This window comes from Streptomyces sp. NPDC093260, from assembly GCF_040683715.1.
Taxonomy (GTDB): domain Bacteria; phylum Actinomycetota; class Actinomycetes; order Streptomycetales; family Streptomycetaceae; genus Streptomyces; species Streptomyces sennicomposti.
Window position 1 is genome coordinate 171,414 of the sequence record NZ_JBFBEK010000005.1, and the last position, 113,228, is coordinate 284,641.

Consider the following 113,228-nt stretch of genomic DNA (forward strand, 5'->3'; position numbering starts at 1 on the left):
CGTGACCGCGGTGGCCGGGACCGCGGTGGCCGGGACCGTGGCGGCCGTGATCGCGGCGGCCGGGACGAGGCACGCTCCGGTGACCGCGAGGGCGAGCGTCCGGCGCGTACGCCGCGTCGTCGCCGCCGTACGCGGGGCGGTGCGCCCCTGGACGCGGCGGCGCCCTCGGCCCCGGCGGCCACACCGGCCGAGCCCGCGGTGACCGACGAGGCCACCGCCGCCCGCACCCCGCGCCGTCGCCGGCGCACCCGCAGCAGCGCCCCGGTGCAGCAGGTGGCCGCCGCAGCGACGACGAGCGAGCCGGTCGCCGAACCGGCGGCGCCGGCTGTCGCGACCGTGGCGGCCGTCGCGCCGGTGGAGTCCGCGGTCGCCGCGGCCCCGGCCGTCGAGGAGCCCGAGGCGGCCCCGGCCAGGCCGCGCCGCACCCGGACCCGTAGGTCCGCGCAGGACACGGCGGCGACGCCGGTCGAGGCTCCGGCCACGACCGAGCCGGTCACCGCCGCCCCCGAGACGGAGGAGGCCGCACCGGCCCCGCGGCGCACCCGCAAGAAGGCGGCCCCGGCCGCCGAGGCGGCGGTGGACACGGTCGAGGCCACCGAGGCCAAGCCGCGCCGCGCCCGGAAGGCGGCTACGGCCCCCGAGGCGGCGGACGCCGCCGAGGGCACCGCCGTCGAGGCGGAGGCCAAGCCGCGCCGCCGCACCCGCAAGGCCGCCGAAGCCGTGGAGACGGCGGAGGCCGCCCCGGCGGAGACCGCCGAGGCCGCGCCGAAGCGGACCCGCACCCGCAAGGTGACGGCCGCCGTGGCGAGCCCTGAGGCGGCGGAGGTGGCCGAGGCCGCACCGAAGCGCACCCGCAAGAAGGCGGCCCCGGCCGCCGAAGCGGTGGCCGACACGGTCGAGGCCACCGAGGCCAAGCCGCGCCGCACCCGCAAGACCGCCGCCGCAGCGGAGACGACGCAGGACGCCGAGGCCAAGCCGAAGCGCACCCGCAAGACCGCCGCCACCACCGACGAGGTCGCGGAGCCCGCTCCCAAGCGGACCCGCACCCGCAAGGCCACGGCCGCCGAGGCGACCGCCGAGGCCGGCGAAGCCGCCGAGGCCGCACCGAAGCGCACCCGCAAGAAGGCGGCCCCGGCCGCCGAAGCGGTGGCCGACACGGTCGAGGCCACCGAGGCCAAGCCGCGCCGCACCCGCAAGACCGCCGCCGCAGCGGAGACGACGCAGGACGCCGAGGCCAAGCCGAAGCGCACCCGCAAGACCGCCGCCACCACCGTCACGGCGGAGATCCCGGCGCAGGCCACCGGCGAGGCGGAGGCCAAGCCGCGCCGCCGCACCCGCAAGGCCGCCGAGACCGTCGAGACCGCGGAGGCGACCGAGGCGAAGCCCGCCACGCGCCGCACCCGCAAGACGGCCACCGCGGAGGCCTGACCCGGCAGCCCGCGCCAGCGGCACCCGCACCACCCGACGGCCCGGCCCCACACCACAGGGGACCGGGCCGTCGGCATGCCCGGCCAGCACGCCCACCACTCGCAAGACGGCCACCGCAGCAGCCCGACCCGCCGGCCCGCGCCAACAGCACCCGCGCCACCCGCCCGGCCCGACCCACGACCCCACGCATCCCGTGGGACCGGGCCGTCGGCATGCCCGGCCACCACCGGCCCGGCTCGGGGCCACGGTGGCGGCCGGTGCGGCGGTTCAAGGGCCGCTCCGGCTCTGCCGCCGTGCCCGGTAGCCTCGGCGCATGAGCAGGCCTCCGTCCTTTGTTCCGCCCGCGGGTGCGCGGTCGTATCGGCTGCGTACCGTGCGGGGGGAGTTCGCCGTCGTCGACGCGCCCGTGTCCGACGGGGTCGAGCCGAAAGGCGTCGCGCTGCTGCTGCCCGGGTTCACCGGCAGCAAGGAGGACTTCAACCCGTTGCACGAACTGCTGGCGGCGCGCGGCTACCGGACCGTCGCCGTGGACGGGCGTGGTCAGTTCGAGTCGGCCGGGCCGGCGGACGACACCTCGGCCTATGCGCAGGAGGAACTCGCGCGGGACGTCCTCGCCCAGGCCGAGGCGCTCGGCGGCCCGCTGCACCTGGTCGGGCATTCGCTCGGCGGGCAGATCGCGCGGGCGGCGGTGTTGGTGGACCACGGCCCGTTCCGCTCGCTCACCCTCATGTCCTCCGGGCCGGCCCGGGTCTCCGAGCCGCAGCGGCAGCGCGTGAAGCTGCTGCGGGACGCGCTCGGGGCGCTGACGATGGCCGAGGTGTGGGAGGCCATCCAGGCCATGGAGCCGCCCGAGGAGACCGACACCGGCCTGGACGCCGGGCTCTCCGGCCGGGCGGACCTGCGCCGCCGCTGGCTCGCCAACAGCCCCGCCCAACTCCTGGCCACAGGCAGCCAGTTGTGCACCGAGCCGGACCGGGTCGCCGAACTCGCGGCGACCGGGCTGCCGTTCCATGTGCTGTCGGGCGCGCGCGACGACACCTGGCCGGTGCCGCTCCTGGACGACATGGCCGTACGGCTCGGCGCGCGGCGCACGGTGATCGAGGGCGCCGAGCACTCCCCCAACTGCGACCGCCCGCTGCCCACCGCCGAGGCCCTGGCCGACTTCTGGGACGGGTGCTGAGCCCCGCCGTCCACTAGCGCGGGCAGCACGCCTGTGGCGCCGCTACTGCCAGTACCGCTAGTACTGCGCCTGGAGGTGGTCCCAGAAGCCGTCGCGCAGGGCGCGCCGCAGGTCCGCCTGGCCGCGCAGCGAGTACCGCAGCAGACCCTCGGCCTCGACCAGCAGGTCCTGGTCGACGGAGCCGGGCAGATACGGGTGGCCGGGCAGGAGTTCGAGCACGGTGTCCCGGCCACGCTCGACGAGCCACTTCGCGGCGATCTGCGCGCCGACGAAGCGGACGTCCTCGCGGGTGGGGCGGGCCGTGCCGGTCGGGTCGTAGGTGACCGCGGTGCGCCGGGAGACGTAGGGCTTGAAGAAGTCGAGGTCGAGGGTGCGCTGACTGTCGACCTCCCACAGCAGCGGCTCGGCCTGGTTGCGGCCCTCGGGGGCCTCGACGCCCCACAGGTGGACCCGGGCGCCGTAGCCCTGGGCGGCCTCGACGGCCGACACCAGGTCCTCGTCGCCGCCGAGCAGCGCGGCGTCGCTGATGGCGCGGTGCCGGGCCAGGGACTCCAGGTCCGTGCGGATGAGGGAGTCGACGCCCTTCTGCTGGTTGTTGGCGTTGAGGTTGCCGAGGCGCACCTTGACGTCGGGCAGCTCGGCGATGGACTGCTGCTCGGCGGTGTGGATACGGCGCCGGGCGCCGTCGTACCAGTAGACGCGCAGCAGGCGGCTGTCGGCGAAGACCGTGCGGGCGCGGTCGATGAGCGCGTCGATCAGGCCCTCGGCGTCCAGGTCGAAGGCGCGGCGGTCCTCGGTCCCGGCCACCAGCCGGCCCGCGGCGGCGTAGAGGTACCCGGCATCGACGAAGATCGCATGGGTCGAGGGGGTCTTGGCCACCTCGGCGAGCATGCGTTCCAGCAGCTCGTTGGTGCGGTCGATGCGGGCGGCCAGCGCCGCGGGGTCCTGTTTCATGGCCTCGTTCATCCCTGCCATTGTCCCGGTGGTCACACTGCGAACACAACCGGTCCCGGTCGGTCGACGGCAGTAACCCTTCCGATCGGGAAGAGCCCTACCGGTTGGTAATTAGACGTTCGAAAAATTTATTTAGCGTAGGGAATGTTTGTAACGTGCGGCCCGTTAGATACGTATGGAACACGGGCACCGACGCCCCTGCGCCTCCATCACTAGTAATTCTCCGCAGGAGGATGACCAGACGAAGGGAGAAGCCCCATGCGCTTCGAGATCATGCGACTCGACGAGGTCGACGGGACCACCGTGGACACCACCGTCGTGGACGCCGCCTCCGTCAACAGGATCGTTCAGCAGGCCGCCGCGGTCGGCCAGCGACTCTGGATCCGCCCGGCCGACACCCCGGCCTCATAACAGCGGGCCCGCTTCTCGAGCTTCGAAGCCCCCGTACGGCGACCGGCCGTACGGGGGCTTCGTGCGTGGCGGACGCCCGGGACCGCCCCGGGCGTCCGGCGGGCTCAGCCGCGGACCACCTGGGTGATGCCGTTGATGATCTGCTGGACGGCGATCGCGGAGAGCATCATGCCCGCCAGCCGCGTCACCAGGACCACGCCGCCGTCCTTGATGACGCGGATGATCAGCAGCGAGTAGCGCATCACCAGCCACAGCACGACATGGATGGCGAGGATCGCCGACCACACCGAGATCTGCGTGGCGACGCTGTCGGCCTTCTGGACGGCGAGGATGACGGAGACGATCGCGCCGGGGCCGGCGAGCAGCGGCATGCCCAGCGGAACCAGGGCGACGTTGACGTCCTTGGTCGCCTTGGGCTCGTCGGTCTTGCCGGTGAGCAGGTCGAGCGCGATGAGCAGCAGGAGCAGTCCGCCGGCGATCATCAGCGCCGGCACGGACACATGCAGGTAGTCGAGGATCTGGTGGCCGAGCACGCCGAACACGGCGATGACGCCGCCGGCCACGCAGACGGCCTGGAAGGCCATCCGCTTCTGCACCTTTACGGGGCGGCCGGCGGTCAGCGCCAGGAAGATCGGGGTGATCCCGGGGGGATCCATGATGACGAACAGGGTGAGGAAGAGGGAGCCGAAGACGGCAGCGTCGAACATGGGTGTGGAACAGCCTTGCGAAAGCAGCACGGGGACAGACCCGTACCGGGGAGTGGACAGGTGGCGCGGGGCGGGGGTCAGACTCCGCCGGCGCCCGGGACGGGGAACGCCCCGGTCGCCCGTCGCGTGATCTCCCCGTACACCTCGGGGTCGGTCGTGTACGCGCCGAGGGCGACGGTCTTGCGGCTGCCGTGGTAGTCGCTGGAGCCGGTGGTCAGCAGACCCAGCTCCTTCGCGAGGCCGCGCAGCCGCGCCCGGGTGTCGGGGTCGTGGTCCATGTGGTCGACCTCGATGCCGTCGAGGCCGGCGGCGGCCAGGTCGGCGATCCGGGACTCGGGAACCGTGCGGCCGCGCTTGGCGGCGGCCGGGTGGGCGAAGACGCAGACTCCGCCGGCGTTCTTGACCAGGCGGATCGCCTCGAAGGGGTCCGTCTCGTGCTTGCCGACGTGGGCCCGGCCGCCGTCGGCCAGCCACTGGTCGGTGAAGGCGTCGCTCACGGTGGGGACGACGCCGAGTTCCACGAGGGCGGTGGCGACGTGCGGCCGGCCGACCGAGCCGTCGCCAGCGATCCGCGCGACCTGCTCCCAGGCGACGGGCACGCCGAGTGCGTTCAGCTTGGCGATCATGCCCTTGGCGCGCGGCACCCGGTCGTCGCGGACCAGCTCGCGCTCGGCGAGCAGGGCGGGCTCCTCGGGGTCGAAGAGGTAGGCCAGCATGTGCATGCTGATGCCGTCGACACGGCAGGAGAGTTCGGCGCCGGTCACGAGGGTGAGCCCCTCGGGCAGGGCGGCCATGGCCTCGGCGTGGCCGCGGGTGGTGTCGTGGTCGGTCAGCGCCACGACGTCCAGACCGGCGGCGGCCGCATTGCGCACCAGCTCGGCCGGGGTGTCCGTGCCGTCGGACGCGGTGGAGTGGGTGTGCAGATCTATGCGCACGACACGGGCTCCAGGCGGTGACGGGACGAAAGGGGACACCCAAGGATAACGGGAGCCCGGGGGTACCCTGTCACGACCGCACCCCTGGACCGCCCCCTACATCCGGGGCGGCCGGGCCGGGTCCGCGCACTGCAAAGGCCGCCCGGGCGCCCGCGTACGCCGCGCAGGCGCCCGGGCGGCTCCGCACTCACGGCACTCGGAGCCGGCGCCCCGCATCCGCGGGCGCCCTCCCCCCTCACGGCCGCAGCAGCCGGGGCGACAGCGCGCCGCACGGGACCAGGTCGACCTCCGCGCCCGCGTCCCGCAGGTCGGCGAGGACCAGTTCGTCGTACATCAGCAGGCCCGACTGCTCGGGCCAGACCACCGCCCACAGCCACAGCCCGCACGCCTCGCCCGCGAAGACCGCGCGGTCGACCGGCGTGCCGGAGACGTGCCACAGCGGGGTGGGCCGACCGCCGGCCAGGACCTTGGCGTCCGGCGGCTTCTCCACGTTGAGCCAGGGGCCGGGGTCCGGGCCCTCGAGACCGGCGTAGCGCGCGCCGAGGCCGACGCCGAGTTCCTCGGCGACCAGGATCAGTTCGCCCATGCCGCCCAGGGGACCGGGCCCTGAGCAGGCCACGGCGGCGGCGCGACCGCCGCTGCGGTCGTCGCCGGCACTGGCCACGCCCGTGAACAGCCAGCCGACCGGCAGTGGCCACGGCATCCACACCGGCACCTGGGTGCGGTGCACGACGACGCCGAGAGCCTCGACGCTGGGCGGTATCACGGGCTGCACCGGGTGCACGGTCCCGTGGGCATCGCACTGCCAGGAGTCGTTGAAGAGTCCGGGAGCCCTGACCCGGCCACCGCACTTCGGGCAACTGGGTTCGCCCCTCATAGGGCTCCACGCTCCTACCCCGGCCGCGTCACGTCAAGGACGATCACCCGTCCGGAGGGCACTCCCGTCGGGACGAACTAGATGCATGTTGCATTTATTAGCCGAGCTAACTTACTATGTGCATACACCAACTATCTGCCGTCGTGATCTCACCGGGCGCCGCCCCGGGATTGGAGCAAGGCATGGCCTCGGACGATCCCTTCGACGCGGGGGCGAGCAGCCTCCTGCGGCAGCCGAAGGCAGTCTGGGCGACGGCCGGCGCGTCCGTCGTCGCCTTCATGGGCATCGGGCTCGTGGACCCGATCCTCCCCTCCATAGCCAAGGGCCTGAACGCCACCGCCAGTCAGGTCTCCCTGCTGTTCACCTCCTACTTCCTGATCACCGCCGTCGCGATGCTGGTGACCGGCTTCGTCTCCAGCCGCATCGGCGGCAAGAAGACGCTGCTGCTCGGCCTCGCCCTCGTCGTGGTCTTCGCGGGACTGGCCGGCACCTCCGGCTCGGTGGGCCAGCTGGTCGGCTTCCGGGCCGGCTGGGGCCTGGGCAACGCCCTGTTCGTCTCCACCGCGCTCGCCGTCATCGTCGGCGCGGCGGCCGGCGGCAGCGCGGCGGCGATCCTGCTCTACGAGTCGGCGCTCGGCCTCGGCATGGCGTGCGGGCCGCTGCTGGGCGCGCTGCTCGGCGACGCCAGCTGGCGCTACCCGTTCTTCGGCACCGCGTTCCTGATGGCCGTCGGGTTCCTGTGCATCACCGCGTTCCTCAGGGAGCAGCCGAAGCCGGCCCGCAGGACCTCGCTGCTGGACCCGGTCAAGGCGCTCGGCCACGGAGGACTCGCCTCGGCGGCCGTCTCCGCGTTCTTCTACAACTACACCTTCTTCACGGTGCTGGCCTTCACCCCGTTCGTACTGAACATGACGCCGTACAAATCGGGTGCGGTGTTCTTCGCGTGGGGTGTGCTGCTGGCCGTCTTCTCGGTGATCGTCGCGCCGCGGGCACAGGAGCGGTTCGGATCGCTGAAGGTGCTGGGCGGGTCGCTGGTGCTGCTGGCCGTGGACGTCGTCGTGCTGGGGTACGGCGATCACACCACCGCCATCGTGTGCACGATCCTGTCCGGGGCGTTCATCGGGGTGAACAACACGGTGTACACCGAGCTGGCCCTCGGGGTGTCCGACGCGCCCCGGCCGGTGGCGAGCGCCGGGTACAACTTCGTGCGGTGGTTCGCGGCCGCGGCCGCGCCCTATCTCGCGCCGAGGATCGAGGAGTGGAGCGACATCCACGTGCCGTTCGTCGTCGCGGGGGCGACCGCGGTGGTGGGGGCGCTGGTGGTGCTGGTGCGCAGGGGTGCGCTCGCGCACGAGGCCGCGGAACTGGAGCCTCGGCACGCTACCGAGGACGGGGTCGCTGTCTTCGTGAAGTGAGCATGCGGGGCAGGGGGTTGAGCGGCGCACGACGGGTGCGGGCGGTGGCCGGCCGGGCGTGCGGTTCCCCGCGCCCCCGGGTCACCTCCCTCGCCACCGGGGTCCTCCGCACCGTGGGGTTCGTCACTCCAGGGGGACCGAAGTGCGCCTCGGGTCCCTCAGGTCCGTGCCGTTCGCGAGCCAGCGTTCCTGGAGGGCCTGCGCGCCGTGGACCCGTTTCCAGGCCGCCTCGTTCGGGGTCATCGGGAGGAGGGGCAGGAAGCGGACCGGGTCCAGCGGGGCGTCCAGTTCCAGGTCCTCCACCAATCCGCCCGGCTCGGCCACCAGGACCGAGGTGAAGGGCGCGCCGGGCCACAGCGCGTCCCCCACGTCCAGCGAGGCGCCCGGCGCCACGACCAGACCCTCCACCTGCGGGGACGCGCCGAGCACCGCGAGCGGGCGGAGCACCTTGTCGGTGTCGGCGAGCCCCGCCCGCACCGACAGGACGAGCTCCGCGCGCGGTCCCTTGACGGGGTCGGCGACCACGGCCGTGGGGTCCGTCATGGGGTGGGCGGACATGCCGAGCGTGGCGTAGCGGACGATGGCGCCCTCCGCGTCCGAGTCCCGGAAGCGCAGCACCTCGATGCGGTCCGTGCCGAGGAAGGTGACCGCCGCGCGCGCGTCCGGTTCGCCCAGTGCCGAACGCAACCGGGCCTCGACCAGAGGAAGAACATCTGCCATGCCGCGAGCATAGAACTCGTCAGCACCCGGCAAAGCGGCACCTTGACACGTCGGCTGACTGATAGTCTTACCCGGCGGTTCGGGGCAGCACGCAGAAGCGTCGCGTATCGAGTCCCGACGCCGTTGAAACTCCCCTGACGGGGCACCCTTCAAACAGGGTATGGATCGTCCCTCACGAGGGACCGGCCGGAGGAGGTGGGGCTGTCATGGATCGAAGTCGACCGTGCAGTAGCACCCGCTCTTCCCGCCGCTGATGTAGCTGTTCTGGCTCCGGCTGACCCGCCGCCTCTCGCGTTCGTGCCTTTGCGCGCGTCATACGGAAGAGCACTTCGTCTCGCCCGCCGGATCGTCCGATCCGGTTGGTCCGTCTGGTTCGTCTGATCCGAGTCAGTGACGAAGCCCGCCACCGCGACGGTGCGGTGCTCCCCGCTTTGTGGACGTGCGAAACATCCTTCTTCTGCCCGACGGGCGGAAGACCCTTGGCAGGACGTCCTCATTCCGGGCAGTTCCGACCGGCGCCCGGTGTTGCTTCGTCGCTCGTCACGAAGGAGCCCGCCATGTCGATGATCCGTGACCTGCGTGCCGTGGTCCGCCCGTCCCGCCCGGCGCCGCGCAAGGACAACGGCGGTACGTACGACACCACCCGCGACCCGGCGACGCCGTCGGCCGTCGTGGACTGCGCCGTCTACCGCGACGGCACGCGCCTGGAGACCCCGGTGCCGCTGACCCCGCAGGAGGCGGTGCGTCTGGTCCGGCGCGACGGGGGCTTCGTGTGGATCGGGCTGCACGAGCCGACCGAGGCCGAGTTCGCCGGCATCGCCGCCGAGTTCGGGCTGCACCCGCTGGCCGTCGAGGACGCCGTCCAGGCCCATCAGCGGCCCAAGCTGGAGCGCTACGACGACACCCTGTTCACCGTCTTCAAGACCATCCACTACGTCGACCACGACCGGCTCACCGCCACCAGCGAGGTCGTGGAGACCGGCGAGGTGATGTGCTTCACCGGCCGGGACTTCTTCATCACCGTCCGGCACGGCGGCCAGGGCTCCCTGCGCACTCTGCGCCACCGCCTCCAGGAGGACCCCGAGCTGCTGGCCAAGGGGCCCTCGGCGGTGCTGCACACCATCGCCGACCATGTCGTGGACGGCTACATCGCCGTCGCCCACGCCCTTCAGGACGACGTGGACGACGTGGAGACGGAGGTGTTCTCGCCGGGCCGGGGCGGCACCGCGCGGGGCACCGACGCCGGGCGGATCTACCAGCTCAAGCGCGAGGTCATGGAGTTCAAGCGGGCGGTGTCGCCGCTGCTGCGGCCCATGCAGCTGCTGAGCGAGCGGCCGATGCGGCTGATCGACCCGGACATCCAGAAGTACTTCCGGGACGTGGCCGACCACCTGGCCCGCGTCCAGGAGCAGGTCATCGGCTTCGACGAACTCCTCAACTCCATCCTCCAGGCCAACCTCGCCCAGGCGTCCGTGGCGCAGAACGAGGACATGCGGAAGATCACCGCGTGGGCCGCGATCATCGCCGTGCCGACGATGGTGTGCGGGGTGTACGGGATGAACTTCAAGTACATGCCCGAGCTGCACTGGCGCTACGGCTACCCGGTGATCATGAGCATCACGGTCGCGATCTGCCTCGGCATCCACCGCACGCTCAAGCGCAACGGCTGGCTGTGAGGCGGCCCGGCGGGTCCTCGCCCCGCCTCGCTACCCTGCTGCCATGACCAGCACGCTGCTCGACCGGGCCCTCATCGAGGAGGCCACGAAGAAATCCGGCCTGATCTGGGTCAGGAGCCCCGGTACGCCCGCCCGCGCCCTGTGGCACGTGTGGCACGAGGGCGCGGCCTGTCTGGTCGGCGACGGTCCCGGCGAGCAGCCGCTGCCGGGGCTGGCCGACGGGGGGACGGCCGAGGTGACGGTGCGCAGCAAGGACAAGGGCGGCCGGCTGGTGACGTGGCCGGCCCGGGTCGTGGAGCTGGCCCCGGACTCGGAGGCGTGGCGGGAGACGGTGGCGGAGCTGAAGGGCAAGCGGCTCAACGCCCCGGACGGCGAGGCGATGCCCGAGCGGTGGGCCCGGGAGTGCCGGGTGCTGCGGCTGGAGCCGGCCGGCGCGACCGTGCCGCTGCCCGACGGTTCGCTGGCCGAGGCGCCCCTGCCGACGTCGGCGACCACCCGCCGCCCGGCCCCGGCGGGCCTGCCCCGGCTGCTGCTGAGGAAGCGCCGCCGCAAGTGATCCCGGGCGGCGGACGGCTCAGGACGTCGGCAGCTGCTTGCCGTAGTCGACCGTCTCGTCCTTGGCCGGTTCGGTCAGCGGGAAGTCCTTGTTCCACTCGGAGAAGCCGAGGGTGCCCGCGCCGCCGGCGCGTTCCAGGCGCAGCGGGTAGGGGGTGCCCTCCAGGGAGACGTCGAGGGCGCCGCCGGTGCCGTCGCCCCCGGTGAGGCGGACGGTGCGGACGCCGGACGCCTCGTGGTGGCCGTCGGTGGCCAGGGCGCCGTGCAGGGTGAGCAGGCCGTCCAGGAGGACCTTCTTGTCGGTGAAGCCGCTGAACCGCTGGTAGGAGGGGTCGCCCTGCGGGACCTTCACGTATTTGCCGTCGAGCTTGCCGGCGGCCCCGCTGTCGCTCTTGCCGTCGCCGTCGGCGTGGTTCCAGAAGGCGGCGTCCGCCTTGACGTACAGCTTCTCGCCGACCCGCAGCAGCCCGAACGTGACGCCCTGGGCGGTGACCGAGCCGGTGCCGCCGTCGGACTTCAGGCGCATGTCGAGCCGGTAGGTACGGCCGTTGCTGACGACGTTGCCGGACAGGTGCACGGCGCCGGCCGACTCGGCCGCCGCTCTCGTCCGCGCCTGGATCTGCGCGGGCGGCAGCTTGCCGACCCCGTTGGTGCCCGCGTCCGGGTCGTCCCCGGAGCATCCCGTCAGCCCCGTGCCCGCTGCGACGGCCACGGCGCACAGCGCGCCCCTCAGCACGGCCCGGCGGATACGGCCCTGGGGAATCGCAGTCACAGGTGGCGCTGCCTTTCTGACGCGAGCGGCGGGTGCGCGGCGTACACGGGACGCGGGCGGGGCTGCGGGTGCGCGGCGTACGCGGGCGGGCGCGACGGGCGGCGCCCGACGCGGCGTACCGCAGCGTACCGGGGCCGCGGCGGGCCGGCGGAGCCAGTCCGTCCGGACCCCTCACCAGGGCGTATCGGAACGGGACGGGCTAGCCTGAACCCGACCTGAGCGGGCAGGGGAAGGGCACCGCAGCGGAACACCACCCCACCCACGAGATGCCGTACGCATCACGGAGCACGCAAAGGAGGCGCGCCCATGGCAGCCGGCGCCCCCCGGATCTTCGTCTCGCACCTCGCCGGCGTCGCCGTCTTCGATCCCAGCGGCGACCAGGTGGGGCGTGTGCGCGACCTGGTCGTGATGCTGCGCGTCGGACGCAAGCCGCCCCGGCTGCTCGGTCTGGTGGTCGAACTGCCCACCCGGCGGCGGATCTTCCTGCCGATGACCCGGGTGACGAGCATCGAGTCCGGGCAGGTCATCTCCACCGGTGTGCTCAACGTGCGGCGCTTCGAACAGCGGCCCACCGAGCGGCTGGCCTTCGGCGAGCTGATGGACCGGCGGGTGACGCTGGTGGAGACCGGCGAGGAGGTCACCGTCCTGGACCTGTCGGTGCAGCAGCTGCCCGCGCGCCGGGACTGGGAGGTCGACCGGGTCTTCGTGCGCAAGGGCCGCAGGAGCGGCGCGTTCCGGCGCACGGAAGACGGGCGCGTTGCGCTTCCCTGGAAGGGCGGTGGCGGGAGACGGGGCGGCGAGACGTTGACCGTGGAGTGGTCGGCGGTGACCGGGTTCTCGCTGGAGGAGCACGGGCAGGGCGCGGAGAACCTGCTCGCCACCTTCGAGCAGCTGCGCCCGGCCGACCTCGCCAACGTGCTGCACCACCTCTCCCCCAAGCGGCGCGCGGAGGTGGCCGCCGCGCTGGACGACGACCGGCTCGCCGACGTGCTGGAGGAGCTGCCGGAGGACGACCAGATCGAGATCCTCGGCAAGCTGAAGGGCGAGCGCGCGGCGGACGTGCTGGAGGCGATGGACCCGGACGACGCGGCCGACCTGCTGGCCGAGCTGCCCGTGGAGGAGCGGGAGCGGCTGCTGAGCCTGATGCAGCCGGCCGACGCGGCCGACATGCGCCGGCTGATGTCGTACGAGGAGCACACGGCGGGCGGTCTGATGACGACCGAGCCGATCGTGCTGCGCCCGGACGCGACGGTCGCCGACGCGCTGGCCCGGGTCCGCAACCCCGATCTGTCGCCCGCGCTGGCCGCGCAGGTCTATGTGTGCCGGCCCCCCGACGAGACGCCGACCGGCAAGTACCTGGGCACGGTGCACTTCCAGCGGCTGCTGCGCGACCCGCCCTACAGCCTGGTCGGCGCGCTGCTGGACGACGACCTCCAGCCGCTGGCGCCGGACGCGGCGCTGCCGGTGGTGGCCGGGTTCTTCGCCACCTACGACATGGTGGCGGCACCCGTGGTGGACGAGTCGGGTTCGCTGCTGGGGGCGGTGACCGTGGACGACGTGCTGGACCACATGCTGCCGGAGGACTGGCGGGAGACGGAGTTCCACCTGGACGACGAGGGGGCGGCCACGCATGGCGGCTGAGCGCGAGGGCAACCGCGAGCGGCATCCGGTGGGCGCCACGGCGGCCGGGCGGCCGCGCGGCGGCCGGCTGGACCAGCCGCGCGCGCTGCGCCGCCGGCTGCTGCCGGAGTGGGACCCGGACGCCTTCGGCCGGCTCTCCGAGCGCATCGCGCGCTTCCTGGGCACCGGGCGGTTCATCGTCTGGATGACGGTGGTGATCATCGTCTGGGTGGTGTGGAACATCGCCGCGCCGCGGCAACTGCGCTTCGACGAGTACCCGTTCATCTTCCTGACGCTGGCCCTGTCCCTCCAGGCCTCCTACGCCGCCCCGCTGATCCTGCTGGCCCAGAACCGGCAGGACGACCGGGACCGGGTCAACCTGGAGCAGGACCGCAAGCAGAACGAGCGGTCCATCGCTGACACCGAGTACCTGACTCGGGAGATCGCGGCGCTGCGCATGGGCCTGGGCGAGGTGGCGACGCGCGACTGGATCCGCTCGGAGCTGCAGGATGTGATCAAGGAGCTGGAGGAGCGGCAGAACGGCCACCGCACGCATGCCGTATTCCCGGCGGATCACCCGCGCGGACGTGACATGGACGACCGCTGACGGGGGTCCCTGCGCGACGGCCGCGCGCCGTACCATCGTTGACATGGTTACGGAAGACGCGGTGCGCGAAGCGCTGGCGACGGTTGACGACCCCGAGATCCACCGGCCCATCACCGAGCTGGGCATGGTCAAATCGGTGGAGATCGGCGCGGACGGGACGGTCGCGGTCACCGTGTACCTGACGGTCTCCGGCTGCCCCATGCGCGAGACGATCACGCAGCGGGTGACGGACGCGGTCACGCGCGTCGAGGGCGTCACCCGGGTGGACGTCTCCCTGGACGTGATGAGCGACGAGCAGCGCAAGGAGCTGGCGAACGCCCTGCGCGGCGGCCAGGCCGAGCGCGAGGTCCCCTTCGCCAAGCCGGGCAACCTGACCCGGGTCTACGCGGTCGCCTCCGGCAAGGGCGGCGTCGGCAAGTCCTCGGTCACGGTGAACCTCGCGGCGGCGATGGCGGCCGACGGGCTGAAGGTGGGCGTGGTCGACGCCGACATCTACGGCCACAGCGTGCCGCGCATGCTGGGCGCGGACGGGCGTCCCACCCAGGTCGAGAACATGATCATGCCGCCGTCGGCGAACGGCGTGAAGGTCATCTCCATCGGCATGTTCACCCCGGGCAACGCGCCGGTGGTGTGGCGCGGCCCGATGCTGCACCGCGCGCTCCAGCAGTTCCTGGCGGACGTGTACTGGGGCGACCTGGACGTCCTGCTGCTGGACCTGCCGCCGGGCACCGGCGACATCGCGATCTCCGTGGCCCAGCTGGTGCCGAACGCCGAGATCCTGGTCGTGACGACGCCCCAGCAGGCGGCCGCCGAGGTGGCCGAGCGGGCCGGTTCCATCGCCGTGCAGACCCACCAGAAGATCGTCGGCGTGGTCGAGAACATGTCCGGGCTGCCCTGCCCGCACTGCGGCGAGATGGTCGACGTGTTCGGCACGGGCGGCGGCCAGCTGGTCGCCGACGGCCTGACCCGCACCACGGGCGCGTCGGTGCCGGTGCTCGGCTCCATCCCGATCGACGTGCGGCTGCGCGAGGGCGGCGACGAGGGCAAGCCGGTCGTCCTGTCCGACCCGGACTCCCCGGCCGGTGCGGCCCTGCGCGCCATCGCGGGCAAGCTCGGCGGCCGTCAGCGGGGCCTTTCGGGGCTGTCACTGGGGATCACGCCGAGGAACAAGTTCTAGGAGCGTCCGGGGGGCCGTGCGGCTCCCGCGGCCTCGTACGGCTTCGTACGGTGAAGGGCGCCGTCCCCGTGGGGCGGCGCCCTTCACCGTGTCCGCGGGCCGGTCAGGCGTAGGTGGTGATGTCCTTGACGACGGCGAAGCCGAGCCCGTAGGCGCTCATCCCCCGCCCGTACGCGCCCAGGTGGACCCCTTGCTCGGTGGTGCCGGCGAGCACCCAGCCGTACTCGGACTCGCGGTAGTGGAAGGAGGCCGGGACGCCGTCCACGGGCAGGGACAGCGTCGACCAGTCCGGGCCGGACAGGTCGTCGGCCAGCACCCACGCGGTCTCGGTCTGCTGCTCCAGCCAGTCGTCGCGCAGGGCGTGGTCCATCTGCATGGGCCAGGTGAAGGACAGCAGCCCCACCCCGGCCAGCCAGGCCGCCGAGGAGACCGTGGTGGCCTCCAGCCGGCCGGTGCCGTCGGCGAGCTGCCGGACGGGGTGCGCGGCGACCGTGACGACGACGGCGAACTTCTCCTTGGGCTCGTCCGGGGAACCGGAGACGAACTCGTTGCGCACGGAGGGCTCGTCGCCGTGTCCGATCGAACCGTGTTCCACGGAGCCGTCGGCGGAGGTGCCGACCTGCATCAGCCAGCGCGGGCCCGTGAAGGCCTCGTCGAGGCCGTACCACGGGAAGGGCGCCAGCAGGTAGCCGTCGACCGCGCGCCGGGCGGAGGGGGCCGGTAGTCCGCCCTCCCCGGCCGGCGCCTGCGCCACCGCCCTACTTGTCGTCTCCATCTGCCCGGACGCCTCCTCGCTCTCGTCGGACCGGGGCGGCCCGCCCCCCTTCGGGCGCACCCGTCCGGTCCGCACAACAACTCGGCAGCATATCCACCCCGCCTCGGGCAGCCCGGAAGCTCCCGGCGCGTAGGGCGCGGGAGGACCCGTTCAGGCCGCGCGTGCCGCGCCCGCGACACGACGGTGATACGACGATATGGCGCGTATCACGGCGATATGACGGTATGACACGCCTCACATCACCGATGGCGGCACGGGAGGCTCCGGTCGGCGGGTCGGGTGGCGTCGGCGGACGGCTCAGGTCGCGTCGGAGTCGAAGGGCGGCCGCTCGTCGCGGTCGGGCCCCTCGGGCTTCTTCGTCATGTCGATCCGGCCGCCGGAGGAGGGCGGGGAAGACGACGAGGGCGAGGGGTCGCTGTCGCGGCCGTGCACCGCGTCCGTGACCTCGGCCATCTCCTTCTTCAGGTCGAAGCCGTTGCGGATCTCCTTCAGCCCCAGGTCGTCGGCCTCCAGCTGCTTGCGGAGGAACGTCTTGGGGTTGAGGTCCTCGAACTCGAAGTCCTTGAACTCCGGGCCGAGTTCCTGCCGGATGTCCTGCTTGGCGCTCTCGGAGAACTCGCGGATCTTGCGGATCGTGCGGGTGACGTCCTGGATGACCTTGGGGAGCTTGTCCGGACCGAACACGAGCATGGCCAGGACGATGATCGTCGCCAGCTCGGGCAGTCCTATGTCGTTGAACACCTGAAGCTCCTTGCGATGTCCGTGGTCCTCGGCCCTCGGGCGGTCCGGTCTGTACGGGTCCATCCATGGTCCGGGCCGGCTCCACGGTACCCGCAGCACGCGCGCGACCGGTACCGTCCCGAGGTGTCGGACCGCGTGTACACGACGAGTTTTGCCGTGTGTTCGCGTGGCGGCCGCCCGGCGTTGCCCCGGGCGGACGCCGTCCGGGACCGAGCGGTGCGGCTCAGTCGACGCCCGCGGAGCCGCCCGGTGCGGGGCAGTCGCCACCGGCGGAGCCGCCGGCTGCGGGTCAGTCGCCGCCGGCGGAGCCGAGGACGAGGCTGACCTCGCGGTCCCGGCCGTCGCGCCGGACGGTCAGCGCCAGCCGGTCGCCGGGGCGGTGGGCGCGGGTCCGGACGATCAGCTCCTCCCCCGAGTGGACCGGCTTGCCGTCCACCGCCGTGATCACGTCGCCGGCCTTGATGCCCGCCTTGGCGCCGGGGCCGCCCGGGGTGACCGGGGAACCGCCGTCACGGCTCTTGGCGCCGACCTTGGCACCGTCGCCGGTGTAGTTCATGTCGAGCGTCACGCCGATCACCGGGTGGCTGGCCCGGCCGGTGTTGATCAGCTCCTCGGCGACGCGCTTGGCCTGGTTGACCGGGATGGCGAAGCCGAGCCCGATGGACCCGGCCTGGCCCGTCTGCACGTCGGAGCCGGTGTCGGCGCTGCGGATGGCCGAATTGATGCCGATGACGCGGCCGCGCGAGTCCAGCAGAGGGCCGCCGGAGTTGCCCGGGTTGATGGGCGCGTCGGTCTGGAGCGCGTCGACGTACGAGACGTCACCGCCCTCGCCCTTCTCACCGCCGGCCGTGATGGGGCGCTCCTTGGCGCTGATGATCCCGGAGGTGACGGTGTTGGCCAGGTCGAAGGGTGCGCCGATGGCGACCACCGGATCGCCGACCTGCACGTTGTCGGAGTTGCCGAGGGGCAGGGGGGTCAGGCCGCGTACGCCGCTGACCTGGACCACGGCCAGGTCGTAGCCGGTGTCGCGGCCGACGATGCGGGCCTTGGCGGTCTGTCCGCCGCTGAACGTCACCGATATGGCGCCGCCGGAGGCGGCCGGTTCGACCACATGGTTGTTGGTGAGGATGTGACCGAGGCCGTCCAGTACGAAGCCGGTGCCGGTGCCCTGCTCGTCCGAGCCGGACACGTGCAAGGTGACCACGCTCGGCAGGGCACGGGCGGCGATCCCCGCGACGCTGTCCGGGGCGCGCCCGGCGGGCTCCTTCCCGGCCTGCGGCAGTTCCACGGCGCCGATGCCGCCGTTGCGCTCGAAGTACGCCCCGGCGACGCCGCCGAGCAGTCCGGAGACGACCGCGAGGGCGACGGCGCCGCCGACGAGGGCGCGCCGCACCCGCCTGCGCCGCCGCTCCGCGCTGCCCTGCCCGGCCCCGCTCTCCTGGAGGGGCGCGGCGGCCCAGGGGTCGTAACGCCCCCAGGGGCCCCCGCCCGCGGGCGGGCTGTCCGCTGCGGTGTGGTCGGCTGCCGCCGGGGCGTCTCCCGTGGGGGGCACGCCGGCTCGGTCGGCCGGCGCCGGGGGGTGGAGGGGGTGCGGGGTGCCGTGCCCCGCGGGAGAGGCGTGGGGGGCGGGGCGCCCCTCGGGGGCCTGGTGCGGGGTGGTGCCGGGCCCGGTGAGCGGCGTTTGCGGGGCAGGGGCTCCGGGCCCCGTGGGGGCGGGCCGCGGGGCGGGGATGCCGTGCCCGGCGGGAGGCATCTGCGAGGCGGGGAGGTCGTGCCCGGCGGGGGCGTCCGGGGCTACGGGCCCGAGGGGGCCTCCGGGGGCTCCGGCCTCGGCCTGGGGGTGCGCGGGCGTGCCGGGCCCGGCGGGGGGCTGCGCGGGCGGCGGCACGGGGGCGCCCTGGCCCGCCGGGGGGTGGACCGGGTACGGGACGGACGTGGCGGGCCCCGCCGAGGGGTGGGCGGGCGTCGGGACCGGCGCACCCGCACCGGCCGGTACCGGCCCGGAGGGCGCGCCCGCCGGGCCCGGTACGGTCGCGCCCGCCCCCACCGGGGCGTGCCCGGACGGCGGCACGGGCGCGGGCGGCGCCACGGGTGTGCCCACCGGCGCGGGAACCGCGGGCGGGGCCGACGCCAGCGTCGGGTGCTGGACGGGCGGAGCGGGCGCCCAGGGGCCGGGTTCGCCGTAGGGCGGGGTGTCGTAGGGGTCGGGGTCGTGCAGAGGCCTGGGCCGGCCTGCGGGTGGGGCGACGGGGACGGGGGACACGGGTCCGGCCACGGGCGCGACGGCGGCCTCCCCGGCGACGCGGGAGGCCACCCCCGAGGGACCGCTGCCGGGGGTGGCGACGCCCTCCCCGGCATCCGGGGGCGGCCCGTCGGTCGCGCTTTCCGGTCCCGCCGGCAGGACCGCCGTGTCGGAGGCGGGGGCCCCGGGCAGGCCCTCCGGGACCGATGCCGAGGCCACCTCGGCCGGGGCCGAGGGCTCGGCCGACGAGGCGGGCTCGTCGGTCACGGTGGTCCCGGCCTCGGTGGACGGGGGGGTGCCCGTCGGGGCGGGGCGGGCCAGTTCGTAGTCGCCCTCATGGTCCTCCCGCAGGGACGGCGTGGCCGCCTCGGCCCCGGCGGCCGTCGGGTCGGCCGGTGGCCGGGTTCGGCCGAACCACCTCGGGCGGGTGTACTTCGTGGGCGGCTTCCCCTCGTTCATGTTCTCCCCACAGGTGCCCGCGGCACGCGTCGTCTGCGCGCCCCGACCGGTGTCATGGGCGCGACCACCTGGATTCAACCAGGTTCGCGGGCCGCCGCGCAGGGACCGGTGGGCGGCCGGTCAGTGCGCGGTGCGGGACGCGGCGGAGGCGGACGGGTCCGGCGCCGGGGCGGGGACGGGTGCGGCGAGCAGGCCGGGCGGGGTGAACCCCGGGTTCGCGGACCAGCCGGTCAGGGAGATCGGCGGCCGGGTGCCGAGCGGGCGTATCAGCGGCGAGAGGACGGCCGCCCCGGCCATCACCGGCGCCGTCAGCGCTCGTACCCCGGACGGCTGCTGGGGCGCCGCCGGTGGCTGCGCACCGGGCAGCAGCGGCGCGGACAGGGAGGTGGGCACCAGCGGAGTACCCGAAGAGGTCCGCTGGCCCTGCGGCGAGACGGAGCCGGCCGCCCGGCGCCGGGCGGCCTCGGGCCACGTCACCGCGCCCGCGCCGCCGCCCGCCGTACGCGCCGGAGTCACGTTGCTGCCGGCGCCGGAGCCACCGCGGGCCTCGGCCGGTGTGTCCCCCACCGCGCCGGTGGTCACCCCGCCGAGGGCGACCGCGGCCAGCGACACCGCTCCGGCGGCGACGAAGGCGAACCGCAGCCCGCGCGAGGCCGAGCGCTCGCCGTCGGGGCGGCCGACGTCGTGGACGCGGAAGCCGTCCGCGGAGTCGGGGTCGGGGTCGGGCGCGCCGCCGTGCGGGCCGGCCGGGACGTAGCCGAACTCGAACCGCTCGCCGCGGCGCACGCCGAACACCCCGGACGCCCCGGAGGAGCGCCCGGACAGGCCGGGGAAGCCGCCGTCGGCCAGGGGCGGGCCGCCGTCGCCGCCGGGCAGCCCCTGGAGGCGGGCCAGGAAGCTCTCGGAGGGCGGCGGCGGGGCCGCTTCCGCGAAGACGTTCTTCAGACGGCGCTGCGCCTCCACCTCCGCCTTGCACTTCGCGCAGGTGGCCACGTGCGCCAGGACGCGCTCACGCGCCTCATGACCCAGCTCTCCGTCCACCAGGGCGGAGAGCCGGTCTCCCAGATGCTGTTCCGCGAGGCCGCTCGCGGCGGGGTCGGGTCGTGATCCACTCACGCGGTCGCGCCCCCTCCCCCCAGCGCGGGGACCCGGGCCACGAATCCGCGCCGCTCGGCCCGGCGCGCCTCGGGCGAACGGTGCGCGAGGGCCTTGCGCAGCTGTGAGCGGCCCCGGTGGATACGGGAGCGCACCGTGCCGAGCTTGACGCCGAGGGTGGCGGCGATCTCCTCGTAGGACAGCCCCTCGATGTCGCACAGGACGACCGCCGCCCGGAACTCCGGGGCGAGGGTGTCCAGCGCCTGCTGGATGTCCGCGTCGAAGTGCGCGTCGTTGAAGAGCTGCTGCGGGGTGGGTTCCTTGCTGGCCAGCCGCTCCGCGGCGTCCTCGCCGAGCGCGTCGAAGCGGATGCGCTGCTTGCGGCGGACCATGTCCAGGAAGAGGTTGGTGGTGATGCGGTGGAGCCAGCCCTCGAAGGTGCCCGGGGTGTAGGTCGACAGGGAGCGGAAGACGCGGACGAAGACCTCCTGGGTGAGGTCCTCGGCGTCGTGCTGGTTGCCGGTGAGGCGGTAGGCCAGGCGGTAGACACGGCCGCTGTGCGTGCTGACGATCTCCTCCCAGGTGGGCGGAGTCCACGCCTGCGCGTCCGCGTCGGTGGAGAAGGTCGCGGTCGCGGCGAAGCCGTCGGCGTGGCTCGGGTCAGCAGCGGTGTCGTTCACGGATTTCGGCCTGCCCGCCGATCCGAGGAAGCGCCGCAGCACTCCTCCCCGATCCACAGGCACAGCCGCACCTCCCCTGTCGGCTCTGGTGGTGTCCAGCGGAGCCCCTACCATAGCCACCTCGCCCGTTAGCTCCGGATAAGCGGTTTTACGAGAATTTGACACCGGCTGCCTGGGGCCGTCCGGCTGCGTCAGGACTTGCCCCGCGTCCCGTTCCATCCCATATCCCCCGTCCTGCCCCGGGCCCGCGCCGGCGCCCCTTCCTCACCCCTTCAAACGACCGGTCCCATCTGCGGGTTCCCGGCCCCAACGGATACAGTCACGCCCGAGGCATCCACGGGACATAGGAGAGGGTCATTACCGGCAACCGGCAGACGAGCTCGGCGTTCGCCGACGCCTATGTCGCCGAGGACGAAGCACTGCTCTGGGCCCGCGACCGGGCCAGTGAAGCGGGGCTGCGCTCGGTGTCGCCCGGCGCGGGCGCGGCCCTGCGCCTGCTCGCCGCCACCGTGGACGCCAAGGCGGTCGCGGAGATCGGGACCGGGACCGGCGTCTCCGGCATCCACCTGCTGCACGGCATGCGCCCGGACGGGGTCCTGACCACCGTCGATCCCGAGCCGGAGCACCAGCAGTTCGCCCGGCAGGCGTTCCGGGCGGCCGGCTTCGCCAGCAACCGCGCCCGCTTCATCCCCGGGCGCGCCCTGGACGTGCTGCCGCGGCTCGCCGACGCCGGGTACGACCTCGTCTTCTGCGACGGCGACCGCCTGGAGTTCCTCGACTACCTCGCCGAATCGTTGCGCCTGCTGCGACCGGGGGGCCTGGTCGTGTTCGAGGGCGTCTTCGCGCACGGGCGGACGGTGGACTCCGGGCCGCAGCCCACGGAGGTGCTGCGGCTGCGGGAACTGCTGCGCACGGTGCGCGAGAGCCCGGACCTGGTGCCGTCGCTGCTGCCGGTGGGCGACGGCCTGCTGTGCGCGGTCAAACGCTGAACCCCGCCCCCCCACCGGGCAAGACGACCGCCCCGGCACCTCATCGAGGGCCGGGGCGGTCGAAAGGGTATGGTCGCTTGCGCGTCAGCCGACGACCTTCTTGAGGGCGTCGCCGAGCGCGTCGGCCTCGTCAGGGGTCAGCTCGACGACGAGTCGACCGCCGCCTTCGAGCGGAACGCGCATGACGATGCCCCGCCCCTCCTTGGTCACCTCGAGCGGGCCATCACCCGTCCGCGGCTTCATGGCCGCCATGCTCGTTCCCCTTCCTGAAACCCAGCTCATCGTCAAAGCCGACGCCCCACCGAAGGGCACGCGCGAACCGTGCCCAAAACAGCCCAGGACACGCGACACCGGCATCGAACACATTGCTTCCCAGCCATTATCCCGCATCCCAGGACCCGATGACCAACATCAGCAGGCATCGCTTGGGCAACGCGCGCGAGCAAAACCACCCAATTCGGCGATGTGGCTGCGATACTGCGCCCCCGCGCCGACATCCCCCGCCACCTGGCACGTCGTATTTCTTTGACGCAGGTCACACGTCCGCTCCGCGCCGCGGCCGGTGATCTCCGTCATGCTGTCCTTCGGACCCAGCAACGTACTGAGCGGTACGTCAGTGCCGCGACACCGGAGGGGATGTCCCATGGCCGACACCGTGCTCTACGAGGTGAGCGACGGACTCGCGACGATCACGCTCAACCGCCCCGAGGCGATGAACGCGCTCGACATCGCGACCAAGGTCGCCCTGCGGGACGCGGCCGAGTCCGCGGCGTCCGACGACGCCGTGCGCGCCGTGCTGCTCACCGCGGCCGGGGACCGGGCGTTCTGCGTGGGACAGGACCTCAAGGAGCACATCGGGCTGCTGGCCGCCGACCACGAGAGCGGCGAGGGCCGGACGATGAGCACCGTCACCGAGCACTACAACCCGATCGTGCGCGCCCTGGCCGGCGCGGCGAAGCCGGTGGTGGCCGCGGTCAACGGCGTGGCCGCCGGCGCGGGCTTCGGGTTCGCGCTCGCCGCCGACTACCGGATCGTGGCGGACACCGCCGCCTTCAACACCTCCTTCGCGGGCGTGGCGCTCACCGCGGACTCCGGCATCTCCTGGACCCTGCCGCGCGTGGTGGGCCCCGGCCGCGCCGCCGACCTGCTGCTCTTCCCGCGCAGCATCTCCGCGCAGGAGGCCCACGAGCTGGGGATCGCCAACCGGGTGGTGCCGGCGGCCGAGCTGCGCGCCGAGGCCGAGAAGGTCGCGCGCGGCCTCGCCGAGGGCCCGACGGTGGCATACGCGGCGCTCAAGGAGGCCGTGGCCTACGGTCTGACGCACTCGCTGGCCGAGACCCTGGAGAAGGAGGACGAGCTGCAGGGCCGGGCGGGCCAGTCCGAGGACCACGCGATCGCCGTACAGGCGTTCGTCAACAAGGAGAAGCCGAAGTACCTGGGCCGCTGACCCCTGCCCGGCCCCGGTCTGCAGCGCGCCCCCGTCCCCGTCCGCTCAGGGGCGGCGGCGCGCGACGCAGGCGGCGAGGTGGTCGTCGACCAGGCCGCAGGCCTGCATCAGGGCGTACGCCGTCGTCGGGCCGACGAAGCGCAGGCCGCGCTTCTTCAGGGCCTTCGACAGAGCCGTGGACTCGGGCGTGACGGCCGGGACGTCGCCCAGGGACCGGGGCGCCGCACGGCCGTCCGGGTCGGGGGCGTGGGACCAGATCAGGGCGTCCAGGTCGCCCGGGGACCAGCCGGCCAGCACGCGCGCGTTGGCGAGGGTCGCGTCGATCTTGGCTCGATTGCGGATGATGCCCGCGTCGGCGAGCAGGCGCTCGCGGTCGTCGTCCGTGAAGCGGGCCACCGCGGCGATCTCGAAGCCGGCGAAGGCGGTGCGGAAGCCCTCACGGCGGCGCAGGATCGTGATCCACGACAGTCCGGACTGGAACGCCTCCAGGCTGAGGCGCTCGTAGAGGGCGTCGTCGCCGTGGACCGGGCGGCCCCACTCCTCGTCGTGGTACGCCACGTACTCGGGCGCGGACAGCGCCCACGGGCAGCGCAGGCCGCCGTCCGGGCCCGCGACCGGCGCGCCCGCCGTGATCGCGGCGCCGACGGTCGCCTCGGTGGTCAGCGCGTCGGCCGGGGCGGTGGCGCTCGCGGCCTTCGGTGCGGCGGTCGGCCGGGCGGCGGCCGCCGGGGCGTTGTCGGTCACTGCTGGTCCTCCGCTTCGGGCTTGGCCAGGCGTACGTGGGCCGCGGCGGCGCGGGCGCCGGCCAGGGCCGACTCCAGGTCGGCGATCCGGGCGTCGCGCTCGGCCAGCTCCGCGCCGAGGCGGCCGAGGGCGTCGTCCACGTCGGCCATCCGGTAGCCGCGGACGGTGACCGGCAGGCGCAGGCTCTCCACGTCGGCGCGCCCGAGCGGTCGGTCCGCCGGCAGCGGGTCGTACACCAGCTCGGGCGCAGCCTCGGCCAGCGGCCCGCGGCCCTCGCCGCCGCCCACCACCGCGAGGGTGACCGCGGCGACCACGACGGCGAGCGCCACGACCAGGAACAAGAACATAACCATCGCTGGGGTCCCCACGGAGTCCGTCGTATGTGTCAGGGTCCGATCGTGCCATGCGACGCCGACGGTTAGGGTCGCAGGCGGCCGAAGACCGACAGCGACGAGGAGAGGTCACAGGGGATGCTCAGGCTGGGCAGGCGTGTATTCGACACGCACGAGCCGGTGATCATGGCGATCGTGAACCGGACCCCGGACTCCTTCTACGACCAGGGAGCCACGTTCCGCGACGAGCCGGCGCTGGCCCGGGTGGAGCAGGCGGTCGCCGAGGGGGCCGCGATCGTCGACATCGGCGGGGTGAAGGCGGGGCCCGGCGCGGAGGTGTCCGCCGACGAGGAGGCGCGCCGGACGGTCGGTTTCGTGGCCGAGGTGCGGCGGCGGTTCCCCGAGGTGGTCATCAGTGTGGACACCTGGCGGGCGGAGGTCGGCGAGGCCGTGTGCGAGGCGGGGGCGGATCTGCTGAACGACGCGTGGGGCGGCGTCGATCCGCGGCTCGCGGAGGTCGCCGCGCGGTACGGGGTGGGGTTGGTGTGCACGCATGCGGGTGGTGCGGAGCCGCGGACCCGGCCGCATCGGGTGACCTACGAGGATGTGATGGCCGACATCCTGGACGTGACCGTCGGGTTGGCCGAGCGCGCCGTCGCCCTCGGAGTGCCTCGGGAGTCGGTGCTGATCGATCCGGGTCACGACTTCGGGAAGAACACCCGGCACAGTCTCGAGGCGACTCGGCGGCTGGGGGAGATGGTGGCCACCGGGTGGCCGGTGCTGGTGTCGTTGTCCAACAAGGATTTCGTGGGTGAGACGCTGGATCGGCCTGTGAAGGAGCGGGTGGTGGGGACCCTCGCGACCACTGCCGTGTCCGCGTGGTTGGGCGCACAGGTGTACCGGGTGCACGAGGTCGCGGAGACCCGGCAGGTGGTGGAGATGGTGGGGGCCATCGCTGGGCATCGGGCGCCCGCCGTGGCCCGGCGGGGGCTGGCGTAGGGGGTTTTCGCCCCCGCCGCTCCTGCCCGTCCCGTTCCCTGAGGGTGCCCCGCCCCCCTTGGCCCTGCGGCCCTGGGGCTGGGGACGGGGCCCGGGGCTGCGCCCCTGGCCCCGGTGGCCCTGCGGGCCTGCGCCTCAGGGCGGGGAGGGCGGTGGTGCGTTCGCGGGTGCCGGCCGGTGGGGGCCGGGCGCGCGGTTCCCGCGCCCCTGAAGGGGCGCTTCGGCCCCGTCGCCTTGCGGGCGCGCCCACGCGGCGGAGCCGCAGACCGGCACAGCCCCGCGCCCTTTACCGGGCGCCCCCGGCGCGCTACTTGCCCGCTTCCTTCGACATCAAGGCCACTGCCTCCTCCACGTCGTCCGTGACGTGGAACAGGGTGAGGTCTGCGGCTGCCGCCTTGCCCTGGGCGATCAGGGTGTTCTCCAGCCAGTTCACCAGGCCGCCCCAGTACCGCGTGCCGAACAGCACGATGGGGAAGCGGGTGACCTTCTTGGTCTGGACGAGGGTCAGGGCCTCGAAGAGTTCGTCCAGGGTGCCGAGGCCGCCGGGCAGGACGACGAAGCCCTGCGCGTACTTCACGAACATCATCTTGCGGACGAAGAAGTAGCGGAAGTTCAGCCCGATGTCGACGTAGGGGTTCAGGCCCTGCTCGAAGGGCAGCTCGATGCCGAGGCCGACCGAAGTGCCGCCGGCCTCGCACGCGCCCTTGTTCGCGGCCTCCATCGCGCCGGGTCCGCCGCCCGTGATCACCGCGAAGCCCGCCTCGACCAGGCCCCGGCCGAGCCGCACCCCGGCCTCGTACTCCGGCGAGTCCACCGGGGTGCGTGCGGAGCCGAACACGCTGATGGCGGGCGGGAGTTCGGCCAGGGTGCCGAAGCCCTCGATGAACTCCGACTGGATGCGCAGGACCCGCCAGGGGTCGGTGTGCACCCAGTCGGTGGGGGCGCGCTCGTCCAGCAGCCGCTGGTCGGTGGTGCTGGCCTGGACCGCGCCCCGCCGTCGGAGGACCGGCCCCAGGCGCTGCTCGTCCGGTGGCTGCTTCTTGCCCTCGGGATTGCCAGTAGGCATGTGCGCTCCCTCCGCTTGCAGGACGTTCCACCTCAGCGTAGATCCACCCGGGTTACGGGCGGGGGACCTCGGCGTGTCCGCCCCGCTGCGCCGCGTTCAGGAGCGGGTGCGCGTGGATCAGGCGGTCAGCCAGGCGCGCAGCCGTTCCTCGCCGGCCAGGATCTTCGCCGTCTCCACCCGCTCGTCCCGCTTGTGCGCGAGGATCGGATTGCCCGGACCGTAGTTGACCGCAGGGATGCCCAGCGCGGAGAACCGCGACACATCCGTCCAGCCGAACTTGGGCTTCGGGGTGCCGCCGACCGCCGCCACGAAGGCCGCCGCGGCCGGGTGGCCGAGACCGGGCAGGGCGCCGGGGCTGTGGTCGTCGATCACGAACTCCTCGACGCCGCAGCCGTCGAACACCTCGCGGACGTGGGCGATCGCCTCCTCCTCCGTACGGTCCGGCGCGTAGCGGAAGTTGACGGTGACGACGCACTCGTCGGGGATGACGTTGCCGGCCACCCCGCCCGAGATCCGCACCGCGTTGAGGCCCTCGCGGAACTCCAGGCCGTCGATGACCGGGTACCGCGGCTGGTACTCGGCGAGTCGGCGCAGGATGGGCGCTGCGGCGTGGATGGCGTTGGAGCCCATCCAGGAGCGCGCCGAGTGGGCCCGCTCCCCCGCGGTCTTCAGCAGGACCCTCAGGGTGCCCTGGCAGCCGCCCTCGACCTCGCCGTCGGAGGGCTCCAGCAGGATCGCGAAGTCGCCGGCCAGCCACTCCGGGCGGGCCTCGGCGACGTGCCTGAGGCCGTTCAGCTCGGCGGCGACCTCCTCGTTGTCGTAGAAGACGAAGGTCAGGTCGCGGTTGGGGGCGGGGACGGTGGCCGCGATGCGCAGCTGCACCGCCACGCCGGACTTCATGTCGCAGGTGCCGCAGCCCCACAGGACGCCGTCCTCGTCCAGCCGGGAGGGGACGTTGTCCGCGATCGGCACGGTGTCGATGTGGCCGGCCAGGATCACCCGCTCGGACCTGCCGAGGTTCGTCCGGGCCACGACGTTGTTGCCGAAGCGGTCCACGGTCAGGTGCGGCAGGGCGCGCAGGGCGGCCTCGATCGCGTCGGCGAGCGGCTTCTCCGTGCCGCTCTCCGAACGGAAGTCGACGAGCTGCGCGGTCAGCCGCGCGGCGTCCAACGTGAGGTCAAGCGGGGTGTCAGGCATGTTCGGACCCTAGGGCCTGTCCGGCGGATCACGCCACAGACGCGGGGCTCGGCACGCCCGTCCGCGGCGTTGGCGCCGGTCGCCGGCGCTCCGCGTCGACGCGCTCCTCCGTCCTGCACGCGGACGCACCGAGCCCCGCTCACCCGGATCGACGCGGACCGCGGCCTGATCCGCCGGACAGGGCCTGCCCGGCGAACCGGCCGTGCGGCGCGGGACATTGCCCGCACCGGACTCGGCAGCCCCCTTCGCCTCAAGTACCTTGTACGCGTGTCAGAGCCGTCCCCCTCTCCGAAGCGCCGTGGCCGCCTCCTCAGGACCGGGGCGGCCCTCGTCGTCCTGCTCGCGGTCGCCGGCTATCTCGTGGTGCAGTACGTCACGGGCGGCACCGGGCCGGGCTGCAAGGTCGTCTCCGCCGACGGGGACGAGACGTCGTACGAGTTCACGCCGGAGCAGGCGGTGAACGCGGCGACGATCGCGGCCGTCGGCACCGCCCGCGGGCTGCCCGAGCGGGCGGTGACCATCGCGCTGGCCACCGCCCTCCAGGAGTCGGGCCTGCGCAACATCGAGCACGGCGACCGGGACTCCCTCGGCCTGTTCCAGCAGCGGCCCTCGCAGGGCTGGGGCACCCCGAAGGAGATCATGGACCCGTCCTACGCGGCGGGCATGTTCTACGAGCACCTGGCCAAGGTGCGCGACTACCGGCGGCTGCCGCTGACGGTGGCCGCGCAGCGGGTGCAGCGCAGCGGTTTCCCGGAGGCGTACGCCAAGCACGAGCCGGACGCCACCCTGCTCGCCGCCGCCCTGACCGGGCGCGCGGCGGCCACGCTGACCTGCCAGGGCCGTCCCGGCACCGCGCGAGCCACGGGTCCGGACGCGGTACGGGCCGCGCTCGTACGGGACTTCGGGCGGGACGCGGTCGAGGTGGCCGGTGCGGAGGTGGGCGGCGCGTCGACCCCGGCGCCCACGCCGAGCGCGGCCTCCTCCGGCACGGGCGACCGGACCGTAACGCTGCCGGTGCCCGCCCGCGGCGGCGCCGACGGCCGCGATTCCCTCGAGCGGGGCTGGCAGTTGGCGCACTGGGCGGTGGCCAACGCGTCCGCGCTGCACATCGAGCGGGTGGCGTACGCCGGGCGGGAGTGGACCGCCGGGGTGACCGACGGCCAGTGGCACGCCACGGACGCGAAGAACGGCGACGGGACGGCGGGCGCGGCGAGCGCGGTGCGCATCACGACCGGCGGCTGAGGGTTCCTCCCAACAGCCAGGTCCGGGCGCCGAGTCCGGCCCCGGGCCCCCGGACAGGCGTGCGGTCCGTCGCTCGCCCGGGTCATGTCGCGCGGGTCCGGGTCCGGGGGTGCGCAGGTTTTCGTGCCGTCACCCCCGTGATCGCCGGAACCCTTGGAAACACGGGGCAGCAGGGACACGACACCTTCCCCCTGCGGGGCGCGTTTTGTCCTACTTCCTCCGGAACCGATAATGCGACGCATTGCCAACTCTTTACGTCGGCGCGCCGCAACCTTCGCGGGCTTCGAGCGGTAGTCACTGCGTCCGAGCTCGGAGAGTCAACTTCCGGGCCGGGTCTAAGACTTCAGATTCACTTCCGTCGAAGGAGCAACATGTCCCTCCCCCTGACCCGCCGGATCGCCCGTGCCGCGCTGCTCGTCGCTGCGGGAGCGGCTGCCGGGGTCGGTGCGGCCGGCTCCGCCGGCGCTGCCCCGCAGCTGCCCGCCAACCCCAACCTCGGCGGTCTGACCGCGCTGGACGGGGCGCACGTCGGCAACACCGTGGACGGCGCCGCGCAGCACGTCACCGGGGTCGCGGGCGACACCGGCGGCAAGGCCGTCAAGCAGACCGTGCCGACCGCCGGCAAGACCGGCGGCAAGCTCGTCAAGCAGACCGCTCCGGTGGCGCAGAAGGCGGCCGGCGACGCGGCCGGTTCCGCGGGCGGCGTCCTCGGCGACACCGCGAAGACCGCCACCAAGGGCGGCGTGCCGGCCGCGAAGGGCCTGCCGGTCTCGGGTCTGCCGCTCAGCTAGAACGGGGGCGCGCACGCGCCGCGAACGCCCCGAGGGGGTCCAGGAGGAACCTGGACCCCCTCGGTGTGTGCGGGACCGTTCGGCCGGCCCCGCACCGCAGGGCGCGGAGGCGAGCGGCCGGCTCCGCACCGCAGGGCGCAGGGACCGGGGCCGGTCCCCTACCGCTGCGCTCAGAGGCGGGCGGCCGCCGCCGCGATCCGTTCGTCCGTCGCCGTGAGGGCGACCCGGACGAAGCGGTCGCCGGCCGGGCCGTAGAAGTCGCCCGGCGCGACCAGGATGCCGCGCTCGGCGAGGTGGGCCACCGTGTCCCAGCAGGACTCGTCGCGGGTCGCCCACAGGTAGAGGCTGGCCTCGCTGTGCTCGATGCGGAAGCCGTGGCGGAGCAGCGCCTCGCGCAACTGGGCACGGCGGGCCGCGTAGCGCTCACGCTGCTCGCGGACGTGGGCGTCGTCGCCGAGGGCAGCCACGACGGCCGCCTGGGTGGGCGCGGAGGTCATCATGCCGCCGTGCTTGCGGATCTCCAGCAGCGGGCCGAGGACCGCCGGGTCGCCGACCAGGAAGGCGGCGCGGTAGCCGGCCAGGTTGGAACGCTTGGACAGCGAGTGGACGGCGACCAGGCCGTCGTAGGAGCCGCCGTTGACGTCCGGGTGGAGGACGGAGACCGGGTCGGCCTCCCAGCCGAGTTCCAGGTAGCACTCGTCGGAGACGACGAGGACGCCGTGCGCGCGGGCCCAGGCGACGATCCGGGTCAGCTCGTCCTTGCCGAGGACCTTGCCGGTGGGGTTGGACGGCGAGTTCAGCCAGAGGAGCTTGAGGCCGGCCGGGTCCAGCTCGGTCGGGTCGTCGTAGGCGAGGTGCCCGGCGCGGGCGAGCCGGGCACCGACCTCGTACGTCGGGTAGGCCAGGCGCGGGAAGGCGACCGTGTCGCCGGGGCCGAGGCCCAGCTGCGTGGGCAGCCAGGCGACCAGCTCCTTGGAGCCCACGATCGGCAGGACGTGGCGGTGGGTGAGGTCGCGGGCGCCGAGGCGGCGCTCGGCCCAGCCGGTGATCGCGTCGCGCAGTTCGGGCGTGCCCCAGACGGTCGGGTAGCCCGGCGAGTCGGCCGCCGCGATCAGCGCCTTCTGGATCAGCTCGGGCACCGGGTCGACCGGCGTTCCGACGGACAGGTCGACGATGCCGTCCGGGTGGGCGGCGGCCGTCTTCTTGTACGGCTCCAGCTTGTCCCAGGGGAAGACGGGAAGCCGGTCGGAGACTGCGGACACGGGGATCAGGCTCACTTTCTGCGACGGAAAACGCCTCGGTCCCGTACGGCGGCCGGAACGCCGGGGGGCGATCAGGCCGTACGGGACCGAGGCGGCGCGGCGAAGGGCCTCTGGTCGGACCCCGGTGCCGCCGGACGGCTATTCGGCCTGCGGCGGGAGCGCGGCGACGAACGGGTGGTCACGCTCGATCAGGCCCAGCTTGCTGGCGCCGCCGGGAGAGCCCAGCTCGTCGAAGAACTCGACGTTGGCCTTGTAGTAGTCCTTCCACTCCTCCGGCACGTCGTCCTCGTAGAAGATCGCCTCGACCGGGCAGACCGGCTCACAGGCACCACAGTCGACGCATTCGTCCGGGTGGATGTACAAGGACCGCTGGCCCTCGTAGATGCAGTCGACCGGGCACTCCTCGATGCACGCCTTGTCCTTCACGTCGACACAAGGCTGCGCGATGACGTAGGTCACGCTGTCGTTCCTCCTCGATAGGGCGCTGGCGGGCCTCCACAGGCTCCGCCGCCTGGCGCGCGGGAGCGCGGCGTCGTCGATGCCCCCTCTAGTATCTCCGTTCTTGGGCATGATCCGAACAGGAGGGGTGAACCGACCTGTGGAAATCTCGGCTGCGGGACGACTCGTGGTCCGTATCACCGCTGCTGACGTGGGGAAACGGGTCTCCGTACGGCGCTTGGCCGAAACGGGTGGCGCGGGCGCGAAGTTCACCGACACGGTCGGTGTTCTCACATCATGGACCGACGGTGTGCTGCTGATCACACAGAAGGACGGTCGGACCGTCCGGATCGCGGAGACGTCGCTGGTCGCGGGGAAGGTCGTGCCCCCGGCCCCGGCGCGCCGCCGCGGTCCCGCCGCCTCCTACGCCGAACTCGCCCGGGTCGCCGCGCGGGCGTGGCCGCCGGTGGAGAGCGAGCGGCTCGGTGACTGGGAGCTGCGGGCCGCGGTGCAGCAGGTGCCGCCCGCGGGGCGTCCGTGGGGGGCGGTGGCCGGGCGACGGGCGGGCTTCACGCGGCGGGCCAACTCCGTGCTGCCGCTCGGCGATCCCGGCGTCCCGCTCGACGCGGCCCTGGCCGCCGTACGACGCTGGTACCACGAGCGCGGACTGCCCGCGTACGTCCAGACCGCCACCGGCGCCGAGGGCACGCAGGAGCTGCTGTGCGCGGAGCTGGATCGGCGGGGCTGGGTGCGCGAGGTGACCGCCGAGCTGTGGACCGGCGCGCTGGCGCCGGTCGCCGACCGGGCCGAGGGCGCCGGTGGAGTCGGGGTCGTGCTGTCCCGCACGGCCGACGAGGCGTGGCTTGCGCGCTACCAGCGCAAGGGGGTGAGCGAGGTGGCCCTGAAGGTCCTGGGCGGCGGCCCCTCGGTGTGGTTCGCGTCCGTGCCCGGTGAGGGCGCCGGAGTGCCCGCCGCGATCGGGCGCTGTGTCGTGGACGGGCGGTGGGCGTCCTTCGCCGCCGTGGAAGTGGACCCGGCGCTGCGGCGGCGGGGACTGGCGACCACCGTCATGGCGGCGCTCGCCGCGCGGGCCCTGGAGGAGGGCGCGTCGGCCGGCTGGCTCCAGGTGGAGACCGGCAACGCGGGCGCCCGCGAGCTGTACGCCCGCCTCGGCTTCGCTCCCCACCATGCCTACCACCACTACCGCGAGCCGGAATCGGTGGCGGAAGCCACCGCGACTGCTGTAGACGGTTCTTCGTGAGCGGGTACGAACTGGCCATGGGCGCTCCCTGTCCCCCGCCGCCGGAGCGATCCGCCGAGGTGCTCCGGCGGTTCGCCGAGGAGGCGCGGAGCGAGCGGCCCGACCTGTCCGCGCTGTGCCTGCTGGTCGGCGCGGCGGGCGACGGCGCGCTGGACGAGGACGGCCTGGACGCGGCGCAGATGGAACTGGACCGGCTGGCCGGGGAGCTGCCGTACCGGCCGGGCGGACCGCTGGCCTGGGCGCGGGCGCTGTGCGGGCTGCTGGGCGAACGGTACGGGTTCAGCGGCTCGGCCGCCGACTACCAGCGGCTGGACTCCTCGCTGCTGCACGAGGTGCTGCGGCGGCGGCGCGGGCTGCCCATCCTGCTGTCGGTGGTGTGGATGGAGGTCGCCCGGCGGGCCGGTGCGCCGGTGTACGGGGTGGCGCTGCCCGGGCACTTCGTCGTGGGGTTCGGCCCGGCCGGTGAGCAGGTCCTCGCCGATCCGTTCGACGGCGGGCGGGTGCTCACCGGGGCCGACGCCGAGCTGCTGGTCGCCGGGGCGACGGGCGCGCCGCTCAGGCCCTCGATGCTGGAGCCCGCCGATCCGCTCGACGTGGTGCTGCGCATCCTGAACAACGTCCGCGCGTGGGCCGCGGTGCGGCCCGAACGCTCGGACGTGGCCCTCTGGGCTGTCGAACTGTCGCTGGTCCTGCCCTCGCACCCGGCCCGGCTGCGCTACGAGCGCGCCCAGCTGCTGGTGCAGCGCGGCGACTTCGTGGGCGGCGCGCTGGAGCTGGAGGCGTACGCGGAGCTGGTGTCGGTGGTGGACGAGTCCACCGCGGAGCAGGTCAGGGGCCAGGCGCAGGCGGCCCGTGCCCTGCTGAACTGAGCCACCCGCCCCGCCGGCCCGATCCCCGCGCCCGACCGAACCGAGTGACGTGACCGCCCCGCGCCTCCTGCCGGACCGACGGCGGCGACCCGGGCGGGGCCCTACAGCCAGCCCTTCTCCCGGGCCGTGCGGACCGCCTCCGCGCGGTTGCGGACGGCGAGCTTCTGGATGGCGGTGGAAAGGTAGTTGCGGACCGTGCCCTGGGACAGGTGCAGGGCTGCGGCCAGCTCGGCGTTGGTGGAGCCGTCGGCGGCGGCGCGCAGCACCTCGCGCTCCCGGTCGGTCAGCGGGTTCGCGCCCTCGGCGAGGGCCGCCGCGGCGAGCGTGGGGTCGATGACGCGCTCGCCGGCCAGCACCTTGCGCACGGCGGCGGCGAGCTGCGCGGCCGGTGCGTCCTTGACCAGGAACGCGTCGGCGCCCGCCTCCATGGCGCTGCGCAGATAGCCGGGGCGGCCGAAGGTCGTGAGGACGACCAGCTTCACCGTCGGCAGTTCCCGGTGCAGCCGGGCGGCGGCCTCGATGCCGGTGCAGCCGGGCATCTCGATGTCGAGCAGGGCGACGTCCACGTCGTGTGCGTGGGCCGCCGCGACGACCTCGTCGCCCCGCGCGACCTGGGCCACGACCTCGATGTCGTCCTCGAGGCCGAGCAGGGCGGCCAGGGCCTCGCGGACCATCGACTGGTCCTCGGCCAGGAGGACCTTGATCGTGCTGCTCATGCCGGGGATCCTACGTCCCCTCCCCCGCCCTGCGGCACCCGAGCGGCGGCGGCCCGCGGCGCCCGCGCGACCAGCCGGAAGCCGCGCTTGAGGCGGCCCGCCTCCAGCATGCCGCCGGCCTTCTGGAGCCGTTCGGACAGACCGGTCAGGCCGTTGCCGGGCAGTCCGCCCGCGCCGCCCTGGCCGTCGTCCTCCACGGACAGTTCCAGCACCGGCCCGTCCAGGGTCTCGCGGCGCACCAGTTCCACCGCGCAATGGCGGGCGCCGCTGTGCCGGACGACGTTGGTGACGGCCTCGCGCAGTGCCCACGCGAGGGCGGACTCGCTCTCCTCGGGCACGTCGCCGAGGTCGGGTTCGGCGGGCAGCCGCGCCTCCACGCCGGCCGCGGTGAGCGCGACCCGTGCTCCGGCCAGCTCGGCGGCCAGGCGCGGGCGGCGGTAGCCGGTGACGGCCTCGCGGACGTCGACCAGGGCCTGCCGGCTGACCTGCTCGATGTCGGCGACCTGCTGGGCGGCCTTGTCGGGCCGGCCGGGCAGCATCCGCCCGGCCAGCTCGCTCTTGAGGGTGATCAGGGAGAGCGAGTGCCCGAGCAGGTCGTGCAGGTCACGCGCGAGGCGCAGCCGTTCCTCGTTCGCGGCGAGCTGGGCCACGGTGGCCCGGGCCTCACGCAGCTCGACCGTGGTGCGCACCAGCTGGCTCACTCCCACCATCGCGAAGCCGATGAGCAGCACCAGCAGGACCAGGTTCCTGGCTTCGGCCACGTCCGTGCGGAGGCCGGTGAGGACCATCACGGCGGCGGTCGCGGGGATCGCCGCGTAGGCGGCCCGCACCGGCAGGGTGGCCCCGCAGGCGACGGAGACGTAGCAGAACAGGCCGAGCCAGGCCGGGCCGAGGGTGAGGCAGAGGAGGGCGGCCAGGGCACCCAGGAAGACGATGAGGCCGACGACGGTCCGGCGGCGGAAGGGACGGCCCCAGTTCCTGAAGACCAGCGCCAGGTAGGCGGCGACGAAGACCGCCAGGCCCGTCCAGCCGCCCACCCTGCCGGCGGCGCCGTGGTCCCCGGCGGCCAGGTCGTGGACCGGCGAGCTGAGGAAGAGCAGCCAGACGCCGATCCACACGACCTTGCGCAGCACCTCCCGGCGGTCGCGGGGCGACTGGCCTATGGTGATCAGGCGGTCGTCCCGCTCGCAGTCCCGGTCCTCGGTCATGACGCTCACGCCTTCAGCGTGTCCTTCCGGTACAGCCAGGCCGCGCCGCCCGCGAACACGACGAAGTAGGCGGCGAGCACGGCGATGTCCTGGGCACTGGGAGCCTGGCTCTGTTCGATCGCCCGTCCCAGAGCAGCGTACGCGTGTGTGGGCAGCCACTCGGCGATGTCCTGGAGCCACTGCGGGAAGGTGGTGGAGGGCATCCACAGGCCGCCGAGGATCGACAGGCCGAAGTAGATGATCATCGTGATGGGGCGGACGGCGTCCCCGCTGGCGAGGTAGCCGATGGCGACGCCGAGCGCGGCGAAGACCAGGCTGCCGGCCCAGATGACGCCGGTGAGGGCCAGCCACTGCCAGGCGTCCAGCCGTACGTGCTTGATCGCCCCGGCGACGGCGAACACGACGACGATGGACGGCAGGCTGACCACGGCGGCGCCGGCGGTCTTGGCGAGGACGTAGCCGCGGCCGGGCAGGCTGGTCAGCCGCAGCTGGCGCACCCAGCCGCTCTCGCGCTCCTTGGCGATGCGCTCGCTGTTGCCCATGAGGACGGCGGTCAGCGCGCCGAACGAGGCCATCGACACCATCAGATAGGTGGCCACGGTGAGGCTGGTCCCGTCGACCCGTTCGTCGGAGCCGGAGCTGCTGGAGAAGATCAGGAACAGGATCGAGGGGTAGAGGACCGAGAAGAACAGGAACTTGCGGTTGCGCAGGGCGCGGGCGAGTTCGAGCTTGATGAGGCTGGTCACGACTGCCTGGCCTCCTCGGCCTCGGTGATGGCGACGAACGCCTGCTCGAGACCGAGCCCGGCGACTTCGAGATTGCGGGGGTAGACGCCGAGCCCGTACAGGGCGTGGACGGTCGCGTCGGCGTCGGCCGACTGGATGCGGACGGTCTGGCCGCTGACGTCCAGCGAGGTGAGGAAGGGCAGGCCGCGCAGGGCGCTCTCGTCGACGACGCCCTCCAGGTCGAAGCGGACGCTGCGCGCGCCGGCCTTCGCCTTGATCTCGGCGGCGGTGCCGTCGGCCAGCAGCCGGCCCCGGTGCAGTACGAGCACCCGGTCGGCGATGGCGTCGGCCTCCTCCAGGTAGTGGGTGGCGAACAGCACAGTACGGCCCTGGTCGGCCTGCTCGCGCATGGTGGCCCAGAAGGCCTGGCGGGCGGAGACGTCCATGCCGGTGGTCGGCTCGTCCAGCACGATCAGGTCGCTGTCGCCGGCCGTGGCGAGGGCGAAGCGGACGCGCTGCGCCTGGCCGCCGGAGAGCTTGTTGACCTTGCGGTCGGCGATCTGGGAGACACCGGCGCGGGCCATCACGTCCTGCACCTTGAACCGCTTGGGGTGCAGGTCGCAGGCGAGGCGCACCAGTTCGGCGACGGTGACCTCCTCCATCAGCCCGCCGCTCTGGAGCATCGCGCCGACCCGCCCGGCGACGATCGCGTCGCGGGGGCCGGTGCCGAAGACGGAGACGGTGCCGCGGTCGGCGTGCTTGAGGCCGAGCAGCAGATCCAGGGTGGTGGACTTGCCGGCCCCGTTCGGCCCGAGCAGGGCCACGGTCTCCCCCGGATGCAGGGCGAGGGACAGTCCGTCCACGGCCCGTACGTTCCCGTAGCTCTTGGTCACCTGGTCGAACGCCACCACCGAGGTGGCCTCCGCCGCGGCGGTCTCCGCTGTCGTCGTCATGTCCCCCATCCTGGCCGGGCGGCTGGGGCGGACGGCAGTGTCGGGGGTCCTGACCGCCGGATGACAGATGTCATGCGGAGGGCATGACAGGGCAGGGCAGGGCACGAGGGGGCGGGGTACGGCGGAGGGGGCGGCCGGTGTGACACCGGCCGCCCCCTCACCGCCGGGCCGTCAGCTGGGGTTCGTGTCGATGACCGCGACGCGGTGGGTCTTGCTCATCAGGGCCGGGCGCAGGACGCTGATCACGTCCTGGACCGTGACGGGCGTCTTCTGGCCGGTGCCGCGGGTGATCAGGACGCCGTCGAAGGCCCCGCCGTACAGGTCCTTGAGCCGCGCCTCGTCGTAGGAGTCGACCAGCTTGCCGTCGACGGCCTTGACCTGGAGGAACTTCCACAGCGACTTCTCCGGGCTGAACACCACCTCGTGCCCCGCGCCCGCCGTGACCGACACCTTGGCCGACATCGCCGGTTCGGCGAACTTCTTCATCATCCGGTCGACCTCGGCGTTGGACACCGTGGGCTGCCGGCTGGTGGTGGCCACCTGGACCGGGGTGGTGGCGCCGGTCTCCACCTGGGTGCGGTACGCCTGCTCGACCGCGCGGGCCGAGCGGGCGGCGTCGATGCCCTTGCCCGGCTTGCCGTACACGGCGACGGCCTTGCCGGGCTCGAACCTGATGGTGCCGTCGTTCGAACCGGCGCCGCCCGCGGCGTTCTGGAGGGCGGCCTGGAGCTTCTCCTCGTCCACGGGCATCTGCGGTTCGACCACCCGGTGGTCGCCGAACAGGGAGCCGATCACCGAGACGGGGTTGTAGTCGCTGGTGGCGGCCGCGCTGGCGGTGGCCTGGGTGTCGAGCTGGAGCCCGGCCTGGTCCGGCTTCAGGGTGACGGTGCGGCCGTCGACGGACAGCCGCAGCGGCTTGTCGACCCGGTCCTTGAAGGCGTCGTCGAGCTTCTTGACCGCGTCGTCACGGGTGCCGCCGCCGATGTCCACGCCGAGCACGGTGGTGCCCTTGGGCACGTCGGAGTGGTTCATCAGCAGTCCGGCGCCGTAGGCGACACCGGCGACGAGGACCAGGCCGCCGCAGAGCAGCACCAGCTTGCTGCGGCCCTTCTTCCTGCCCGCCTTGCCGGCCTTCGCGGCCTTGGCCTTGGCGGGCTGGGCGGGCGCGGCGCCCGGCTGGGGCAGCTCGGACAGCTTCGGGAACGCCGGGGAGGGCGGCCCGTCGCCGCCCGCGCCCGGCCGGAACGGCGAGTCGGTGCCGGGGGTGATGACCGGCATGCCGCTGGTGACGGTGTGGCCGGAGACGTTGTCCGGCCGTCCCGGCCGGCCTCCCGCGCCCGGCTCGGGGGCGGGCTTCTGCGGGGTGAGGATCGCGGTGTCGTCGCTGAGCCCGCCGCCGGGGTGGGCGGTGTGGGCCCCAAGGCCGGTCGTCGGGTTCGGACCTGTCGCGGTGCCGGGGCCGCCCGCGGCGGCCGCGTACAGCGCACCGTCGCCGGTCACCGGGCCGCCGGTCGGGCCGGCGGGGCCGCGCCGGCCGCCGGGACCCGCCTGGCCGCCGGGACCGCCGGGCACGCCCGCGCCGTTGGTGCTGCCGGGAGCGCCCGCGGCGCCGCCCTGGTGGTCGTAGCCGGCCTGGTCGCCCTGGCCGTTCTCCGTGAAGTAGGGGAGGTCGTCGCGGCGCGGTTCGCCGCCGGGGCGGGAACCGCCGGCAAGCGGGCCCGCGGCCAGCGCCTCGGTCACGTCGAAGGAGCCGGTGCCGCCGCCGTGGCCGGGGGCCACGGGACCGCCGGTTGCGCCGGGCAGCCCGGCACCGCCCGTGGAGCCGTTGCGCGCGCCGCCACCGGGCATGTTCATGGAGCCGACCACACCGCCGGGACGCCCGCCGGGCGCCGGACGGCCGCCGCCGGACGTGCCGGGACCGGACGCGGCGGGAGCCGGGGCGCCCGCACCGGACGCGGCCTGCCCGGAGGGGCCGGGGCCCGCACCGGCGCCGTTCCCCGCGGCCGCGCCCGAACCGCCGGGCAGTCCGGCGCCGTTGGTGCCGCCCCCGCCCTGACCGCCCTTGCCCGACTGGGGCTTGCGGGGCGCGAACCAGTCGCTGGTGGGCTTCTCCTCGGCGGTCGCCGCGGCTTCGGCGGCGGACGGCTCACCGGCGCCGCCGGTCACCGGGGTGTCGCCCGGCCCGGACAGGTCGCCCGGGCCGCCGTCACCGGCGGCCCGGCTCGCGCCGGACCCCTTGGGGCCGCGCGAACCCCGGGAGCCGTTCGCCCCGTTGGGGCGGCTGGTCCCGCCGGAGCCCGGAGCGGCGTCGCCCTCGGCCTCGGTCGCGGTCCCGTTCTCGCCGACGGTCTTGCGCACGACCACGGGCGGAATCGGCCGGGACCCGGGGATGTTGATCCGGATCCGGGTCGTCAGCGTGGTCTCGGTCTTGCGTTCCTCCGGCTGCGTGGCCGAACGGCCCACGTCCGCGCCGTCGTCGGACACCGCCGGGATGCCGTACGGCGGGGTCCCCGAGGGGTAGGCGGCTCCGCCGCGCCCGTTGGGCCCGGAGGACGGAGTGTCAGTTTCACGACTCAAGGCAGGTTCTCCCGGTTGGCTCCGCCGCCCGTCACGACCTCACTCTGCGGGCAGCTCGGCGGCGCGCACCACCATACTGGCCGCTTCCCGCGCCTATCCCGGGACCGTTGTGGAAAACCACACCGGACGCGCACGGGAGTGATGGGAAGAAGTGGTACGTCAGTCACCAAGTCGGACGCCGTGGCCACCGCGGTTACCGGCCACGCCCCAAAGTGGCACAGATCACAGCCAGTGCCATGCCGCCGAGCAGGAAGAGATAGGAACCTCCGCCCGCCGCGAACAGGAAGTCCCCTTCCGGGCGACTGGCGGTCAGCAGCATGACGGCGATCAGCCAGCCGGCCGCGCCCGCCACCGCCCCTCCCCGGCTGCGGGCGGCCCGCGCGCCGCCGAGGAACAGTCCGGCCGAACCGGCCAGCGCGAGCAGCAGCCCGCCGGGAAACCAGGCGGCCTGGAGCAGTGCCCCGGCGAGTCCGACGACCGCGCCGAGCACGAAGAGTCCCAGGTAGGCGGCGGCGCGTCCGGCGGACGGCGGCTTGAGGGGCTGGGCGAGCAGCGGGCCGTTCCCGGCGGGCTCGCGGCGGGACGGGGTCATGACGTCTCCTCCTCGATCCCGGCGAAGAGATCGGTCCGGACGGCGCCGTCGGCGGGACCGGTGGGCCCGTCCTCGCGCACCGCTTCGTAGTACTCGGTGGTGAACAGGGGCTGGGCCAGCTCGTTGGAGAGCGCGAAGCTCCCGCCGGCGACCTGGATCTGGGTGGCGTGGGCGGCCATCGCTGCGGCCTTGGCGGCGGCGTGCGCGGGGCCGCCCTCGATCCGGGCGGTGATCCGGTCGTCGGCGACGACGCCGGGTACGTCGTCCACGGCGGCGCACTGGTCGAACGGCAGGCCGGGCAGCGCGTCCCGGAGCCGCGCGAAGGCCCCTTCGGCGACGGCGCGCGGCGTCCGGTTCCAGTACACCCGGGCGATCCGCCAGGGCGCGCCGAGGTCGGGCCGTACGGCCGGGTCGGCAGCGAGGTCCGCGGCGCGCATGGCGACGCGGTGGGCCTGGATGTGGTCGGGGTGGCCGTAGCCGCCGTGGTCGTCGTAGGTGACGAGGACCTGCGGGCGCACCTCGCGGATGACGGCGACGAGGTGTCCGGCGGCCTCGTCGAGGTCGGCCTGCCAGAAGCAGTCGGGGTCGTCGTTGTCGGCCAGGCCCGTCATCCCGGAGTCCCGGTACCGCCCGGCGCCGCCGAGCAGCCGGACGTCGGCGACGCCCAGCTCGCGCATGGCGTCGGCGAGTTCCGTGCGCCGGTGCGCGCCGAGCGCCGCCCCTGTCAGGTGCCGCAGCCCGGGCGGGATCACCTCGCCCCGCTCCCCCAGGGTGCAGGTCACCAGGGTCACCAGCGCGCCCTCGGCCGCGTACCGGGCCATGGTCACGCCGTTGTTGATCGACTCGTCGTCCGGGTGCGCGTGCACCAGCAGCAGACGCCGGGGGGGCAGTTCCGTCATGGGACCACCCTACGAGGCGTGTGCGCCCGGCCCCTCAGCCGTCGTCCTCCTGGGCGAAGATCTCCCGGGCGGTGGGCACGGTGACGGCTCGCCCTCCGTCGTCGCCTTCGGAAGCCAAGCCCGGCCGCACAGGGGCCGCCCCGGCGATCAGCGCCGGTGCTCAGCCCGCCCGGGACGGGTACTGAGACCGCCCGGGACGGGTACTCGGCGCGCCCGTCCCGAAGGCGCGGGCGCGGATCAAGTCGGGCCGGCGGCTCAGAACTTGATGCTGCCGATCATCCCCGCGATGTTCGTCGTGAGATCGCTGATCGTGGGTGCGATCGTCGACGAGGCGAGGTAGAAGCCGAGCAGCATGCACACGATGGCGTGCCCTGCTTTCAGTCCGGACTTCTTGATCAACAAGAAGACGATGATCGCCAGCAGCACCACCGCCGAAATCGAGAGTGCCACGGCGGCTCACCTCCAAAGATCCCAGGACGCGGGGGGTGTCGGGGGTCGGACTATGGGGGCTAGGAACTCCACACAACGGGCACGACGTTCATACCCACTCTGCGCTATTGATCATAACTATCCGCACGCGCGCACCAGCCCGCGCACAGTCGTACAAGGGGGCGCATGGCCAATATGGTCAGGGCATGACGACAGAGCCTGTCTCCTTCCCCCGACGGCACGCCCGCACCCTGCGGTTCACCCTCGGCGCGCCGCGCGCGTTCACGGTGGCGCCCGACGCCTCCCGGGTCGTGTTCCTGCGCTCCGGCTCCGGTACGGACCGGGCGAACGCGCTGTGGGTCCTCGATCTGGACGACCTCCAGGAGCGCGTCGCGGCCGACCCGCGCGCCCTGCTCGGCGGGTCCGCCGAGGACCTGTCGCCCGAGGAGCGGGCCCGCCGCGAGCGCACCCGCGAGGGCGGCGCGGGCATCGTCGGATATGCCACTGACACAGCCGTCGAGTTGGCGGCTTTCGCCTTGTCAGGGCGGCTTTTCACGGCCGGGTTGCGGGCCGCGACCGCGCGTGAACTGTCCGTCACCGGACCGGTGATCGACCCGCGCCCGTCGCCGGACGGGCGGTACGTCGCATACGTCGCCGGCGGGGCGCTGCGCGTGGTGGGCGCCGAGGGGGACGGTGACCGGGCGCTGGCGCAGCCCGAGTCGGAGTCGGTCGCGTACGGGCTCGCGGAGTTCATCGCGGCCGAGGAGATGGACCGCACCCGGGGCTTCTGGTGGGCGCCGGAATCGGACCGGCTGCTGGTGGCGCGGGTGGACGACACGCCGGTGCAGCAGTGGTGGATCTCCGATCCGGCGCGACCGGAGCAGGCGCCCGGCCAGGTGCGCTACCCGGCGGCGGGCACCGCGAACGCGGACGTACGGCTGTTCGTGATCGGTCTGGACGGGGCCCGCACGGAGGTGGTCTGGGATCGCGCCCGCTACCCGTATCTCGCGCGAGTGCACTGGTCAGCGGCGGGTGCGCCGCTGCTGCTGGTGCAGGCACGGGACCAGCGCAGCCAGCTCTGTCTGGCCGTGGACCCGGACTCCGGGCAGACCCGGATGGTGCACGCCGACGAGGACGCAACTTGGCTTGATCTTTTCCCCGGTTCGCCGTGCTGGAGTCCGTCGGGGCACCTGGTGCGGATCGCGGACGAGGGCGGCGCCCGGGTTCTGGCAGTCGGTGAACGGCCGCTCACCGGGGCCCAGTTGCACGTCCGTGCGGTCCTCGACGTCACCGCCGACGACGTGCTGGTCTCCGCGTCGGCCGGGGCGGAGGCGACCGCTCCGGAGACCGGCGAGGTGCATGTCTACCGGGTCAACGAGCTGGGCTGGGAGCGCGTGAGCCAGGAGCCCGGCGTGCACTCGGCGGTGCGCGCGGGGGGCGTGACGGTCCTGGCCACCGCCACGCTGGACCGGCCCGGCGTCCGGGTCCGGGTACTGCGGGACGGGAAGCATGTGGCGACCCTCGCCTCGCACGCGGCGGACCCCGGATTCTCCCCGCGCGTGACCCTCACCGAGGGGGGCGCACGCAAAATTCCGTGCGCCGTGCTTATGCCTACGGACTACCCGCATGACAAGGACAACGGGGCCGAACGGCCCTTGCCCGTCCTCCTGGACCCCTACGGCGGCCCGCACGCCGCCCGTGTGGTCGCCGCGCACAACGCGCACCTCACCTCCCAGTGGTTCGCCGACCAGGGCTTCGCGGTGGTCGTCGCCGACGGGCGCGGCACCCCAGGCCGCTCCCCCGCCTGGGAGAAGGCGGTCCACCACGACTTCACGGTCACCCTGGACGACCAGATCGACGCCCTGCACGACCTCGCCGAGCGCTACCCGCTCGACCTGACCCGGGTCGCGATCCGCGGCTGGTCCTACGGCGGTTACCTCTCCGCGCTGGCCGTGCTGCGCCGCCCGGACGTCTTCCACGCGGGCATCGCCGGCGCCCCGGTCACCGACTGGCGTCTGTACGACACCCACTACACCGAGCGGTACCTGGGCGACCCGGGCACGGACGCGGCGGCGTACGCGAGGAGTTCGCTGGTCACCGACGACGGGCTGGCGGAGGCCGCCGAGCCGCACCGGCCGCTGATGATCGTGCACGGCCTCGCCGACGACAACGTCGTCGTCGCCCACGCGCTCCGGCTGTCCTCCGCGCTGCTCGCCGCCGGCCGGCCGCACGAGGTGCTGCCGCTGTCCGGGGTCACCCATATGACCCCGCAGGAACAGGTCGCGGAGAACCTGCTGCTGCTCCAGGTCGACTTCCTCAAGCGGTCGCTGGGTCTCGGCTGAGCCGCTTGTCCACGCGGCCGCTCGGCCTCGGCCGGGCGGCCCGGAGAACCGGGCGGCCCGCGGGAACGGTACCGGGCCGGGGGCGCCAACACGCCCCCGGCCCGTCCACGGCACCCGCACGGCCGTACGTTCCTCAGCCTGACGCGTCCGTATATCGGTACGGCTTCGCCGACGTTGCCCCCGCGTTAACGCACGACCTGCCGCTCCGCGGCGAACAGGCACGCCGAGTCGTGGGCCGCAGGCCCCTGCCGGTGCCGGAACTCGGCGGGCACCGCCAGCTCCGGCACCTCCAGCGCGCACCGCTCCCGCGCCTTGAAGCAGCGGGTGCGGAAGCGGCACCCGGAGGGGACGGCGGCCGGGGACGGCACGTCGCCGGAGAGGATGATCCGGTCGCGGTGCGCGCGGGCCTCCGGGTCGGGCACCGGCACGGCGGACAGCAGCGCCTGGGTGTAGGGGTGCGTCGGATGCTCGTAGATCTCGGTGTCCGTGCCGGTCTCCACGATCCGGCCGAGGTACATCACCCCCACCCGGTCGGAGATGTGCCGCACGATCGACAGGTCGTGCGCGATGAAGACGTACGACAGGTCGAACTCGTCCTGCAACCGCTCCATCAGGTTGATCACCTGCGCCTGCACCGACACGTCCAGCGCCGAGACCGGCTCGTCGGCGACGATCACCTCCGGGCGCAGCGCCAGGCCCCGGGCGATGCCGATGCGCTGGCGCTGGCCGCCGGAGAACTGGTGCGGGTAGCGGTTGATGTACTCCGGGTTCAGGCCGACGACGTCCAGCAGCTCCTGCACCCGGCGCCGCCGGTCGCCCTTCGGGGCCACCTCGGGATGGATCTCGTACGGCTCGCCGACGATGTCACCCACCGTCATCCGCGGGTTGAGCGAGGTGTACGGGTCCTGGAACACCATCTGGATGTTGCGGCGCACGGCCTTCAGGGCCCGCCCGGACACCCGGGTGACGTCCTCGCCGCGGTAGCGGATCGTGCCGGCCGTCGGCCGCTCCAGATGGCACAGCAGCTTCGCGACCGTCGACTTGCCGCAGCCGGACTCGCCGACGATGCCGAGCGTCTCGCCCCGGCCGAGGACGAAGTCCACCCCGTCCACCGCCCGGACCGCTCCGATCTGCTTCTTGAACAGCACGCCCCGGGTGAGCGGATAGTGCTTGACGAGCCCGCTGACCTCCAGCACGGGTTCGGCGGGCGCGGTGGTCGACGCTGTCCCTCCGGGCGCGGCCGGCTCAGCCATCGAGGCACTCCCTCCAGAAGTGGCAGGCGCTGCCCCGGACTTCGGACACCTCGTACAGCGGCGGTACGTCCGTGCGGCACACGTCCCGGGCCATCGGACAGCGCGGATGGAAGGCGCAGCCGGGCGGGACCGCCCGCAGGCTGGGCGGCACCCCCTTGATCGCGTACAGCTCACGGCCCTTGCGGTCCAGGCGCGGGACGGAGTCCAGCAGGCCCCGGGTGTACGGGTGCGCCGGGCTCTTGTAGATGTCGTTAACCGGCGCCGTCTCCACGATCCGCCCCGCGTACATCACCGCGATCCGGTCGGCCACGTCGGCGACGACGCCGAGGTCGTGGGTGATGAGGACGAGTCCCATGTCGTACTCGCGCTGGAGCTCCGCGAGCAGGTCCATGACCTGGGCCTGGACGGTCACGTCGAGGGCCGTGGTCGGCTCGTCGGCGATGATCAGGTCCGGCTCCAGGGCCAGCGCCACCGCGATCATGATGCGCTGGCGCATACCGCCCGAGAACTGGTGCGGGTAGTCCCCCACGCGCTGGGCCGCGGCCGGGATGCGCACCCGGTCCATCAGCCGCACCGCCTCGGCCCGCGCCGCCCTGCGGGACAACCCCCGGTGCACGCGGAACATCTCGCCGAGCTGGTCGCCCACGGTGAGCACCGGGTTGAGGGCGGACAGCGCGTCCTGGAAGATCATCGCCATCTTGGCGCCCCGCACCCGCCGCCGCTCCTCCTCCCTCAGCGTCAGCAGGTCCCGGCCCTGGAAGCGGATCTCGCCGCCGGTGATCCGGCCGGGCGGCATGTCGAGGATGCCCATGACCGCCTGCGCGGTGACGGACTTGCCGGAACCGGACTCGCCGAGCACGGCCAGCGTCTCGCCCGCGTCCACCGCGTAGGTGACCCCGTTGACGGCGTGGGCGGCGCCGTCGCGGGTGCGGAACTCCACGTGCAGATCGCGGACTTCGAGGAGCACGGCGGCCTCACCTCAGCTTCGGGTCGAGGGCGTCGCGCACCGCGTCGCCGAGCATGATGAACGCCAGCACGGTCACCGCGAGCGCGCCGGCGGGCCACAGCAGGGCGTGCGGGGCGTTGCGGACGTAGGGCGAGGCGGCGGAGATCTCGATGCCCCAGGACACACTGGGCGGCTTCAGCCCGACGCCGAGATAGGACAGCGTCGCCTCCAGGGAGATGTACGTGCCGAGCGCGATGGTGGCGACGACGATCACGGGGGCGACGGCGTTGGGCGCGATGTGGCGCAGCAGGATGCGGGTGTCGGAGGCGCCGAGGGCGCGGGCGGCCTGGACGTAGTCGTGCTGCTTGGCGGTGATGACCGAGCCGCGGGCGATGCGGTAGATCTGCGGCCAGCCCAGCAGCACGATGAACCCGACCACCGGCCAGACGGTGTTGCTGGTGACCACCGACAGCAGGACCAGGCCGCCGAGGACGACCGGGATGGCGAAGAAGACGTCGGTGATCCGGGACAGCACCGCGTCCCAGCCGCCGCCGAAGAACCCGGCGAGCGCGCCGAGCACGGAGCCGAGGACCGCGACGCCGAGGGTGGCGCAGACGCCGACCGTGACGGAGGCGCGGGCCCCGTGGACGGTGCGGGTGTACACGTCGCAGCCCTGCCCGTCGAAGCCGAACGGGTGGCCGGGGCTCGGCCCGTCCTGTGCCCTGGCCAGGTCGCAGCTCAGCGGGTTGCCGGGGGCGATCAGGGAGGGCCAGATCGCGATGAGGACCAGGAAGCAGATGACCAGCGCGGAGACGAGGAAGACGGGGTTGCGGCGCAGGTCGCGCCAGGCGTCGGACCACAGCGAGCGGGGCCGGTCCTGCGGTCCGGCGCCGTCGGGCTGGTCCGGGTCCCGTTCCAGGGTGGCGGCCTCGGTCGCGGCCAGGTCCATTCCGCCGCCCATGCCGGTGCCCGCGACGGCGGGTCCGGGCTCGTAGGGCTGCTGCTGGTCAGGCATAGCGGATCCTCGGGTCGAGTACGGCGTAGAGGAGGTCCACGAGCAGGTTGGCGACCAGGAAGACCAGCACGAGGACGGTCACGAAGCCGACCACCGTCTGGGTGTTCTGGCGCAGGATGCCCTGGTAGAGCTGGTAGCCGACGCCGTGGATGTTGAAGATGCGCTCGGTGACGATGGCGCCGCCCATCAGCGCCCCGATGTCGGTGCCGATGAAGGTGACCACGGGGATCAGCGAGTTGCGCAGCAGGTGCCGGACGACGACGCGGCGGCGGGGCAGGCCCTTGGCAACGGCGGTGCGGACGTAGTCGGCGCGGCGGTTCTCCGCGATGGAGGTGCGGGTGAGCCGGGTGACGTAGGCGAGGGAGACGGAGGCGAGGACGAGGCCGGGCAGGATCAGCTCGTCCAGCGGGGCCTGCGGGGAGACCGAGGGCCGCACCCAGCCCCACTTCACGCCGAGCAGCAGTTGCAGCAGCAGGCCGGTGACGAAGGTGGGCACGGAGATGACGACCAGGGTGCCGAGCAGGACGGCGGTGTCGACGGGCCGGCCGCGGCGCAGTCCGGTGACGACGCCGAGGGTGATGCCGATGACGATCTCGAACACGATCGCGACCAGGGTGAGCCGGATGGTGACGGGGAAGGCGGTGGCCATCAGCTCGGTGACGGGCTGGCCGTTGAAGGCGGTGCCGAAGTCGCCGGTGAAGACGTTGCCCATGTAGGTCGCGTACTGCTGCCACACCGGCTTGTCGAGGCCGAACTCCCGCTCCAGCTGGGCGGCGGTGGCGGAGTCGCAGGCGCGTTCGCCGCACAGGCCCGCGACCGGGTCGCCCATCACGTTGACCATCAGGAAGATCAGCAGGGTGGCCCCGACGAAGACCGGGATCATCTGGAGGAGCCGTCGGACGAGATAGCGTGCCATGGCGGCTCAGCCCACCTCGATCTCGTTGTACACGGGGACGCTGAACGGGTTGAGCGCGACGTTGCGCAGCCGCTCGGAGTAGCCGGCGCTGCCGTTCTGGTACCAGAGCGGGATGGCGGCCATGTTGTCCCGGACGACCTCCTCGGCCTGCTGGAACAGCCCGATCGCGGCCTTCTGGCCGGTCTCCGCGTTGGCCCGGTCCACCAGGGTGTCGAACTGCTTGTTCGACCACTTGCCGTCGTTGGAGGAGGCGTCGGTGTAGTACAGCGGCTGGAGGAAGTTCTGGATGAGCGGGTAGTCCATCTGCCAGCCGGCCCGGAACGGTCCGGGCATCTTGTGCTGGGAGATCTGGTTGCGGAAGTCGGCGAAGGTGCCGACCGGATTGCCCACGCAGGCCCGGTCGTCGCCCAGCGCGTTGTTGATGGAGTTGCACACGGCGTCCACCCACTCCTTGTGCGACCCGGTGTCCGCGTTGTAGGTGATCCGCACCTGGCCGCCGGGCAGTCCGCCGCCCTCCTGGACCAGCTTCTTCGCCTCGGCGGGCCGGTATGCGCAGGCGGCGCCGCACAGACCGGCCTGGTAGCCGCCGTCCTTGCCGAGCACCGGCGAGGTCCAGTCGGTGGCGGGGGTGCGGGTGCCTCTGAACAGGGTCTTGGTGATCTGGGAGCGGTTGATCGCCATGGACAGTCCGGTGCGGACCTTGCGCGCGCCCTCGGTGTTCCACGCCTTGTCGTAGAAGGGGAAGGCGAGGGTCTGGAGGATGCCGGCCGGGGTGTTGATGTAGCGGCCGTCGAGATCGGAGGCGACGTTCTTGAGCTGCCCGGCGGGGATGTCGTCGGCGAGGTCGAGGTTGCCGGCCAGGACGTCGGTGTAGGCGGTGTTGCTGTCGGTGTAGACCATCAGGGTCACGCCGTCGTTGCGCGCCTTGTCGGGGCCGGGGTAGCCGTCCCACTTCTTCAGGTACATCTGCGCGCCCTTGGTGTACGACCGCACCGTGTAGGGGCCGTTGCCGATCGGCTTGTCCAGCCAGGCCTTGTGGTGGGTGAAGAACGCCCGGGGCAGCGGGGCGAAGGCGGCGTAGCCGAGGGTGTCGGGGAAGCTGGAGAACTTCTGGCCGAGGGTGACGGTGAAGGTGCGCGGGCCGGTGACCTTCAGGCCGGAGAGGGTGTCCGCGCTCTGCTCACCGCTGTCGGGGTGGACCTTGTCGTAGCCCTCGATGTAGCCGAAGAAGTAGGCGTTCTTCTGGTTGTTCTTCAGGCTCGCGCCGTAGTTCCAGGCGTCGACGAAGGAGCGGGCCGTGACGGGTTCGCCGTTGCTGAACGTCCAGCCGTCCTTGACGGTGATGGTGTAGGTGCGCGAGTCGGTGGTGTCGATGCGCTCGGCGAGCATGTTTTCGGCGCGGCCGGTGCGGGGGTTGTACCGCTTGAGGCCGCGGAAGATCATGTCGAGGACCTTGCCGCCCTGCACCTCGTTGGTGTTGGAGGGCTCCAGCGGGTTCTGCGGGTCGCCCCAGGAGGAGGAGAGGACGCTGCCCCCGGCCGCGCCGGCGCCGCTCGTGCAGGCGGCGAGCGGCAGGACGGCGACCGCCACGGCCAGGGCGCACTGCACGCGCGTACGGCCACGCATGGGCGCCTCCTGGGGTGCGGTGACAGACCTGTGCTCATATCAACAGACAAGCCGCATATCGCACGTCTGCCGCACCGGGGCATGCCCTCGCCTGAGCCGTACGGCGCAGCGACGGGTCCGTCCCGCCGCGCCCTGGACGCCGTCAGCCGCCCTGCGCCGTCTGCCGGTCGCCCTGTTCCGCGGCCACCAGCTCCACCTCGAACCCGTCGGTGTCGGTGAGGTAGCCCGCGTAGTGCCGCGGGCCGCCCGCGTGCGGGTAGCGGTCGGCGAACAGGGGCGACCAGCCGTGCGCGGGCGCGTCCCGCATCAGCGCGTCCACGTCCGCGCGGCCGCCCGCGTGGAAGGCGAGGTGGTTCAGGCCCGGCCGCGTCCGGTCGTGGCCGTCCCCGCTCAGCGCAGGCGACTGTTCGAGGACCAGATAGGTGACACCGTGCCGCCAGCTGCGGCCGTGCTCCCACTCCTGGTACGGCACACAGCCGAGCCGGCCGAGCAGCCAGCCCCAGGAGCGGACCGCCCGGGACAGGTCGGGGACCCAGAGTTCGACGTGGTGCAGCATCCGCCCGTCCTTCGTGTGTGCCGTGGGTACGCGTGCGTTCCGTACGCGTGTGCGCCGTACGCGTGTGCGCGCCGCGTGCGCGCCGGAAAACGCCGGTTCCCGGCGCCTTGGGGAAGGCGCCGGGAACCGGAAGGGGAACCGCTGAGACTACGCCGCGCCGACGACGTCCTTCTCCTCGGCGAAGTGGCAGGCCGACTCGTGGGCCGCCGGCGTGTCCAGGCCCTTGAAGCGCTCGGGCACCGCCAGGAGGGGCACCTCCTTGGCGCACTTGTCCTCGGCCTTCCAGCAGCGGGTGCGGAAGCGGCAGCCCGAGGGCGGGTTGGCCGGGGAGGGCACGTCGCCGGTGAGGATGATCCGCTCGCGGTGGTCGCGGGCGTCCGGGTCCGGCACCGGGACCGCCGACAGCAGCGCCTGGGTGTAGGGGTGCGTCGGGTGGTCGTAGATCTGCCGGTCGGTGCCGATCTCGGCCATCTTGCCCAGGTACATCACGCCGACCCGGTCGGAGATGTGCCGGACGATCGACAGGTCGTGCGCGATGAAGATGTACGACAGGTTGAACTCGTCCTGCAGTCGCTCCATCAGGTTGATGACCTGCGCCTGCACCGACACGTCCAGCGCGGAGACCGGCTCGTCGCAGATGATGACCTCGGGGTTGAGCGCGAGGCCGCGGGCGATGCCGATGCGCTGGCGCTGGCCGCCGGAGAACTGGTGCGGGTAGCGGTTGATGTACTCCGGGTTCAGGCCGACGACGTCCAGCAGCTCCTGCACCCGGCGCCGCCGGTCGCCCTTCGGGGCCACCTCGGGGTGGATGTCGAAGGGCTCGCCGATGATGTCACCCACCGTCATGCGCGGGTTGAGCGAGGTGTACGGGTCCTGGAACACCATCTGGATGTTGCGGCGCACGGCCTTCAGGGCCCGCCCGGACAGCTTGGTGATGTCCTGGCCCTTGTAGAAGATCTCGCCGGCGGTCGCCTGCTCCAGGTTCATCAGGAGCTTGGCCACCGTGGACTTGCCGCAGCCGGACTCGCCGACAATCCCCAGGGTCTCGCCCTGGTACAGGTCGAAGGAGATGCCGTCGACGGCCTTGACCGCGCCGATCTGCTTCTTGAACAGGATGCCCTGGGTGAGCGGGAAGTGCTTGACCAGGTTGCGCACCTGAAGGATCGGCTCGCCGCGCTGCGCCGGGGCGTCGAGGACCTCGACCGCCTCGTCCTCGGAGGCCACCTTCACGGTTTCCACCTTGGAGACGTTCGGCGTGGCGTCGTCCTTGGGCTCGTCGTCCTTCGCGAGCTTCGTGGGCTCAGCCATGGATCGTCTCCTTCCAGAAGTGGCATGCGGAGTGACGGCCGGGCAGCTCCGTGCCGTCCAGCTCGGTCACCGGCACCAGCGGCGGTACGTCGGTGCGGCAGACGTCCTGCGCCATGGTGCAGCGCGGGTTGAACGCGCAGCCCGGCGGGATCGCCTGGAGGTTGGGCGGCAGGCCCTTGATCGCGTACAGCTCCTGGCCCTTGTGGTCCAGGCGTGGGATCGACTCCAGCAGGCCCTTGGTGTAGGGGTGCGCCGGCCGCTTGTACAGCTCGTGCACGGGGGCCGTCTCGACGATCCGGCCGGCGTACATGACCGCGATCTTGTCGGCCACGTCGGCGACGACGCCCAGGTCGTGGGTGATCAGGATCAGGCCCATGTTGTACTCGCGCTGCAGCTCCGCGAGCAGGTCCATGACCTGGGCCTGGACGGTCACGTCGAGGGCCGTGGTCGGCTCGTCGGCGATGATCAGGTCCGGCTCCAGGGCCAGCGCCATCGCGATCATGATGCGCTGGCGCATACCGCCCGAGAACTGGTGCGGGTAGTCCCCCACGCGCTGGGCCGCGGCCGGGATGCGCACCCGGTCCATCAGCTCGATCGCCTTCGCCTTGGCGTCCTTGCGGGACATGCCCTGGTGGGCGCGGAACATCTCGCCGAGCTGGAAGCCCACCGAGAGCACCGGGTTGAGCGACGACAGCGCGTCCTGGAAGATCATCGCCATCTTGGCGCCGCGCAGCTTGCGCCGCTCGTTCTCCGGCAGGCGCAGGATGTCCTGGCCCTGGAAGAAGATCTCGCCCTTGGCGATCCGTCCGGGCGGGCTGTCGAGGATGCCCATGATCGCCTGCGCGGTGACGGACTTGCCGGAGCCCGACTCGCCGAGCACCGCGAGGGTCTCCCCCGCGTTGACGCTGTAGTTGACGCCGTTGACCGCCTTGGTCACGGAGTCGCGGACCGCGAACTCCACGTGCAGGTCGCGGACTTCGAGGAGCGGCGCGGCCCCGTCCGCCCCGGCGTTGGTGGGAGCCATCTCCAGGCTGGTCATGCCGTCACCTTCATCGTGCTTGGTCACTGGGGTTCGACTCATGGCGGCGCCTCACCGCATCTTCGGGTCGAGCGCGTCGCGCAGACCGTTGCCCAGCAGGATGAAGCCGAGTGCGGTGATGACGATCGCGAGGCTCGGGTAGGTCCACATGAAGTCCTTGACGCCCATGAAGTTGCGGCCCGCGGAGATCATGTTGCCCCACTCGGCGACCTCCGGGTCGACGCCGACGCCCAGGTAGGACAGCGACGCCTCGGCCACGATCGCGATGCCGACGTTGCTGGTGGCGTACACCAGCACCGAGGTCAGCGAGTTGGGCAGGATGTGCTTGCGGATGATCCGGCCCTGGCCGGCGCCGAGCGCCTTGGCGGCGTGGACGTAGTCCATCTCACGCACCGACAGGACCTGGCTGCGCAGCAGTCGGGCGAAGGTCGCCCACGAGAAGATGGCCAGCGAGAGCACGACGGGCAGCACGCCGCGGCCCATCAGCAGGATGATGACGATGGCGCCGATCAGCAGCGGGAAGGCGAAGAAGACGTCCGCGACACGCATGATCACGGTGTCCACCCAGCGGCCGTAGTAACCGGCCAGGGCGCCCAGCGCCACGCCGATGACGACGGCGACCAGGATGGAGGCCAGACCCACGATCACCGCGATGCGGCTGCCGTAGATGAGACGGGACAGCTGGTCGCGGCCGAGGGCGTCGGTGCCCAGCCAGTGCGCGCTGCCCGGCGACTGCAGGGTCTGGGTGAGGTCCTGCTTCAGCGGGTCGTGCGGGGCCAGCAGCGGTGCGAACACCGCCACCAGGACGAGCAGGAAGATGATCACCAAGCCCACCACGGCGAGCTTGTTGGCGAAGAAGCGGTGCCGGATGTCGGTCCACTGGCTGACCCTGGCGACGCTGGGTTCGGCGCCCGGGGCCGCCGGGACGGGACCGGCCGCCGTCGGCTCGCCCGTGCCCGAGACGAGTTCGGTCATTGTGTGACTCCTAGAGGGGAACGACCCTGCGGGTCAGGCAAGGCGGATACGCGGGTCAAGGGCGGCGTACAGCAGGTCGACGACCAGGTTCAGCACGACGAAGACCGCCACGCTGATCGTGACCACACCCACGATGATGGGGTTGTTGTTCTGCTGGATCGCCTGGATGAGCGCGAGACCGATGCCGTTCCAGTTGAAGATCGTCTCTGTGATGATCGCGCCGCCGAGCAGGGTGCCGAAGGAGATGCCCAGGTAGGTGACCACCGGGATGACCGAGTTGCGCATGATGTGCCGGGTCAGGACGGTACGGCGCGGGAGGCCCTTGGCGACCGCCGTCTTGACGTAGTCGGCGCGCAGCACCTCCAGCATGGTGCTGCGGGCGAGCTGGGCGACCAGGGCCGCGTCGATGATGGCGAGGGTGAAGGCCGGCAGGATGATGCCCTCGAAGCTGTCGCCCGCGATGAGCGGGAACCAGTCCAGCTCGATGACGAACACACGCTGCATGATCATGCCGAGCACGATCGAGGGCACACCGATGGCCAGGGTCGTGATGAAGGTCGCCGACACGTCCCAGATCGAGTATCTGCGCATGGCGGCGAGGACACCGACCGAGATGCCGATGACGATGTCGATGACGATCGCCGCGACCGCCAGCTTGGCGGTGTTCTCCAGCTTCGGGCCGAGGATCTCGGTGACCGGACGGCTCTGCGTGTAGTCCGTTCCGAGATCGCCGGTGACGAGCTTGCCGACGTAGTTGCCGTACTGGACGACCAGCGGCTTGTCGAGCCCGTACTGCTTGTGCAGCTGTTCGATGACGGCCGGGTCGCGCGCCTTGTCACTGCCCGCGATCTGGCCCACCGGGTCGCCCGGGAGCACGAACAGGCAGGCGAACAGAACCATCGTCGCGCCGAGCACGACGATGACCAACTGGCCCAGCCTGCGGACCACATACCTTCCCATGACTGCCTCTCTGCCTCGCTGCCTCTTCCACAGCAGCTCCCTCGCCCCGGAATGTGGGGGTGGGGTGGGGGGCGGGAGCGGTGGATCACACCGCTCCCGACGGTCGTCGAGGGTCGCGGCGTCCGAGCGTCTGCTCGGACCCCACGACCCCCGGTTGCCGGATGCCGCGCGGGGCGCGGCGACCCGTTACTTCATGGTGATCTCGGCGAGGTTCGGGTCCTCGTGGAAGTCCATCTTCAGACCGTCGAACTTCTTGGTGTTGGCGAGACGCAGCTGGGTGCGGTTCCACAGCGGGATCAGCGCCACGTCGTCCATGGCGACCTTCTCGGCCTGCTTGTAGATCGCGTTGCGGCCGGCCTGGTCCTGGGTGGCGCGGGCCTTGGCGAGCAGGTCGTCGAACGTCTTGTTGCTGTAGCGGCCGCGGTTGTCGCCGGTGACCTTGCCGTTCTCGTCCTTGTTGATGGACGCGGTGTCCAGCAGCGGGTACAGGAAGTTGTCCGGCGTCGGGTAGTCGGCGCCCCAGGCGAAGCGGTACATGCCCGTCGCGCCCGGCTTCTGCTGGTCGGCGAGCAGCTCGGCGAACGGCTTGCCGGTCGACTTCACCTTGACGCCGAGGACCTGCTCGAGCTGCTGCTTGACGGCCTGGACCCACTCCTCGTGGCCGGCGCCCGTGTTGTAGCCGATCTCGATGGTGGTGCCCGGCTTCAGGCCGGCGTCGGCGGCGAGCTGCTTGGCCTTGGCCTTGTCCTGCTTGACGCAGGAGGTGCACAGGTCCTTCTGGTACACGTCGGTGAAGACGGGCGGAAGGATCGTCGTCGACTTGGTGTACATGCCCTGGAAGACGCCCTTGATGATGGCGTCGCGGTCGATCGCGTAGGAGACCGCCTCACGGGCCTTGGCGCTCTTGAGCGGACCGTTGTCGGTGATCGGGAGGAGGTAGTTCATCCCGTTCGTGTCGGTCTGGATCCACTCGCCCTGGGGCTCGTACTTGGCCTTGGCGGCCGGCAGCTGCGGGGTGGGCATACGGGCCCAGTCGTACTGGCCCGACTCGAAGCCCTGGTACTCCAGCGTGACGCCGTTGGCCGAGTTCAGGATGTCGATCTGCACCTTGTCCAGGTGGGCCTTGGTCAGGCCGTAGTCGTCGTTGCGGACGAGCGTGATCGACTTGTTGTGCTCCCACTTGCCCTGCATCTTGAACGGGCCGTTGCCGATGGGGGCTTCGTTGTACGCCTTGTTCTTGGCGTCGCCCGCGACCTTCGGGACGGGGCTGAAGACCGTGTGCGTGGTCTTGATGTAGAACTCGAAGTCCGGGGCGGACAGCTTCACCTGAAGGGTGTACGGGTCCGGGGCGGTCAGACCGGTCATGGTCTTCGCCTTGCCGGACTGCACGTCGGCGAAGCCCTCGATGCCGGCCATGTGGTACGCCACGTCGGACGCGGCGGTCTTCACCGCGACGCGGTTCCAGCCGCGGATGAAGGACTCGGCGTCAACGGCCTCGCCGTTGGAGAACTTGGTGCCCTTCTTGATGGTGAAGGTCCAGGTCTTGCCGTCCTTGCTGACCTTCTTCGACGTGGCGAGCGCCGGGTTGACCTTGCCGTCGGCGGTCGGCTCGTACAGACCCGTGAAGAGGTTGTCCGTGACCAGGATGCCCTCGGACTCCTGGGCGTTGTACGGGTCGATGGCCACCGGCTCCGTGATGCCCATCCGGAAGGTGCCACCGGCCTTGCCGGATCCCTTGCTGCCGCCATCGTCGTCGCCGCCTCCGCAGGCGGTCGCCGCCAGGGCTATGACGATCGCACCCGCGACCCACTTGGCGCTGCTGGCACCACGCATGGGTTCCTCCTCTGAGTCCTTATGTTCACCACAAGAGGGAACACGCGACATCCCACGGACAAGAAGAACGGGGAAGGTCAGGTGCACCCGCAACGCTCGTGAGTCGGCGCCTCCTGCAGCGCGTGACTCGTCGACCCGAGCTCTACGCGCTAACTATCTGCCATCGCCTCACTGACAGACCACAGTCATTTGGTCTCGTTTCGATCACACCTGGCGTCTACTTCTTCCAAAATCCGGACAAACGGTTTCGCGAAAGATGCCTGCGAAACGGACTTGTTACACAAGTATCGGAGTCCGGTGTCCGAATAGCGGACACACTGAAGGGATATCGGTTGCGCTCGGCGACGGAGAGTGCTTCCTCGACGGCGTGAGCCAGGCAAACCGGGGCAGAGTGAGCCCGTAGGTCGCCCATATCCGGCCAACCGTACCGCCGTGGAGTGACGTCTGCGGCCATACACGGGGCTCACACCCGTTCCCTAGGGAAAACCCTCTATGCCCCTGTCTCCGCCCTGCCCGTGACCGTCGCGGATGCGATCACTCCCCGGCCGCGGACACCCTCACGCCCCTCAGTGCCATGAGTGAGGAGAGGCCGCCGCGGAACGCGCCGCTCCCTGTGAAAGGGGACGCCACGAGGACTCGGTGATCCTGCCGACGGGCGCGCGCAGGCGGCACGTCGGGGGCACCCCGTACCATGGGGTGAGGCCGTGGCGTGTTCAGCCCGGCAGGGCGCGTGTACCGAGGACGTACGCGCAGCCGTCCGCACACTCCGGGAGTACGCCTCACTATGGCCACGCGCCACGACATTCGAAACGTAGCCATCGTCGCCCACGTCGACCACGGCAAGACGACCATCGTCGACGGGATGCTGAAGCAGGCCGGCGCCTTCGCCGCGCACCAGCTCGACTCGGTCGACGATCGCATGATGGACTCGAACGACCTGGAGCGTGAGAAGGGCATCACGATCCTCGCCAAGAACACGGCGGTGAAGTACCACCCCAAGGACGGCGGGGACCCGATCACGATCAACATCATCGACACCCCCGGCCACGCCGACTTCGGCGGCGAGGTCGAGCGCGGTCTGTCGATGGTCGACGGTGTCGTGCTGCTCGTCGACGCCTCCGAGGGCCCGCTGCCGCAGACCCGCTTCGTGCTGCGCAAGGCCCTCCAGGCCCGCCTCCCCGTCATCCTCTGCATCAACAAGACGGACCGTCCCGACGCCCGTATCGACGAGGTCGTCAACGAGACGTACGACCTCTTCCTCGACCTGGACGCGGACGAGGAGCAGATCGAGTTCCCGATCGTCTACGCCTGCGGCCGGGACGGCATCGCCTCCCTCACCAAGCCGGAGAACGGCACGGTGCCGGCCGACTCCGACAGCCTGGAGCCGTTCTTCTCCACCATCCTGGAGCACATCCCGGCCCCCACCTACGACGAGGAGCTGCCGCTCCAGGCCCACGTCACCAACCTCGACGCGGACAACTTCCTCGGCCGTATCGCGCTGCTGCGCGTGGAGCAGGGCGAGCTGCGCAAGGGCCAGACGGTCGCGTGGATCAAGCGCGACGGCTCCATCAGCAACGTGCGCATCTCCGAGCTGATGATGACCGAGGCGCTGACCCGCAAGCCCGCCGAGAAGGCCGGCCCGGGTGACATCTGCGCGGTCGCCGGTATCCCGGACATCATGATCGGTGAGACCCTCGCCGACCCGGAGAACCCGGTCCCGCTGCCGCTGATCACGGTGGACGAGCCCGCGATCTCCATGGTCATCGGCACCAACACCTCGCCGCTGGTCGGCCGCGGCGGCACCGGCAAGGGCGCGGACGCCAAGTCGGCCGTCAAGGACCGCAAGGTCACCGCCCGCCAGGTCAAGGACCGTCTGGACCGCGAGCTGATCGGCAACGTCTCGCTGCGCGTCCTCGACACCGAGCGTCCCGACGCCTGGGAGGTGCAGGGCCGCGGTGAGCTGGCGCTGGCCATCCTGGTCGAGCAGATGCGCCGCGAGGGCTACGAGCTGACCGTCGGCAAGCCGCAGGTGGTCACCAAGGACGTCGACGGCAAGGTCCACGAGCCCGTCGAGCGCATGACGATCGACGTCCCCGAGGAGCACATGGGCGCGGTCACGCAGCTCATGGGCGTCCGCAAGGGCCGGATGGACAACATGTCCAACCACGGCTCGGGCTGGGTCCGCATGGAGTTCGTGGTGCCCTCGCGCGGTCTGATCGGCTTCCGTACCGAGTTCCTGACCCAGACCCGCGGCACGGGCATCGGCCACTCCATCCACGAGGGCCACGAGCCCTGGTTCGGCACCCTCCAGACCCGTAACAACGGCTCCCTGGTCGCCGACCGCGCCGGTACGGTCACCGCGTTCGCGATGACCAACCTCCAGGAGCGCGGCGTCCTCTTCGTGGAGCCGGGCACCGAGGTGTACGAGGGCATGATCGTCGGTGAGAACAGCCGTTCCGACGACATGGACGTCAACATCACCAAGGAGAAGAAGCTCACCAACATGCGGTCCTCGACCGCCGACGTGGCCGAGTCGATCGTCCCGCCGCGCAAGCTCTCCCTGGAGCAGTCCCTGGAGTTCTGCCGCGACGACGAGTGCGTCGAGGTCACCCCGGAGGCGGTGCGCATCCGCAAGGTGAACCTGGACGCCCGCGAGCGCGCCCGCGCGGCGAGCCGCGCGAAGCACGGCTGAGGCCGGGGCGCGGCTGAGGCCGTGCGCTGACGCACGGCTGAGGTACTGACGGGACGCCGCCCGTGGAGACTTCCGGGTCTCCGCGGGCGGCGTTTCTGGTCTCCGGTGCCGGGTGCCGGTCGCTTCCCCTCCGTCGCCGGGGCGGGGTGGTCACTTCGCCGCCGGCTTCGCGCCCTTCCTCAGGAAGCCCATGTCCTCGTAGACCGGGGTCTGGAAGCCGAAGGCGCCCACGTTGGCCAGGTCGGTGCGGGTGGCGACGAGCTGGGGGCGCTGGTAGAGCGGGATGGAGCCGGCCGCGGCCCAGATGCGGGAGTCGGCCTTGCGGATCAGGTCCCGCTCCTGGTCCTCGTCGAGGGTGGCGATGGCCTGGTCGAAGAGCTGGTCGACCTGGTCGGTGCCGACCCGGGTGTAGTTCTGCTGGACGTTGAGGGAGCCGTCGGCGGCCGGGACGGGCTTGGCGTAGACGGGGCGGGCGTCGGTGGCCGGGTAGGCGGAGGACGGCCAGGAGTACAGGGCGAGGTCGAACTGCCCCGAGGCGATGTGGTCGCGGAAGTAGCTGTCCTCGGAGACCTTGGTGATCTCCGTGCTGATGCCGACCTTCTTCAGCATCGCCGTGATCTTGTCCGCGACCTTGCGCAGCGTGTCCGAGCCGGGGCCCGAGGGCAGGACGAAGCGGAGCGTGAGCGGCTTGCCGTCCTTGGCCAGCGGCCCGGCCATGGTGCCGGCCGGGGCGGCGGTGCCCTTGGGGGCGTAGGCGCCGGGCGCGCCGCCCTGGGTCAGGCGGTCCCTGGCGTACTGCTTGCCGTCCTGGGCGAGCTGCTGGGCGCCGCTGCCGTCCCCGGCGTGCTGCCCGGCGTGGTCCCCGGCGCTCTCCCGGCCGCCGGCCTTCCCGCGGTCGCTCTCGGCGCGGCCCTTGCCGTCGCCGTTGTGCTCCACGTCGTCGTCGACGCCGACGATGTACGTGCCGTCCCCGGCGGCGGCGTCCGGGCCGTCCTCGCCCTTGTCGCGTTCGGCGCCGGCCGCCTTGTCGCCCTTCTTCTGGTCCTTGACCGCGCCGTGCACCCAGCCGGCGTCCGTGAGCAGGGCCTGCGCCTGGGCCGCGTCCTGGCCGCCGAGCGCGTCGCTGTTGTCGGCGTAGGCGTCCTGGCCGGACAGCGCGAGGTGGCTGCCGACGGGGACCGCGGGCAGACCGAGCGGCTTGAGGACGAGGTCGGCGATCTGCTGGCGGTCCAGGGCGTGGGCCACGGCGTGCCGGACACGTTCGTCGGCGAGCGGGCCGCCCGCGCCGTTGAGGGCGAGCTGGGTGTAGGCGGGCTCCAGCGACCTGCGCACCTGGAACCGGCGCAGGGCGTCCTGCTGCTTCAGGTAGGCGCCGAGCGTGCCCCGGCCCTCCGCCACGGCGCGGCGCTCACGGTCGGCGGCCCTCTCGTCCGAGCCGTGGAGCAGGGCCCACGAGCGCAGGGCCTTGGCGGCGGTGCGGCCGCCGGCCGGTCCCCTGAAGGGTGAGCTGCCCTGGCTGCCGGCGGCCTGGGTGACGCGGTCGGCGTCGCCTGGGTCGATGTCGGCCACGTCCACCGTGCCGTCGGCGAGGGCGGCGGCGCGCTTGTCTCGGGGCACCTCGTGCAGCACGATCTCGGAGAGCTTGGCGGGGTGGCCCCACCAGCGGGGGTTGCGGGCGAGGACGACGTCCTTGTCCTTGGTGTCGACCTTCTGCACGGCGAACGGGCCCGCGCTGACCTTGAGCTTCCTGCGGGCGCCGTCGTTGAAGGAGTTCGCGGTGCCGGTGACGTCCTTGGGGTACAGCGGGGAGAACAGCGACTTCCAGTCGGCGTAGGGGCGCGCGAAGGTGACCCGCACCTCCAGGTCGTTGGCGCCGCGCTCGACCTTCTCGATGCGGTCGTAGCCGGCGTTGCGCGCGGTCCAGTACGCGGAGTCCTTGCCGGACAGTGCGCGCCACTGGGCGGCGAAGTCGGCGGCGCCGATCTCGCGGCCGTCGCTCCAGACCGCCTGCTGGTTGAGCCGGTAGACGACGACCTGCTTGGGCTCGGTCTCCACCACGCGGGCGGAGTCGAGGTAGTCGGCGTCGCGCTGCGGCCGGCCGCTCGCGTCGATCCGGAACATGGCCGGCAGGACGGCCTGCGCGATCCGGGCGGTGCCGGCGTCGGCGTCCGCCTGGAAGGTGTTCAGCGTCTGCGGCATCTCGTCCACCGCCCACCGCAGGGTGCCGCCGTCGGCGATGTCCCGCCGCTCGGCCGACCCGATGTCCTGCCCGGCGAGCGGCTTGCTGCCCTCGTCGTCGGAGGAGCATCCGGCCAGCAGGGGCACGGCGAGGGCGCCCGCGGTCAGGAAGGCGACCGAGCGCATGACCGCCCGTGGTGCGACACCGTCGTACGACATCCCTGCTACCTCCGAGGCCCGCTCCCCCGCCGGTGGACTTGGGTGGGGTTCGTTCACGTTTGGCGGTATTTGGTGTTGATCAGATCTACGCAGATCTACGGCCCACTGAAGAGGAAAGGGTTCGCCAGGCGGGGGCGACACGGCGAGGGGGGCGCCGAAGGTCACCCGGGTGGAGCAGTGGGGGGCGGAGTGAGGCCGGGGGCGGAGTGAGGCCGGGGGCGGAGTGAGGCCGGGGGCGCTGCGGGTGGGGGGCACTGCGGGTGGGGGCGTCGGGGAGGGAGTGCCGCCCCCTCCCCGGACGCGGTCAGGACCAGCGGTCTTGCCGGCGGTGCACCCAGTCCTCGCGGTACGCGGTCCAGTCGGCCTCCGTGGCCGCGAAGTCGACGTACAGCGCGACGCCGAACCGGGCGCGGCCGGCGTCGGTGCGGGACAGGCCGAGGCGGACGCCCCGGACGGCGGCCGGCACGGTCTCCGCGCGCGCCCGGTGGCCGAACCTGTTCTCGTGGTAGAAGGGCAGGCCCATCAGCAGCTGGGTGCCGGGCGGGGTGACCTCCAGGGCGAGCGAGGTCTGCTGGGCGACGTAACCGCCGTACAGGCTCTGGAGCGGCTGCATGGTGTCGTACGACATCACGGCGATCTGGTCGACGCGGCGGGCGACCTCGCCGAAGTACGCCTGCGACCACCACTTGGGGTGGTCGGTGAGGGAGCCCCACACGGAGTGGAACGCCGGGAGCGGGTCGATCTGGTGGGAGGCGACGGACAGGAGGGCGCCGTGCGCGCGGGTGACGGCGCGCAGGTCGTCGAGGAGGCCGAGGTAGTTCCGGTCGCCGGAGTGCAGCGGCTCCAGGTCGAAGTGGGCGCCCTCGTAGCCGGCGGCCAGGACGTCGCGGGTGGAGGCCACCACGGCGGCCCGCGTACGCGTCCGCTCCAGACGCAGCCCGTCCGGGGACTCGCTGGCCAGCACGTCGCCGAGCCAGGCCTGCACGCGGACGCCGGGCAGCGCGCGGTGCACGGCGGCTATGAACCAACCGGCCTTCGGATAGACGGACCTGGGCAGCGTGCCGTCGTGCTCCAGGGGCCCGGTGTGCACGTAGAGGTCGCGGATGCCGGTGCCGCGCAGCCGCTCGGCCAGGGCGGTCGCGTCGGCGTCGGTCTTGCGCCCGTCCACCCAGGCGTGCCCGAGCCAGAGCGCGTCCCGGCCTCGGGTGTAGGTCCCGTCGGCGGGGTCCCCGGAGTAGTTCACGCGCAGCGCGGCCTCGGCCCCGAGCAACGGCACGAGCAGCAGCAGTACGAGCGCGACGACCCCCCGCCGCACCCGGCGCCGACGGCGCCGGGACCGGTGCCCAGCCCCCGCCGCATCCGGGGCCGCCGCATCCGGGGCGGGCTCCCGCGGGTCCGGCGCCTTCGGGGCCGGGTCGGGGGACGGGTCCGTGCCCCGCTCCGGGTGCGGACCGAAGGATGAGGCCACGGCCTGGCGCCGGGGGGCCGACGTGTCCGGGGTTCGCTGTGGTGGGTCCGGGTCTCCGTGTGGTGTGGGTGGCATTCCGTCTCCCCTTCGCGTCGTCCTGGCCCCGCCCGCCCCACCACTGACGCAACACCGGTCGCGGGGCCGCCCGGGCGGTCATACGCTCCCGAATGTGACGTCATCCCCGCCCCCGGCGCCCCGGCAGCGGCGCGCGGCACCGCACTGGACCGTGCGGGTGACGTGCGCCTTGCTGCTCGTGGGGCCGACGCTTCCGGTGATGACGATCGACAACGGCACCGCGGTTGCAGCCGCCGCGCTCCCCCGGGCCGGCCCGCCGCACGGCGTCGCCGCACCACCGCAGGACGAGACGTCGGGCGCCGACCTCGTCCTGCCGCTCGTCGCGGTCGGCGCGGCGGGCCTCCTCGCCGGGTACTGCCTGCGCCGCACCCGAAGCGCGCGCACCCGCACCACCCCGGCCGGCGGCCCGGCCCCGCCGCCCGTCCCCCCGCCCGAAGCCGCCCTGGAGGAACGGGCCCGGGACGCGCTCGTCGGCACGGACGACTGCCTGCGCACCTCCCGCGAGGAACTCGTCTGGGCCGAGGCGCGGTTCGGGGCCGAGGCCGTCGCGCCGTACGAGCGGGCCGTACGACAAGCCGGGACGGAACTGGCCGCCGCCCTCGCGCTGCGCCTGCGCTACGACCACGGCCTGCCGAGCGACCCGGCGGCCCGGCGGCAGGCGCTGGCCGGCATGGCCGGGCGGTGCGAGGAGGCGGACCGGCTGCTGGACGCGGCGGCCGGGGGGCTCGACCGGCTGCGCGACCTGGACGGGGACCCGGGCGCGGCGCTGCACCTCGCGGAGGCGCGGTTCCGCGAGCTGGCCGCGCGCACCCCGGCGACGCAGGCGCGCCTGGCCGCGCTCACCGGGCGCTACGCCCCCTCCGCGACCGAGCACGTCACGGGCGACGTGGAACAGGCCAAGGACCGGCTGGTGTTCGCCACCGCACGGATCAACCTCGTCCGTCAGTCGGGCGATTCGGGCGACGAGCTCGCAGCGGCCGCCCATCTCCGCGCCGCCGAGGGCGCGGTGGCCCAGGCAGCGGTGTTCCTCGACGGCGTCGACCGGCTCGCCGCCGAGCTGGACGAGGCCGCCGCGCTCCTCCCGGCCGCGCTCACCGGCGCGGAGGCGGAACGGGCCGGGGCGGCCGGCCGGCTCCTGGACGTACCGGCCGGCGAGGTGCGCTCCCGCCTCCTGCACGCCGACGCGGAACTGGCCTCCGTGCGAGGCGTGTTGACTGCCGGACGGCCGTACGATCCGCTGGACCTGCTGCGCCGGGTCGTCCGGGCGGCGGCCCCGCTCGCCGTGGGCCGCGCCGGCGCCCTGTCCGCCGCCGCCCTGCTCACCGCGCGCAGCGCCACCGCGGCGGCGGCCGGCTTCGTCACCACGCACCGGGGCGCGGTGGGCGCAGCGGCCCGCACCCTGCTCGCCGAGGCGGAACGCCTCCTCGCCGCCCCGGCCCCCGCCGACCACCTGCACGCCGACGCGCTGGCCCGCGAGGCCCGCGAGCTGGCAGAGCACGACGTACGCGCCCGCGGGAACCCGTACGCCGACCTGGACGCCGGAGCGAGCGGCACCGCCGGGGCCGTCCTCGGCGGTGTCCTGCTCCCCGTCGCCCTGCCCACCGGCGTCCCGCTCGCCTTCGGCGGGCCGACGACACGGGAGCGCCGCGCCGTACCGACCGCCTGAACCGACCGGCCGGCCCCCGCCGAAGGCGTGGGCGGCCTCGGTCAGAACAGGCTCAGCAACGCCTCCGCCGGGTCCATCAGCCCGTTCCCGCTGTCGGGCAGGGGGAGTTCGAACCACACCGTCTTGCCGCGGGGGGTGCGCCGCGAGCCCCAGGCGGCGCTGAGCAGGCCGACGAGCTGGAGCCCGCGCCCGCCCTCGTCGGTGTCCCGGGCGCGGCGGCGGCGCGGCTGCACCAGCCCGGAGTCCCACACCTCGCACACCAGCGTGCGGTCCAGCAGCAGCCGGAGGCGGATCTCGCCCTCGCCGTAGCGCAGTGCGTTGGTGACCAGTTCGCTGACCAGGAGCTCGGTGGTGTCCACCAGGGGCTCCAGGTCCCAGGCGAGCAGCTGGGAGCGGGCGTACTCGCGGGCGCGGCCGACGCTGCGGGGCTCGCGCGGCAGCGTCCAGTCGCCGACGGACTCGGCGGGCAGCCCCTGCACGCGGGCCATCAGGAGTGCGATGTCGTCCTCGCCGTGGTGGCTGCCGAGGGTGTTGAGGACGTGGTCGCACACGTCCTCCAGCGGCCGGTTCTGGTCGGTGAGCGCCCCGACGAACGCCTGCAGCCCCTCGTCCAGCGGATGGTCGCGGGACTCGACCAGGCCGTCGGTGTAGAGGGCGAGCAGCGCGCCTTCGGGGAGTTCGACCTCGACCTCCTCGAAGGGCTCGCCGCCGACGCCGAGCGGCATGCCGGGCGGCACGTCCAGCATCAGCGCGGACTCGCCCGGTTCGACCAGGACGGGCGGGAGGTGGCCGGCGTTGGCGAAGGTGCACCGGCGGGTGACGGCGTCGTAGACGGCGTAGACGCAGGTGGCGAGGTAGACCTCGGACAGGTCGGCCTCGCGGGGGCGGCGGGCCGCGCGGGTGGCCTGCTGGACGCCTCCTCCAGTGCTGAACGCCTGGGCGGGCCCCCCCGGCGCTCCGAGGCCGCGGGCGATCTCGTCCAACTGGGACAGCACTTCGGCGGGTTCGAGGTCGAGCAGGGCGAGGGTGCGGACGGCGGTGCGCAGTTCGCCCATCGCGACGGCGGCCCGCAGCCCGCGGCCCATCACGTCGCCGACGACCAACGCGGTGCGGTGACCGGGCAGTTCGATGACGTCGAACCAGTCGCCGCCGACCTCGCTGGGGCGGCCGGTGGCGGCGTTGCCGGGCAGGTAGCGGCAGGCGATGTCGAGGCCGGAGGCCTCCGGGTCGCCGGGCGGGAGCAGGGACCGTTGCAGTATCAACGCCCGCTCGTGCTCGCGCCGGTAGAGGCGGGCGTTGTCGATGCAGACGGCCGCGCGGGCGGCGAGTTCCACGGCGAGGGCGCGGTCCCGGTCGCCGAACGGTTCGCTGCCCTTGGTCCGTGCGAACTGCGCGAGCCCCACGACCGTGTCGTGGGCGACCATCGGGACGGCGAGCGTGGACTGCACCAGGCCGCCCTCCTCGCCGGGCACGAGCTGCGGGCGGGCGGTTCGCAGGGCGTCCGCGCAGCGGGAGTTGAACGAGAAGTGGTGGACGGCTCCGACCTCCACATGGGGGCCGGAGCCGGGCAGCGGCGCCCCGGAGACGGCGCTGGCGAACGCCACGCGGCGCAGTTCGGCGCTCCCGTCGGCGAGTCCGGGCGGGGCCTCGTCGCCGGTCAGCAGGCCCTGGTAGAGATCGACGGTGGCCAGGTCGCAGAAACCGGGGACCACCACGTCGAGCAGTTCGCGGGCGGTGGTCTCCAGGTCCAGGGAGTTGCCGATGCGGGCTCCGGCCTCGTTGAGCAGGGCGAGGTTGCGGCGGGCGGCGGCGGCCTCGCGGGCGGCGGCGCGGCGGGCGGTGATGTCGGTGCCGAGCCAGGCGATGCCGATGGGGCGGCCGGTTCCGCTGTGCACGCGGTAGAGGTTGATGGACCAGTGACGGCGTTCGTCGGAGCCGGGCACTTGGCCGGTGACGTGCAGGTCGGTGATGGAGTCACCGGTCTTCAGGACCCGGCGCAGGATCGCCGTGACCCGCTCGGACTCGGCGCGCGGCAGATAGTCGTGCACGCCCTTGCCGCGGTGGTCGTCGGGAGTGCCGCCGAAGATGGAGGCGAACCGCTGGTTGGCCCGGCGGATGCGCAGGTCGGGGTCCAGCAGCAGGAAGCCGAACGGGGATTGGCCGAAAATCGCCTGCGAGGCGGCGAGGTCGGTCTCGATGCTGCGCAGGGTGCGGACGTCCACGACGATACAGACGGCGGCCTTGTCGCCCTCCGCGGTGCGGGTGGGCATGACGTACACCTCCGCGAGCCCGCGCACGACGCGGGGGCCGGTGCGGTCGAGGTCAGCGCCGTCGCCGTGGTCGCCGTGCCCGCGGTCCGGCGGGACCGGCAGGCGGAAGGGGACCACGCCGGTCCACTCCCGTCCGTCGAGGATCTCGGCCATCTTCCGCTGGCCCTGTTCGCGCAGATCGGAGTCGATGAACGCGTCGATGGGGTCCATGCCGACGGCCCGCTCGGCGGGAATGCCGAACAACTGCTCGGCGCGCAGGCTCCACTGGTCGACGTGACCGTCGGGGCCGATGGAGAACGAGGCGACCTTTATGTAGTCGTAGATGGAGCCGGGCGGGTTGCTCTGCCACATCGCGTCCACGGGCGGCGCCCCTTCGGCGGAGCCCTCGCCCGTGGACCTCGTCATCGCGCCGTCCGACGGGTCCTCGGACTCCGTGGCCTTCGCTGGTATCTCGCTCACGCGAACCGTCCCCTCCAGCTCACCGCATCCGGCACCGGTCACCGGAGGCGGCTGCCCGCAGTATCCAGCACTACGGCGCCGCGCGACACGGTGTTCACGATCACAGGACCATCCCGATGTGTTTCGGCCCGGCCTGCGACAACACACCAGTCTTCTAACCAGGCGACACCTCCTCGAACCCCGTGACGGCCAATCGTCGTCGCCGACCGTCACCGGCGGCGGTTCCGGGCGGCCGGCGGGCGGGACCGGCAGCAGGCCGGTCGCGGCCGTACGGGGCCGGATTCCCGACGTGCGGCACCGGTCATCACGGACCGTCACATCGGCCGCCGGACGCGGCGGGCACCCTCACACAGGGCCGCCCGGCACGGCGAGCACCGTCGCGGAGGGCCGCCGGGCAGGGGCGGGGCGAGCCTCACTCACGGCCGTCGGGCGGGCCCGGCACCGGGGGCGGCCTCACCCGTGACCGCCAGACACGTCCGGCACCGCGGGCGGCCTCATCTGTGACCGCCGGACACGGCGGGGACCGCCAGTTCGAACCAGACGGTCTTGCCGGCCGCGGCGGGGCGGGTGCCCCAGCGGCGGGAGGAGGACGCCACCAGTTGCAGGCCGCGTCCGCTCTCGTCGTCGGGGCGGGCGGGGCGTTCGCGGGGCGGGTCGGGCAGCGGATCGGAGACCTCGACCAGCAGCACGTCCGGCAGCCCGGCGGGCCGGATCAGGCGCAGTCCGATCGGTCCGCGCGCGTGGCGCAGGGAGTTGGTGACCAGTTCGCTCACCAGCAGGACGGCGGTGTCGCCGACACTGTCCAGCTCCCAGGTCCGCAACTGGCCCCGGACGGCCGCACGCGCCGTGCGCACCGCGCCGGGGTCCGCGGGAAACGTCCACTCGGCGCAGTCGCCTTCGGTGTCGATCACGCCGATCACTTCCCAGGCCAGGGAGCCCATCACATACCGTTTCATACGATTAATGGGCACATACCCCGTATGAGTCCCCCGTACCGTCCCGTACCGCGCCTCTCACGCGTGCGATGGCCTGCTGTGCTGCGAACGGCGCACAGGGGCGCGGGGAGGCACCGGCGAAACGCGGGACGCCGACTGCGCGCCGCGTACGCGCCGGAGCCTGCGGAGACTGCGGCGCACCGGGGCGGCGCACCGGGGCGGCGGTCCGCTTCCCGGCGCCCGGCTCGTTCGGTGGTGCGGCGGTCCGGTTCTTCGGCTTCCTCGACGGTGCGGCGGCCCGGCTGTCGTCCGGCCTGGCCGGCCGGAGGGTCAGACGGTGCCGGGCTCGGCGGGCGGCGGGAGGACCGGGAGGTGGGCGAGGGCGGCGCGTACCGCGGGGACGTCCTGGTCGAGCCAGGGGACGGTCCAGATCTCGCCCGGCGTCAGCCAGCGCAGTTCGTCGTGGTCCTGGAGGGGCTTCGGGGCGGCGGAGCCGGGGCGCAGCCGCGCGGTCCAGACCCGGAGTTCATAGGGTGGTCGCAGCGGCCAGCGGCCCGGCACCGGCTCGGCGACCTCGGCGTCGACACCGAGTTCCTCGCGCAGTTCGCGGACGAGTGCGTCCTCGGGCCGCTCCCCCGGCTCGACCTTGCCGCCGGGCAGCTCCCACCGCCCGGCCAGCTCAGGGGGCGCACTACGGCGCGCGGCCAGCAGACGCCCAGCGTCGAAGAGGGCGCCCCCCACCACCACGATCGCTTCACTCATGCGCGGGAGCCTACGGGAGCCCGGAGCCACCCGACGCCGCGACCACGTACGACCACCGGCCCGACCAGGCCCGGACGGAGTCCCGAGGCACACTCCGCCAGGGCACCGCCTCCCCACAGCGGACACAGCACCGCCCGCGTACCGACGATGCGGCACGCGCCGCCACCGCAACGCCGACCGCACACCCGCCGAGCCGCACACGGACCGGCCACCGCCCCCAGCCCGCCGCCCGCCCACGGGAACGGCGCCTCGAACAGGCCGGACACCGACGGGCCAACGGCCCGATGAGCCGAGAGACCGGCGGCCCGCGGCGCCCGCGCGCCGGACGGCCGGAAAACCGAGCGGACCGGTGAGCCGGGAGTCCGCGGCCCAAGAGGCCGACGGGCCGTGACGCCCGCGAGCCGGGCGGCCCAGCGAGCCGGCGACCAGCCCGCGACGCCCATGAGCCGGGGACCGGCGGCCCGAGAGGCCGGCGGACCGCGACGCCCGCGCGCCGGGCGGACCCACGAGGCCACGAACCACGACGTCCGCGAGCCGGGCAGTCCGAGGCCGACGGACCGTCGAGCCGCGAGACCGGCGGACCATGCGACGACCCGGCCGGACTGCCGCCCGGTCGTCAGCCGCTGCCGTCCGTGCCGCCGCCGTTCTGCCCGACGCGCTCGACCCAGTACAGCTGCTTGTGGCCGCGGCTGTCGAGGCTGTCGGCGATCTCCTGAGCCTCCGCGCGGGTGGCGTACCTGCCCACGCGGTAGCGATTGCCGTTGTCGTCCTGCCGGACGACGAGCCAGGGAAGAGTGATCGTGCTGTCGTTCATCCCGCCCCACTGCTCCTTCCCGCTCCCGTGCGCCTTCGCGCGCCGGGGCCAGCGCCCGCGACCGGCATCCGCCCCCTCCGTCGCGCCCCGCACGCCGAGGAAACCGCAGTCCGCATATGCCCGAGCCTACGCCCAACCTTCACGCAGCGAATACGGGTTTTCACAAAGAGGTAGGCAACCGGCCAGTAACCCAGGGGCGCACGAACGCGAACGCGCCGCCCCTGGCGTGGGTGTGTGACGTACGGGACGTACCGCACCGGAGCGGGACGACCTGCGAGAACGGCTGGAATCCAGCGCCCGGCGCGGTCACCGGGACGCCGCCGCGGGTGCGAAACCACCGCCGGGGGGCGCGCACCCGCGCGCGCACCCCGGTGTGACACGGAAGCGGCGCGCCGCGCGAACCGAGGCGCCTCACGATCCGCGGGGATGATCGGCAGCCGCGCACGGCTGCCCGGCGCGGCTACTTCACCGGCAAGTGGTACGCCACCCGGTACCGGTCGGCCGGGATCACCACGTCCGCCGTCTCCACGGCACGGCCGGAGGCGTAGAAGGTGCGCTGGACGACCAGGACGACATGGCCGGGGACGCCCCCGAGGGTGTGCAGTTCCTCGGCGAGGCCGGGGCGGGCGCCGACCTCCTCGGTGACGTTGTCCACGATGACGTCGATGGCGCGCATCCGCTCCACGACGCCCATGCCGCCCAGCGGCCCCTCCTCGGGCAGCATCACGGGCGTGCGGCCGGTGAGGGCGAGGGGCTCCCAGGAGGTGGAGAGCATCATCGCCTCGCCGGCGTCCCGGTAGACGTACTTCGTGCGCATCACGCGGTCACCGGGCTTGATTCCCAGCCGCTCCGCGACGGCGACGCTCGCCTCGGTCTGCGCGCTGCTGGACTCCCAGGTGCCGCGCGCCTCGGCCGCCGCCTGCTCCTGCCGGAACGGGGTGGCCCCACCGGCCGGGCGGAACCCGGAGCGGGCCACCCGGCGCGGCACGGGGCGCTCGCGCACATACGTCCCGGACCCGGAACGGCCCTCGACCAGGCCCTCCGCCATCAGTACCTTGCGCGCCTCCAGCGCGACGGTGTCCGAGACGCCGTACTCCTCGCGGATTCTGGCCTGGGACGGCAAGCGGGTGTGCGGCGGCAGCAGACCGTCGACGATCTTCTTGCGCAGATCACCCGCGACACGCAGATACGCCGGCTGCTCACCGAAAGTCACTGGCCACTCCCATCGGGTTCTACAGACAGCAACAGCCTGACAACCGTAGGTTGTAACTTGCAAGCAAAGGCCAGGGAATCACTCGATGTGATGACGTCTGCCGTCGGAGGGCTTTACCCAGGCGGTTTCTCCCCGCTATGACGGGCGTCACACCTCCCCCGCCGCCGCCCCGCCGTCCCGTCGGCCCGGACGGACCCGGCCCCACCCCCGGCGGCCCGGACCCGAACTTCGCGTCCCGTGACCGATAATGGCCGGTCGCCCGTGGCACAGGAGCCCCCCCGACGCCTCGGTCCGCGTCGCCCGCCGTCGTCCCGGGACACACGCGCTCCAGGGGCTTAACCTGCGATCATGACCCCTCTGCCGGACCGCTACTGCCCGACCGACGGCGTCCGCATCCCCGGCGCCTCCCTGGCCTGGTGCTGCCCCTCCTGCCACGGCCCCCTGGACCTCGACTTCTCGCCCACCCCGGCCCCGCTGAAGTCCCTCACCGGACGCGTGAACTCCCTGTGGCGGTACGCCGAGACGCTGCCTCTCTCGGCGCCCACGATCTCCCTCGGCGAGGGCCGCACCCCGCTGGTGCCGCTGACGGACGACATCTCGGCCAAACTCGACTACCTGATGCCGACGCTGTCCTTCAAGGACCGCGGCGCGGTCCTGCTGGCCGAGCTCGCGCTGCGCGCCGAACCCCGCCGGGTGGTCGCCGACAGCAGCGGCAACGCGGGCACGTCGGTGGCCGCGTACTGCGCCCGCGCGCGGCTGCCCTGCACGGTGTACGTCCCGTTCGGGACCTCGGCGAAGAAGCTGGAGCAGATCGAGGCGCACGGGGCGCGGGTGGAACTGGTCGACGGCGGCCGCGAGGCGGCCGGGGCCGCGGCCCGCCGGGCGGCGGACCAGCCCGAGACCTTCTACGCCTCGCACGTCTACAACCCGTACTTCCTGCACGGCACCAAGACCTACGTCCACGAACTGTGGGAGGACCTCGGCGGCCGCCTGCCCGACGTCCTCGTGCTGCCGGTGGGCAACGGCACGCTGCTGCTCGGCGCGGCCCTGGCGGTCGCCGAGCTGTACGGCGCCGGGCTGCTGGACCGGCGGCCGGCGCTGTGGGCGGTGCAGGCGGCGGCGGTCGCGCCGCTGGCCGAGGCCTTCGCTCGGGGCGCCGACGAACTCACCGGGACGACCCCCGTCGCTCCCACCCTCGCCGAGGGCATCGCCATCCCCCGCCCGCCCCGCGCCCGCCAGATCCTGCGCGCGGTCCGCGACTCGGGCGGCACGTTCCTGACCGTCACGGAGGACCAGATCCGCCACGCCCAACTGGACCTGGCCTCCCGCGGCCTGTTCGTGGAATCCACCGGCGTCGCCTGCTGGGCCGCCGTACGGGAGGGCGCCCTGGCCGGGAAGTCAGCGGCGCTCCCCCTGTGCGGAGCCGGCCTCAAGTCCGGCCTCGCCCACGCCTAGGGCGTGCGGACCGGTTCAGGCGTCGAACGCCGTGGCCCGGGTGTGCTTCTCCCAGGTGGCGATCTCTTCGCGTACCTGGTCGAGGTGGCTGAGGACCGCGGTGACCGCGTCGTCGCCCAGGGGGAGGCGGAGCGGGGTCCGCGGGGCGTCGAGGGCGGCCAGGATGAGCGCCGCCGCCTTCGCGGGGTCGCCGGGCTGGCTGCCGTCGCCGCCGTCCACGGCGCGGCGGGTCTCGGCCACCTTGGCGTACAGCCCGCTGTCCGCGCTCAGCCCGGCCCGGCCGGTGCCGAAGAGCGACGTTCGGAACGCGCCCGGCTCGACGACCAGCACCTTGACGCCGTACTCGGCGGCCTCGTCCGCGAGCGCCTCGGACAGGCCCTCCAGGGCGAACTTCGTCGCGCTGTACGCCGCGAAGCCCGCGAAGGACATCTGCCCGCCCATGCTGCTCATCTGCACGATCGCGCCCGAGCGCCGTTCCCGCATGGACGGCAGCACCGCCCGCGTCAGCGCCGCCGGACCGAACACGTGCACGTCGAACAGATCCCGCAGCTCCTGCTCGGTGGTCTCCTCGAACGCCCCCACATGGGTGCGGCCCGCGTTGTTCACCAGGACGTCGATCCGCCCGTGCCGGGCCAGCACGTCCCGTACGGCGGCCTCGGCGGCGGCCGTGTCGGTGACGTCCAGGCGCAGCGCCTCCAGCTGGTCGGGATGGGCGGCCACGAGGTCGTCCAGGGCCTCGGTACGCCGCGCGGTGCCCACCACCACGTCGCCCGCGGCGAGCGCCGCCTCCGTGATCGCCCGACCGAAACCGCTGCTCGCGCCGGTCACCAGCCACACCTTGTTCATGACCCCTCCAGGGTTCGTCGTCCACCCGTTCGCCGCCGCGTCCGCCGCCGTGTGCGTCCGCCCGCGCCGTCGGGGTCAACTCTGCTGCCGTGGCGGGTGGTTCGTCCAAGACCCGGCGTGATAACCGATGGCTATGACGACGGACGTGCACATGAGGGAGCTGCGCTACTTCGCGACGGTGGCAGAGGAACTGCACTTCACCCGCGCCGCCGAGCGGCTGTACGTGTCCCAGCCCGCGCTGAGCAAGCAGATCCGCGCGCTGGAGAAGCAGCTCGGCGTGGAGCTGTTCCGGCGCACTCCGCAGGGGGCGGCGCTCACCGAGGCGGGCGCGGCGCTGCTGCCGTACGCGCACCGGGTGCTGGCCGAGTGGGAGCGGGGCGCGGCGGCGGTGGCGGAGGTGAGGGCCGCGCAGCGCGGCACGCTGGTGGTGGGCATGAGCACCAGCCCGGGGCGCGGCGGGCTGTTGCCGGCGATCCGCTCCCGGTTCACGGCCGCCGAGCCGCAGGCGTCCGTACGGCTGCGGCAGGCGAGCTGGGACGACCCGACGGCGGGTCTCGCGGACGGCACGGTGGACGTGGCGTTCGTCTGGCTGCCCCTGCCCGGCGCGGAGGAGTACGACTGGACGGTGGTCGCCGAGGAGCCGCGCCTGGTGGCGCTGCCCGCGACGCATCCGCTGGCCGCCCGTACGGAGATCGACTTCGCCGACCTGGCCGGGGAGCCGTTCCTCGCGCTGCCCCGGTCCGCCGGGCCGCTGCGCGACCACTGGCTCGCCCTGGACGCCCGCGGCGGCGCCGAACCCCGGATCGGCGCCGAGGTGGCGAGCACCGAGGAGACGTACGAGGCGCTGGTCGCGGGCCTCGGCGTGTGCCTGGTCGCGTCCGGCAACGTCCCGCTCGTCAGCCTCGGCGGGGTGACCGCCCGCCCGGTGCGCGGGATCGGGCCGAGCCGGTACGCGCTCGCCTGGCGCCGTGCGGACGCGGCGCGGCCGCTGGTGCGGGCGTACGCGGAGGCCTGCCGGCCGGCGGCGGAAGGCCGGTGACGGGACCGGGCCCCGCCCTCGGGCGAACACCCGGAGGAAACCCGGAGAAGCACCCGGGGGACGCCGGAGGGATACCCGGAGGGTCCCGCCGGTGACCGGCGGGACCCTCCCGTCCGCCTCGCGCCGGGACCGGCCGGGGGAGCCGGCCCGCACGCGAGGGGCGGTCGAAGGACGCGGCGGTCAGAACTCGTCGGCGCCGTTGCGCAGTTCCGGCGTCCAGTAGCCGGTCTTGGCGACCGCCTCGTCGACGGCGAGACCGCCCGCCGGGGCCTTCACCTCGACACTGCCCTCGGCCGGGCCGTCGGGGGCGAAGAGGTTGACGGTGAACGAGGTGACGACCTTGTTGTCCTCGTGGACACCGCCGTCGGCGATCCGCACGTTGGCGTACGCCGGGCCGCCGGGCGCCACGATGACCGGCACCGGGGGCTTGCTCTTGGCGACGGCCGGGATGTCCTTGGCGGTCTGGACGGGCCCGAAGGCGATCAGCGGGTACTGGAGCAGTCGGCAGGAGTGGCCGGAGATGTTCTTGGCGGTCAGCACGACGTGCTCGGTGGGCGTCTCCCCGGCGGCCTTCTCCACCGTGATCCGCACGTCGCCGTGGGTGCACGCGGGGGCGGAGGACTTGCCGGAGCCGCCCCCGGACGCGCCGCTGCCGCCGCCCGCGGTCTTGGCCGCGGTCTGGTCGGTGGTCCCGCCCTTCGCCGCGCCGGAGCCGCCCGAGCCCTGGGAACCGGAGGCGTCCGTGCCCGAGCCGGCGCCGGTCCTCGAGGTGGCGTCGGGCCTGACGGCGGTGGAGGTCTGCGACGACGTGGCGGCGCCCTCGTCCTTCGTGCCGGTCCCGTCGCCGCCGCCGCACGCGGTCAGCCCCAGCGAGAGGGCGGCGACGGCCGCGGCGGCCAGGACGGTGTGCTTGCGGTGGTTGCGCATGGTGGTTCTCCCCCGTGACGGTGGTGAAGCGGTCGTGTCCGGCACCGTTCCTCGATGCCGGACACCAGCTTCCGCGCCGCCGCTGCTGTTCCGCTTACGTACCGCTAACGCCCCGCCGCCAGCCGGGACAGCAGCTCGGCCGCCCGCTCCGAGCCCTCGGTGAAACCGGCCGCCGCCGCGGCCCGGGTGGCCGACCTGAACTGGTCGGCGGCCTCCGTGACCCGCCCGAGCCCCGCCAGCGCCTCGCCCCGGACGATCTGCAGCTCGGCCCGGCCCACCGCGGCGTGCGGCGAGACGAGTTCGGCGGCGCGCGCGGTGTGCGCGAGGGCCGCCGCGTACCGGCCGGCGGTCAGGCAGTGCCGGGCCAGGTGCCCGAGGGTCAGCACCTGGGTCGCGGGGTGGCCGGTGCGGTCGGCGAGGGCCACCGCCCGGGACATCAGCTCTCCGGCCCGCCCGGTCTCGCCCACGCCGTTGAGCACCGCGCCGAGGTTGACGTAGGCGATCGCCTCGCTGATCGTGTCGCCGGCGGCTGCCGCCAGCGCGGGTGCCTGTTCCAGGTGGACCAGGGCCTCGGTGTCGCGGCCCTCCTCGTGCATGATCCAGCCGAGCAGCGCCCGGGTGCGCGACTGCGCGTCCAGGTCGCCCACGAGTTCGGCCGAGGCGAGCCCGGCCTCCAGCAGCGGGGTCCAGCCGTCGGTGATCCGCCACAGCATCAGCGGCCACTGCACCAGGGCCAGCCGCCAGGCCCGGTCGTGCAGGCCCAGGGCCGCCGCGGCGGCGACCGCGCCCTCCAGCGCGGCGCGCTCCGCCTCGTACCAGGCGAGGGCGGCGGCCCGGTCCTCGAACTCCCGTGTGGCGGCCGGGCGGTGGGCGTCGGCGGGCAGCGCGTAGCAGGGCTGGGAGCCGGGCTCGGCGGCCGCGTCGGCGGCGAGGCCGGTGTAGAGGTAGTGGTCGAGGAGGCGGCGCAGGCCCTCGGGGTCGGCCTGCGGGGCGAGGTGGCGCGCGTAGAGCCGGACCAGGTCGTGGGGCGTCCAGCGGCCGGGCACGGACTCGGTGAGCAGATGGGCGGCGGCGAGCCGGTCGAGGTCGGCGGAGGCCTGCGCGGGGGTGGTGCCGGCGAGGGCACTGGCCGTGAACCGGTCCAGATCGGAGCCGGTGTGCAGGCCGAGCGCGCGGAACATCCGGGCGGCGGGCTCGGGAAGTTGCTGCACGGTCAGCCGCAACGCGGCCGATACCCCGGTGTCCTCGACGTTCAGCAGCGCCAACCGGACCTGTTCGTCGGCTAGTTCGTGACCCATCGCGGCCAGGGTCCACTGCGGGCGGCCGGCCAGGCGGGCGGCGGTCACCCGCAGCGCGAGCGGCAGCCCGTCGCACAGCCCGGCCAGCCGCTCGGCGGCCTCCGGCTCGGCGGCGATCCGGTCCTCGCCCAGCACACTCGCGAGCAGCGCCGCCGAGTCGGCCGCCGGCAGATGTCCGAGGGGCACCGGGCGGGCGGCGTCGGAGGCCACCAGCCCGCCGAGCCGGTCGCGGCTGGTGACCAGCGTCGCGCAGTGGTCGCCGCCGGGCAGCAGCGGGCGGACCTGCTCGGAGGAGCGGGCGTTGTCGAGGACGACGAGCAGCCGCCGCCCCTCGGTCAGCGACCGGAACAGCGCCCCGCGCGCGGCGGCCGTCTCCGGAACGCGCTGCGCCGGCACGCCGAGCGCGAGCAGGAACTCCCGCAGCACGGTCCCGGCATCGGGCGCCGGGGTGTCGCTGAAGCCGCGCAGGTCGGCGAAGAGGCGACCGTCGGGGAAGTCGGCGCGCCGCTGGTAGGCCCAGTGCAGGGCGAACGCGGTCTTGCCGACGCCGGCCGGCCCGGTGACCAGGCAGACGGGCGCGTCACCGCCGCCCACGACCGCGTCGAGCGCGGCCAGTTCGGCCCGGCGCCCGGTGAAACCGCGCGGCGGACGCGGCAGCAGCTCCGGTACGGGCGGCGCCTCGGTGGGCGGCGGGGCCGGCGCCGTCACGGGTTCGGCGGCTTCGGCGGGCGCCACGGGCTCGGCGGCCCTGAGCAGCGTGGCGTACGCGTCGGTCAGCGCCTCGCCCGGATCCACGCCGAGTTCGTCGGAGAGCAGGCGGCGGGTGCGGTGGTACCAGTTGAGGGCGTCCGACTGCCGCCCCGAGCGGCCCAGCGCCAGCATCAGCGCGGCGGCCAGGGACTCGCGCAGGGGGTGCGCGACGGCCTCGGTGCGCAGCACGGCGGCGGCCCGGCCGTGCTCACCGAGCTGCCCGTACGCCTCGGCCAGCGCCTCCACGGCCGACAGCCGCAGATCCTCGAGCCCGACGGCGGCCGCCTCCAGCGGGCCGCTGCGCACGGTGCCGGTGAGCGCGGGCCCCTGCCAGCAGGCCAGCGCCTCGCGCAGCATCCGTACGGTGTCGGCGGGCTGCCGCTGCACCCGGGCGAGCCCGACCAGCTCCTCGAACCGGTGCGCGTCCACCAGCGACTCGGGCAGCTGGAGTTCGTACGCCGCCCCGTGCGTGGTCAGCTCGATGCCGTACTCCCGCGCTCCGTGCGCGGCGAGCAGGGCGCGCAGCCGGGAGACATGGCCCTGGACGACCGTCTTGAAGTGGAGGGGCGGCTCCTGCTCCCACAGGGCCTCGGTGAGGCGGTCGACGCTGACCGGGGTGTTGGGCCGCAGCAGCAGCACGGCCAGCAGCGTCGCCCGTTTGACGGGACCGAGCGGAACGTCGCCGCTCTCCGTGACCACGGCCACGGACCCGAGCAACCGGAACTCCACGTCCTGCCTCCCCCATGAGCGTCCCAGTCCCGGCCTGAGGATACGCGGAGTAATCGCTGCCCGGCTCACCCGCTCGCCGGGTTGGCGTGAGAGCGACGGTGAGGTGTGGTCGGTCGGGGGTGCGTGGGGGACGGGGGTGGCGTCATTCGGCTGGCTCGCAGGGACGACGGGGTGGCGTCACTCGGGTGGCGTGAGGGAGACGGTGGGGGCGGCGTCGGCCGGCCGGCGACGGGGCGGACGGTCATTCGCTGGGCGCGAGGACGTCCGTGGCGTCGCCCATGGCATCGTTCCTGGCGTCCGTCACGCCCAGGCGCTCCTGCTCCTCCTCGACGATGCGGCGGGCGAGGTCGAGGTCGGACACGTCGACCGCGTCGGGGCTGGCCTCGGCGACGGCGCTGCGGCGGGCGTAGGCGTCGAACAAGCGTCCGCCTTGAGATCCCGCCTCCACGTCTGCGTAGCCTTCTCGAAGAAGCGCAAATCTCTATCGACGATGGAGTCACCGGCCATTTCAGGACCAAAGGAGACGGCCTTCGAAGGTCGGTCGCATTCGCCATCCTTCGTGCGTATGTCGACATGAAAACCGCACGACCAGTCACGGCAGACAGCTCTCAGCAACCTTGCCTACTCCTCTTCGAGGAACCCGAAGTATTCCTGCACCCCCAGGCACAGCGGAAGCTGTTCGAAGCCTTGGCGTTCTTCTCCGAGTTCAACGACGTCCTGGTCAGCACCCACTCGCCGTCGTTCTTCGCACCTGGGGCGACCGGAACATTTGTAAAGGTCATTAAGGACCACTCCCTGGATCCGCCGGCAAGCCGGACACGCGTGATCGACCTTTCAAAAATTGAGGCACGCGATCAATTTGAGATCATCAAGCACGAAAACAACGAGGCGGCATTTTTTGCGAACTCTGTCTTGCTCGTAGAGGGACCGAGCGACCACATCCTAATCCCGCACATCGCTCGAACCCTCAATCCAGAATGGGACTTCGAGAAGCGTGCGACAGCGATCGCGAAGGTTGAAGGAAAGGGAAGCATCGCCCGCTACAGAAGTTTCTTCACTCAGTTCGAAATGCGGATTGCGGTACTCGCCGACCTTGACGTCCTAGCGGAAGGTTTTGACAAACTGGGAGCCAGCCAAGATTGTCACCAACTGCGGGATCGACTCATCGCCAAGGTAAAAGAAATTGCAGCCGCTTCAGAAAACGACCCCTCCGGAAAGACACTCAAGAGCATGCGCACTAACGGCGCTGTGCAGGATCTCTGGAAGCGGGCCAGGGTGGCACGAGAGCAATACGCTCAAGGGCTCTGCGAATGGGAGGATCTCGACGCCGCTGTCAGCGCGTTTTTTGCGCGATCTACCTCGGGCGCCATGCGGAAAGTTCTCGAAGAGGCTGCCGATCCTGACCTTAGGCGCATGAAGATCGAGCTGCTTCAGGAACTACGGAAAGATGACATTTACGTATGGGAGCGCGGCGCAATTGAGGACTACTACCCGCCGCTAGAGAACAACGAGTCCTCGAACAAGAACGATCGCGCTCGATCTTTCTGCGAACGGCACGTGACCGCCGATGACATCAAGGGGCTGGCCGTGTTCAAGGATTCAGATGAATGCGAATTCGAGGCGATCTTCGAATCCCTCTTCAGATCAACCCCATCCGGCGACCATGCGCAGCACTTTTTTCCCAAGCAATCAGAATCAGATTGGCCCACCCACACTTCTCAATAGACTGGGAAAACACTCCCTTCCTTCACTCAGCGCCAGCCATCGAGCGAGACCTGGGACCTGCCAGATAGATATCCGTGGAGGGAACTCGCTGTGGTTTCGACGAATGCTTCCGGAATGTCACTGGCGTCGACCCAGCGGACCTGGGAGTGCTTGCGGGGTTCGCGGTTTTCGGGTTCGCCGGTCCATTCGTGGGCGGCGAAGACGACCGTGAGGAAGCCGTTGGGGGCCTCGACGCCCCAGGCACCGTGGATGATGTGGGCGACCTTGAGGGACTCGGGCTTCACCGTGAGGCCGGTCTCCTCGTAGAGCTCGCGGACGGCCGTCTCGGTGATCGGTTCGCCCGGTTCACTCTTGCCGACGGGGAGGTCCCACATTCCCTGGGCGAACTTGGCGTTCTCGCTGCGCTGGAGGAGGACGACGCGGTTGGTGGCCTTGTCATGGACGATGACCGCGGCGACCAGCAGGGTCATCGATTCGAGCGCCGGCTTGAGGGCCTTCGGCTGGTCGTCGGTCTGCTGGGTCACGGTGTTCCCTTCGTCGGGCGGGTTGTTGGGCATGTTAGGCGAGGGCCTCGCGGGCGCGGCGTGCGAGATCGGCAGCACCGGGAACGCGGCGGCGCTGGTAGACCGCGAGAGTGGAGCGGATTGAGGTGATCGCCTTGCGGGTGCGGTCGGAGGTCATACCCTCCATCAGGACCAGGGCCTGGGTCCAGGCGGCGACGGCCTCGTCGGCGCGGGCCTGGGCGGCGAGACTGTCGCCGAGGTCGGCGTGGGTAAGGGCGTGGACGCGCTTGTACTTCACAGGGTCCCAGCGGGTGAGGGCGTCCCGGTGCTGCTGTTCGGTGCCGATGTGGTCGGCAAGGTCGGTCAGGGTGCGGGCGGTGTGGCTGGCCACGGTGCCGGCGGCCGGGCCGCTTACGCGGGAGTAGCTGGGCTGGGGACCGTCGTCCCGTAGGAGGGCGTCCTCGGCGGCGAGCAGGGCGCGTGCGGCCGACGAGTTCTCGTCGATGGCGGCGTAGGCGCGGGCGTGGGTGATGTGGAGGAGGGCCTCGGTCCGGCCGTCGACGTGGCCGAGGCCTGTGCGTAGGGCGCCTTCGACGAGGTCGACGCAGTGGTGGGACTGTTTGAGGCTCAGTGCTTGGTGGGCGAGGGCGCGCATCATCCAGGCGGCGTGGCCGTGGGGGTCGGCTTCGCAGGCGAGCTTGTAGCCGACCTGGTAGTAGCGCTGTGCGGCGCCTTCCTGGCTGAGGTCGTGGTGCTTCCACCCAGCGAGGTAGGCGAGTTCGGCGACGGCGCCGAAGGCGGCCCGGCGTAAGCCTTCGCTGGGGAAGCGTCCGCGCAGCATGGGGGCGGCGGTGTCGGCGAGGTACGCGGTGACGGTGGTCAGGCCGTGCCCGCCGCCGAGGCGCTCGTCGGCGGCGCTGAAGGCCGCCGTGATCTGCCGTACGACGTCCACGTCCTCTGCCCCGACCATGGACGTGCCGGTGCGGGCGCGGAGCATGCGGGCGGTGGCTTCGTGGTCGTAGCCGAGCGGCATGGCGACGCCGGCGGTGGTGAAGGCCGCGACGGCGAGGAAGCGGCGGCGCTCGACGTCGGCGCGGCCCAGGTCGGTGACCGCGAGGACAGGGTCGGATTCCGCTGGCTCTTCGTCATCACCGGCCTGGAGGCCGATCTCGGTCTGGGTGACCGTGCGCCCCGCTCTGCGGGATAGCGCCTCGGCCAGGTACTGGCCTACCCGGCCCGAAGGGGCACGGGTGCCGTTCACCCAGTGCGAGATGGCCGACTTATTGGTCTGGAGGATCTCGCCGTTCTCGGCGGCGATGCGCCGCACGTCTCTGGCGAAAGCCTCCTGGAGCAGTACGTCACCGCCGGCGGCACCCCCGACGCCCTCGCCCCGCGCGGCGGGCTCACCGCCGAGAACTGGGCCCTGGGCTGGCACCGCATGTGGGCCGTCGAGTGGTTCATGGAGCAGTCCATCCGCTGGATCGACGACCCGGCCACCGACCCCGCCTACATCAAGGCCGTCCACCGCCACCTCACCGACGTCCTTCACCTCTTGGAGATCTGACGTGCTCGCCCAGGCATCCCCCTGGCACGCCCACGCCGCCCAGCGCACCAACGCCGGCCTCGCCGAACCTCTGGCCGTACCCGCCCGGATGGAATGGACCACGAGACCCGGCCAAGGGCCCGGAGCCGACGTCCTCGGCTCCGACCTGCGCGGCAAGCGACTCCTGGAACTCGGCTGCGGCCCCGGCCACAACGCCGCCCACCTCGCCACCCGCCACGGGGCTCACGTCACCGGCGTCGACCTGGTCGGCCTGCAGGTCCGCCGCGCCCGCTCCCACTACGGACGGCTGAACAACCTCACCTTCGTCGCCGGGCACGCCCTGCACTACCTACACGCCTCCGACGAGCAGTTCGACGCGATCTACTCCGTCTTCGGAGCCATCGGTCTCGTCGCCCCCGAGCTCCTGCTCCCGGCCATCGCCCAGCGCCTCATGCCCGGGCGAGTGCTCGCCTTCTCCGTCCCGCACCCGCAGCGCGGCGGCCGCAGCCCTTCTGGCGACGACCGTCCTCGCCGCGACTTCGTCACCCTTCCCGACCGCACCCGGCTCCCCATCGCCCGCTGGGAGTTCTCCACGGACCGGTGGGAGAGGCACCTCAGCCAGGCGGGCTTCTGGCTCACCTCGGCCCAGGAGTTCCACGACCCCCGCATGGGCCACTGGCCCACCACCCTGCTGATCCGCGCCCGCAAGCTCTGACATCCGCGTTCATCCGGACTATGGAGGACCGATGCGCCCGCCCTACCTGCTCCTCGACATCGACGGCGTCCTCATACCCTTCCCCGACGAGCACGGCTCGACCCCGGCCACCCACGCCCGCCACGACGTCGTCCCCACCGGCCGCAGCGCCGACAACCCGGTCACCGTCTGGCTCAACCCCGATCACGGCAGCCTGCTCATGGACATCATCCGCACCGGCCTGGTCACCCCCGTCTGGTGCACCAGCTGGCGCCAGGACGCCACCACCCTCATCGGGCCCCTTCTCGACCTCCCGGCCCTGCCGCACGTCGACCTGCCACGTCCCCAAATCACCACCAGCCACCCCAACGGCTACCTCTGGAAGCGCGACCACGTCGACGCCTGGCTGGGCGACGCCCCCGCCGTCTGGATCGACGACGACTTCACCAGCCTCGACCACGCCTGGGCGGCGGAGCGCACCGCCGAGGGAACGCCGACTCTCCTCGTTCAACCCGACCCGCACCTCGGGCTGCAGCCCGAGTACCTGACTGAGGTCACGACGTGGGTCGCGCAGTTACCCGTAGCCCGAGCCGCCTGACGACTGATGCCCTCGCTGCCACGGACAGCGAGGGCATCAGGGTGCGTAACGGGCGGCCCGAACGCGACCTCGACTGGTGGGCTGGCGTATTCGGGCCTCATCGTCACGAGTCACGCCACGTCAGGCCGTCGACCCGTTGAGGCGGTACTCCTCGGAGGGCATCGAGTCCCATTCGGTATTCGCGCCGTCGCGCGTCACCATGAACAACGGGCGCGGTCGGAGGACCGGCCCGACTAGTTGCCCGCGCATGACGACCCCGGGATCATCCGGTCCTGCGTAGCCCTCAGGCGTGTAGCGGAGGTACACGTCCATTGCCTCGGCATACGCGATTGCGTCGCTCTCCAGCTCCGACAGGTCTCGCCCGACCAGCGGGATTCCGTCGTATGCGACCTGGGGACCGTACACGGCGTCGACAGCCGGTGCATAGGACCACGCGTCCCGTCCGGCGACTCCGAAAAATCGGCTTCGGCCTTGAACGCCATAGTCGCCCCTCACGGCGCCGCAGGGCGGACCCGTGGTCTACACACACTTCATGGACGGGTCCTGGCGGCCCGCCTGCGCGAAGGCCGGCATACCGAAGGGCACCGGACCCCAGGCCCTCCGGCATCACTACGCCAGCCTGCTGATCAAGCACGGCGAGTCCGTGAAGACGGTCTCCGAGCGCCTCGGCCACACCAACGCGGCCATGACGCTGAACATCTACACCCACCTGTGGCCCGACTCCGAGGAGCAGACCCGGGCCGCGGTCGACAAGGCGTACGCGGACCAGTCCGCCGACGCCCAGCCACCGGTCGACGAAGCGGCGTAGCCGCTCCCCCGCGCGCTGACCGAAGTCAGCACGCTGCGGACTCTGCACGGACCACAAAGGCCGCCCAACCCGCTCCGTCGCAGGTCAGACGGCCTTTCGCCGGACGTATTAGACGTTGAAGCGGAACTCCACCACGTCCCCGTCCTGCATGATGTAGTCCTTGCCCTCCATGCGGGCCTTGCCCTTGGCCCGGGCCTCGGCTACCGAGCCGGTTTCCACGAGGTCGGCGAAGGAGATGACCTCGGCCTTGATGAAGCCCTTCTGGAAGTCGGTGTGGATCACACCGGCCGCCTCGGGGGCGGTGGCGCCCTTCTTGATGGTCCAGGCGCGGGATTCCTTGGGGCCGGCCGTCAGGTAGGTCTGCAGGCCCAGGGTGTTGAAGCCGACGCGGGCGAGGGTGGCCAGGCCCGGCTCCTCGGCGCCCACCGACTCCAGCAGCTCCAGGGCGTCCTCCTCGTCCAGCTCGGCGAGTTCCGCCTCCAGCTTGGCGTTGAGGAAGATCGCCTCGGCGGGAGCGACCAGGGCACGCTGCTCGTTCTTGAAGTCCTCGTCGGTCAGTTCGTCCTCGTCGACGTTGAAGACGTAGAGGAAGGGCTTCGTGGTGAGCAGGTGCAGGTCGTGCAGCAGCTCGCTGCGCTCGGTCCCCTGGACGATGCCGTGCGCGAAGAGCGTGTCGCCCTTCTCCAGGATCTCCTTCGCCTCCTCGACCGCCTTGACCTTGGGCGCCACGTCCTTCTTGATCCGCGACTCCTTCTGGAGGCGGGGCAGGACCTTCTCGATGGTCTGGAGGTCGGCGAGGATCAGCTCGGTGTTGATCGTCTCGATGTCGTCCTTGGGCGAGACCTTGCCGTCGACGTGCACGACGTTCTCGTCCTTGAAGGCACGGATGACCTGGCAGATCGCGTCCGACTCGCGGATGTTCGCGAGGAACTTGTTGCCGAGGCCCTCGCCCTCGCTGGCACCACGTACGATGCCGGCGATGTCCACGAAGTCGACGGTGGCCGGGATGATCCGCTCCGACTTGAAGATCGAGGCGAGCTGGGCGAGACGACCGTCCGGGACGCCCACGACACCGACGTTCGGCTCGATCGTGGCGAACGGGTAGTTGGCCGCGAGCACGTCGTTCTTGGTCAGGGCGTTGAACAGGGTCGACTTGCCGACGTTCGGCAGACCGACGATTCCGATCGTGAGCGACACGTTGCGACTTCCCGTACATGAGGAGACTGGCGGCCAGGCGGCCGATCCACCAGTCTACGGCGTGCGCCGCCCCGCTTCGGCGACGGTTCGAACGCTTGGCCGCGCCACGCCGTGCGGCGTGTCAAACGGCCTATTCAGCACATAAACAGACCTAGGTTGGTCCGGTGGAGCAACACAGGACGCGACCCCAGCAGTACGGACCGCGACGCGGCAGGCCGCCCGCGACCCCGCAGGGCATACAGGAGCCGGTACGGCCGTCGGCCCGCCCCCGTCCCCGGCCGGCTGCGGGGGGAGCACGCGGCCCCGACCGGCCCGCGCCACGCCGGGCGCCCGCCGCCGCGCCCCCCGTCTCCGCACCGGCCTCCCTCGTACGGCGGCTGCGGCGCCTGCCCAACCCGCGGCTGACCGGGCTCGGCGGCGGACTGTTCTGCGGCGCGCTGATGTTCGCGCTGGGCTGCCTCGACGCCCTGCTCCTGGACGCCTCGCCGGCCGGGTACGGCGTGCTGTTCGTGCCGGTGTGCGCGCTGACCGCCCTGTGGGTGCGCAGGGGCGACCTGCTGACCGCGCCCGTCGTCGTGCCGATCGGGTTCGCCGTCGGACTGCTGCCGGTGGCCGACGGCGACGGGGTCCTCGGCACCCTGATGGGCCTGGTGACCGCCCTCGCCACCCACGCGGTGTGGCTGTACGCCGGGACACTGGTCGCGGGGGCCACGGCGCTGCTACGGCGCGCGGCCCTGGCGGCGACCGTCCGGTCGGCGGCACGGAGCCGTCGACCGGAGGGCGGCCGCTGTCGACCGAGCTGACACTGTCGGGCCACACGGCCCGCGGGCCTGACCCCGTCCGCCGGGTCCCTGTCGTCCGCCGGGCCGTCGGGTCCGTGTCGTCCGTCAGGTCCCTGTCGTCCGTCGCGTCCGTGTCGTCCGCCGGGCCCACGCCGTCCATCGAACCCACGCGGTCGTCGGGTCCACGCCGTCTGTCCTTGGGGGGTCGTCGATCGGGCGAGGCCGCAGAAGGAGGGGGACCGTGGGACGGCCCAGGGGGTGAACGCTTCACGCCTCCGGGCGCGGCCGGCCGGACCCGTCCGTCAGCCGCTCTGCGCCGCCCTCATCGCCGCGCCCACGATCCCCGCGTTGTTCTGCAGCTGCGCGGGGACGATCTCCGCCCGGACGCCCTCGATCAGGGGCAGGAACTTCTGCGACTTGCGGCTGACGCCGCCGCCGATGACGAACAGTTCGGGCGAGAACAGCATCTCGACGTGGGCCAGGTACTTCTGGACCCGGCGCGCCCACTGCTCCCAGGACAGGTCCCGGTCGTCCTTGACCTTGCTGGAGGCGCGCTTCTCCGCCTCGTGGCCGTCCAGTTCCAGGTGGCCCAGCTCGGTGTTGGGCACCAGGGCGCCGTCGATGAAGACCGCGCTGCCGATGCCCGTGCCGAACGTCAGCAGGATCACCGTGCCCCTGCGGTCCTTGCCCGCGCCGAACTGCATCTCGGCGACGCCCGCCGCGTCCGCGTCGTTGACCACCGTCACCGGCAGGCCGCCGAGGCGCTCACCGAACAACGCACGCGCGTCGGTGTCGATCCAGCTCTTGTCGACATTGGCCGCCGTGCGGATCGTGGCGCCGCCGGTGACCACGCCCGGGAAGGTCAGCCCGACCGGGCCCGTCCAGCCGAAGTGGTCCACGACCTGCTTGACGCCGTCGGCCACCCCGTCGGGCGTCGCCGGGTGCGGGGTGAGCACCTTGCACCGCTCCTGGGCCAGGTCGCCCCGGTCCAGGTCCACCGGGGCGCCCTTGATCCCCGAACCGCCGATGTCCACACCGAAGATCTGCATGGCTCCACGTTACGGGGTGGCACTGGCAGTCACGCGGGTGACGGTCGCACCCGAGGACACCCGGCGGATTCCCGCCGAGGCTTCCGGCACCGTCGCGCCGCGTGCAGCGCTCCGCCGCGCTCAGTCCGACGTCGTGCCCGACCCGCCGCGCTCGGCGACCAGCGAAGCCGCCTCCTCGCGCAGGTCGCGGCGGAGTTCCTTCGGCAGGGAGAACGTGATGGACTCCTCGGCCGCCTTGACGATCTCCACGTCCTCGAAACCGCGCCCCGCGAGCCATTCGAGCACCTGCTCGACCAGCACCTCCGGCACCGACGCGCCCGAGGTCACGCCGACGGTGGTCACGCCCTCCAGCCAGGCTTCGTCGATCTCGTCGGCGAAGTCCACCAGGTACGCCTGCGCGGCGCCGGCGAGCTTGGCGACCTCCACCAGCCGCTTGGAGTTCGAGGAGTTGCGCGAGCCGACCACGATGACCAGGTCGGCCTCGGCGCCCATCTGCTTCACCGCGAGCTGGCGGTTCTGCGTGGCGTAGCAGATGTCGTCGCTCGGCGGCGAGATCAGCTGCGGGAACTTCTCCTTCAGCGCGTCCACCGTCTCCATGGTCTCGTCCACCGAGAGCGTGGTCTGGGACAGCCACACCACCCGCGACGGGTCGCGCACCTCGACCTTCGCCACGTCCTCGGGACCGTCCACCAGCTGGATGTGCTCGGGGGCCTCGCCGGAGGTGCCGATGACCTCCTCGTGGCCCTCGTGCCCGATCAGGAGGATGTCGTAGTCCTCCTTGGCGAACCGGACGGCCTCCTTGTGGACCTTGGTGACCAGCGGGCAGGTGGCGTCGATGGTGGCGAGCCGGCCGCGCGCGGCCTCCTCGTGCACGACGGGCGCCACGCCGTGCGCCGAGAACATCACGATGTTGCCCGGCGGCACCTCCTCCGTCCGCTCGACGAAGACGGCGCCCTTCTTCTCCAGGGTCTGCACGACGTACTTGTTGTGGACGATCTCGTGCCGGACGTACACCGGGGCCCCGTACTGTTCCAGGGCTTTCTCGACGGCGATCACGGCGCGGTCCACACCCGCGCAGTAGCCACGGGGGGCGGCGAGCAGGACACGGCGGCCAGACGTAGCAGTCATGGCCCCATCGTAAGGGTGCCCCCGGCGGCCCGGAGATCGCGCGGTCCTCCGCCGACGCCCCGGGTCTCCCGCCAAGCTCCGTCGCCGCCCCGTGCCACCCCTGCCACGTGCCGCTCCTGCCCGTGCCGCCCCCGCTCCGCGCTGCCGCCGTCGTTGTCGGCGCCGGCCGCTACCCTCGCGGACATGGCCATCTCCACGTCCCCCGAAGCTCCCCTGCCCGTCGGCGAGGTCTCGCGGCTCATCGGCGGCTGGATCGACCGGCTCGGCGCGGTCTGGGTCGAGGGCCAGATCACCCAGCTGTCGCGGCGGCCGGGCGCGGGTGTGGTGTTCCTGACGCTGCGCGACCCGTCGTACAACATCTCGGTCGGCGTGACCTGCTACCGCGAGGTGTTCGACGCGGTCGCCGACGTCGTCGGCGAGGGCGCCCGCGTCCTCGTGCACGCCAAACCGGAGTGGTACGCCCCGCGCGGGCAGCTGTCGCTGCGCGCGGCCGAGATAAGGCCGGTGGGCGTCGGCGAGCTGCTGGCCCGGCTGGAGCAGCTGAAGAAGAACCTCGCCGCCGAGGGCCTGTTCGCACCCGAGCGCAAGAAGCCGCTGCCGTTCCTGCCCCAGCTGGTCGGCCTGGTGTGCGGGCGCGCCTCCGCCGCCGAGCGGGACGTCCTGGAGAACGCCCGGCACCGCTGGCCCGCCGTCCGCTTCGAGGTGCGCAACGTCCCCGTGCAGGGCGTGCACGCCGTCACGCAGGTCGTCCAGGCCGTCAAGGAGCTGGACGAGATCGAGGACGTGGACGTGATCGTGGTGGCGCGCGGTGGCGGCAGCGTGGAGGACCTGCTGCCGTTCTCCGACGAGCAGCTGGTCCGCGCGGTCGCCGCGTGCCGTACGCCCGTGGTCTCCGCGATCGGCCACGAGCCGGACACGCCGCTGCTGGACTACGTCGCCGACCTGCGCGCCTCCACCCCCACCGACGCCGCGAAGCGGGTCGTCCCGGACGTCGGCGAGGAGTACGAACGGGTAAGGCAGCTGCGCGACCGCGCGCGGCGGTGCGCGCGGGCGCACGTCGAGCGGGAGGAGCGCGGGCTGGCGCACGCGCTGGCGCGGCCCTGCATGGAGGACCCGCACCGCATGATCGACGAGCGGGCGGACCACGTCGCCGCGCTGCTCGACCGCGGCCGGCGCACGCTGCGGCATCTGCTGGACCGCGCCGACTCCGAGCTGGCGCACACGCACGCGCGCGTGGTGGCCCTCTCCCCCGCGGCGACGCTGCGGCGCGGGTACGCCGTCCTGCAGCGGGCGGACGGCCATGTGGTCCGCGATCCGGCGGAGGTGGCGGCGGACGAGGCGCTGCGGGCGCGGGTCGCCGAGGGCGAGTTCACGGTTCGAGCCGACGTTTAGGGTGGGCGGATGACAAGCAAGGCAGCACCGGCGCAGGAGACGCTCGGCTACGAGCAGGCGCGCGACGAGCTGATCGAGGTCGTACGGCGGCTGGAGGCGGGCGGCACCAGCCTGGAGGAGTCCCTGGCGCTGTGGGAGCGGGGCGAGGAGCTGGCCAAGGTGTGCCGGCGGTGGCTGGAGGGCGCGCGCGCCCGCCTGGACGCCGCCCTGGCCGAGGAGGCCGCGGAGGACGAGGACGCCGAGGAGTAGCCGAGCCGGGGGCTCGGGGGGCGGTCCGCGGCCCGGTGGGCAGCCTGCGGCCGCTGGGCCGTGAGCTTCGGGGAGGTCCACGGACCCGAGGAAGGCCACGGCCCCTGGCAAGGGCCACGGCGCCAATCCGACCGTCCTCAGGCCGCCGGCAGGGCGCCCTCAGGTCGCTGTCAGGACGTCGTCGAGCCGCCCTCGGGCGTCTTCTTCAGCTTCAGCGCCTGCGCCATCGCCGTGAGCCGGTCGAAACCCGCCGTGCCCGCGACCACCGTCGTCGATCCCTTGCCGTCCTCGTAGACGAGGGCGTCGTAGCGGCCGCCGGTGTACCGGGTCCAGGTGCGGCCGTCGATCCGCTGGGTCACCTTGGTGGCACGGCCGCCCTGGCTGGCCTCGTCGATGAAGTCCTTGCGCTTCTGCGTGGACTGCTCGACCGCGACGTACTGACCGTCGGGATCCTGGAAACCCAGGTGCCAGAGGTCGCCCTGGTCGGCCCGGTAGCGGACCGAGGTGGCCTTCCAGCCCGCGGGGAGCCCCTCGGGCGCGGCCACCGGGTACGAGGCGGCGCGACGGGCCGTGATCAGTTCGACCCGGTAGTCGACCGGCTTGATGTCAGGAGCGTGGTCGTCGTGCGGGACGAAGACGTAGACGACCGCCGCCGCCAACACGGTCACGCCCAGGGAGGCGATGGTGCCCCGGACTGTCTTCTGCTTGCGGTTCGAACCTGCCACGCGTCCTATCGTCGCAGGTGCCCGATCCGCTCATCCGTGGGGTCCCCTGCTCATTTTGTCTGCCCGGCGATAGAGTCAAGGCCAGAACCCTCATCCGGCCGTCGTCGTATCAGAAAGGTGCGCTCCGATGACCGAGCATCATCACCTCCCGTCCGAACTCGAAGTCCCCGAAGAGGCTCCTGACCGCAACATCGCCCTGGAACTCGTCCGGGTGACCGAGGCCGCCGCGATGGCGGCCGGCCGCTGGGTCGGGCGCGGCGACAAGAACGGCGCCGACGGCGCCGCGGTCCGCGCCATGCGGACCCTCGTCTCCACCGTCTCGATGAACGGCGTCGTCGTCATCGGCGAGGGCGAGAAGGACGAAGCCCCGATGCTCTTCAACGGGGAGCGCGTGGGCGACGGGACCGGGCCGGAGGTCGACATCGCCGTCGACCCGATCGACGGCACCACCCTGACCGCCAAGGGCATGCCGAACGCGATCGCCGTGCTGGCCGCCGCCGAGCGCGGGGCGATGTTCGACCCGTCCGCCGTGTTCTACATGGACAAGCTGGTCACCGGGCCGGACGCGGCCGACTTCGTCGACATCGACGCGCCGGTGTCGGTGAACATCCGGCGGGTGGCCAAGGCCAAGCGGGCCACGCCCGAGGACGTCACGGTCGTCATCCTCGACCGGCCCCGGCACGAGGGCGTCATCAAGGAGATCCGGGAGACGGGTGCGCGGATCAAACTGATCTCCGACGGAGACGTGGCCGGCTCGATCCTGGCGCTGCGCGACGGCACCGGCGTGGACATGCTGCTCGGCATCGGCGGCACCCCCGAGGGCATCATCTCGGCCTGCGCGGTGAAGTGCCTGGGCGGCACCATCCAGGGCAAGCTGTGGCCCAAGGACGACGAGGAGCGGCAGCGGGCGATCGACGCCGGTCACGACCTCGACCGGGTCCTGGGCACCGACGACCTGGTCTCGGGCGAGAACGTCTTCTTCGTCGCCACCGGCATCACCGACGGCGAGCTGCTGCGCGGGGTGCGCTACCGCTCGGAGACCGCGGTCACCGACTCGATCGTCATGCGCTCGAAGTCCGGCACGGTCCGCCGGATCGACTCCGAGCACCGGCTGAGCAAGCTGCGGGCGTACAGCGCGATCGACTTCGACCGCGCGAAGTAGGCACGCCGGCGCGAAGCGGGCCCGGCTCCGAGGAGCCGACGGCCCCCGTCCTCGTACGGCGACGGGCGCCTCCCGGTGCGGAGGGAGGCGCCCCCGCTCGTCCACGACGGCGCGCCCGTGGCGGCTCCTCCTCGCCGACCGCGACGACTCCCACGCCCCGGGCCGCGCCGACCCGCGCTCCGTCAGGGTCTTCCGTTCGGATCAGGCCGGCCTGCTCCGAACGGAAGGCCCTAGCCCGCCTGCGCTATCCGGCCCGTCGTGCGCGCGGTCTTCTTGAGTTCCATCTCGCGGCGCCTGCGGCGCGCGAGGACGACGCGGCGCTCCGCCGCGGTGAGGCCACCCCAGACGCCGTACGGCTCGGGCTGGAGCAGTGCGTGCTCGCGGCACTCGACCATCACCGGACACCGCGCGCAGACCCGCTTGGCCGCCGCCTCGCGCGAGAGCCTGGCGGCGGTGGGCTCCTTCGAGGGCGCGAAGAACAGGCCGGCCTCGTCACGCCGGCACACCGCCTCGGTGTGCCACGGTGCGTCTTGGTCCCTTTCCCGCACTGGCACCCGCTGAGCCGGGACGGCAGCGACCTGCAGGGACGTATGCGGCGGTTGCAGCACGGTCTTCTCCTGACGACGGCTTCGCGAGCAGCTCTGGGGTGCCGTGAGTCACACGGACCCCTCCGAGAGACGATGCAGCAAGCCCTACCCGCTGTACGCGCGCCTATGCACTCAGTCGTGGACCGTGCGGTCGGTCAGAGGTGCTTGCGCAACCGCTTGTCGACCTTGCGCTGCACGCGGTCGAGGATGTCCGCGACCAGCTTGCCGCGCTTGGGGCGCGCCTCCACGTTCCCCAGGACCGCCCAGCCGTCGACGTACACCACGGGGGCCTGCGGGTCGGCCGAATCCAGCGCCGTCACCTCGAAGTTGCCGAGGACGCCACCGCCGGTGCCGCGCAGCGAGACGTTCTCCGGGACGCGTATCTGGACGTCGCCGAAGACCGAGACGGCCTTGACGACGACCTGCTGGTACTCGAACACCGCCTCGCTGAGGTCGATCTCGACGCTTCCGAAGACCGCGTACGCGTGCAGCCGGCGCCCGGCGCGCCAGCGGCCCTTGCGGACGGCGGCGCTGAAGACCGCCACCACGTTCTCGTCGGCCTGCGGGGGTATCTCGCCGGCCGGCGGGCGGTGCGGGGCGGCGGTGTGCGCCGGGCCGGTGCGGCCCTGGTGGGCGGCGGGCAGGTCCTGGATGAAGACCTCCAGCTCGCCGACCGTCTTGGCGCTCAGCACCCCCTCGACGCGCTCGGCGTGCTCGTCGGTGGTGAGACGGCCCTCGGCGAGAGCGTCGCGCAGGATGTCGGCGATGCGGTCGCGGTCGGCGTCCGAGGCACGCAGCCCGGTGGCGCGGGCGGTGGCCGCCGGACCCGGCGCGCTCTGCCGGGAGGGTTCGGTCTGCTGCTTCTGAAGGTCCACGACAGCAGCGTACCGAAACGCGATAGATCGCGAATACCCCCTGTCGCCACCCGGTGGAAAACCTTCTCCCCGCCCGCACGCGCCCACGCGTCCCGCCGAGTGAGCCGGACCTCACAAGCCCGCCGTCATCCACAGGTCCTACGCTGGTCGGTGCCCGCCGACCGGGGCGGGCAGCTGTCTGTCGAGTGAGGAATGGGCGACGATGCCTGAGTTCGCGTACACCGATCTGCTCCCCCAGGGTGAGGACACCACCCCGTACCGGCTGGTGACGTCCGAGGGCGTCTCCACCGTCGAGGGGCCCGACGGGCGTACGTTCCTCAAGGTCGAGCCGGAGGCGCTGCGCAGGCTCGCCGAGGAGGCGATCCACGACATCCAGCACTACCTGCGCCCGGCCCACCTCGCCCAGCTGCGCCGCATCATCGACGACCCCGAGGCCAGCTCGAACGACAGGTTCGTCGCCCTGGACCTGCTGAAGAACGCCAACATCGCCGCGGCCGGCGTGCTGCCCATGTGCCAGGACACCGGCACGGCGATCGTGATGGGCAAGCGCGGGCAGAACGTGCTGACCGGGGGCGAGGACGAGAAGGCCCTCTCGCGCGGCATCTTCGACGCGTACACCAGGCTGAACCTGCGCTACTCCCAGATGGCCCCGCTGACCATGTGGGAGGAGAAGAACACCGGTTCCAACCTGCCCGCGCAGATCGAGCTGTACGCCGCCGACGGCGGCGCCTACAAGTTCCTGTTCATGGCCAAGGGCGGCGGCAGCGCCAACAAGTCGTTCCTGTACCAGGAGACGAAGGCCGTCCTGAACGAGGCCTCCATGATGAAGTTCCTGGAGGAGAAGATCCGTTCGCTGGGCACGGCCGCCTGTCCGCCGTACCACCTCGCCATCGTCGTCGGCGGCACCTCCGCCGAGTACGCGCTGAAGACCGCCAAGTACGCCTCCGCGCACTACCTGGACAACGCGCCCACCGAGGGCTCCCCGCTCGGCCACGGCTTCCGGGACAAGGAGCTGGAGGAGAAGGTCTTCGAGCTGACCCAGAGGATCGGCATCGGCGCGCAGTTCGGCGGCAAGTACTTCTGCCACGACGTGCGCGTGATCCGGCTGCCCCGGCACGGCGCGTCCTGCCCGGTCGCCATCGCCGTCTCCTGCTCGGCCGACCGCCAGGCCGTCGCCAAGATCACGGCGGAGGGCGTGTTCCTGGAGCAGCTGGAGACCGACCCGGCGCGGTTCCTGCCGGAGACGACGGACGAGCACCTGGACGAGGCCGGGGACGTCGTCAGGATCGACCTCAACCAGCCGATGGACTCGATCCTCGCGGAGCTGACCAAGTACCCGGTCAAGACCCGGCTCTCGCTGACCGGTCCGCTGGTCGTGGCGCGCGACATCGCCCACGCGAAGATCAAGGAGCGGCTGGACGCGGGTGAGGGCATGCCGCAGTACCTCAAGGACCACCCGGTCTACTACGCCGGCCCGGCCAAGACCCCCGAGGGCTACGCCTCCGGCTCCTTCGGCCCGACGACGGCCGGGCGCATGGACTCCTACGTGGCGCAGTTCCAGGCGGCGGGGGGCTCCAAGGTGATGCTGGCCAAGGGCAACCGGAGCAAGCAGGTCACGGACGCGTGCCACGCGCACGGCGGGTTCTACCTCGGGTCCATCGGCGGACCCGCGGCCCGGCTCGCGCAGGACTGCATCAAGAAGGTCGAGGTCCTGGAGTACGAGGAGCTGGGCATGGAGGCCGTCTGGAAGATCGAGGTGGAGGACTTCCCGGCGTTCGTCGTCGTCGACGACAAGGGCAACGACTTCTTCACTTCGCGGGAACCGGAACAGCCGACGTTCACGTCGATCCCGGTACGGGGCCCGGGCCTGGCGTGACGCCTCGGGCGGCGGCGGGCTGGTTCCGACCCCGCCGCCCCACCCGTCCCGCCCCCAGGGCCTCCGCCCCTTCCACCCCCGCCGGTGCCCCGCCCCCCCGGGTCCCGCGTTTCGGGTGTCACGGCGGCTGGGCACGCCCGGGCTCGCGGAGCCGCCCTGGCGCCCACCCCGTTCGGCCCGACGGGCGGAACAATCGGGGTCGCTGACACGCTGTACCCGGTATGACCGAATACCGTATCGAGCACGACTCCATGGGCGAGGTCAAGGTGCCCGCCGAGGCCAAGTGGCGGGCTCAGACACAGCGTGCCGTGGAGAACTTCCCCGTCTCCGGGCAGCGGATCGAGCGCGCCCACATCGAGGCGCTGGCCCGGATCAAGGGCGCCGCCGCGAAGGTCAACGCGGAACTCGGGGTGCTCGACAAGGACGTCGCCGAGGCGATCGCGTCGGCGGCCGAGGAGGTCGCCGAGGGGAAGTGGGACGAGCACTTCCCCGTGGACGTGTTCCAGACCGGCTCGGGCACCTCGTCCAACATGAACACCAACGAGGTCATCGCCACTCTCGCCACGGAGCGGCTGGGCCGGGACGTGCACCCCAACGACCACGTCAACGCCTCCCAGTCCTCCAACGACGTCTTCCCGTCCTCCCTCCACATCGCCGCCACCGCCGCCGTCACCCACGACCTGATCCCCGCCCTCAACCACCTCGCCGACGCCCTCGCCCGTAAGGCGGAGGAGTTCGAGGACGTGGTGAAGTCGGGCCGCACCCACCTGATGGACGCCACGCCCGTCACCCTCGGCCAGGAGTTCGGCGGCTACGCGGCGCAGGTGCGCTACGGCGTCGAGCGGCTGACCGCCTCCCTGCCGAGGCTCGCCGAACTCCCGCTGGGCGGAACCGCCGTGGGCACCGGCATCAACACCCCTCCCGGCTTCTCCGCCGCCGTCATCGAGGAGGTGGCCCGCACCACCGGGCTGCCGCTCACCGAGGCCCGCGACCACTTCGAGGCGCAGGGCGCCCGGGACGGCATCGTGGAGACCAGCGGGCAGCTGCGGACCATCGCCGTCGGGCTGACGAAGATCGCCAACGATCTGCGGTGGATGTCCTCCGGGCCGCGCACCGGGCTCGCCGAGATCTCCCTGCCCGACCTCCAGCCGGGCTCCTCGATCATGCCGGGCAAGGTCAACCCGGTGATCCCCGAGGCGGTGCTGATGGTCGCCGCGCAGGTCGTCGGCAACGACGCGACCGTGGCCACCGCGGGCGCCGCCGGCAACTTCGAGCTGAACGTGATGCTCCCGGTCATCGCGAAGAACGTCCTGGAGTCGATCCGGCTGCTCGCCAACGTCACGCGGCTGCTGGCCGACCGGACGGTCGACGGCATCGTCGCCCACCGCGAACGCGCCCGCGAGTACGCCGAGTCCTCGCCGTCCGTCGTCACCCCGCTCAACAAGTACATCGGATACGAGGAGGCGGCGAAGGTCGCCAAGAAGGCGCTCGCCGAGCAGAAGACGATCCGTCAGGTCGTGGAGGAGAGCGGCTATGTGCAGCGCGGCGACCTGACGGCCGAACAGCTCGACGAGGCCCTGGACGTCCTGCGGATGACACACCCGTGAACCCTCACCGCTCCCCGGTGTGAACCGTGACGCTCACCGCAGCGGTCGTATGGCCATGACACCTAATATCTGTCCATGGCAGACGACGGAGCGGTGAGACACGTGACGGCGGGCGGTGCGAGAGCGGGCCGCTGGGCCCCGGGGACCCAGATCCTGTGGCGGTACCGGGAGAACGGCGGCGCCGGCTTCCACATCGCCCGGCCGGTGACCGTCGTACGCGACGACGCCGACCTGCTGGCGGTGTGGATGGCGCCCGGCACCGAGTGCGTCAGACCCGTCCTCGCCGACGGCACCCCCGTGCACCGCGAACCGCTCGCCTCCCGTTACACCAAACCGCGCGCCGTGCAGCGCGACCGCTGGTTCGGCACCGGTGTGCTGAAGCTGGCCCGGCCCGGCGATCCGTGGTCGGTGTGGCTGTTCTGGGAGCCGGGCTGGCGGTTCAAGAACTGGTACGTGAACCTGGAGGAGCCCCTCGTCCGCTGGGCGGGCGGGGTGGATTCCGTGGACCACTTCCTGGACATCACCGTGCAGCCGGACCGCAGTTGGGACTGGCGGGACGAGGACGAGTTCGCGCAGGCGCAGCGCGACGGCCTGGTGGACGCGGCGCTGGCCGAGCGGGTGCGTGCCGCCGGGCTGGCCGCTGTGGAGGTGATCCGTGCCTGGGGGCCGCCGTTCTCCGAGAACTGGCAGCACTGGCGCCCCGACCCCGCCTGGGCGGTACCGTCGCTGCCGGAGGACTGGGACCGTACGCCCGCGCACGTGTCCTCATGAGACCCTTGATGCGCCCCTGGGGACGAAACGTAGGATCGTCCTCCGCAAGGGCGCAGGGAGGCGCAGGGCCGGAGCAACTCCCGGCGCACATGCCGGGTCTGACCGTACGTCACCGAGGGGCGGCAGGACGTGAGCGAGGGGTACGACGGCATGACCCGTGCGGGCCGCGAAGGACCCGCCGGTGGCACAGGAACAGCCTCTGACCACGCCGGAAATCCGTTCCTGGGGCAGGTATTCCGGGTATCGGGTCTTCGGCGGGACCCACTGCGCGCCCGGCGCGCAGCCCCGGACGGATGGATTCGACACGCGTGACGGAGCAGCCGACCTCCTTCGAACGCCCCCAGCCGGGCGTCGACCCCGCGGACGCCCGCGGGGCACTCCCGCGTACCCCGCAACCGCCGCAGGCGTTACCGCTGCAGCCCCGCCCCGACGGAGCGCCCCGGTCCGCGGCCCCGGGCGCGGCGGGCGAGCCGGCGCGCGGCACGGGGGCGGACGCGCCCCGCGCGGGCGGGGCGTCGCCCGCGGCCGGGTACGAGCACGCGCAGCCGGTGGCCGCCGAGCCCGGCGCGCACCGGCCGCGGCCCGCCCCCGAGGGCATCCCGGCCCAGCCCGATCCGGGCGGCCGGGGCACCGGCCCCGCGGGCGCGTCCGGCGCGGTCAGGTCCTCGGGTACGTCCGGCGGCGCGGACCGGCGATCGAGCGGCCCCAGTGGGCAGGAGCGGCGCAGCGGGCAGCCGCTGCCGTCCAACCGGCCGCTGCCGATGCGGCGCGACGGGGACCGGCTGCGGTTCGTGGGCGCGGCGACCCGGCGCATCGCGCGCGGCATGGACCTCGACGAGATCGTCATGGGTCTGTGCCGGGCGACCGTGCCGACGTTCTCCGACGCCATCCTCGTGTATCTGCGCGAGCCGCTGCCGGTGGGCGACGAGCGGCCGGTGGGCCCGCTGGTGCTGCGGCTGCGCCGCACCGACCGGATACCGACCGAGCGGGACACGGAGATCGGGTTCATGCCCGTCCCGGCGCCCGAGCAGCCGGCCGAACTGTCCGTCGTCACCAACGAACTGTGCGAGGTGCGGTCCGGCAGCGCGCTCGGCGAGGTGCTGCGCGGGGTCCGGCCGGTCTTCACCGACGCGCCGTCCGCGCGCGCCGCGCTGACCGAACTCCTCGGCGAGGACTCCGAGTTGGCGGTGCCCGACGGGCAGCGCGCCGTCCTCGCCCCGCTGCGCGGCCGGCGCCGGGTGATCGGCGCCGCGCTGTTCCTGCGCCGCCCCGAGCGGCTGCCGTTCGAGAACGACGACCTGCTGGTCGCGGCGCAGCTCGCCACGCACAGCGCGCTCGGGATCGACAAGGCGATGCTGTACGGCCGTGAGGCGTACATCGCCGACGAGCTCCAGCGCACCATGCTGCCCGAGACCCTGCCCCGCCCCACCGGGGTGCGGCTGGCCTCGCGCTATCTGCCGGCCGCACAGACCGCCCGGGTGGGCGGCGACTGGTACGACGCGATCCCGCTGCCCGGCAGCCGCGTCGCCCTCGTGGTCGGCGACGTGATGGGCCACTCCATGACCTCGGCGGCGATCATGGGCCAGCTGCGCACCACCGCGCAGACCCTGGCCGGACTCGACCTGCCGCCGCAGGAGGTGCTGCACCACCTGGACGAGCAGGCGCAGCGTCTGGGCACCGACCGCATGGCGACCTGCCTGTACGCAGTCTACGACCCGGTCTCGCACCGCATCACCATCGCCAACGCCGGGCACCCGCCGCCGGTCCTGCTGCATCTGGGCGGCCGTGCGGAGGTGCTGAAGGTGCCGCCGGGCGCGCCGATCGGGGTCGGCGGGGTGGACTTCGAGGCGGTGGAACTGGACGCCCCGGCCGGCGGCACGCTGCTGCTGTACACCGACGGCCTGGTGGAGTCGCGGCTGCGCGACGTGTGGACCGGCATCGAGCAGTTGCGCGAGAAGCTGGCCGCCACCGCGCGGCTCACCGGCCCGGACCATCCGCCGCCGCTGGAGGCGCTGTGCGACGAGGTCCTGGACATGCTCGGACCGGGCGACCGGGACGACGACATCGCGCTGCTCGCCGCCCGCTTCGACGGGATCGCGCCGAGCGACGTGGCGTACTGGTTCCTGGACCCGGAGGAGACCGCGCCCGGCCAGGCCCGCCGGCTCGCCCGCCGGGCGCTGGCCCGCTGGGGTCTGGAGGAGCTGACGGACTCGGTCGAGCTGCTGGTCAGCGAGGTCGTCACCAATGCCGTGCGCTACGCCTCCCGGCCGGTGACGCTGCGACTGCTGCGCACCGACGTGCTGCGCTGCGAGGTCGGCGACGACGTGCCGCAGCTGCCGCGGCTGAGGCAGGCCCGCGCGACCGACGAGGGCGGCCGGGGCCTGTACCTGGTCAACAGGCTGGCCCGCCGCTGGGGCGCGACCCGGCTGAGCACCGGCAAGGTGGTCTGGTTCGAGCTGCACCGCGGCTGACGCGGACGGCGCGAGGACACGACGACGCGATGAGGGGCACGCACCGTGCGGTGCGTGCCCCTCGTCGCATGTCCGGAGCGGTCGTGGCCCGGAGCGGTGGCGCGCCCGGGGACGCGCCACCGCTCCCCGAGCCGCTACCGGGTGGTGTGCTCCCGGTTCGTCAGCTGTGGTCCGCCGCCGCCCGGGTCGAACGGGTTGCCGTCACCGCCGCCGTCGGCGCCCGGGCTGGTCGACGGGTCCGGCGGCGGGGACGACGACTGGGTGGGCGGCGTGCTGCTCGGCGAGTGGCTCGGCGGCGTACTGCTCGGCGAGTGGCTGGCCGGCGGGCTGCTCTCGGTCTCGGACGCGGACGGCGGCGGGCTGCTCGGCGACTCGGAGGCCGAATGGCTCGGCGACACGCTGCTCGACGGGCTCGTGGACGGCTGGACGGCCGCGCCCTGCGTGGTGTCCAGGTCGAACTTGCTGGTGCCGTCCATCACGCCGAAGGTGTACGCGGCCCAGATCTGCGCCGGGTAGCCGCCGCCGTTGATACGGCCGGGGCTCGGCAGCAGCCCGGTGGCGCCGGTCAGCGTGGTGTGGGCGTGGGACTTGGCGTCCTCGCCGAACAGGCCGACCGAGGTGACGAGCTCGGGCGTGTAGCCGGTGAACCAGGCCGACTTGTTCTCGTCGGAGGTGCCGGTCTTGCCCGCGACCTGCTGGCCGTCGCGCAGCGGGTTGTCGCGCACCGACTTCTTGGCCGTGCCGTCGTCGACCACGCCCGTCAGCACCGAGGTCACCGTGTCGGCGGCCTCACGGCTGATGACCTCGTCGCCGATCGGGTCGGGCATCTTGACCTGACGGGTCTTGTTCTCGGCCTTGGCGAGGACGGTCGGGGTGACCTTCTTGCCGTGGTTGTCGAGGGTGGCGTAGATGCCGGCCATCTCCAGCGGGCTGGCGCTCATGGAACCCAGCGTCTGCGCGGGCACCGCCGGCATGCCCTCGGTGTCCATGCCGAGCTTGCCGGCGACGCTCATCACCTTCTCCATGCCCACGTCGATGCCCATCTGGGCGAAGACGGAGTTCACGGACTGGTTCATCGCCGTCTGGACGGTGATCTGCCCGTAGTCCTGGTCGTCCTCGTTGGGCGGGCCGAAGCCGACCTTGGTGCCGTGGTCCACGGCCTGCCGGCCGCTGGTGCCGTCGTAGACGGTGTTCGCCGTGATCGGCTGGCCCTCCTGCGTCTCGGCACCGCTGTCGACGGCCGCGGCGAGGATCACCGGCTTGAAGGTGGAGGCGGGCTGGTAGTCCTTGCGGGTGGCGTTGTTGACGTAGTGCTTGAAGTAGTCCTCGCCGCCGTACAGGGCGACGACCTTGCCGGTCTTCGGGTCGACGGAGACCGCGCCGGCCTGGACGTTGCCGTCGACCTTGCGCTTCTTCGGATTCAGCTTGCTGGTCAGCTGCTCCTTGACCGTCCGCTCCAGGGCGGCCTGCTTCTTCTTGTCGACGTTGAGGGTGATCGTCCAGCCCCGGTCGACGACCTCGGCCTCGGCCTGGGCCATCGAGATGCCCTCCTGCTTCACCAACTGCTGTTCCAGCTGCTTGTTGGCGAGGTCGATCAGGTAGCCCTTCTGTCCTTCTAGACCGGGGGTGCCCTTCGGGTCCTTGGGGACCGGGAACTTCATGGCCTGCCGCTTTCCGGCGTCGAGCCAGTGCTGTCCGACCATGTTGTTCAGCACGTAGTTCCAGCGCTCCTGGACCAGCTTCTTGCCGGTCGGGGTGGCCACCGCCCAGTCGTACTGGCTCGGCGCCTGGAGCAGGGCCGCGAGGTAGGCGCCCTGTTCGACGGTGAGCCTGGAGGCGTCGGTGCGGTAGTAGGCCTGGGCGGCGGCCTGGATGCCGTAGGCGCCGCGGCCGTAGTAGCTGGTGTTGATGTAGCCGGCCAGGATGTCGTCCTTGGACAGCTTCTGGTCCACCTTGAGCGAGATGACCAGTTCCTTCAGCTTGCGGGTGACGGTCTGGTCCTGCGTCAGGTAGTAGTTCTTGACGTACTGCTGCGTGATCGTCGAGCCGCCCTGCGCCCCCTTGCCGGAGAGCGTGTTGAGCAGGCCGCGGGCGGTGCCCCTCAGATCGACGCCGGAGTCGTGGTAGAAGCTCTTGTTCTCCGCCGCGACGAAGCAGTGCTGGACCTCGACGGGCACCTTGTCCAGGGACACGCTCTCGCGGTTGACCGTGCCCTTGCGGGCCAGGATCGATCCGTCGCTGAACTTGTAGACGTTGCTCTCCTGCTGGGCGACGGCGTTGCCCTTGGGTATGTCCACCATCATGTAGAGCACGATGAAGGTGCCGATGCCGAGCAGGCAGACGCCGAGGAACGTGCCGACGATCTTCTTCCAGGTGAACAGCCGGCGTATACCGCTCTTCTTCGCCTTGCCCGTCTTGCCGGAGCGCGCCGCGCGGCGGGCCGCGGCCCGGCCGCCGGCGACCGGAGCGCCGGTCCCCGCCCCCGGTGCGGCCGTCGGTGCGGTGGACGAGCTCCTGGGCGCCGCGCGGCGGCCACCGCGTTGCCGCGCTCGTCTCTCTTCGGCTCGTCCCATGCGTCCGTCCGCTCCGCTTCCGTCTCAGCTGTCACTCACGTACGTGCAGGTCAGCTCAGAAAGCTAACACCGCTCTCTATGACAAAGGCCCCGCGATCCGTCCTTTTTCGGACGTGACAATGAGCACCCGCCCCAACGGAACCGACGCTCCAGAGGGGTCGGGGGTTGCCATTCGGGGGTAAAGTGATATCACTTAGCTAGGACGACGATAGGTGGCCGCCACGAGCGGCCGCAGTCGATACCGTACGGAAACGTACGAGAACGGGGGTTTTCCCATGTCCGCACACGAGCCCGCGCCCAGCACCGCCGACGGCGGCCTCGGCGCCGCCGACCTGCCCGACATGCCCGCCCCGCGGGTGCGCGAGTTCCCGGCGCACAGCATCAAGGGCGGCCTCGCGCTGCTCCTCGGACTGGTCGGCCTGGTGATCGCGGTGGTGCTCGTGGTGGCCGGCTCGGCCGTCACCGCCACCGGCCCCAAGGTCGCCCTGATCGTGGCCGGCGTCGTGATCGGCGTCGCCGCGCTGCTCGCCATGTGCGGACTGAACATGGTCGCGCCCGGCGAGGCGCGGGTGGTCCAGCTGTTCGGCCGCTACCGGGGCACCATCCGCGAGGACGGTCTGCGCTGGGTCAACCCGCTCACCTCCCGCGAGAAGATCTCCACCCGGGTCCGCAACCACGAGACCGCCGTCCTGAAGGTCAACGACGCCTACGGCAACCCGATCGAGCTGGCCGCGGTCGTGGTGTGGAAGGTCCGGGACACCGCGCAGGCCTCCTTCGAGGTGGACAACTACCTGGAGTTCGTCTCCACCCAGACCGAGGCGGCCGTACGGCACATCGCCATCGAGTACCCCTACGACGCCCACGACGAGGCCGGCCTGTCGCTGCGCGGGAACGCCGAGGAGATCACCGAGAAGCTCGCCCTCGAACTGCACGCGCGCGTGGAGGCGGCCGGCGTGCAGATCATCGAGTCGCGCTTCACCCACCTCGCCTACGCCCCCGAGATCGCCTCGGCGATGCTCCAGCGACAGCAGGCGGGCGCGGTCGTCGCCGCCCGGCGCGAGATCGTGGACGGAGCCGTCGGCATGGTGGAGACGGCGCTCGCCCGGATCGCCGAGCGGGACATCGTGGAACTCGACGACGAACGGAAGGCGGCGATGGTCTCGAACCTGATGGTGGTGCTGTGCGGGGACCGGGCGCCGCAGCCGATCCTCAACACCGGGACGCTCTACCAGTGACCGCACCCGAGGAGGGCACGCCCGCCCGGCGCCGGCCGCAGCAGCGCAAGCAGGTGCTGCTGCGGCTGGACCCGTCGGTCTACGACGCGCTGGCCCGCTGGGCGTCGGACGAACTGCGCTCGGCCAACGCGCAGATCGAGTTCCTGTTGCGTCGCGCCCTGGCGGAGGCCGGGCGCCTGCCCGGCGAGGCGGGCCCCCTCCCCCGCCGCGGCCGCCCGCCCCGCACACCCCCGCCCCCTCAGCAGCCCGGGGGATGAAGGACGGATCCGGGCCGCGACGCACCCGGAGGACCTCGCGGCCGGACCCGCCGTGGCCCACGACCACCACTCGTCCCCATCCCGTGACGAAACGGTGACAAACGCCCCCCACCTGCCCGGATCCACCCCCAGCCACCGGCAGCACACCCTGTGTATACACGGTACGTATACACGGTGTGTAGAGTGCCATGCATGTCCATCGGTCACACCCTCCTGGGGCTCCTGGAGTCCGGGCCGCGTCACGGTTACGACCTGAAGCGGGCCTTCGACGAGAAGTTCGGTCACGACCGGCCGCTCCACTACGGCCAGGTCTACTCGACGATGTCGCGGCTGCTGAAGAACGGCCTCGTCGAAGTCGACGGCATCGAGGCCGGCGGCGGCCCGGAGCGCAAGCGCTACGCCATCACCGAGGCCGGCATCACCGACGTCGAGCGCTGGCTCGCCACGCCCGAGAAGCCCGAGCCGTACCTCCAGTCGGCCCTCTACACCAAGGTCGTCCTGGCGCTGCTCACCCAGCGCGACGCCGCCGACATCCTCGACACCCAGCGCTCCGAACACCTGCGCAGCATGCGGATCCTGACCGACCGCAAGCGCAAGGGCGACCTCGCCGACCAGCTCATCTGCGACCACGCCCTGTTCCATCTGGAGGCCGACCTGCGGTGGCTGGAACTGACCGCCGCGCGCCTCGACAAGCTCCGTGAGGCGGTGACCCGATGACTCCTCCCCCCGGCTCCCTCCTGGCCGCCGAGAACCTGCGCAAGGCCTACGGCCCGACCACCGCGCTGGACGGCGCCGAGTTCTCCATCCACCCCGGCGAGGTCGTCGCCGTGATGGGCCCCTCCGGCTCCGGCAAGTCCACGCTGCTGCACTGCCTGGCCGGGATCGTCACCCCGGACTCCGGCTCGATCACCTACGACGGCCGCGAGCTGTCCACCATGTCCGACGCCCAGCGCAGCGCGCTGCGCCGCTCGGAGTTCGGCTTCGTCTTCCAGTTCGGCCAGCTGGTGCCCGAACTCACCTGCGTGGAGAACGTCGCCCTGCCGCTGCGGCTGAACGGCACCCCACGCAAGGAGGCCGAGCGGACCGCGCTCACCTGGATGGCCCGGCTGGAGGTCGACGACCTGGCCAGGAAGCGGCCGGGCGAGGTCTCCGGCGGCCAGGGCCAGCGGGTCGCCGTCGCCCGGTCCCTGGTCACCGGGCCCCGGGTGCTGTTCGCCGACGAGCCGACCGGCGCGCTCGACTCGCTCAACGGCGAGCGCGTGATGGAACTGCTCACCGAGGCCGCCCGGTCCGCCAACGCCGCCGTCGTCCTCGTCACCCACGAGGCCCGGGTCGCCGCCTACTCCGACCGCGAGATCGTCGTGCGCGACGGCCGGTCCCGGGACATGGAGCGGCTCGTATGAATCTCCGCCAATGGGTCGCCGACCTGCGCCTGGGCGCGAAGTTCGCGTTCACCGGCGGGCGCGAGGGGTGGACCCGGGTGCTGCTGACGGCGGTCGGCGTCGGGCTCGGCGTGGCGCTGCTGCTGCTGACCACCGCGATACCGAACGCGCTGACCGTACGGCACCAGCGCGAGGAGGCCCGCTCCGACTACACCTACAGCCAGAAGGTCAAGCCGAAGGCCGACGACACCCTCGTCGTCTCCGACATCGACACCACCTACGGCGACAAGGACATCCGCGGCCGGCTGGTGGAGCCCGAGGGGCCGCGCGCGCCGCTCGCCCCGGGCCTGACCACGTACCCGGCACCGGGCGACATGGTCGTCTCCCCCGCGCTGAAGAGGCTGCTCGACTCCGGCGACGGGAAGCTGCTGCGCGAGCGGCTGCCCTACCGGGTGGTCGGGACGATCGGCGAGAGCGGGCTGATCGGCCCGCAGGAACTGGCCTACTACGCCGGCGCGACCGACCTCGCGGGGCACATCAACGGCTGGCAGACGGCCCGGATCAGCGAGTACGGCACCCCGAACCCGACCCCGTCCAGTCCGGACCCGGTGCTCATCCTGCTGGTGCTGGTGGTGTTCGTGGTGCTGCTGATGCCGGTGGCCGTGTTCATCACGGCGGCCGTGCGCTTCGGCGGCGAGCAGCGCGACCGGCGGCTGGCCGCGTTGCGGCTGGTCGGCTCCGACAGCCGGATGACCCGGCGGATCGCGGCGGGCGAGGCGCTGGCCGGCTCGCTGCTCGGACTGGTCTTCGGCGCGGTGTTCTTCCTGCTCGGCCGCCAGGCCGCGGGCTCGCTGGAGATCCTCGACATCAGCGTCTTCCCGAGCTACCTCAACCCCTCGCCGGCGCTCGCCGTGCTGGTCGCCGTGGCCGTCCCGGCGGCCGCGGTGCTGGTGACCCTGCTGGCGCTGCGCGGGGTGGTCATCGAACCGCTCGGCGTGGTCCGCACCGCCCGGCCGGCCCGGCGCCGCCTGTGGTGGCGGCTGCTGCTGCCGGTGATCGGCCTGGCGCTGCTCTCCCCGATGATCGGCAAGGGCCGCTCGAACGGCGACTTCAACCAGGTCCTGGTCTCCGGCGGCGTGATCGCGCTGCTGGTCGGGGTGACCGCGCTGCTGCCGTGGATCGTGGAGGCGGTCGTCGCCCGGCTCGGCCGCGGCCCGGTCGCCTGGCAGCTTGCGGTGCGACGGCTCCAGTTGAGCAGCGGCACGGCGGCCCGGATGGTGAACGGCATCGCGGTCGCGGTGGCCGGCGCGATCGCCCTGCAGATGCTCTTCGCGGGCGTCGAGGGCGACTACACCAAGGCCTCGAAGAACGATCTCGAGCGGGCGCAGATCGAGGTCCGGCTCTCGCGCGGGATCGGCGCCGACGACGCGGTGGCGAAGTTCCGTGCGACGCGGGGCGTGCGCGCGGCCGTCGCGCTGGCCGACGGCAACCTCGGCAGCACGAGCAACCGGTCGCCCGACGGCTCCGAGCTCAGCTCGCCGGTGACCATCGGCGACTGTGCGGCGCTGCGCGAGGTGACCGCCCTGCCCTCGTGCCGCGACGGCGACGCCTTCGTCGTCACGGGCGCCGAGTACGACACGGACACCCCTGTCCTGGCCAAGCCCGGCAAGCAGCTCTACCTGGACACCTCCCAGGGCATGGACACCGGCCGAGAGGTGCGCTGGACCGTGCCGAGCGGGATCAGGAAGGTCGCGCCCGGCAAGGACCCCAGCGGCATGGAGCACGGCGGCTTCCTGCTGACCCGGGGCGCGGTGCCGGCGGGCGCCGGGCAGCCCGTGGCGAAGGTCTACGTCTCGACCGACGACGACGTGGCGGACGTCCGCGAGTACGTGCGCAACACCGCCGCCGCCCTGGACCGGTTCGCCGACGTGGCGGTCTGGACGCGCACCGAGGAGTCCAAGAAGTTCGCCTCCATCCGCACCGGGCTGCTGGTCGGCGCGATCTGTGTGCTGGCGCTGATCGGGGCGAGCCTGCTGGTGTCGCAGCTGGAGCAGTTGCGTGAGCGCCGCAAGCTGCTGTCGGCGCTGGTCGCCTTCGGCACCCGGCGGCGCACGCTGAGCCTGTCGGTGCTGTGGCAGACGGCCGTCCCGGTCGCGCTCGGCCTGCTGCTGGCGGCCGCCGTGGGACTGACGCTGGGCACGGTGCTGCTGAAGATGACGGCCACGACGGTGGCCGTGGACTGGGCGAGCGTGCTGACGATGACCGGCATGGGCGCGGGGATCGTGCTGGCGGTGACGCTGCTGAGCCTGCCGCCGCTGCTGCGGCTGATGCGGCCGGAGGGGCTGCGGACGGAGTAGTCCTCCGGCCGGCCGGTCCTCGCAACTCCCACAGATCGCGGGTGTCGCGAGGACCGTTAGAGCCCAAGCCTGCGGGGAGGGGCCTTCTCGCGTGGCGCGGGGAGCACGGTCAGCGGACCGCGGGTCCGGCGCTTCCTCAGGCCACCGGGTCCAGGACCCGTACCGGCAGGGCCCTGAGGTCCGTGCGCAGGGCGGCGGCCAGTTCGCGGTACTCGGCGGCGCGGGCCGAGCCGCTGCGCATGGCGAGGGCGATCCGGCGGGAGGGGGCCGGATCGGCGAAGGAGCCGGTGAGCAGCTGGCTGCTGCGGGAGATCTCCACCTTGAGGGCCGTGCGCGGCAGCAGCGTGCAGCCGAGACCGCCGGCGACGAGCTGGACCAGGGTGGACAGGCCCGCGGCGGTGGTGGTGACCGGGGCGTCCTCGCGGCCGGCCTCGCGGCAGATGTCGAGGGCCTGGTCGCGCAGGCAGTGGCCCTCGTCCAGGAGGAGGAGGTTCAGTTCCTTCAGGGCCTCGCGCGGTATGCCCTCCCGGCCGCCGAGGCCGTGGTCGAGCGGGGTGACCAGAACGAAGTCCTCATCGAACAGAGGCAGTTCCACCACTCCGGGGACCCCGAGCGGCACCGCCAGGAGCAGCAGGTCCAGCCGGCCCCCGGCCAGCCCGTCCAGCAGGCTCGCGGTCTGCTCCTCGTGCACCTGGAGGTCGAGGTCGGGGTAGCGGCTGTGGACCAGGCGCAGCACGGTGGGCAGCAGATACGGGGCGACGGTCGGGATGACTCCGAGGCGCAGCACTCCGGTGAAGGGCGCCCGGACGGCCTCGGCCTCCTCCAGCAGCGCGCCGACCTCCTCCAGCACCGCCTTGGCCCGTACGGCCAGGCGCTCCCCCGCGGGCGAGAGCAGTACCTTGCGCGTCGTACGCTCCACCAGGGTGACACCGAGTGTCTCCTCCAGGGTGGAGACGGCGCTGGACAGGGCCGGCTGGCTCATGCCGATGTCGGCGGCGGCGTCCCGGAAGTGCAGGTGCTCGGCGACGGCCGCGAACGCCCGCAGCTGCGACAAGCTGGGCAGATGCCTGCGCCTGCTGTTGTTACCGACGCTCACTGATAACCACCTCCGATCAACACGACCGAGTGTAGCTATTTCCGTAATCAATGCACCCTGTGCCAACATCAGGAAGGTCCAACCCATGGGAAACACGGGCAAAACCGGTGTTTCTTCGCTGCAAGGAGAGCGTGTGCTCACTGTCGGTGACAAGTTCCCCGAGTTCGAACTGACCGCCTGCGTCTCGCTGGAGAAGGGCAAGGAGTTCGAGCAGATCCACCACAAGTCCTACGAGGGCAAGTGGCTGGTGGTCTTCGCCTGGCCCAAGGACTTCACCTTCGTCTGCCCGACCGAGATCGCCGCGTTCGGGAAGCTGAACGACGAGTTCGCCGACCGCGACGCGCAGATCCTCGGCTTCTCGGGCGACTCCGAGTTCGTGCACCACGCCTGGCGCAAGGACCACCCGGACCTGACGGACCTGCCGTTCCCGATGATGGCCGACTCCAAGCACGAGCTGATGCGCGCCCTGGGCATCGAGGGCGAGGACGGCTTCGCGCAGCGCGCCGTCTTCGTCGTGGACCCGAACCACGAGATCCAGTTCACGATGGTCACCGCGGGCTCCGTCGGCCGGAACCCGAAGGAGGTCCTGCGGGTCCTGGACGCCCTGCAGACCGACGAGCTGTGCCCGTGCAACTGGAGCAAGGGCGACGAGACCCTGGACCCGGTCGCGCTGCTGGCTGGTGAGTGAGGCATGTCCCTCGACTCCCTGAAGTCCGCCGTCCCGGACTACGCCAAGGACCTCAAGCTCAACCTGGGCTCGGTCATCGGCAACAGCGACCTGCCCGCACAGCAGCTGTGGGGCACGGTGCTGGCCACGGCCATCGCCGCGCGTTCGCCGATCGTCCTGCGCGAGCTGGAGCCGGAGGCGAAGGCGAACCTGTCGCCGGAGGCGTACACCGCGGCGAAGTCCGCGGCCGCCGTCATGGCGATGAACAACGTCTTCTACCGCACCCGGCACCTGCTGTCGGACCACGAGTACGGCACCCTGCGCGCCGGTCTGCGGATGAACGTCATCGGCAACCCCGGCGTCGACAAGGTCGACTTCGAGCTGTGGTCCTTCGCTGTCTCGGCCATCAACGGCTGCGGCATGTGCCTGGACTCGCACGAGCAGGTCCTGCGCAAGGCGGGCCTGGAGCGTGACGTCATCCAGGAGGCCTTCAAGATCGCCGCGGTGATCCAGGCCGTCGCGACGACCCTGGACGCGGAGGCGGTGCTGGCCGGATAACCGGCCCGCACCACCCGCTTCCCCGAGCCCCGCTCACCCTTGCGGTGGGCGGGGCTCCGTGCGTCCCTCGGCGTCCGGGCGTTCCTCGGCGCCTTCCGGCTGCTTCCCGGCGGCCGGCTCCTCCGGTCGCGTCCCGGGCGCCGGCGGTGCGGCGACGTCGGACGAGGCGGTGGCGCCGTGCGGGCGCGGGGACTGGCGCAGCGCCTGCTCGTGGGAGTACTTGCGCAGATAGCCGACCACCGTGTTGGTCACCGCCACCAGCGGCACCGCCACCACCGCGCCGCCGATGCCGGCGATCATGCCGCCGGCCGCGACGGACAGGACCACCGCCAGCGGGTGGACGCGCACCGCGCGCCCGAGGATGAACGGCTGGAGCACGTGCCCTTCGATCTGCTGCACCGCCAGCACCACCACGAGCACCATCACCGCCGTGAACACACCCTGGGTGACCAGCGCCACGACCACCGCGAGCGCGCCCGACACCACCGCGCCCACCAGCGGGACGAACGCGAACAGGAAGATGAACACGGCCAGCGGGACCGCCATCGGCACGTTCAGGAAGTAGATGCCGAGGCCGATGAAGATCGCGTCGATGAGCGCCACGATCACCGTGCCCCGCACGTACGCCGTCAGCGTGCGCCAGGCGCGCGGACCGGCGCCGGCCACGCCCGGCCGGGCGGCCGCGGGCACCAGCTTCAGCGTCCACTCCCAGATGCGCCGGCCGTCGTAGAGGAGGAACAGCGTCGAGAAGATCGTCAGCAGGATCCCGGTCAGCGCCTCCACCACCACCGTCACGCCCTCCAGCCCGGCGGACGTTATCTGGTCGGTGTTGGCGCCGATGGCGTCGCGCAGGCTCTTGGCGATCTGGTTGATCTGCTTGTCGGTGACGTGGAAGGGGCTGTTCAGCAGCCACTTGCGCAGCTCGTCGATGCCGTCCTGGATCTGGCTGGAGAGGTTGTCGATGTTCTCCATGACCTGCCAGGTCACGAACCAGCCGATCAGCCCCATGATGACGAAGCCGAGGATCGCGGTGAGCGCGGTGGCCGGCCCGCGCGGCAGCCCGTGGCGGCGCAGCCGCGCGACCGTCGGCTGCATCAGGGCGGTGATGAGCAGAGCGGCGACGAAGGCGAGGACCACCAGCTGCACGGCGCTGATCACCCGCATCAGCACCCAGACGGTTCCGGCCAGCACCAGCAGCCGCCAGCCGGCCTCGGCGGCCACCCGCACCCCCCAGGGCACGGCCTGCGCCGGATCGGGACGGGCCGGTACGACGGTCACATGGTCGGGCAGCGGGGTGGTGTCCGGGGCCGGTTCGGGTTCCGTACCGGCCTGTTCCTTCTCCACCTCGGCGCGGCGCTCGTCCAACCGCTCACCCATTTCGGTCAGCCCGGCGCCGAGCCGGCCGAGCCACCGTGGCACTCGCGACATGATCCGTCCTCTTCCCCCGTCCGTCCCCACCACTCCCCTCAGGAGTCGTCCCGTCAGACGCTACATGGCACAAGCCCCTCCCCCTAGGACGGGGAGGGGCTGTGCGAGGTTGAGCGACACGGCGAACCGGGCCGACGAAGTGCCGGGCGGCTCAGTACCAGTGGTTGGCCGACCAGAACGACCAGGCCTCACAGGGGCTGCCGTACCGGCTGTTCATGTAGTTGAGGCCCCACTTGATCTGGGTGGCCGGGTTGGTCTGCCAGTCGGAGCCCGCCGAGGCGTACTTGCCGGCCGGGAGCGCCTGGAACAGACCGTAGGCGCCGGAAGAGGCGTTGACCGCGTGGTAGTTCCAGCTGGACTCGTGGTTCACGATGTTGCTGAAGCACTGGAACTGGCCGCCGGGCACCATCTGCCGCGCCATCGCCTGGATCTGCGACACGGAGTACGAGCTCTGGATCGGGAAGCTGGAGGAGTCGCGGGCCGCGCTGCGGCTGGCCGCCTCCTTCAGTTCCGCCCGCTCCTTGGCCTCCTTGGCGGCCTTCTCGGCATCCGCCTTCTTGGCGATCGCGGTCTCGGCGGCGGCCTTGCGGGCCGCTTCCTCGGCGGCCTTCTTGGCGCTCGCGTCGGCGGCGATGGCCTGCGCGTCGGCCTGCTGGGCGAGGGATGCGGTCTGCACCTGCGCCTGCTGGCCGACGGGGATGTCCGACAGAAGCGTCGCGTCGGCTGCCGGCGCCGCTTCGGCGTCGTTGTTCTGGGCGACACTGCCCGAGGCAACGCCCACGACGCTACCGACAGCGGTGACCGCGGTGGCGGAGGCCACTGCGAATCCCCGGACCGAGATCCGGCTCACACGGTTTCCTTCCAGCATCGCCCGCCTCGGTGACCCTGGCGGACGCAATCGTGCCCCTGGCACTGGCCTCCCAACTACGGGTCACGGAGGCGCGGGCCCGGTGAGCAACTCCCGTGACGGGAGCGCCGCGTGGTGCTCGGGCGGCATACGACGACGCTATGGAGTTGAGTGCTTCACGGGGTACCGGACCTCCCCCAGGGCTGAACGCCTGGGTGGCGCCCCCAGGGGGTACGGCTGTGTCGTATGCGGGGCCTGACAGGACTGAGACTCTGCCGTAACCCAACGCGGGTAGGCAATTCTGAGTTGCGTGTGAAAGCTCACATCTCGTTTGGCCTACGGAATTGAGTGAAACACCCGCACACGACAGCGCCGCCCGGCTAGGCTCTCGGCCTTTGCCGGACGGCGCTGTCGTGACCGCATCCGTCTCAAGTGGTGCGGATACGCTCAGAGATGACCGTCCTCCAGCATTTCGGTCACAAGGGCGGCGATCTGGGACCTCTCGGACCGGTTCAGCGTGACGTGCGCGAAGAGCGGATGCCCCTTCAGCTTCTCCACCACGGCGACCACGCCGTCGTAGCGGCCCACCCGCAGGTTGTCCCGCTGCGCCACGTCATGGGTCAGCACGACCCGCGAGTTGGCGCCGATCCGGGACAGCACCGTCAGCAGGACGTTGCGCTCCAGGGACTGCGCCTCGTCCACGATGACGAACGCGTCGTGCAGCGACCGGCCCCGGATGTGGGTGAGCGGCAGCACCTCC

General features: G+C 72.5%; 99 protein-coding genes and 3 pseudogenes (2 of these 102 cut by a window edge). 41 read left to right on the top strand and 61 right to left on the bottom strand.

Going from position 1 to position 113,228, the window contains the following annotated elements:
• Together AB0N63_RS08735 and AB0N63_RS08740 are read left to right on the top strand one after the other, a co-directional pair.
• Positions 1–1,428 carry the 3' portion of a DEAD/DEAH box helicase gene (locus AB0N63_RS08735; RefSeq protein WP_365526032.1) on the top strand. Its footprint begins 1,215 nt before the window's first position, so 1,428 of the gene's 2,643 nt are visible here — the last part of the coding sequence; its start codon lies off the left edge, out of view; the stop codon is at positions 1,426–1,428.
• Between the two features lie 313 nt (positions 1,429–1,741).
• Positions 1,742–2,608, top strand: coding sequence for an alpha/beta hydrolase (locus AB0N63_RS08740; RefSeq protein WP_365526034.1), 867 nt, complete (start codon positions 1,742–1,744; stop codon positions 2,606–2,608).
• A gap of 57 nt (positions 2,609–2,665) precedes the next feature.
• Here the strand turns inward: AB0N63_RS08740 and AB0N63_RS08745 are convergent, their stop codons facing one another.
• Positions 2,666–3,574 carry an NYN domain-containing protein gene (locus AB0N63_RS08745; RefSeq protein WP_365526036.1) on the bottom strand — a complete coding sequence of 303 codons (909 nt, stop codon included), beginning with the start codon at positions 3,572–3,574 and terminating at the stop codon, positions 2,666–2,668.
• Positions 3,575–3,820: 246 nt separating this feature from the next.
• Here AB0N63_RS08745 and AB0N63_RS08750 point away from each other — a divergent pair, with 246 nt between their 5' ends.
• Positions 3,821–3,973, top strand: coding sequence for a hypothetical protein (locus AB0N63_RS08750; protein WP_365526039.1), 153 nt, complete (start codon positions 3,821–3,823; stop codon positions 3,971–3,973).
• Positions 3,974–4,077: 104 nt separating this feature from the next.
• Here AB0N63_RS08750 and AB0N63_RS08755 read toward each other — a convergent pair whose 3' ends face one another.
• The 3 genes from AB0N63_RS08755 to AB0N63_RS08765 all read right to left on the bottom strand — a co-directional run bounded on the left by AB0N63_RS08755 (position 4,078) and on the right by AB0N63_RS08765 (position 6,492).
• Positions 4,078–4,680, bottom strand: coding sequence for a MarC family protein (locus tag AB0N63_RS08755; RefSeq protein ID WP_365526042.1), 603 nt, complete (start codon positions 4,678–4,680; stop codon positions 4,078–4,080).
• Positions 4,681–4,757: 77 nt separating this feature from the next.
• A complete protein-coding gene (locus AB0N63_RS08760; protein ID WP_365526045.1) occupies positions 4,758–5,615 on the bottom strand; it encodes a PHP domain-containing protein in 858 nt (285 codons plus the stop codon).
• Positions 5,616–5,850: 235 nt separating this feature from the next.
• The gene (locus tag AB0N63_RS08765) at positions 5,851–6,492 is read right to left on the bottom strand and encodes a DUF6758 family protein (RefSeq protein WP_365526048.1); all 642 of its coding nucleotides are present in this window, start codon (positions 6,490–6,492) and stop codon (positions 5,851–5,853) included.
• A gap of 182 nt (positions 6,493–6,674) precedes the next feature.
• On the opposite strand from AB0N63_RS08765, the gene AB0N63_RS08770 reads away from it, so the two are divergent.
• Complete coding sequence (locus AB0N63_RS08770; protein ID WP_365526051.1) at positions 6,675–7,907, top strand: MFS transporter; 1,233 nt, start codon at positions 6,675–6,677, stop codon at positions 7,905–7,907.
• Between the two features lie 123 nt (positions 7,908–8,030).
• Here AB0N63_RS08770 and AB0N63_RS08775 read toward each other — a convergent pair whose 3' ends face one another.
• Positions 8,031–8,627, bottom strand: a complete 597-nt coding sequence (locus AB0N63_RS08775) for a suppressor of fused domain protein (RefSeq protein ID WP_365526053.1) — start codon at positions 8,625–8,627, stop codon at positions 8,031–8,033.
• Positions 8,628–9,184: 557 nt separating this feature from the next.
• Here AB0N63_RS08775 and AB0N63_RS08780 point away from each other — a divergent pair.
• The gene (locus AB0N63_RS08780; RefSeq protein ID WP_365526056.1) at positions 9,185–10,303 is read left to right on the top strand and encodes a magnesium and cobalt transport protein CorA; all 1,119 of its coding nucleotides are present in this window, start codon (positions 9,185–9,187) and stop codon (positions 10,301–10,303) included.
• A 43-nt stretch (positions 10,304–10,346) separates the two neighbouring features.
• Entirely contained in the window at positions 10,347–10,859 is a 513-nt protein-coding gene (locus AB0N63_RS08785; protein WP_365526058.1) for a hypothetical protein, read from the top strand.
• Between the two features lie 18 nt (positions 10,860–10,877).
• Here the strand turns inward: AB0N63_RS08785 and AB0N63_RS08790 are convergent, their stop codons facing one another.
• A complete protein-coding gene (locus tag AB0N63_RS08790) occupies positions 10,878–11,630 on the bottom strand; it encodes a hypothetical protein (RefSeq protein WP_365526060.1) in 753 nt (250 codons plus the stop codon).
• 306 nt (positions 11,631–11,936) lie between these two features.
• On the opposite strand from AB0N63_RS08790, the gene AB0N63_RS08795 reads away from it, so the two are divergent.
• Genes AB0N63_RS08795 through AB0N63_RS08805 form a run of 3 tightly spaced genes read left to right on the top strand, consistent with a single transcriptional unit; the run spans position 11,937 to position 15,034 of the window.
• Complete coding sequence (locus AB0N63_RS08795) at positions 11,937–13,271, top strand: CBS domain-containing protein (RefSeq protein WP_365526063.1); 1,335 nt, start codon at positions 11,937–11,939, stop codon at positions 13,269–13,271.
• On the top strand, positions 13,261–13,857 hold the full coding sequence (locus tag AB0N63_RS08800) for a DUF1003 domain-containing protein (RefSeq protein ID WP_365526065.1): 597 nt from the start codon (positions 13,261–13,263) through the stop codon (positions 13,855–13,857). The genes AB0N63_RS08795 and AB0N63_RS08800 overlap by 11 nt, the downstream gene beginning before the upstream one ends.
• Before the next feature lie 43 nt (positions 13,858–13,900).
• Complete coding sequence (locus AB0N63_RS08805) at positions 13,901–15,034, top strand: Mrp/NBP35 family ATP-binding protein (RefSeq protein WP_365526067.1); 1,134 nt, start codon at positions 13,901–13,903, stop codon at positions 15,032–15,034.
• A 103-nt stretch (positions 15,035–15,137) separates the two neighbouring features.
• Here the strand turns inward: AB0N63_RS08805 and AB0N63_RS08810 are convergent, their stop codons facing one another.
• From AB0N63_RS08810 to sigE, 5 genes are all read right to left on the bottom strand, one after another.
• A complete protein-coding gene (locus AB0N63_RS08810) occupies positions 15,138–15,809 on the bottom strand; it encodes a hypothetical protein (RefSeq protein WP_365526069.1) in 672 nt (223 codons plus the stop codon).
• A gap of 297 nt (positions 15,810–16,106) precedes the next feature.
• Positions 16,107–16,550 carry a sec-independent translocase gene (locus tag AB0N63_RS08815; RefSeq protein ID WP_365526072.1) on the bottom strand — a complete coding sequence of 148 codons (444 nt, stop codon included), beginning with the start codon at positions 16,548–16,550 and terminating at the stop codon, positions 16,107–16,109.
• Positions 16,551–16,839: 289 nt separating this feature from the next.
• Positions 16,840–19,251, bottom strand: coding sequence for a trypsin-like peptidase domain-containing protein (locus tag AB0N63_RS08820; protein WP_365526075.1), 2,412 nt, complete (start codon positions 19,249–19,251; stop codon positions 16,840–16,842).
• A gap of 120 nt (positions 19,252–19,371) precedes the next feature.
• Entirely contained in the window at positions 19,372–20,367 is a 996-nt protein-coding gene (locus AB0N63_RS08825; RefSeq protein ID WP_365526078.1) for a zf-HC2 domain-containing protein, read from the bottom strand.
• A complete protein-coding gene (sigE, locus tag AB0N63_RS08830) occupies positions 20,364–21,068 on the bottom strand; it encodes an RNA polymerase sigma factor SigE (protein ID WP_078512095.1) in 705 nt (234 codons plus the stop codon). The genes AB0N63_RS08825 and sigE overlap by 4 nt, the downstream gene beginning before the upstream one ends.
• Positions 21,069–21,382: 314 nt before the next feature.
• On the opposite strand from sigE, the gene AB0N63_RS08835 reads away from it, so the two are divergent.
• Complete coding sequence (locus tag AB0N63_RS08835; protein ID WP_086025494.1) at positions 21,383–22,015, top strand: O-methyltransferase; 633 nt, start codon at positions 21,383–21,385, stop codon at positions 22,013–22,015.
• Between the two features lie 84 nt (positions 22,016–22,099).
• Here AB0N63_RS08835 and AB0N63_RS08840 read toward each other — a convergent pair whose 3' ends face one another.
• Positions 22,100–22,267 carry a DUF3117 domain-containing protein gene (locus AB0N63_RS08840; RefSeq protein ID WP_003966491.1) on the bottom strand — a complete coding sequence of 56 codons (168 nt, stop codon included), beginning with the start codon at positions 22,265–22,267 and terminating at the stop codon, positions 22,100–22,102.
• Between the two features lie 391 nt (positions 22,268–22,658).
• On the opposite strand from AB0N63_RS08840, the gene AB0N63_RS08845 reads away from it, so the two are divergent.
• Positions 22,659–23,462, top strand: a complete 804-nt coding sequence (locus tag AB0N63_RS08845) for an enoyl-CoA hydratase-related protein (RefSeq protein ID WP_365526081.1) — start codon at positions 22,659–22,661, stop codon at positions 23,460–23,462.
• Positions 23,463–23,507: 45 nt separating this feature from the next.
• Here AB0N63_RS08845 and AB0N63_RS08850 read toward each other — a convergent pair whose 3' ends face one another.
• Positions 23,508–24,095 carry a DNA-3-methyladenine glycosylase I gene (locus tag AB0N63_RS08850; protein WP_365526425.1) on the bottom strand — a complete coding sequence of 196 codons (588 nt, stop codon included), beginning with the start codon at positions 24,093–24,095 and terminating at the stop codon, positions 23,508–23,510.
• Positions 24,096–24,202: 107 nt separating this feature from the next.
• A complete protein-coding gene (locus tag AB0N63_RS08855; RefSeq protein ID WP_365526084.1) occupies positions 24,203–24,559 on the bottom strand; it encodes a DivIVA domain-containing protein in 357 nt (118 codons plus the stop codon).
• A 117-nt stretch (positions 24,560–24,676) separates the two neighbouring features.
• Between AB0N63_RS08855 and folP the strand changes: the two genes are divergently transcribed.
• Positions 24,677–25,537, top strand: coding sequence for a dihydropteroate synthase (gene folP, locus AB0N63_RS08860; protein WP_365526086.1), 861 nt, complete (start codon positions 24,677–24,679; stop codon positions 25,535–25,537).
• Positions 25,538–25,844: 307 nt separating this feature from the next.
• Here the strand turns inward: folP and AB0N63_RS08865 are convergent, their stop codons facing one another.
• Positions 25,845–26,603, bottom strand: a complete 759-nt coding sequence (locus AB0N63_RS08865) for a TIGR00730 family Rossman fold protein (protein WP_365526089.1) — start codon at positions 26,601–26,603, stop codon at positions 25,845–25,847.
• A 117-nt stretch (positions 26,604–26,720) separates the two neighbouring features.
• Entirely contained in the window at positions 26,721–27,800 is a 1,080-nt protein-coding gene (dapE, locus tag AB0N63_RS08870) for a succinyl-diaminopimelate desuccinylase (RefSeq protein ID WP_365526091.1), read from the bottom strand.
• Positions 27,801–28,067: 267 nt separating this feature from the next.
• Here dapE and AB0N63_RS08875 point away from each other — a divergent pair, with 267 nt between their 5' ends.
• Both AB0N63_RS08875 and AB0N63_RS08880 read left to right on the top strand, forming a co-directional pair.
• Positions 28,068–29,042 carry a heavy metal transporter gene (locus tag AB0N63_RS08875; RefSeq protein WP_365526094.1) on the top strand — a complete coding sequence of 325 codons (975 nt, stop codon included), beginning with the start codon at positions 28,068–28,070 and terminating at the stop codon, positions 29,040–29,042.
• 371 nt (positions 29,043–29,413) lie between these two features.
• Positions 29,414–29,833 carry a hypothetical protein gene (locus AB0N63_RS08880; RefSeq protein WP_019980308.1) on the top strand — a complete coding sequence of 140 codons (420 nt, stop codon included), beginning with the start codon at positions 29,414–29,416 and terminating at the stop codon, positions 29,831–29,833.
• A gap of 170 nt (positions 29,834–30,003) precedes the next feature.
• On the opposite strand, the gene AB0N63_RS08885 is transcribed toward AB0N63_RS08880, so the two are convergent.
• Together AB0N63_RS08885 and fdxA are read right to left on the bottom strand one after the other, a co-directional pair.
• The gene (locus AB0N63_RS08885) at positions 30,004–31,095 is read right to left on the bottom strand and encodes a bifunctional succinyldiaminopimelate transaminase/glutamate-prephenate aminotransferase (protein ID WP_365526097.1); all 1,092 of its coding nucleotides are present in this window, start codon (positions 31,093–31,095) and stop codon (positions 30,004–30,006) included.
• A gap of 138 nt (positions 31,096–31,233) precedes the next feature.
• A complete protein-coding gene (fdxA, locus tag AB0N63_RS08890; RefSeq protein WP_018571242.1) occupies positions 31,234–31,554 on the bottom strand; it encodes a ferredoxin in 321 nt (106 codons plus the stop codon).
• A 139-nt stretch (positions 31,555–31,693) separates the two neighbouring features.
• On the opposite strand from fdxA, the gene AB0N63_RS08895 reads away from it, so the two are divergent.
• Both AB0N63_RS08895 and AB0N63_RS08900 read left to right on the top strand, forming a co-directional pair.
• Entirely contained in the window at positions 31,694–32,794 is a 1,101-nt protein-coding gene (locus tag AB0N63_RS08895) for a GNAT family N-acetyltransferase (protein WP_365526428.1), read from the top strand.
• 17 nt (positions 32,795–32,811) lie between these two features.
• Positions 32,812–33,663 carry a transglutaminase-like domain-containing protein gene (locus tag AB0N63_RS08900; protein ID WP_365526431.1) on the top strand — a complete coding sequence of 284 codons (852 nt, stop codon included), beginning with the start codon at positions 32,812–32,814 and terminating at the stop codon, positions 33,661–33,663.
• A gap of 101 nt (positions 33,664–33,764) precedes the next feature.
• Here the strand turns inward: AB0N63_RS08900 and AB0N63_RS08905 are convergent, their stop codons facing one another.
• From AB0N63_RS08905 to AB0N63_RS08940, 8 genes are all read right to left on the bottom strand, one after another.
• A complete protein-coding gene (locus AB0N63_RS08905; RefSeq protein WP_365526101.1) occupies positions 33,765–34,379 on the bottom strand; it encodes a response regulator transcription factor in 615 nt (204 codons plus the stop codon).
• The gene (locus AB0N63_RS08910) at positions 34,376–35,587 is read right to left on the bottom strand and encodes a histidine kinase (protein WP_365526434.1); all 1,212 of its coding nucleotides are present in this window, start codon (positions 35,585–35,587) and stop codon (positions 34,376–34,378) included. Before AB0N63_RS08910 ends, AB0N63_RS08905 begins: the two co-directional genes overlap by 4 nt.
• A 5-nt stretch (positions 35,588–35,592) precedes the next feature.
• Complete coding sequence (locus tag AB0N63_RS08915) at positions 35,593–36,333, bottom strand: ABC transporter permease (protein WP_365526104.1); 741 nt, start codon at positions 36,331–36,333, stop codon at positions 35,593–35,595.
• A complete protein-coding gene (locus tag AB0N63_RS08920; RefSeq protein WP_365526107.1) occupies positions 36,330–37,265 on the bottom strand; it encodes an ABC transporter ATP-binding protein in 936 nt (311 codons plus the stop codon). Before AB0N63_RS08920 ends, AB0N63_RS08915 begins: the two co-directional genes overlap by 4 nt.
• A 171-nt stretch (positions 37,266–37,436) precedes the next feature.
• Positions 37,437–39,842 (bottom strand): hypothetical protein, encoded by a 2,406-nt coding sequence (locus AB0N63_RS08925; RefSeq protein ID WP_365526110.1) that lies wholly within the window; start codon positions 39,840–39,842, stop codon positions 37,437–37,439.
• Positions 39,843–40,035: 193 nt separating this feature from the next.
• Complete coding sequence (locus tag AB0N63_RS08930; protein WP_365526112.1) at positions 40,036–40,434, bottom strand: DUF6113 family protein; 399 nt, start codon at positions 40,432–40,434, stop codon at positions 40,036–40,038.
• Positions 40,431–41,333, bottom strand: a complete 903-nt coding sequence (gene mshB, locus AB0N63_RS08935) for an N-acetyl-1-D-myo-inositol-2-amino-2-deoxy-alpha-D-glucopyranoside deacetylase (RefSeq protein WP_365526115.1) — start codon at positions 41,331–41,333, stop codon at positions 40,431–40,433. The genes AB0N63_RS08930 and mshB overlap by 4 nt, the downstream gene beginning before the upstream one ends.
• Before the next feature lie 255 nt (positions 41,334–41,588).
• Entirely contained in the window at positions 41,589–41,783 is a 195-nt protein-coding gene (locus tag AB0N63_RS08940; protein WP_009190440.1) for a hypothetical protein, read from the bottom strand.
• A gap of 185 nt (positions 41,784–41,968) precedes the next feature.
• Between AB0N63_RS08940 and AB0N63_RS08945 the strand changes: the two genes are divergently transcribed.
• Complete coding sequence (locus AB0N63_RS08945) at positions 41,969–44,104, top strand: prolyl oligopeptidase family serine peptidase (protein WP_365526118.1); 2,136 nt, start codon at positions 41,969–41,971, stop codon at positions 44,102–44,104.
• 185 nt (positions 44,105–44,289) lie between these two features.
• Here the strand turns inward: AB0N63_RS08945 and AB0N63_RS08950 are convergent, their stop codons facing one another.
• The 11 genes from AB0N63_RS08950 to AB0N63_RS09000 all read right to left on the bottom strand — a co-directional run bounded on the left by AB0N63_RS08950 (position 44,290) and on the right by AB0N63_RS09000 (position 56,531).
• Positions 44,290–45,357, bottom strand: coding sequence for a dipeptide ABC transporter ATP-binding protein (locus AB0N63_RS08950; protein ID WP_365526121.1), 1,068 nt, complete (start codon positions 45,355–45,357; stop codon positions 44,290–44,292).
• Positions 45,350–46,324 carry an ABC transporter ATP-binding protein gene (locus tag AB0N63_RS08955; protein WP_365526124.1) on the bottom strand — a complete coding sequence of 325 codons (975 nt, stop codon included), beginning with the start codon at positions 46,322–46,324 and terminating at the stop codon, positions 45,350–45,352. The genes AB0N63_RS08950 and AB0N63_RS08955 overlap by 8 nt, the downstream gene beginning before the upstream one ends.
• Positions 46,325–46,331: 7 nt before the next feature.
• Complete coding sequence (locus AB0N63_RS08960) at positions 46,332–47,318, bottom strand: ABC transporter permease (protein WP_365526127.1); 987 nt, start codon at positions 47,316–47,318, stop codon at positions 46,332–46,334.
• Positions 47,311–48,234 (bottom strand): ABC transporter permease, encoded by a 924-nt coding sequence (locus AB0N63_RS08965; protein ID WP_365526130.1) that lies wholly within the window; start codon positions 48,232–48,234, stop codon positions 47,311–47,313. The genes AB0N63_RS08960 and AB0N63_RS08965 overlap by 8 nt, the downstream gene beginning before the upstream one ends.
• Positions 48,235–48,240: 6 nt before the next feature.
• A complete protein-coding gene (locus AB0N63_RS08970; protein WP_365526132.1) occupies positions 48,241–49,860 on the bottom strand; it encodes an ABC transporter substrate-binding protein in 1,620 nt (539 codons plus the stop codon).
• Between the two features lie 142 nt (positions 49,861–50,002).
• A complete protein-coding gene (locus AB0N63_RS08975) occupies positions 50,003–50,416 on the bottom strand; it encodes a VOC family protein (RefSeq protein ID WP_365526135.1) in 414 nt (137 codons plus the stop codon).
• Positions 50,417–50,563: 147 nt separating this feature from the next.
• Positions 50,564–51,724, bottom strand: a complete 1,161-nt coding sequence (locus tag AB0N63_RS08980; protein WP_365526137.1) for a dipeptide ABC transporter ATP-binding protein — start codon at positions 51,722–51,724, stop codon at positions 50,564–50,566.
• Entirely contained in the window at positions 51,717–52,763 is a 1,047-nt protein-coding gene (locus tag AB0N63_RS08985; RefSeq protein ID WP_043261250.1) for an ABC transporter ATP-binding protein, read from the bottom strand. The genes AB0N63_RS08980 and AB0N63_RS08985 overlap by 8 nt, the downstream gene beginning before the upstream one ends.
• A 51-nt stretch (positions 52,764–52,814) precedes the next feature.
• Complete coding sequence (locus AB0N63_RS08990; protein ID WP_365526139.1) at positions 52,815–53,738, bottom strand: ABC transporter permease; 924 nt, start codon at positions 53,736–53,738, stop codon at positions 52,815–52,817.
• A 33-nt stretch (positions 53,739–53,771) separates the two neighbouring features.
• On the bottom strand, positions 53,772–54,698 hold the full coding sequence (locus AB0N63_RS08995) for an ABC transporter permease (RefSeq protein ID WP_365526141.1): 927 nt from the start codon (positions 54,696–54,698) through the stop codon (positions 53,772–53,774).
• A 186-nt stretch (positions 54,699–54,884) separates the two neighbouring features.
• Positions 54,885–56,531 carry an ABC transporter substrate-binding protein gene (locus AB0N63_RS09000; protein ID WP_365526144.1) on the bottom strand — a complete coding sequence of 549 codons (1,647 nt, stop codon included), beginning with the start codon at positions 56,529–56,531 and terminating at the stop codon, positions 54,885–54,887.
• 784 nt (positions 56,532–57,315) lie between these two features.
• Here AB0N63_RS09000 and typA point away from each other — a divergent pair.
• A complete protein-coding gene (typA, locus tag AB0N63_RS09005; protein WP_365526147.1) occupies positions 57,316–59,223 on the top strand; it encodes a translational GTPase TypA in 1,908 nt (635 codons plus the stop codon).
• A 150-nt stretch (positions 59,224–59,373) separates the two neighbouring features.
• Here the strand turns inward: typA and AB0N63_RS09010 are convergent, their stop codons facing one another.
• Together AB0N63_RS09010 and AB0N63_RS09015 are read right to left on the bottom strand one after the other, a co-directional pair.
• Positions 59,374–61,620 (bottom strand): ABC transporter family substrate-binding protein, encoded by a 2,247-nt coding sequence (locus tag AB0N63_RS09010; RefSeq protein ID WP_365526149.1) that lies wholly within the window; start codon positions 61,618–61,620, stop codon positions 59,374–59,376.
• 304 nt (positions 61,621–61,924) lie between these two features.
• Positions 61,925–63,088, bottom strand: a complete 1,164-nt coding sequence (locus AB0N63_RS09015) for a hypothetical protein (RefSeq protein ID WP_365526152.1) — start codon at positions 63,086–63,088, stop codon at positions 61,925–61,927.
• A gap of 274 nt (positions 63,089–63,362) precedes the next feature.
• Between AB0N63_RS09015 and AB0N63_RS09020 the strand changes: the two genes are divergently transcribed.
• Positions 63,363–64,829: a hypothetical protein gene (locus tag AB0N63_RS09020; protein ID WP_365526154.1), complete on the top strand. Its 1,467-nt coding sequence runs from the start codon at positions 63,363–63,365 to the stop codon at positions 64,827–64,829.
• A gap of 41 nt (positions 64,830–64,870) precedes the next feature.
• Here the strand turns inward: AB0N63_RS09020 and AB0N63_RS09025 are convergent, their stop codons facing one another.
• From AB0N63_RS09025 to AB0N63_RS09045, 5 genes are all read right to left on the bottom strand, one after another.
• Complete coding sequence (locus AB0N63_RS09025; RefSeq protein ID WP_365526157.1) at positions 64,871–67,558, bottom strand: SpoIIE family protein phosphatase; 2,688 nt, start codon at positions 67,556–67,558, stop codon at positions 64,871–64,873.
• A gap of 494 nt (positions 67,559–68,052) precedes the next feature.
• The gene (locus tag AB0N63_RS09030) at positions 68,053–68,499 is read right to left on the bottom strand and encodes an ATP-binding protein (protein ID WP_365526436.1); all 447 of its coding nucleotides are present in this window, start codon (positions 68,497–68,499) and stop codon (positions 68,053–68,055) included.
• A 324-nt stretch (positions 68,500–68,823) separates the two neighbouring features.
• Positions 68,824–69,255, bottom strand: coding sequence for a (deoxy)nucleoside triphosphate pyrophosphohydrolase (locus AB0N63_RS09035; protein ID WP_365526160.1), 432 nt, complete (start codon positions 69,253–69,255; stop codon positions 68,824–68,826).
• A gap of 616 nt (positions 69,256–69,871) precedes the next feature.
• The gene (locus AB0N63_RS09040; RefSeq protein WP_365526162.1) at positions 69,872–70,069 is read right to left on the bottom strand and encodes an SPOR domain-containing protein; all 198 of its coding nucleotides are present in this window, start codon (positions 70,067–70,069) and stop codon (positions 69,872–69,874) included.
• A gap of 460 nt (positions 70,070–70,529) precedes the next feature.
• The gene (locus tag AB0N63_RS09045) at positions 70,530–71,282 is read right to left on the bottom strand and encodes a GntR family transcriptional regulator (RefSeq protein ID WP_365526164.1); all 753 of its coding nucleotides are present in this window, start codon (positions 71,280–71,282) and stop codon (positions 70,530–70,532) included.
• Positions 71,283–71,630: 348 nt separating this feature from the next.
• Between AB0N63_RS09045 and AB0N63_RS09050 the strand changes: the two genes are divergently transcribed.
• Positions 71,631–72,737, top strand: coding sequence for a pyridoxal-phosphate dependent enzyme (locus tag AB0N63_RS09050; RefSeq protein ID WP_365526167.1), 1,107 nt, complete (start codon positions 71,631–71,633; stop codon positions 72,735–72,737).
• A 15-nt stretch (positions 72,738–72,752) separates the two neighbouring features.
• On the opposite strand, the gene AB0N63_RS09055 is transcribed toward AB0N63_RS09050, so the two are convergent.
• Positions 72,753–73,583, bottom strand: coding sequence for an oxidoreductase (locus AB0N63_RS09055; protein ID WP_365526170.1), 831 nt, complete (start codon positions 73,581–73,583; stop codon positions 72,753–72,755).
• Between the two features lie 127 nt (positions 73,584–73,710).
• Between AB0N63_RS09055 and AB0N63_RS09060 the strand changes: the two genes are divergently transcribed.
• A complete protein-coding gene (locus AB0N63_RS09060) occupies positions 73,711–74,622 on the top strand; it encodes a LysR family transcriptional regulator (protein WP_365526172.1) in 912 nt (303 codons plus the stop codon).
• Between the two features lie 180 nt (positions 74,623–74,802).
• On the opposite strand, the gene AB0N63_RS09065 is transcribed toward AB0N63_RS09060, so the two are convergent.
• From AB0N63_RS09065 to AB0N63_RS09075, 3 genes and pseudogenes are all read right to left on the bottom strand, one after another.
• A complete protein-coding gene (locus AB0N63_RS09065; RefSeq protein ID WP_365526174.1) occupies positions 74,803–75,549 on the bottom strand; it encodes a DUF4232 domain-containing protein in 747 nt (248 codons plus the stop codon).
• Between the two features lie 104 nt (positions 75,550–75,653).
• Positions 75,654–78,326, bottom strand: coding sequence for a BTAD domain-containing putative transcriptional regulator (locus AB0N63_RS09070; RefSeq protein ID WP_365526176.1), 2,673 nt, complete (start codon positions 78,324–78,326; stop codon positions 75,654–75,656).
• Positions 78,327–78,567: 241 nt separating this feature from the next.
• Positions 78,568–78,750, bottom strand: a pseudogene (locus AB0N63_RS09075) (hypothetical protein); the annotation flags it as partial.
• Between the two features lie 59 nt (positions 78,751–78,809).
• Between AB0N63_RS09075 and AB0N63_RS09080 the strand changes: the two are divergent.
• Positions 78,810–80,051: a TOPRIM nucleotidyl transferase/hydrolase domain-containing protein gene (locus tag AB0N63_RS09080; RefSeq protein ID WP_365526438.1), complete on the top strand. Its 1,242-nt coding sequence runs from the start codon at positions 78,810–78,812 to the stop codon at positions 80,049–80,051.
• Between the two features lie 26 nt (positions 80,052–80,077).
• On the opposite strand, the gene AB0N63_RS09085 is transcribed toward AB0N63_RS09080, so the two are convergent.
• Both AB0N63_RS09085 and AB0N63_RS09090 read right to left on the bottom strand, forming a co-directional pair.
• Complete coding sequence (locus AB0N63_RS09085; RefSeq protein WP_365526179.1) at positions 80,078–80,608, bottom strand: NUDIX domain-containing protein; 531 nt, start codon at positions 80,606–80,608, stop codon at positions 80,078–80,080.
• Position 80,609: 1 nt separating this feature from the next.
• Positions 80,610–81,899, bottom strand: a pseudogene (locus AB0N63_RS09090) (tetratricopeptide repeat protein); the annotation flags it as partial.
• On the opposite strand from AB0N63_RS09090, the pseudogene AB0N63_RS09095 reads away from it, so the two are divergent.
• The 4 genes and pseudogenes from AB0N63_RS09095 to AB0N63_RS09110 all read left to right on the top strand — a co-directional run.
• Positions 81,897–82,118, top strand: a pseudogene (locus AB0N63_RS09095) (aminoglycoside phosphotransferase family protein); the annotation flags it as partial. The pseudogenes AB0N63_RS09090 and AB0N63_RS09095 sit on opposite strands and share 3 nt — an antisense overlap.
• 1 nt (position 82,119) lies before the next feature.
• Complete coding sequence (locus AB0N63_RS09100; protein ID WP_365526182.1) at positions 82,120–82,812, top strand: class I SAM-dependent methyltransferase; 693 nt, start codon at positions 82,120–82,122, stop codon at positions 82,810–82,812.
• A 31-nt stretch (positions 82,813–82,843) separates the two neighbouring features.
• Positions 82,844–83,389, top strand: a complete 546-nt coding sequence (locus AB0N63_RS09105; RefSeq protein ID WP_365526185.1) for an HAD domain-containing protein — start codon at positions 82,844–82,846, stop codon at positions 83,387–83,389.
• A 514-nt stretch (positions 83,390–83,903) separates the two neighbouring features.
• Complete coding sequence (locus tag AB0N63_RS09110) at positions 83,904–84,197, top strand: tyrosine-type recombinase/integrase (RefSeq protein WP_365526188.1); 294 nt, start codon at positions 83,904–83,906, stop codon at positions 84,195–84,197.
• Positions 84,198–84,305: 108 nt separating this feature from the next.
• Here the strand turns inward: AB0N63_RS09110 and ychF are convergent, their stop codons facing one another.
• Positions 84,306–85,394, bottom strand: coding sequence for a redox-regulated ATPase YchF (gene ychF, locus AB0N63_RS09115; protein WP_365526191.1), 1,089 nt, complete (start codon positions 85,392–85,394; stop codon positions 84,306–84,308).
• A gap of 164 nt (positions 85,395–85,558) precedes the next feature.
• Here ychF and AB0N63_RS09120 point away from each other — a divergent pair, with 164 nt between their 5' ends.
• Entirely contained in the window at positions 85,559–86,197 is a 639-nt protein-coding gene (locus AB0N63_RS09120; RefSeq protein ID WP_365526193.1) for a DUF6542 domain-containing protein, read from the top strand.
• Between the two features lie 281 nt (positions 86,198–86,478).
• Here AB0N63_RS09120 and ppgK read toward each other — a convergent pair whose 3' ends face one another.
• Both ppgK and AB0N63_RS09130 read right to left on the bottom strand, forming a co-directional pair.
• The gene (gene ppgK, locus AB0N63_RS09125) at positions 86,479–87,225 is read right to left on the bottom strand and encodes a polyphosphate--glucose phosphotransferase (protein WP_365526196.1); all 747 of its coding nucleotides are present in this window, start codon (positions 87,223–87,225) and stop codon (positions 86,479–86,481) included.
• Positions 87,226–87,345: 120 nt separating this feature from the next.
• Complete coding sequence (locus tag AB0N63_RS09130; protein WP_365526199.1) at positions 87,346–88,353, bottom strand: 4-hydroxy-3-methylbut-2-enyl diphosphate reductase; 1,008 nt, start codon at positions 88,351–88,353, stop codon at positions 87,346–87,348.
• A gap of 183 nt (positions 88,354–88,536) precedes the next feature.
• Between AB0N63_RS09130 and xseA the strand changes: the two genes are divergently transcribed.
• Positions 88,537–89,745, top strand: a complete 1,209-nt coding sequence (gene xseA / locus AB0N63_RS09135; RefSeq protein WP_365526202.1) for an exodeoxyribonuclease VII large subunit — start codon at positions 88,537–88,539, stop codon at positions 89,743–89,745.
• Between the two features lie 9 nt (positions 89,746–89,754).
• Positions 89,755–89,994 carry an exodeoxyribonuclease VII small subunit gene (locus tag AB0N63_RS09140; RefSeq protein WP_365526205.1) on the top strand — a complete coding sequence of 80 codons (240 nt, stop codon included), beginning with the start codon at positions 89,755–89,757 and terminating at the stop codon, positions 89,992–89,994.
• 170 nt (positions 89,995–90,164) lie between these two features.
• Here the strand turns inward: AB0N63_RS09140 and AB0N63_RS09145 are convergent, their stop codons facing one another.
• Positions 90,165–90,719: a DUF4245 domain-containing protein gene (locus AB0N63_RS09145; RefSeq protein WP_365526207.1), complete on the bottom strand. Its 555-nt coding sequence runs from the start codon at positions 90,717–90,719 to the stop codon at positions 90,165–90,167.
• Between the two features lie 127 nt (positions 90,720–90,846).
• Here AB0N63_RS09145 and glpX point away from each other — a divergent pair, with 127 nt between their 5' ends.
• On the top strand, positions 90,847–91,881 hold the full coding sequence (gene glpX, locus AB0N63_RS09150) for a class II fructose-bisphosphatase (protein ID WP_365526210.1): 1,035 nt from the start codon (positions 90,847–90,849) through the stop codon (positions 91,879–91,881).
• A 230-nt stretch (positions 91,882–92,111) separates the two neighbouring features.
• Here the strand turns inward: glpX and AB0N63_RS09155 are convergent, their stop codons facing one another.
• Positions 92,112–92,489, bottom strand: coding sequence for a WhiB family transcriptional regulator (locus tag AB0N63_RS09155; RefSeq protein ID WP_365526213.1), 378 nt, complete (start codon positions 92,487–92,489; stop codon positions 92,112–92,114).
• Between the two features lie 134 nt (positions 92,490–92,623).
• Positions 92,624–93,343: a DUF1707 domain-containing protein gene (locus AB0N63_RS09160; RefSeq protein ID WP_365526215.1), complete on the bottom strand. Its 720-nt coding sequence runs from the start codon at positions 93,341–93,343 to the stop codon at positions 92,624–92,626.
• 202 nt (positions 93,344–93,545) lie between these two features.
• On the opposite strand from AB0N63_RS09160, the gene AB0N63_RS09165 reads away from it, so the two are divergent.
• From AB0N63_RS09165 to AB0N63_RS09180, 4 genes are all read left to right on the top strand, one after another.
• Positions 93,546–95,219 carry a fumarate hydratase gene (locus tag AB0N63_RS09165; RefSeq protein ID WP_365526218.1) on the top strand — a complete coding sequence of 558 codons (1,674 nt, stop codon included), beginning with the start codon at positions 93,546–93,548 and terminating at the stop codon, positions 95,217–95,219.
• A gap of 221 nt (positions 95,220–95,440) precedes the next feature.
• Entirely contained in the window at positions 95,441–96,826 is a 1,386-nt protein-coding gene (locus tag AB0N63_RS09170) for a class II fumarate hydratase (protein WP_365526220.1), read from the top strand.
• 75 nt (positions 96,827–96,901) lie between these two features.
• Positions 96,902–97,597: a DUF402 domain-containing protein gene (locus AB0N63_RS09175; RefSeq protein WP_365526222.1), complete on the top strand. Its 696-nt coding sequence runs from the start codon at positions 96,902–96,904 to the stop codon at positions 97,595–97,597.
• A 293-nt stretch (positions 97,598–97,890) separates the two neighbouring features.
• A complete protein-coding gene (locus AB0N63_RS09180; RefSeq protein ID WP_365526225.1) occupies positions 97,891–100,068 on the top strand; it encodes a SpoIIE family protein phosphatase in 2,178 nt (725 codons plus the stop codon).
• Between the two features lie 134 nt (positions 100,069–100,202).
• On the opposite strand, the gene AB0N63_RS09185 is transcribed toward AB0N63_RS09180, so the two are convergent.
• Entirely contained in the window at positions 100,203–102,641 is a 2,439-nt protein-coding gene (locus AB0N63_RS09185; protein ID WP_365526227.1) for a transglycosylase domain-containing protein, read from the bottom strand.
• Between the two features lie 275 nt (positions 102,642–102,916).
• On the opposite strand from AB0N63_RS09185, the gene AB0N63_RS09190 reads away from it, so the two are divergent.
• The 5 genes from AB0N63_RS09190 (at position 102,917) to AB0N63_RS09210 (ending at position 107,872) form a co-directional block, all read left to right on the top strand.
• A complete protein-coding gene (locus AB0N63_RS09190; protein WP_365526230.1) occupies positions 102,917–103,876 on the top strand; it encodes an SPFH domain-containing protein in 960 nt (319 codons plus the stop codon).
• Positions 103,873–104,133 (top strand): hypothetical protein, encoded by a 261-nt coding sequence (locus AB0N63_RS09195; protein ID WP_365526233.1) that lies wholly within the window; start codon positions 103,873–103,875, stop codon positions 104,131–104,133. The genes AB0N63_RS09190 and AB0N63_RS09195 overlap by 4 nt, the downstream gene beginning before the upstream one ends.
• A 192-nt stretch (positions 104,134–104,325) precedes the next feature.
• Entirely contained in the window at positions 104,326–104,850 is a 525-nt protein-coding gene (locus tag AB0N63_RS09200) for a PadR family transcriptional regulator (RefSeq protein ID WP_365526236.1), read from the top strand.
• A complete protein-coding gene (locus AB0N63_RS09205; protein ID WP_365526238.1) occupies positions 104,847–105,536 on the top strand; it encodes an ABC transporter ATP-binding protein in 690 nt (229 codons plus the stop codon). The genes AB0N63_RS09200 and AB0N63_RS09205 overlap by 4 nt, the downstream gene beginning before the upstream one ends.
• The gene (locus AB0N63_RS09210) at positions 105,533–107,872 is read left to right on the top strand and encodes an FtsX-like permease family protein (RefSeq protein ID WP_365526241.1); all 2,340 of its coding nucleotides are present in this window, start codon (positions 105,533–105,535) and stop codon (positions 107,870–107,872) included. The genes AB0N63_RS09205 and AB0N63_RS09210 overlap by 4 nt, the downstream gene beginning before the upstream one ends.
• 136 nt (positions 107,873–108,008) lie before the next feature.
• Here the strand turns inward: AB0N63_RS09210 and AB0N63_RS09215 are convergent, their stop codons facing one another.
• On the bottom strand, positions 108,009–108,968 hold the full coding sequence (locus tag AB0N63_RS09215) for a hydrogen peroxide-inducible genes activator (RefSeq protein ID WP_365526244.1): 960 nt from the start codon (positions 108,966–108,968) through the stop codon (positions 108,009–108,011).
• Between the two features lie 133 nt (positions 108,969–109,101).
• Between AB0N63_RS09215 and AB0N63_RS09220 the strand changes: the two genes are divergently transcribed.
• Positions 109,102–109,656 carry a peroxiredoxin gene (locus tag AB0N63_RS09220; protein WP_019980230.1) on the top strand — a complete coding sequence of 185 codons (555 nt, stop codon included), beginning with the start codon at positions 109,102–109,104 and terminating at the stop codon, positions 109,654–109,656.
• A 3-nt stretch (positions 109,657–109,659) separates the two neighbouring features.
• Positions 109,660–110,193: an alkyl hydroperoxide reductase gene (locus AB0N63_RS09225; RefSeq protein ID WP_365526247.1), complete on the top strand. Its 534-nt coding sequence runs from the start codon at positions 109,660–109,662 to the stop codon at positions 110,191–110,193.
• Positions 110,194–110,226: 33 nt separating this feature from the next.
• Here AB0N63_RS09225 and AB0N63_RS09230 read toward each other — a convergent pair whose 3' ends face one another.
• The 3 genes from AB0N63_RS09230 to AB0N63_RS09240 form a co-directional block, all read right to left on the bottom strand.
• Positions 110,227–111,621, bottom strand: coding sequence for an AI-2E family transporter (locus AB0N63_RS09230; RefSeq protein WP_365526250.1), 1,395 nt, complete (start codon positions 111,619–111,621; stop codon positions 110,227–110,229).
• A gap of 151 nt (positions 111,622–111,772) precedes the next feature.
• Positions 111,773–112,471: a transglycosylase SLT domain-containing protein gene (locus AB0N63_RS09235; protein WP_365526253.1), complete on the bottom strand. Its 699-nt coding sequence runs from the start codon at positions 112,469–112,471 to the stop codon at positions 111,773–111,775.
• Positions 112,472–112,915: 444 nt separating this feature from the next.
• On the bottom strand, positions 112,916–113,228 hold the 3' end of the coding sequence (locus AB0N63_RS09240) for a PhoH family protein (protein WP_365526256.1). 1,013 nt of this gene lie beyond the right edge of the window; the window shows 313 of its 1,326 coding nt (coding positions 1,014–1,326); its start codon lies off the right edge, out of view; the stop codon is at positions 112,916–112,918.

What these genes read in the sequence shown, in the direction of transcription:
- AB0N63_RS09130 (WP_365526199.1), bottom strand. Translation starts at nt 88,353, where the DNA reads ATGACTGCTACGTCTGGCCGCCGTGTCCTGCTCGCCGCCCCCCGTGGC.
- AB0N63_RS08960 (WP_365526127.1), bottom strand. Translation starts at nt 47,318, where the DNA reads ATGCCTGACCAGCAGCAGCCCTACGAGCCCGGACCCGCCGTCGCGGGC.
- AB0N63_RS09140 (WP_365526205.1), top strand. Translation starts at nt 89,755, where the DNA reads ATGACAAGCAAGGCAGCACCGGCGCAGGAGACGCTCGGCTACGAGCAG.
- AB0N63_RS09050 (WP_365526167.1), top strand. Translation starts at nt 71,631, where the DNA reads ATGACCCCTCTGCCGGACCGCTACTGCCCGACCGACGGCGTCCGCATC.
- AB0N63_RS09065 (WP_365526174.1), bottom strand. Translation starts at nt 75,549, where the DNA reads ATGCGCAACCACCGCAAGCACACCGTCCTGGCCGCCGCGGCCGTCGCC.
- AB0N63_RS09055 (WP_365526170.1), bottom strand. Translation starts at nt 73,583, where the DNA reads ATGAACAAGGTGTGGCTGGTGACCGGCGCGAGCAGCGGTTTCGGTCGG.
- AB0N63_RS09210 (WP_365526241.1), top strand. Translation starts at nt 105,533, where the DNA reads ATGAATCTCCGCCAATGGGTCGCCGACCTGCGCCTGGGCGCGAAGTTC.
- AB0N63_RS09225 (WP_365526247.1), top strand. Translation starts at nt 109,660, where the DNA reads ATGTCCCTCGACTCCCTGAAGTCCGCCGTCCCGGACTACGCCAAGGAC.
- AB0N63_RS08765 (WP_365526048.1), bottom strand. Translation starts at nt 6,492, where the DNA reads ATGAGGGGCGAACCCAGTTGCCCGAAGTGCGGTGGCCGGGTCAGGGCT.
- dapE (WP_365526091.1), bottom strand. Translation starts at nt 27,800, where the DNA reads ATGCCTGACACCCCGCTTGACCTCACGTTGGACGCCGCGCGGCTGACC.
- AB0N63_RS08930 (WP_365526112.1), bottom strand. Translation starts at nt 40,434, where the DNA reads ATGACCCCGTCCCGCCGCGAGCCCGCCGGGAACGGCCCGCTGCTCGCC.
- AB0N63_RS08755 (WP_365526042.1), bottom strand. Translation starts at nt 4,680, where the DNA reads ATGTTCGACGCTGCCGTCTTCGGCTCCCTCTTCCTCACCCTGTTCGTC.
- AB0N63_RS08965 (WP_365526130.1), bottom strand. Translation starts at nt 48,234, where the DNA reads ATGGCACGCTATCTCGTCCGACGGCTCCTCCAGATGATCCCGGTCTTC.
- AB0N63_RS09035 (WP_365526160.1), bottom strand. Translation starts at nt 69,255, where the DNA reads ATGAGTGAAGCGATCGTGGTGGTGGGGGGCGCCCTCTTCGACGCTGGG.
- AB0N63_RS08805 (WP_365526067.1), top strand. Translation starts at nt 13,901, where the DNA reads ATGGTTACGGAAGACGCGGTGCGCGAAGCGCTGGCGACGGTTGACGAC.
- AB0N63_RS08800 (WP_365526065.1), top strand. Translation starts at nt 13,261, where the DNA reads ATGGCGGCTGAGCGCGAGGGCAACCGCGAGCGGCATCCGGTGGGCGCC.
- AB0N63_RS08840 (WP_003966491.1), bottom strand. Translation starts at nt 22,267, where the DNA reads ATGGCGGCCATGAAGCCGCGGACGGGTGATGGCCCGCTCGAGGTGACC.
- AB0N63_RS08780 (WP_365526056.1), top strand. Translation starts at nt 9,185, where the DNA reads ATGTCGATGATCCGTGACCTGCGTGCCGTGGTCCGCCCGTCCCGCCCG.
- AB0N63_RS08785 (WP_365526058.1), top strand. Translation starts at nt 10,347, where the DNA reads ATGACCAGCACGCTGCTCGACCGGGCCCTCATCGAGGAGGCCACGAAG.
- ppgK (WP_365526196.1), bottom strand. Translation starts at nt 87,225, where the DNA reads ATGCAGATCTTCGGTGTGGACATCGGCGGTTCGGGGATCAAGGGCGCC.
- typA (WP_365526147.1), top strand. Translation starts at nt 57,316, where the DNA reads ATGGCCACGCGCCACGACATTCGAAACGTAGCCATCGTCGCCCACGTC.
- AB0N63_RS08970 (WP_365526132.1), bottom strand. Translation starts at nt 49,860, where the DNA reads ATGCGTGGCCGTACGCGCGTGCAGTGCGCCCTGGCCGTGGCGGTCGCC.
- folP (WP_365526086.1), top strand. Translation starts at nt 24,677, where the DNA reads ATGCTCAGGCTGGGCAGGCGTGTATTCGACACGCACGAGCCGGTGATC.
- AB0N63_RS08945 (WP_365526118.1), top strand. Translation starts at nt 41,969, where the DNA reads ATGACGACAGAGCCTGTCTCCTTCCCCCGACGGCACGCCCGCACCCTG.
- AB0N63_RS08770 (WP_365526051.1), top strand. Translation starts at nt 6,675, where the DNA reads ATGGCCTCGGACGATCCCTTCGACGCGGGGGCGAGCAGCCTCCTGCGG.
- AB0N63_RS09185 (WP_365526227.1), bottom strand. Translation starts at nt 102,641, where the DNA reads ATGGGACGAGCCGAAGAGAGACGAGCGCGGCAACGCGGTGGCCGCCGC.
- AB0N63_RS08975 (WP_365526135.1), bottom strand. Translation starts at nt 50,416, where the DNA reads ATGCTGCACCACGTCGAACTCTGGGTCCCCGACCTGTCCCGGGCGGTC.
- AB0N63_RS08900 (WP_365526431.1), top strand. Translation starts at nt 32,812, where the DNA reads ATGGGCGCTCCCTGTCCCCCGCCGCCGGAGCGATCCGCCGAGGTGCTC.
- AB0N63_RS08865 (WP_365526089.1), bottom strand. Translation starts at nt 26,603, where the DNA reads ATGCCTACTGGCAATCCCGAGGGCAAGAAGCAGCCACCGGACGAGCAG.
- AB0N63_RS09030 (WP_365526436.1), bottom strand. Translation starts at nt 68,499, where the DNA reads ATGGGCTCCCTGGCCTGGGAAGTGATCGGCGTGATCGACACCGAAGGC.
- AB0N63_RS08985 (WP_043261250.1), bottom strand. Translation starts at nt 52,763, where the DNA reads ATGACCAGCCTGGAGATGGCTCCCACCAACGCCGGGGCGGACGGGGCC.
- AB0N63_RS08855 (WP_365526084.1), bottom strand. Translation starts at nt 24,559, where the DNA reads ATGGTTATGTTCTTGTTCCTGGTCGTGGCGCTCGCCGTCGTGGTCGCC.
- AB0N63_RS08950 (WP_365526121.1), bottom strand. Translation starts at nt 45,357, where the DNA reads ATGGCTGAGCCGGCCGCGCCCGGAGGGACAGCGTCGACCACCGCGCCC.
- AB0N63_RS09170 (WP_365526220.1), top strand. Translation starts at nt 95,441, where the DNA reads ATGACCGAATACCGTATCGAGCACGACTCCATGGGCGAGGTCAAGGTG.
- AB0N63_RS09190 (WP_365526230.1), top strand. Translation starts at nt 102,917, where the DNA reads ATGTCCGCACACGAGCCCGCGCCCAGCACCGCCGACGGCGGCCTCGGC.
- AB0N63_RS09010 (WP_365526149.1), bottom strand. Translation starts at nt 61,620, where the DNA reads ATGTCGTACGACGGTGTCGCACCACGGGCGGTCATGCGCTCGGTCGCC.
- AB0N63_RS09000 (WP_365526144.1), bottom strand. Translation starts at nt 56,531, where the DNA reads ATGCGTGGTGCCAGCAGCGCCAAGTGGGTCGCGGGTGCGATCGTCATA.
- AB0N63_RS08995 (WP_365526141.1), bottom strand. Translation starts at nt 54,698, where the DNA reads ATGGGAAGGTATGTGGTCCGCAGGCTGGGCCAGTTGGTCATCGTCGTG.
- mshB (WP_365526115.1), bottom strand. Translation starts at nt 41,333, where the DNA reads ATGACGGAACTGCCCCCCCGGCGTCTGCTGCTGGTGCACGCGCACCCG.
- AB0N63_RS08845 (WP_365526081.1), top strand. Translation starts at nt 22,659, where the DNA reads ATGGCCGACACCGTGCTCTACGAGGTGAGCGACGGACTCGCGACGATC.
- AB0N63_RS09205 (WP_365526238.1), top strand. Translation starts at nt 104,847, where the DNA reads ATGACTCCTCCCCCCGGCTCCCTCCTGGCCGCCGAGAACCTGCGCAAG.
- AB0N63_RS08810 (WP_365526069.1), bottom strand. Translation starts at nt 15,809, where the DNA reads ATGGAGACGACAAGTAGGGCGGTGGCGCAGGCGCCGGCCGGGGAGGGC.
- AB0N63_RS08920 (WP_365526107.1), bottom strand. Translation starts at nt 37,265, where the DNA reads ATGACGACGACAGCGGAGACCGCCGCGGCGGAGGCCACCTCGGTGGTG.
- AB0N63_RS08745 (WP_365526036.1), bottom strand. Translation starts at nt 3,574, where the DNA reads ATGAACGAGGCCATGAAACAGGACCCCGCGGCGCTGGCCGCCCGCATC.
- AB0N63_RS09105 (WP_365526185.1), top strand. Translation starts at nt 82,844, where the DNA reads ATGCGCCCGCCCTACCTGCTCCTCGACATCGACGGCGTCCTCATACCC.
- AB0N63_RS08990 (WP_365526139.1), bottom strand. Translation starts at nt 53,738, where the DNA reads ATGACCGAACTCGTCTCGGGCACGGGCGAGCCGACGGCGGCCGGTCCC.
- AB0N63_RS09230 (WP_365526250.1), bottom strand. Translation starts at nt 111,621, where the DNA reads ATGTCGCGAGTGCCACGGTGGCTCGGCCGGCTCGGCGCCGGGCTGACC.
- AB0N63_RS08740 (WP_365526034.1), top strand. Translation starts at nt 1,742, where the DNA reads ATGAGCAGGCCTCCGTCCTTTGTTCCGCCCGCGGGTGCGCGGTCGTAT.
- AB0N63_RS09040 (WP_365526162.1), bottom strand. Translation starts at nt 70,069, where the DNA reads ATGAACGACAGCACGATCACTCTTCCCTGGCTCGTCGTCCGGCAGGAC.
- AB0N63_RS09165 (WP_365526218.1), top strand. Translation starts at nt 93,546, where the DNA reads ATGCCTGAGTTCGCGTACACCGATCTGCTCCCCCAGGGTGAGGACACC.
- AB0N63_RS08910 (WP_365526434.1), bottom strand. Translation starts at nt 35,587, where the DNA reads ATGACCGAGGACCGGGACTGCGAGCGGGACGACCGCCTGATCACCATA.
- AB0N63_RS09060 (WP_365526172.1), top strand. Translation starts at nt 73,711, where the DNA reads ATGGCTATGACGACGGACGTGCACATGAGGGAGCTGCGCTACTTCGCG.
- AB0N63_RS08980 (WP_365526137.1), bottom strand. Translation starts at nt 51,724, where the DNA reads ATGGCTGAGCCCACGAAGCTCGCGAAGGACGACGAGCCCAAGGACGAC.
- glpX (WP_365526210.1), top strand. Translation starts at nt 90,847, where the DNA reads ATGACCGAGCATCATCACCTCCCGTCCGAACTCGAAGTCCCCGAAGAG.
- xseA (WP_365526202.1), top strand. Translation starts at nt 88,537, where the DNA reads ATGGCCATCTCCACGTCCCCCGAAGCTCCCCTGCCCGTCGGCGAGGTC.
- AB0N63_RS08750 (WP_365526039.1), top strand. Translation starts at nt 3,821, where the DNA reads ATGCGCTTCGAGATCATGCGACTCGACGAGGTCGACGGGACCACCGTG.
- AB0N63_RS08795 (WP_365526063.1), top strand. Translation starts at nt 11,937, where the DNA reads ATGGCAGCCGGCGCCCCCCGGATCTTCGTCTCGCACCTCGCCGGCGTC.
- AB0N63_RS09200 (WP_365526236.1), top strand. Translation starts at nt 104,326, where the DNA reads ATGTCCATCGGTCACACCCTCCTGGGGCTCCTGGAGTCCGGGCCGCGT.
- AB0N63_RS09175 (WP_365526222.1), top strand. Translation starts at nt 96,902, where the DNA reads ATGGCAGACGACGGAGCGGTGAGACACGTGACGGCGGGCGGTGCGAGA.
- AB0N63_RS09085 (WP_365526179.1), bottom strand. Translation starts at nt 80,608, where the DNA reads ATGCCCAACAACCCGCCCGACGAAGGGAACACCGTGACCCAGCAGACC.
- AB0N63_RS08775 (WP_365526053.1), bottom strand. Translation starts at nt 8,627, where the DNA reads ATGGCAGATGTTCTTCCTCTGGTCGAGGCCCGGTTGCGTTCGGCACTG.
- AB0N63_RS09020 (WP_365526154.1), top strand. Translation starts at nt 63,363, where the DNA reads ATGACGATCGACAACGGCACCGCGGTTGCAGCCGCCGCGCTCCCCCGG.
- AB0N63_RS08905 (WP_365526101.1), bottom strand. Translation starts at nt 34,379, where the DNA reads ATGAGCAGCACGATCAAGGTCCTCCTGGCCGAGGACCAGTCGATGGTC.
- AB0N63_RS08820 (WP_365526075.1), bottom strand. Translation starts at nt 19,251, where the DNA reads ATGAACGAGGGGAAGCCGCCCACGAAGTACACCCGCCCGAGGTGGTTC.
- AB0N63_RS08880 (WP_019980308.1), top strand. Translation starts at nt 29,414, where the DNA reads ATGTCCCTCCCCCTGACCCGCCGGATCGCCCGTGCCGCGCTGCTCGTC.
- AB0N63_RS09180 (WP_365526225.1), top strand. Translation starts at nt 97,891, where the DNA reads ATGGATTCGACACGCGTGACGGAGCAGCCGACCTCCTTCGAACGCCCC.